This is a genomic window from Kitasatospora sp. NPDC048545 (genome assembly GCF_040651155.1).
GTDB lineage: Bacteria > Actinomycetota > Actinomycetes > Streptomycetales > Streptomycetaceae > Kitasatospora.
On sequence record NZ_JBEZIQ010000001.1, the window covers coordinates 1 to 114,117 of the forward strand.

Consider the following 114,117-nt stretch of genomic DNA (forward strand, 5'->3'; position numbering starts at 1 on the left):
ATTAAGCCGCCGCCCCTCAAATACTCGCCCCTCACCCCCGCTCCAGGGGGCGGGCCCCCCCGCCGCGGCGCGGCGGCGGGGCCCCTGCGCGTGACGGCGGGTGATCCCCGGTGCTACTTGGCGACGACCATGGCGTCGCGGATCGTCCGGGTCTTGGCGGCCGCCTGGTCCGCGGTGAGCGCCTGGCCGCTGCCGCCGCTCAGGCTGACCTTGGTGAAGGAGACCCGGCCGGTGGTGGACTTGTCCGCCCACACGCAGATCGTCGGGCCGGGCTTGCCGAGCATGGTCGACGTGCCGCAGGAGAGCTTCGCCGCGGAGTTGTTGGCGTCCTGCGCCGGGAAGTCGGTCATCGTCAAGGACAGGCCGCCGCTGTCCTTCTTGGAGTCCTCGATGATCTGCCCGGGGTCGTTGAGGTCGCCGTAGACGCCGATCACCGAGAAGGTGTCCATCGCGTCCGAGCCCTTGCTGTAACTGGCCACCAGGACGTGGAGATCCGTGCCGAGCTTGGACGCCTCGGGCTTGCTCATGTCGGCGGCCTGCTCCTTCGCCGACTTCTGGACGTAGCCGTCGGCCAGCGTCTGCGGGGCGGTGATCTTGTACTTGCCGCCCTGGTCGCTGCCACCGAGGAACTTCCAGGCGGCGAAGCCGCCGCCGCCCAGCACCAGCGCGCCGATCACCAGACCGATGACCAGGCCGCCCTTGCCCTTCGGCGGCGGCGCCACCGGGTAGCCCGGCTGACCGTACGGCGCCTGCGGCGGCGCGCCGTACGGCTGCTGGGGCGCGCTGTAGGGCTGCTGCGGCGGGTAACCGTACTGCGGCTGCGGTGGCGGCTGCGGCGCGCCGTAGGCCGGCTGCGGCGGCTGGCCGTACTGCGGCTGGCCCCCGTAGGGCTGTGGCTGTCCCTGCGGATACTGCTGTCCCTGGCCGTACATCTGCTCTGTGCTCCCCCGCCGCACCCGCGGCCTGTCTGGTGTGGAGTCCTTCCGTGCACGTCCGGTCGACCGGACGAGTGCCCGGGCACGCTACCGCACGGGGCCCTTCCGGGGCCCGTCCGGGCGCGGCGGGTCCACGGACCGAAAGCGGTTCGTGACCCGTTCCCCCGGTACGTAAACTGTTCGTCGTGACCGACACGACGAACCAGCGCCCCGTGAGCACCTCCGCCGGGGACGAAGCAGCCACCCTCCCGACGACCTACACCCCCGCGGACGTAGAGGGCGAGCTGTACGAGCGCTGGGTGGAGCGTGGGTACTTCAGCGCCGACGCGAAGAGCGACAAGCCGCCGTTCACCATCGTCATCCCCCCGCCGAACGTGACCGGCAGCCTGCACCTGGGCCACGCCTTCGAGCACACGCTGATCGACGCCCTGGTCCGCCGCAAGCGCATGCAGGGCTACGAGGCCCTGTGGCAGCCCGGCATGGACCACGCCGGCATCGCCACCCAGAACGTGGTCGAGCGTGAGCTCGCCAAGGAGGGCAAGTCCCGCCACGACCTGGGCCGCGAGGCCTTCGTCGAGCGCGTCTGGAAGTGGAAGGCGGAGTCCGGCGGCCAGATCTCCGGTCAGATGCGGCGCCTCGGTGACGGCGTCGACTGGTCCCGCGAGCGGTTCACCATGGACGAGGGCCTGTCCCAGGCCGTCCAGACCATCTTCAAGAAGCTCTTCGACGACGAGCTGATCTACCGCGCCGAGCGCATCATCAACTGGTGCCCGCGCTGCCTGACTGCCATCTCGGACATCGAGGTGGAGTACCAGGACGACGACGGCGAGCTGGTCTCGATCCGCTACGGCGAGGGCGAGAACTCCATCGTCGTCGCCACCACGCGCGCCGAGACGATGCTGGGCGACACCGCGGTCGCCGTCCACCCGGAGGACGAGCGGTACAAGCACATGGTCGGCACCGAGATCGAGCTGCCGCTGACCGGCCGCCGGATCCCGATCGTCGCCGACGCCCACGTCGACCCGGAGTTCGGCACCGGCGCCGTCAAGGTGACGCCCGCGCACGACCCGAACGACTTCGAGATCGGCCAGCGGCACGACCTGCCGAACATCGCCGTCATGGACGAGCACGCCGTCATCACCGTGCACGGCCCCTTCCTCGGCCTGGACCGCCTGGAGGCCCGCTCGGCGATCGTCGCCGCGCTGCGCGCCGAGGGCCGGATCGTCTCCGAGAAGCGCCCGTACAGCCACTCGGTGGGCCACTGCTCGCGCTGCAAGACCACCATCGAGCCGCGGCTGTCCATGCAGTGGTGGGTCAAGGTCGGCCCGCTCGCCCAGGCCGCCGGTGACGCGGTCCGCGACGGCAAGGTCAAGATCCACCCGCAGGAGATGGAGAAGCGGTACTTCGACTGGGTCGACAACCTGCACGACTGGTGCATCTCGCGCCAGCTGTGGTGGGGCCACCGCATCCCGGTCTGGTACGGCCCGAACGGCGAGGTCGTCTGCGTCGGCCCGGACGAGCAGCCGCCGAGCGGCGAGGGCTGGCACCAGGACACCGACGTCCTGGACACCTGGTTCTCCTCCGGCCTGTGGCCGTTCTCCACGCTCGGCTGGCCGGAGCAGACCGACAGCCTCGCGAAGTTCTACCCGAACTCCGTCCTGGTCACCGGCTACGACATCCTGTTCTTCTGGGTCGCCCGAATGATGATGTTCGGCCTCTACGCGATGGACGGCACCCCGCCGTTCCACACCATCGCGCTGCACGGCATGGTCCGTGACCAGAACGGCAAGAAGATGTCGAAGTCCTTCGGCAACGTGGTCAACCCGCTGGACTGGATGGACAAGTACGGCTCCGACGCGCTGCGCTTCACGCTGGCGCGCGGTGCCAACCCGGGCGTCGACGTGCCGATCGGCGAGGACTGGGTCCAGGCGGCCCGCAACTTCGCCAACAAGATCTGGAACGCCACCCGCTTCGCGCTGATGAACGGCGCCACCGTCGAGGGCCCGCTGCCCGCGCCGGAGGAGCTGACCGCGAGCGACCGCTGGATCCTGTCGCGCCTCAACAGCACCGTCGCCGAGGTGGACGGGCTGTACGAGGACTACCAGTTCTCCAAGCTCTCCGAGGCGCTGTACCACTTCGCCTGGGACGAGGTCTTCGACTGGTACGTCGAGCTCTCCAAGACCACCCTGGCCAAGGGCGGGCCGCAGGCCGACGCCGCGCGCCGGGTGCTCGGCGAGGTCTTGGACGTGACGCTGCGCCTGCTGCACCCGATCGTCCCCTTCGTCACCGAGACGCTGTGGACCACGCTCACCGGCGCCGAGTCGGTCGTCATCGCCGACTGGCCGCAGGACAGCGGTTTCCGCGACGCCGCGGCCGAGGCGGAGATCGCCACGCTGCAGCAGGTCGTGACCGAGGTCCGCCGCTTCCGCACGGACCAGGGCCTCAAGCCGGGCCAGCGCGTCCCGGCGAAGCTGGAGCTGGGCGGTACCACGCTGGAGGCCCACGAGGACGCGATCCGCTCGCTGTTGCGGCTGACCGTCCCCGAGGAGGGCTTCTCGGCCACCGCCTCGCTGCCGGTGGCCGGTGCCACCGTCGCGCTGGACCTGTCCGGCACCATCGACGTCGCGGCGGAGCGCAAGCGCCTCGCCAAGGACCTCGCGGCCGCCGAGAAGGAGAAGGCGCAGACCACCGCCAAGCTCGGCAACGAGGCGTTCCTCGCCAAGGCGCCGGACGAGGTGGTCGCCAAGATCAAGGTCCGTCAGGAGGCCGCCGAGGCCGACATCGCCCGGATCACCGCCCAGCTCGCGGCGCTGCCGCAGGGCTGAGCCCGCACCGGTCCGTGAGGGGCCGCACTCCGCGACGCGCGGGGTGCGGCCCCTCGGCGTTTCGCGGTGCAGGGGTCGGGTTCCGCCGTGGGCGGCTTTCGTTACGCCTAATAGCGCAGAAACATTGCTCCCTTCCGGCGAATATTCATCCTGGACCGGGTGAGGTCCTATTCCGAGCGAATTGATTCCGGTCTTGCCCGCGCGCGTTCGCGGAAGTTTGCAGGTGGGATGTGTACGGTGTGCACGGAGTTTCCGAAGGGCGTCTCTGCTGAGCGTTCCGCGGGGTGTTCCTGATGGGTGACGGACGGGAGGGCACGGCGTGGTGGTGACCGAGGAGTTGGCCGACGAACTGCCTGCCGAGGCGGTCGAGGAGGCCAAGGCCAGGGCGGCGACCCTGTTGCTCGCCTTCCGGCACGGGAACCAGCTCGCGTTCGACCACGAGCTGGAGGTGCTGTTCGCCGAGCGGGCCGAGCGCGAGGTGACCACCCTGCTCGCCTGGATCGCCGCCGAGGCCGTCCGCAAGGCGTACGCCCCCGAGGTCGGCGACAGGGTGCTGCGGGCGATGGCCCGGCGGGCACCCGCCGACACCGGCGCCGTCGCGGTGGACGAGGAGAGCGCCGACGCGGCCCGGCTGATCGAAGCGGTGGCGGCCGGCGAGGTGGCCGAGGTCCGCGGCCTGGTCGCCGCGACGGCCGACACCACCTTCCTGCTGGGCGGTCTGCTGCAGGGCGTCGCGATGATGCTGCCGCTGCTGCCCGAGGGCGAACTGGTTGAGATCACGGCCGAGTTGCGCCGTCGACACGGAGGCGCCGCGCACCTGCCGGAGGCCCGGGCCGGGGTCTGAGCCCGGGACCGCGGCAGGCCGCCCGCCGTACTCACGGCGGGCGGCACCGCGCCTACGGCATGGTGCGCAGGTGGGCGCCGATGGTGGCGGCGACGGGGTTGCCGGCCTTGGCGTCCCAGTCGGTGGACCAGGTCATCGCCCCGTCGATGCCCGGCCAGGTGGTGTCCGGCCGGTAGCTGCCGCAGTCGGTGCCGGCCGCCGGGCAGTCCAGTGCGTCGGTGACCGTGCCCGCGCTGACGTAGCCGCCGCCCGCCGCGCCGGTGGAGGCCGGCACCCCGAGGCCGTGGTGGTGGTCGGGCTGGGGGAAGGCTGCGGGCCGCCGGGGCCGAGCAGCGAGACGTCGTCGGCGAGGAAGGCCGGCTGTGCGTACCGGCAGTGCAGGTAGACGGTGACGCCGGTGGTGGTGGGGCCGGTGGTGAAGCCGGTGCTCAGCCGGGTCCAGCCGCCGGAGGGCGTCCAGGTGCTGGGGTCGGTGCCGCCGGCGCCGTACGGGGTGTCGATGGTGCGCTTGGGAGCTACCGGCAACTCAAGTCCGGTTCGGGGAAGGAGACTTGCCCCAGAAGGTGGAGCGGACCAATCCGACTGTCAAGAGGGCGCCAGGCCCGTTCGGCCCGGGTCTCAGGCGGCCAGTGCCGGAGCCTGGACCCCGGCGGGTTCGGCGAGCGCGGCGGTCAGCGCGGCGATCCGGGCCGACGCCAGGCCGTCGCCGTACGGGCTGGGGGCGGCCGCCGGCCGGGTGAGGCGCTCGGGGGTGTCGGAGAGCCGGCGTTGCGCATCCGGACGCCGATCTGGACGGCGCCGGCGTCCGGGCGGCCGAGGGCCTTGTCGTTGCCGACCCGGGCGAGGGTGCCGGGGTCGAGCCGGCCGTCGGCGTCGACCACGCCGATCACCACACGGGAGCGGTCGGTGTCCCCGGGCAGCCAGGCGGAGATCTCCCGGTAGGCGGCGTTGAGGGCGGCGCCCTTGCCGATCCGGGCGTGCGGGTGGCGGCGCCGGACGAGGTGGACGTGCGGGTCGCGGGCGGCGGCGGCGAGCACGAGTTCGCGGGTGGCGTCCTCGCTGTCGTCGTCGATCACCCACAGGTGGGCCTCGGGCGCGGAGGCGCGCAGGCCGTCCAGGGTCTGGGTGACCACCGCCTCCTCGTCGCGGCACGGGACGACCAGGTGCCACTGGAAGGCGGCCGGGTCGCCGGGTTCGGCGGGCCGGTTGTGCCGGAAGGCGTGGCGGGAGCCGGCCCAGTACACGAGGAAGCGTCCGAAGACGAGCGCCATGTAGCCCACGAGGGCCAGGGAGATCAGTCCGGCGACCCGGACGACGGCGTCCTGTCGAAGCGTGATCCAGTCGTGCAGGGCGTCGGGCATGGCGCAGTGCTCCTGGTGATCAAAGGCTGGCGGCTCCTGTCGGCTGCGAATTGCTGCTTCGTTGCGGCTTGGATTCGCTAAATGAATAGTAAAGGGGTTAAACTGGTTCGTAGCGGCGAAGGTCGGACAAAGTGGCCGTTCTCACCCCGCCCATCACCCTGTGAGGACGCCCCGCCACCGCTCCGTAGACTGTGGTCGTGAGCGACAAGGCCGACCCGAACCCGTACACCATCCGCCCCGCCGACGGCGGCACCGGCGACGCCCTGCGCGACGTCGAGGCCGAACTCTCCAAGCGCTGGCCGGAGAACAAGCTGGAGCCCTCGCTCGACCGGATCGAGGCGCTGATGGACATCCTGGGCCAGCCCCAGCGGTCCTTCCCCTCCATCCACATCACCGGCACCAACGGCAAGACCTCCACCGCCCGGATGATCGAGCAGCTGCTCAACAGCTTCGAGCTGCGCACCGGCCGCTACACCAGCCCGCACGTCGAATCCGTCACCGAGCGGATCAGCCTGGACGGCGCCCCGATCGCCCCCGAGCGCTTCGTCGAGGTCTACCGCGACATCGAGCCCTACGTGCAGATGGTCGACGCGGCGCAGCCGGTGCCGATGTCCTTCTTCGAGGTGCTGACCGGCATGGCCTACGCCGCCTTCGCCGACGCCCCGGTCGACGTCGCCGTCGTCGAGGTCGGCATGGGCGGCTCCTGGGACGCCACCAACGTCATCGACGCCGCCGTCGCCGTGATCACCCCGATCGGCCTCGACCACACCGACAAGCTCGGCGGGACCACCGGCGAGATCGCCGTCGAGAAGTCCGGGATCATCAAGCCCGACGCCGTCGCCGTCGTCGCCCAGCAGCAGCTGGACGCCGCCCAGGTCATCCTGCGCCGCGCCGTCGAGGTGGACGCCACGGTCGCCCGCGAGGGCATGGAGTTCGGCGTGATCCGCCGCGAACTCGCCGTCGGCGGCCAGCTGGTGACGCTGCGCGGACTCGGCGGCGAGGAGTACGAGGACGTCTTCATCCCGCTGCACGGCGAGTACCAGGCGCACAACGCGGCGCTCGCCCTGGCCGCGGTCGAGGCCTTCTTCGGCGTCGGCGGCGCCCGCGGCGGGCAGCTCGACGTCGACAAGATCCGCCAGGCCTTCTCCGGCGTCTCCTCGCCCGGCCGCCTGGAGGTCGTCCGCCGCAGCCCCACGATCGTCCTGGACGCCGCGCACAACCCGCACGGCGCCCGCGCCACCGTCGCGGCCCTCACCGAGTCCTTCGGCTTCACCCGGCTCGTCGGCGTGATCGGCACCTCCGGCGACAAGGACGTGGCCGGCGTGCTGGAGGCCTTCGAGCCGATCCTGGCCGAGGTCGTCATCACCCAGAACTCCACCCACCGCGCGATGGACGTCGACGAGCTCGCCGCCCTCGCCGTCGAGGTCTTCGGTGAGGACCGCGTCCAGGTCGAGTCCCGCCTCGACGACGCCATCGCCGCCGCCGTCACCCTCGCCGAGGAGGAGGGCGACCTCGGCGGCGCCGGGGTGCTGGTCACGGGTTCGGTCATCACGGTGGGCGAGGCCCGCCTGCTGCTCGGGAGGAAGTGAACATGAGGACGCTCTGTTCCTCGACGCTGATCGGCGAAGCACTGCTGATCATGTTCGCGGCACTGGTCGCGATGCGTCTCTCGGACGTCTCCGGCGGGGAGATCTGGACGGTCAGCGGCATCGCGATGGCGCTGTGCATCGCGCTCTGCGGCATGATCGACCGCCCCGGCGCGGTGCAGATCGGCTGGGCGCTGCAGATCGGCCTGATCGCCAGCGGCTTCGTCCTGCCGACCATGTTCGGCCTCGGCGTGGTCTTCGCCGGCCTGTGGTGGTGCTCGGTGCACTACGGCCGCAAGGTGGACGCCTTCAAGGCGGCCCGCGCGGCCGCCACCGAGGCGGCCGCCGTCCGGGCCTAGGGCCCGTCCCCGTGCCCCCGCGGGCGGGCGCGCGGGGGCAGGACCGGGGGTCCGGACCGGCCGACCGACACGCCGTGTACGCAAGGTAACCTCTGCCGTGTCGGCCCACCCGTCGACCCGACTGCCTGCCGAACCGAATCCCCAGGAGACGCACCGTGTCCCAGCGCACTCTCGTCCTGCTCAAGCCCGACGCCGTCCGCCGCGGCCTGGCGGGCGAGATCATCAGCCGCATCGAGCGCAAGGCCGGCTGGCGCTTCGCCGCGATCGAGCTGCGCACCTTCGACCGGGCGACGCTGGAGCAGCACTACGCGGAGCACGTCGGCCGCCCGTTCTACGAGCCGCTGCTGGAGTTCATGACCTCCGGCCCCTCGCTCGCGCTGATCGTCGAGGGCGAGGAGGTCGTGAAGGGCATCCGCATGCTGGCCGGGGCCACCAACCCGCTGGAGGCCGGCGCCGGCACCATCCGCGGCGACTACGCGACGATCACCCGCGAGAACCTCATCCACGCCTCCGACTCCCCGGAGTCCGCCGAGCGCGAGATCAAGATCTTCTTCCCGGCGCACGCCTGAGCCGGCCGGGCGACACGCCCGGAGGACCTCGGGACTGCCCCGGTCGGGACCATTGACCCGGCCGGGGCATTCTTATCGTGAAATAGGGAACTGGGGATCCCGACACGGCGTCCCAATCCGGGGAGAAGCGATCACGCTCCGGACAATGGACGGTATGCCCCGCGTCGACGTCCGTACAGTGCAGCGTGACTACGATGGACGCGACTCAAGGGCCCGGTAAGGCAGCTCAGCTGGTCTCCGCCCAAGCGTGGGCGCACGCAGTCGTCCACCCCCCCCATGAACTCCGAGCCCGGGAAGGCACCTACACCCCATGGCGAGCAACCTGTCGTTCATCGGCCGCGACTTGGCGATCGACCTCGGAACTGCCAACACGCTGGTGTACGTCAGGGGCAAGGGCATCGTCCTGAACGAGCCGTCGGTCGTCGCGGTGAACACCAACACCGGCGGCATCCTCGCCGTCGGCGCCGAGGCCAAGAAGATGATCGGCCGCACCCCGGGCAACATCGTCGCCATCCGCCCGCTCAAGGACGGCGTGATCGCCGACTTCGAGATCACCGAGCGCATGCTGCGGTACTTCATCCTCAAGATCCACCGCCGCCGCTACCTCGCCCGCCCGCGCGTCGTCGTCTGCGTGCCCTCCGGCATCACCGGCGTCGAGCGCCGCGCCGTCATCGAGGCCTCCTCGCAGGCCGGCGCCCGCCAGGTGCACATCATCGAGGAGCCGATGGCCGCCGCCATCGGCGCCGGCCTGCCCGTCCACGAGGCCACCGGCAACATGGTCGTCGACATCGGCGGCGGCACCACCGAGGTCGCCGTCATCTCCCTCGGCGGCATCGTCACCGCCCAGTCCATCCGGGTCGCCGGCGACGAACTGGACAACGCGATCGTCCACCACATCAAGAAGGAGTACTCCCTCCTCCTCGGCGAGCGCAGCGCCGAGCAGATCAAGATGAGCATCGGCAGCGCCTTCGGCCTGGAGGGCGAGAAGGACGAGCACGCCGAGATCCGCGGCCGCGACCTCGTCAGCGGCCTGCCCAAGACCGTCGTCATCTCCGCCGCCGAGGTCCGCGAAGCCATCGACGAGCCGGTCAACTCGATCATCGACGCCGTCAAGACCACCCTCGACCAGTGCCCGCCCGAGCTGGCCGGCGACGTCATGGACCGCGGCATCGTGCTCACCGGCGGCGGCGCCCTGCTGCGCGGCCTCGACGAGCGGCTGCGCCGCGAGACCGGCATGCCGATCCACATCGCCGAGAACCCGCTCGACTCCGTCGCGCTCGGCTCCGGCAAGTGCGTCGAGGAGTTCGAGGCCCTCCAGCAGGTACTCGACGCCCAGCCGCGCCGTTAGCACCACAGCACACATCCGACACGACTGAACGGGCCGCCGCCCGGGCCCCACGGCCCTGGGCGGCCGCCAGGTACGAAGGGGCAGTACCACCACCGTGAGGGACACACGAGAGAGCCGGCTGCTGCTCATCCTGCTGGTGGCCGTCGCCTTCGCGCTGATCACCGTGGACATCAAGGGCGGTGAGGACTCCCCGCTCGGCCCCGCCCGGCACGCGGCCGCCGGTGTCCTCGGGCCCGTCGAACGCGGTGCCGCCACCGTCGTCGACCCGGTCGCCGACACCGTCCGGGCCTTCCGGGACGCCGCCACCAACAGCGGCCGCACCGACCAGCTCGCCCGCGAGAACACCGAACTGCGGCAGAAGCTCGCCTCCTCCGACATGGCCGCCGGGCGCACCAAGCAACTGGACGACCTGCTGCGCACCGCCGGCGCCGGCGGCTACACCGTCAAGGCCGCCCAGGTCATCGCGATCGGCCCGGCCCAGGGCTTCTCCTGGACCATCACAGTCGACGCCGGCAGCGACGACGGCCTCACCCGCGACATGACCGTGATCAACGGTCAGGGCCTGGTCGGCCGGGTCACCACCGTCGCCCCGACCACCGCCACCGTGCTGCTCGCCTCCGACCCCGGCTTCTCGGCCGGCACCCGCCTGGAGGGCACCGGCGAGATCGGCTTCGCCTCCGGCGGCGGCGACAGTCCGATGAAGGTCTCCCTGCTCAACGGCAAGGCCCAGGTCAAGGCCGGCGACCGGCTGGTCACCTTCGGCTCGCAGAGCGGCCGCCCGTTCGTGCCCGGAGTCCCGGTCGGCAAGGTCACCGAGGTCCAGGCCAATGCCGGCCAGCTGACCAAGACCGTCCTGGTCGAGCCCTTCGTCCAGTTCACCCGGCTGGACCTGGTCGGCGTGGTGGTCGTGCCGCCGCGCGCCGACCCGCGGGACGCCGTCCTGCCGCCCGCCCCGGGCCAGGCCCCGGCCGGCGCGCCCGCCGCCCCGCCCGCCAAGCCCACTGGGGGGAACTGAGCCATGCGCCTCGCCCGCATCCCCGTCTCCGCCTGCCTGATCCTGCTCGGCCTGATCCTCCAGGTCAGCGTCTTCGGCCGGCTCCAGCTCCCGGGAGCCACCCCGGACATACTGCTGCTCGTCGTGGTCGGCCTGGCCATGGTCTACGGGCCCACCGGCGGCTGCCTGGTCGGCTTCGCAGCCGGCCTGCTCGCCGACCTCGCGCCGCCCTCCGACCACGCGATCGGCCGCTACGCGCTGGTGCTCTGCCTGATGGGCTACGCCGCCGGCCTGCTGCGGCCCGACCACGGCCGCCAGCGCTCGGTCGCCGGCTCGCTGCTGGTGGTGGGCGCCGCCGCGGTCGCCTCCACCCTGCTGTACGCGCTGGTCGGCGCGCTGGTCGGCGACACCGCAGCCCGGCACGTCGGCCTCGGCGGCCTGGTGATCAGCGCCCTGCTGTACGACCTGCTGCTGGCACCGTTCGTGGTGCCGCTGGTGATGCTCCTCGGCCGCCGCTTCGGGCGCGACCCGGTGGCCGCCGCCGACGACGACCAGGGCGGCCCGGGCATGGGCTCGCTGGCCCGCTACCGCACCACCCGCGAGGTCTCCTCCGGCCCGTCGTACAGGAAACGGCGCGTGCCCGGCTTCGCCCGCCGCCCGTAACCGGACCGGCCCCGACCTCCCGACTTCCCCGCACCCTGGAGCGCACGAGACGTGAGCAACATCCCCGAGACCGGCCGCACCCGGCGGGTGACGATCCGTCTGGTGGTGCTGCAGATCCTGGTGCTGTCGCTGCTCGCCACCCTCGGCGGTCGGCTGTGGTACCTGCAGATCCGCAACGCCAAGGAGTACACCGCCAAGGCGACCGGCAACCACATCCGCGAAGTGGTCGAACCGGCCGTCCGCGGCGAGATCCTGGACGCCTCCGGACGGGTGCTGGCTGGCAACGAGACCCGGCTGGTGGTCTCGGTCAGCCGCACCTCGCTGCTGCAGCAGAAGGACGGCGGCAAGGCGGTGCTGGCCCGGCTGGCCGACGTGCTCGGGATGCCCGCCAAGGACGTGCAGGAGAAGGTCCGGCTCTGCGACGCCAAGACGCCGCAGCCCTGCTGGAACGGCTCGCCGTACCAGCCGATCCCGGTCACCAAGGAGGCGACCACCCAGCAGGCGATGCAGATGATGGAACGCCGCGAGGACTTTCCCGGGGTCACCGCGCAGCCCACCGCCGTACGCCGCTACACCGGCGTCGAGGGCGCCAACATGGCCCAGGTGCTCGGCTACCTCTCGCCCGTCACCGACGACGAGGTCAGCAAGACCGCCGCCAAGAGCGGCCTGGACCGCTACCTGCCGGCCGACCAGATCGGCCGGGCCGGCCTGGAGTCGGTGTACGACCGCGACCTGCGCGGCACCGCCGGCATCACCCAGCTGGAGGTGGACAACCTCGGCCGGGTGATCGGCACCGCCGGCGCCGTCGCCCCGCAGACCGGCGACAACCTGGTCACCAGCATCGACGCCCGGGTGCAGAAGGTGGTCGAGGACAACCTCGCGCAGGCCATCGCCGACGCCCGGAACACCTTCGACAAGGTCACCAACCGCAACTACGAGGCCGACTCCGGCGCCGCCGTGGTGATGGACGTGCACACCGGGCGGATCATCGCGATGGCGAGCGCCCCCACCTACGACCCGAACCTCTGGGTCGGCGGCATCAGCGGCAAGGACTACCAGTCGCTGACCAGCAAGGACTCCAACTTCCCGCTGCTGAACCGCGCCATACAGGGTCAGTCCGCCCCCGGCTCGACCTTCAAGGTCATCTCCACCACCGCCGCCGTGCAGGCCGGCTACTCGCTGGACGGCACCTACCCGTGCCCGAAGAGCATGACCATCGGCGGGCGCGAGTTCAAGAACTTCGAGAGCGAGAGCTTCGGCTCCATCTCACTGGAGAAGGCGCTGGAGGTCTCCTGCGACACCGTCTTCTACGGCCTGGCGAACGACCAGTGGGTGAAGGACGGCGGCATCAAGCCGAAGAAGGACGCGGCCGACTGGTTCTTCAAGACCGCCCACGAGTTCGGCCTCGGCGCCAAGACCGGCATCGACCTGCCGTCCGAGGTCACCGGCCGGGTGCCCGACCGGCAGTGGAAGCAGTCCTTCTACGACAACAACAAGGACGCCTGGTGCGCCCAGGCGAAGAAGGGCGGCAACAGCTTCTCCGACCAGATCGCCAAGGAGAACTGCGTCGACGGCTACCAGATGCGCGCCGGTGACGCCGTCAACTTCGCGATCGGCCAGGGCGACACCCTCGTCACCCCGGTCCAGATGGCCCGGATCTACTCGGCGCTGGCCAACGGCGGCACCTTCTACCGGCCGACCATCGCCAAGGCGGTGATAAGCCCGGGCGGGGACCTCGTCCGCGAGATCGCCCCGCAGGCGGACGCCACGTTCCCCGGTGACCAGAAGCTGCTGAGCTACATCAACCAGGCCACCGAGGGCGTCGTCAAGAGCGGTACCGCCGCCTGGAAGTTCACGCAGGCCGGCTGGCCGCAGGACAAGATCGCGCTGCACGCCAAGACCGGCACCGCCGAGGTCGAGGGCAAGCAGACCACCTCCTGGCTGGCCACGTACAGCAAGGACTACGCGATCATCATGACGATCAGCCAGGGCGGCACCGGCTCCGGCGGCTCGGGTGACTCCGTCCGCCGGATCTACCAGGCGCTGTACGGCGTGGACGACAAGGGCAACGTCGACACCACCAAGGCGCTGCTGCCCGCCCCGCAGGCCGAGCTGCCGAAGTTCAACCCGGACGGCACCGCGATCATCAAGCCGGCCGCGTACTCCGTCGACCAGGCGCCGGGCGCGGCCCAGGCGCCCGCGCTGATCCCGGTGCTCCAGGACGCGACGCAGGCGGACCCGGCGCCGGCGACGGCCTTCCTCGACCGGACACCTCCGACCGACCGCCCGGCGTCGTACACCGCGGCCGACGCCGCGCTCGAACCCGGCCGCAGCCCGGGAAGGGGACGGGCATGACCTCCTACGGCTCCTACCGGCAGCTGCGGCTGGCCCCGCAGCGCGGCGGGGTCTCCAAGGCCCTCGCCAAGGACTCCCCGCTCTGGCGGCTGGACTGGATACTGCTGCTGGCCGCGCTGGCCCTCTCGGCCGGCAGTTCGCTGCTGGTCTGGTCGGCCACCCGGGGGCGCGACTCGCTCACCCACGGGGACCCGCAGTACTTCCTGTACCGGCACCTGACCAACTTCGTGGTCGGGCTGGTGCTGTGCTCCGTGGTGATAGCGATAGGGAGTCGTCGCTTCCGCACGATCGTGCCGTTCCTGTACGTCGGCGTGATCCTGCTGCTGCTGGCGACACTCAGCCCGCTGGGATCCACCATCAACGGCGCGCACTCGTGGATCCAGCTCGGCGGCGGATTCTCGATCCAGCCCGCCGAGTTCGCGAAGCTCGCGATCGTGCTGGCGATGGCGGTCGTGCTGTCCGACCAGGTGGACGCGGGGGAGCGGGAGTTCCCCTCGCACCGGGCCGTGTTCCGCGGCCTGGTCTGGGCCGGCCTGCCGATGTGCATAGTGCTGCTGATGCCGGACGCCGGCTCGGTGATGGTGATGGCCGCGATCGTGCTCGGCATCCTGCTCGGCTCGGGCGCGGCGAACCGCTGGGTCCTCGGGCTGCTGGTGACGGGCGCCGCCGGATGCGTGGCGATCTGGAAGTTCGGGCTGCTGAGCAAGTACCAGATCGACCGCTTCGCCGCCTTCGCCAACCCGCAGCTGGACCCGAACGGCGTCGGCTACAACACCGCGCAGGCCCGGATCGCGATCGGGTCGGGCGGGCTCACCGGCAAGGGACTGTTCCACGGGACCCAGACCACCGGGCAGTTCGTGCCGGAGCAGCAGACCGACTTCGTGTTCACCGTCGCGGGCGAGGAACTCGGCTTCGTCGGGGCGCTGGCGATCATCCTGCTGGTCGGCGTGGTGCTCTGGCGGGCCGGCCGGATCGCGCGTCAGGCGACCGACCTCTACGGCACGATCGTGTCGGCCGGGATCATCGCCTGGCTGGCCTTCCAGGCCTTCGAGAACATAGGGATGTGCCTGGGCATCATGCCGGTCGCCGGCATCCCGCTGCCGTTCGTCTCGTACGGAGGGTCCTCGATGTTCGCGAACTGGATGGCGATCGGGTTGCTCCAGGCGGTGCGGAGCCAGCGGCCGATAGCGGCCTGAGCGGGTGTGCGCAGGGGACGGTCCGGGGAAACCCGGGCCGTCCCCTGCGCGTGCCCGACCCGGCGCCCCTTCCCCCGGCGCCCGGCCGGCGGTGCGTCAGCGCGGCTGGAGCAGGCAGTCGGCGGCGGTGAGCACGGCACGGGACTGGTGGGCCAGCTGCTCCTGCACCGGCACCCAACGGGCACCGAACCGGTGCCGCAGCCGGTCCAGACTGTCCGCGACGACGGCACGGGCGCGCTCGCGGGTGGCCTCCGCACCCGGGCCGCGGGCGTCCGCCAGCAGCCGCAGCAGGATCGACGCCACCCGCAAGGGCAGCCGGGCCGCCACCAGCCCGGCCGTGGTCACCCGCGAGGACGAGAGCGGCCCGGGGCGCCAGCGGTCCAGCCACTCCTCGGCCACCCGCGGGGCCACCGCCAGATTGAACTCGGCGGTGCGCACCATCGGCCCGTACGCCTCGTGGCCGTGCACGGGGACCCGGGCCAGCAGGGCGGTCAGCTCCTCTGCGCGCACCGTGAGCTCCCGGGCGGCGGAGGCGAGCGCCCGCGGTCCCGCCGGGTGCGGGCGGGCGTCGCCGACCGCGTCCACGGCCCACATCGGGACCTCCAGGACGGCGCTGACCGCACCGTGCCGGGCCGCGTACGACCAGGTCGACAGCTCGGGCTCGTCCGGCAGCGCCCAGGAAGCCCCGGAACTGCCCGGGACCGGCATCAGATAGGTGCCGGGGGCCGGGCTGGCCCAGCCGATCGCGTCGTAGGAGTCCACGTCCAGGGGGAGGCCGGCCCGCTCGGCGGAGCGGGCGAAACGCTCGGACAGGCCGGGAACCGGACCGGTGAGCTGGACGAAGGACCCGCCGAAGTCCACCCCGTGCAGCGAGCACTGCAGGAAAGGGCGCAACTCGTCGATCAGGCCTGTCAGCGCCACGCTCTCCGGCATCGGCGGACGGCCGGAGCCGGGGGCGGGCAGCAGCTCGGGCTGCTCCTCGAACGCGGGGCGGAAGAAGTGCTCGTAGTGGCGGCTCATGGTGAGCGGGCCGTCCAGCCAGCCGGCGTTGAGCGCGGCGCCGTCCGGGTCGAGGCAGAGCAGCAGGTGCCAGGAGAGGCCGGGACGGGCGGGGCGGTCCAGCAGCAGCTCGGCCAGCCGCACCGCCCCGGCCGTGCCGATCGGCTCGTTGGGGTGCGGGCCGCCGACCACGAGCGCGGTGCGCGGGCCGCGGTCGACGGACAGCAGCAGCAGCGGGCGTCCGGCCCGGGAACGGCCCACCTCGCGCAGCCGGCAGCGGTCCGGGTGGCGCAGGGCGAGCCGCCGGGCGGCGCACTCGGCCTGGGCCGGCGTGGGGTAGCGGGCGGGCCGGGAGTCGAGGGGCCGGAGGGGGCGGATCCGCCGACCGGTGTCGGTCATGGTTCTCCTTGCGCCGGTCGTACGGCTCGTACGGCCGCTGGGGCGCGGGCACGCGGGTGCGCCGCCGGGCACGGAGTGCGGGCGGGGGACGGGGCACCGCGGGCCGGGGACGGCGGCCGGGCGGACACGGGACGGGCCTGGTGAGGGTGGACTGGGCCGTGCGTGAGGGGCGGGAGGGCATCGCCGGGGGAACTCCGACGAGGCCGTGCGTGAGGGGCGGGAGAGGGCATCGCCGGGGAACTCCGACGAGGGCCGAGCGTACGACCCAACTCCCTTGTCCGGAAGGGGCACAGGGGTTCTTGGCGGAGCCCTGTCAGTAGCGCACGGGCCGCTCGGGCGTGTCAACGGCGGACGGCGCCGGGCGGCGGGCGCGCACTGCGCGTGCCGGGGCGGGTGCCCGACGGGCGGGTCGCGCCGGAGCGCGGAGGGCCCGCGCTCCGGGGCAGACGGCCCCATCCCCGGATTGGGCTACCCTTGAGGGTCACCCCTCCCGTGCCGACTCGCGGCACCGAATCACGTCGTAAGGGTTCCTAGTACATGACTGTCGAATCGGTCTTCCCACGCCTGGAGGCCCTCCTCCCGCACGTCCAGAAGCCGATCCAGTACGTCGGCGGCGAGCTCAACTCGACCGTCAAGGACTGGGACGCCTGCGACGTCCGCTGGGCACTGATGTACCCCGACGCCTACGAGGTCGGGCTGCCCAACCAGGGCGTCATGATCCTCTACGAGGTGCTGAACGAGCGCGAGGGCGTGCTCGCCGAGCGCACCTACAGCGTCTGGCCGGACCTGGAAGCGCTGATGCGCGAGCACGGCGTCCCGCAGTTCACCGTCGACGCCCACCGCCCGGTGAAGGCCTTCGACGTGTTCGGCCTGTCGTTCTCCACCGAGCTCGGCTACACCAACATGCTGACCGCGCTCGACCTGGCCGGCATCCCGCTGGAGGCCAAGGACCGCACCGACGAGGACCCGATCGTCCTCGCCGGCGGCCACGCGGCCTTCAACCCGGAGCCGATCGCCGACTTCCTCGACTGCGCCGTGGTCGGCGACGGCGAGCAGGCCGTGCTCGACATCACCGAGGTCGTCCGCGCCTGGAAGGCCGAGGGCCGCCCGGGCGGGCGCGACGAGGTGCTGCTGCGCCTGGCCCGCACCGGCGGGGTCTACGTCCCCAAGTTCTACGACGTGGAGTACCTGGCCGACGGCCGGATCGGCCGCGTCGTCCCGAACGCCCCGGGCGTGCCGTGGCGGGTGTCCAAGCACACCGTGATGGACCTGGACGAGTGGCCGTACCCCAAGCAGCCGCTGGTCCCGCTCGCCGAGACGGTGCACGAGCGGATGTCCGTGGAGATCTTCCGCGGCTGCACCCGCGGCTGCCGCTTCTGCCAGGCCGGCATGATCACGCGCCCCGTGCGGGAGCGAAGCATCACCGGCATCGGCGAGATGGTCGAGCGCGGGCTGAAGGCCACCGGCTTCGAGGAGGTCGGCCTGCTGTCGCTGTCCAGCGCCGACCACACCGAGATCGGCGACATCGCCAAGGGCCTCGCGGACCGCTACACCGAGGACAAGATCGGCCTGTCGCTGCCGTCCACCCGCGTCGACGCCTTCAACATCGACCTCGCCAACGAGCTGTCCCGCAACGGGCGCCGCTCGGGCCTCACCTTCGCCCCCGAGGGCGGCAGCGAGCGCATGCGCAAGGTGATCAACAAGATGGTGTCGGAGGAGGACCTGATCCGCACCGTCGCCACCGCCTACGGCAACGGCTGGCGCCAGGTGAAGCTGTACTTCATGTGCGGCCTGCCGACCGAGACCGACGAGGACGTGCTCCAGATCGGCGAGATGGCGAAGAACGTCATCCAGAAGGGCCGCGAGGTCACCGGCCAGAACGACATCCGCTGCACCGTCTCCATCGGCGGGTTCGTGCCCAAGCCGCACACCCCGTTCCAGTGGGCCCCGCAGCTGTCCGCCGAAGCCACCGACGCCCGCCTGGCCAAGCTGCGCGACTCGATCCGCGGCGACCGCAAGTACGGCAAGAACATCGGCTACCGCTACCACGACGGCAAGCCGGGCATCATCGAGGGCCTGCTCTCCCGCGGCGACCGCCGCGTCGGCGCGGTGATCCGCGCGGTCTACGAGGACGGCGGCCGCTTCGACGGCTGGCGCGAGTACTTCTCGTACGACCGCTGGATCGCCTGCGCCGACAAGGGCCTGGCCGGCACCGGCGTCGACGTCGACTGGTACACCACCCGCGAGCGCACCTACGAGGAGGTGCTGCCCTGGGACCACCTGGACAGCGGCCTCGACAAGGACTGGCTCTGGGAGGACTGGCAGGACGCGCTGGAGGAGGTCGAGGTCGACGACTGCCGCTGGACGCCGTGCTTCGACTGCGGGGTGTGTCCGCAGATGGACACCCACATCCAGATCGGCCCGACGGGCAAGAAGATGCTGCCGCTGACGGTCGTCAACAAGTAGTCGCCGACAAGTGACGGTTGCCACACCCGCGACCCCCGGCCGGAACCTCCGGCCGGGGGTCGCGGGCATGCGGCTGACCAGGGGCGGAGCGAGGGGGGCGGCGGGGCGCGTACCCTTTGAGGTGACAGAGTCCGGGCAGTGGCGGGAACGCGCCGCGCCGGACGGGGACAACTGACTAAGGACTGAGCGACCCTGGCACGCCGTACGCCCGACGGTCCGCCGCCCGCGCCGACGGTGCAGCGGATTCGTCTCCGCTACACCAAGCGCGGCCGGCTCCGCTTCACCAGCCACCGCGACTTCCAGCGCGCCTTCGAGCGCGCCCTGCGCCGGTCCGCCGTTCCGATGGCCTACTCGGCCGGCTTCACCCCGCACCCGAAGGTCTCCTACGCCAACGCGGCCCCCACCGGGGTGGCGAGCGAGGCGGAGTACCTGGAGATCGGCCTGGCCGCCGTTCGCGACCCCGAACAGCTCCGGGCGCAACTGGACGAGTCGCTGCCGACGGGCCTGGACGTGATCGACGCGGTCGAGGTGCGGACGCCGAACTTCGTGGAGCGCCTGGAGGCCTCCGAGTGGCTGGTCCGGCTGGACGGCGTCGAGCCGGACGAGGCCGCCGCCGCGGTGGCGCGCTTCCTCGCCGAGGAGCGCGTCGAGGTCGAACGCCTCACCAAGAACGGCGTGCGGGTCTTCGACGCGCGCGGTGCGGTGGCGGCACTCCAGATCGTCCCGCCCCAGGTCGACGGCGGTGCGGACACGGAGGCCGGAACCGACCGCGATGTTCGGACCGGCCGTCCCTGTGCGATACTGCGCCTGGTAGTACGACACGCCACACCCGCCGTACGACCCGACGACGTATTGTCCGGTCTCCGTGCGACGGCCGACCTGGCGCCGCCGGTCCCCGCAGAGGTGACCAGGCTGGCGCAGGGGCCGCTCGACGAGGGGACCGGCACGGTGACCGACCCGCTGGCGCTCGACCGCGCCGCGGCCCAGGCCGGCTCGGAGCCGGGCGCCGGGCCGCGCGCTACCGCGCCCGCCTAGCGGGCGGAGGCCGGGTCCAGTACTCACTGGACCCGATGGTCCTCCAGGGTTCCCGCGGCTCCCCAGGGGAGCGAGCGTCGTCGCAGCACAGGCCTGCCAACCGGGGCCTGCCGGCCACGAAGGCCGGTGGGCCCGGGACCCGGTCCGGGAGCCACCCGGGGTTGGGGGACGGCGCAGCTTGGGAAAACCTCAGAAGACTGGTCAGAACCAGAAGACTTTCGACACCCCGCCGAGCGCGGGGCGCCGAGCGAGACTACGAGCCCCTGTGCGGCCTCGCGTCCGCGCGGCGGCACCGTGAAAGGGTCCGGCCCGAGCATCCTCGCGATGCCGGCCGCCCACCGGTGCCGTGCCGTGCCCGGATGCGGAGCCCGGGGGCCTGACGGGAGATCCACCCGCATGCTCGATAACACCGATCCGCAGACTGCGGCCACGGAACCGAACGAAACCACCGCGACCGGCAGCGAGGGCGCGTCCGCCGCGCCGCCGCGCCGTCGTCGCCGCGCGGTGTCCCGCCCGGCGGGCACCCCGCAGGGCGCCGCCGCCGACGCCGCCGAGACCGTCCTGCCGGCCGAGGCGCCGGCGGCCGGGACCGCCCCGGCTCCGGCCGCGGAGACCCCCGCCGCCGAGAAGCCGGTCCGGGCCCGCCGCACCCGCAAGCGCGCCGAGGCGCCGGCCGGTGCGCCCGAGGCGTCCGCGATCGTGGTCACCGCGCCCGAGGCCGCCGAGGCCCCGGCGGCGGAGACCGCCGTCGAGGCGCAGGCCGAGAAGAAGGACGAGAAGGCGGAGAAGCCCGTCCGGGCCCGCCGCACCCGCAAGCGGGCCGAGGCCCCGGCCGGTGCGCCGGCCGCCGAGGAGCCCGCTGCCGAGGAGCCCGCCGAGACCCCTGCTCCTGTCGCCGCCCCCGCTGCCGAGCCGGTGGCCGAGGAGGCTCCGGCCCGTCGCCCCCGCCGCCGTCGCGTGGTCGAGGCCGCGCCGGTCGTCGAGGCCCCGGTCGAGGAGCCGCCGGCCGAGGAGCCCGTCGTCGCGGAGGAGTCCGAGGAGGAGGCCGCCGCCGAGCCGGTGGCCGCGCCCCCCGCCCCGGCCGTCGAGGCCGAGCCGCACCACCGGGTGCGCCGTCGCGCCGTCCGTCCGGCCACTGCGGTCTTCCAGGCCCCGGTGTTCCAGGAGCCGGCCCCCTACGTCGCACCGTCCGCGCAGCAGCAGCAGCAGCCCGCCGCCGCCGCCGTCCCGGCGCCGGTCGAGGCCCCGGCCGTCGCGGAGCGCGACGAGGAGGACGAGTTCGAGTACAGCGGCGTCGGCCGCCGCCGCCGGGTCCGCGCCCGCGTCGAGCCGGGCCGCCGCAAGTCGGCCGCCAAGGCTACGGCCGCCAGGACGCAGGCCGCCGCGGCCCAGGCCGCGCCCGTGCAGCCCGCCCCCGCGCAGGCCGCTCCGGCGCCGGTCGCCGCCGCCCCGGTCGAGCAGCCGGCCGTCGAGGAGCCCGTCGAGGAGACCCCCGCCGCCGGTCCGGACACCGAGGGCGACTGGGAGGACGACCGTCCGTCGCGCCGTCGCCGTCGTGGCGGCCGCCGCCGTCGCCGTGGCGAGGCCGAGGAGTTCGAGGCCGCCGAGACCGAGCAGCCCACCCCCGAGGAGCCGGCCCAGGCCGTCGCCGAGGAGGAGGACGAGGACGACGACGACCTGGCCGCCGGCCTGTCCTCGTCGCGTCGTCGCCGTCGTCGTCGCCGCCGCAGCGGTGAGGCCGGCGCCGTCGAGACCGCCGAGACCACCGAGGACGGCGTCCGCACGGTGGTGAAGGTGCGCGAGCCGCGCCGCCGCTCCACCGAGCCGTCCTTCGACCCGGACGAGGTGCAGTCCATCAAGGGCTCGACCCGTCTGGAGGCGAAGAAGCAGCGCCGCCGCGAGGGCCGCGAGCTGGGCCGCCGCCGGGTGCCGATCATCACCGAGGCCGAGTTCCTGGCCCGCCGCGAGTCGGTCGAGCGCGTCATGGTGGTGCGCCAGAACGGCCAGCGCACCCAGATCGGCGTCCTTGAGGACGGCGTCCTGGTCGAGCACTACGTCAACAAGGAGCAGGCCACCTCGTACGTCGGCAACGTCTACCTGGGCAAGGTCCAGAACGTGCTGCCGTCGATGGAGGCTGCCTTCGTCGACATCGGCAAGGGCCGCAACGCGGTGCTGTACGCCGGTGAGGTCAACTTCGGTGCGCTGGGCCACGGTGGCCCGCGCCGGATCGAGTCGGTGCTGAAGTCCGGCCAGTCCGTGCTGGTCCAGGTCTCCAAGGACCCGATCGGCCACAAGGGCGCCCGTCTGACCAGCCAGATCTCGCTGCCCGGCCGCTACCTGGTGTACGTGCCCGAGGGCTCGATGACCGGCATCTCGCGCAAGCTGCCCGAGAACGAGCGGGCCCGTCTGAAGCAGATCCTCAAGAAGATCGTTCCGGACGACGCGGGCGTCATCGTGCGCACCGCCGCCGAGGGCGCCTCCGAGGAGGAGCTGACCCGCGACGTCCAGCGCCTCCAGCAGCAGTGGGAGGACATCCAGAAGAAGGCCGCCACCGGCAACGCCCCGGCGCTGCTGTACGGCGAGCCGGACATGACCGTCCGGGTCGTCCGCGACATCTTCAACGAGGACTTCACCAAGGTCATCGTCTCCGGTGACGAGGCGTGGGGGACCATCCACGAGTACGTCTCCAACGTGGCCCCGGATCTCGCCGGCCGGCTCCAGCGCTGGACCTCCGAGGTGGACGTGTTCGCCACCTACCGGATCGACGAGCAGCTGATGAAGGCGCTGGACCGCAAGGTCTGGCTGCCCAGCGGCGGTTCCCTGGTGATCGACCGCACCGAGGCGATGGTCGTCATCGACGTCAACACCGGGAAGTTCGTCGGCCAGGGCGGCAACCTGGAGGAGACGGTCACTCGCAACAACATCGAGGCGGCCGAGGAGATCGTGCGCCAGCTGCGGCTGCGCGACCTCGGCGGCATCATCGTGATCGACTTCATCGACATGGTGCTGGAGTCCAACCGCGACCTGGTGCTGCGCCGCCTGCTGGAGTGCCTGGGCCGGGACCGGACCAAGCACCAGGTGGCGGAGGTCACCTCGCTGGGCCTGGTCCAGATGACCCGCAAGCGGGTCGGCCAGGGCCTGCTGGAGTCCTTCTCCGAGGCCTGCGTGCACTGCAACGGTCGCGGTGTGATCGTCCACATGGAGCAGCCGAGCGCCCACGTCCACGCCCCGTCCGCCCCGGCGGGCGAGGCCGCCCAGGGCGGTGGCAAGCGCCGTCGCCGGGGCAAGGGCGGCGCGGGCCAGGAGGAGTCGCAGGCCGTCGAGGCCGGTGTGACCGAGGCGGCGGCCGAGGCCGCCGAGCAGGTCACGCGGGTCGTCGAGGCTGCCGTCGCCGAGTTGCCGGGCGAGCCGGTGCGCGAGGAGATCGAGGGCCAGCTGGCCCTGGAGGTTCCGGGCGACGAGGCCGTCGAGGCCCCGGTCGTCGAGGCGCCGGTGGCCGAGGCCCCGGTCGCCGCTCCGGCGGGCCGTCCGCGCCGCCGCGCGGTGCGCAAGGCGACGGCCCCGGCCGGTTCGCCGGTCGCCGCCGAGATCGTGGTGCTGCAGGCGAAGGCCGAGGCGGCGCTCGAGGCGGCCCTGGAGGCCGCGGCCCCGGCCGCCGCCGAGCCGGTCGTCATCGCGGAGGCCGAGGTCGTCGAGACCCCGGCCGTGGAGGCCCCCGAGGCTCCCGCCGCCCCGACCGAGGAGGCCCCGAGCGAGGAGGCCGCCGCCGAGGAGGCGCCGGCGCCGAAGAAGCGGGCCGCCCGCAAGACCGCCGCCAAGAAGACCGCCGCCAAGAAGACGACCGCGGCGGCCAAGAAGACCACCGCCCGCAAGACCGCCACCAAGCGGACCAGCGCGGCGGCCAAGAAGGCCGCGGCCGCCGAGGGTGATACGGCGTCCGAGTAGTGCCCACGCCCGGGGCGGGAGCCATCCCGCCCCGGGCCGTACGGGCCGGTTTGCCCCCCGGGCGGCCGGTCCGTATTCTTGACCATCGGCGTGTCTACGCCATGCTCCCGAGCACATCACCTTCCCGGGTCGCCGCGTTCGCGCGGAGGGCCGGGGAGAGGCTCCTGTGTCCGTACCCAGGCAGCTGGCGTCGGGGGTTCCGACCGAGCAAGGAAAGCAGGTACCGCATGTACGCGATCGTTCGCGCAGGCGGCCGCCAGCACAAGGTCGCCGTGGGCGACGTGCTGGAGATCGACCGCATCGAGGCCAAGGCGGGTGACTCGGTCGAGCTCTCGACCATCCTCGTCGTCGACGGTGACGCCGTCACCTCCGACCCGTGGGTCCTGGCCGGCGTGAAGGCTCACGCCGAGGTGGTCGACCAGACCAAGGGTGACAAGATCGTCATCCTGCGTTACAAGAACAAGACCGGCTACCGCCGCCGTCAGGGCCACCGCCAGCAGCACACCGCGGTGCGCATCACCAGCATCGACTCGGTCAGCAAGTAAGGGGATAGCGAGATATGGCACACAAGAAGGGCGCAAGCTCTACCCGTAACGGCCGTGACTCGAACGCCCAGCGCCTCGGCGTGAAGCGCTTCGGCGGCCAGGTCGTCTCGGCCGGCGAGATCCTCGTCCGCCAGCGCGGCACCCACTTCCACCCGGGTGCGGGCGTCGGTCGCGGTGGCGACGACACCCTGTTCGCGCTGACCGCCGGTGCCGTGCAGTTCGGCAACCGCCGCGGCCGCAAGGTCGTCAACATCGTGGCCGTCGAGGCCTGAGTCCGAACGGACTCCCGAGTCGCATGACTCACAGTGAAGGGTGGGCCGGAATTCTCCGGTCCACCCTTCACGCTTTACGCAGTAGCAAGCAGACTCTCGCGCACTGGAGGCACACCCATGACCACCTTCGTGGACCGCGTCGAACTTCACGTCGCCGCGGGTAACGGGGGCCACGGCTGCGCCTCCGTGCACCGCGAGAAGTTCAAGCCGCTCGGCGGCCCGGACGGCGGCAACGGCGGTGAGGGCGGCAGCGTCATCCTCACCGTGGACTCGCAGGTCACCACCCTGCTCGAGTACCACCACTCGCCCAAGCGCAAGGCCACCAACGGCAAGCCGGGCGCGGGCGGCAACCGCACCGGCGCGATCGGCGAGGACCTCGTCCTCCTCGTACCGGACGGCACCGTGGTGCTGGACCGCAAGGGCAACGTCCTGGCCGACCTGGTCGGTCACGGCACCAGCTTCGTCGCCGCCCAGGGCGGCCGCGGCGGCCTCGGCAACGCCGCGCTGGCCTCGGCCCGCCGCAAGGCGCCCGGCTTCGCGCTGCTCGGCGAGCCCGGTGAGTCCCGTGACATCGTCATGGAGCTCAAGTCCGTCGCCGACGTGGCCCTGGTGGGCTACCCGAGCGCCGGCAAGTCCTCGCTGATCTCGGTGCTCTCCGCCGCCAAGCCGAAGATCGCGGACTACCCGTTCACCACCCTGATCCCCAACCTCGGGGTGGTCACCGCGGGCGACACCGTCTACACCATCGCCGACGTGCCCGGCCTGATCCCGGGCGCCAGCCAGGGCCGCGGCCTGGGCCTGGAGTTCCTGCGGCACGTCGAGCGCTGTTCGGTGCTGGTCCACGTGCTGGACTGCGCCACCCTGGAGCCCGGCCGCGACCCGCTGAGCGACCTGGAGACCATCGAGTCCGAGCTCGCCGAGTACGGCGGCCTGGAGGACCGGCCGCGCCTGGTCGCGCTCAACAAGGTGGACGTGCCGGACGGCCAGGACATCGCCGACCTGACCCGCGCCTCCCTGGAGGAGCGCGGCTACCAGGTGTTCGAGGTCTCCGCCGCCTCCCGCAAGGGCCTGCGCGAGCTGAGCTTCGCGGTGGCGAAGATCGTCGCCGAGGCGCGTGCCGCCAAGCCGGCCGAGGAGTCCACCCGGATCGTGCTGCGGCCGGTGGCCGTCGACGACGCGGGCTTCACCATCACCGAGGAGGACGGCGCCTACCGCATCCGCGGCGTCAAGCCGGAGCGCTGGGTCCGCCAGACCGACTTCAGCAACGACGAGGCCGTCGGCTACCTCGCCGACCGGCTGGCCCGCCTCGGCGTCGAGGAGAAGCTCTGGAAGGTCGGGGCGCACGAGGGCGACACCGTCATCATCGGCCCGGACGAGAACGCCGTCGTCTTCGACTGGGAGCCGACCATGGCCGCCGGCGCCGAGATGCTCGGCCGCCGCGGTGAGGACCACCGCATGGAGACCCAGCGCCCGGCGGTCGACCGCCGTCGCGAGAAGCAGAAGGGCCGCGACGCGGCCGAGGCCGAGTTCCTCGCCTTCGAGGCGCTGTCCGGTGGCCGCCAGGCCGCCATCGACGAGGGCGACGACGAGGACTGAGCCGGTCCGGCCGGCTGATGCGAACGGCCCCCGCCACCTGTCGAGGTGGCGGGGGCCGTTCCCGTTCCGTAAGTGGCGCGGCGTCACTTGGTCCAGGCGGCCTGGACCTTGCTGATGTCGGTGGAGTCGCCGTAGCCGATCATCACCGGGGAGGCGCCGGCCGGGAAGCTGACGATGTCGCAGCCCTTGAACTCGACGCCCTTGGTGGCACCCGAGAAGCTCGGGGTGGTGCACTTGGCGACCGGGGTCGAGCCGACCGGGTTGGCGAACATCGCGGTGTTGCCGGTGGCGTCGTAGGCCTTGAGCTTGGAATCGGGGGCGCTGAAGGACAGCTTGGTGTCCCCGAGGTTCTTCATGGTCCAGCTGACGTAGAACAGTGCGCGGCCGTCCAGGCCGGTGGTGTTGGCCTTGGCGTCCTGGAAGTCCTTGAGCGAGCCCGGGACGACACCGGTGACGGTGAACTCCAGCTTGGTGCTGATGTTCGAGGTCTTGTCGGCGAAGTCCACGGTGGCGGGCTGGCCGAACTTCACGGCGGTGCCGGCCTGCGGCAGCTTGCCGCCGCCGGCACCGCCGCCCGCGGCGCCGGCCGTACCGGCGCCGCCGGTGGCCGCACCGCCCGTGGCCGCGCCGGTGGCACCGCCCGTCGGGGCGGCGGTCGAACCGCCGGCCGCGCCGGCGCCGCCGGCGCCCGCGGTGGCCGCGCCTCCGGCGGTGTCGCCCGGGGCGCCGCTGGTCGGAGCCGGAGCGGCACCGGTGGCGCCGCCGGTACCGGCCGGGGTGTCCGCGTTGTCCGGGCCGCAGGCTGCGAGGGACAGAGCGGTGGCCGCCGCCAGGGCGGCGACGGTCAGCTTGGTGGTGTACGAACGCATGATGCGCTTTTCTCCTGGGCGCGCAACCGCGAACCGTTGCCGGCCTGCCCAGTGCGGCGCCGCCCTCTCGTGACAGGAAGGGTCGAAGACGAAATGGGTCCAGCGGGCAAGAAGCCGTCCCCCGATCTGGCTTTCGGTCAGGGACCATACCAGCCATCCGGCTTGGCGGAAGGCCTGTGGCAAGCCCGTGACCAGGCCGGGTCCAGCCGGTGAAACGACCTTCGGGAGACCTGCGCGAATCGCGTAGATTTCGGGAGTGACGGCCGGGCCCGGGCCCGCCGTACCCGCACCACACCGGAAAGGCGTACAGCGAGATGAGCGAGGACTCCCTGCGGGAGGAGGTGCTGACCGCACGGCGGATCGTGGTCAAGGTCGGCTCCTCCTCCCTCACCACGGCCACCGGCGGCCTGGACGCCGACCGCGTCGACGCCCTGGTCGACGCACTCGCCAAGGTGCGCAGCGGCCCCGACGCCCCGGAGGTCGTCCTCGTCTCCTCCGGCGCCATCGCCGCCGGACTCGCCCCGCTCGGCCTGGACAAGCGGCCCAAGGACCTGGCCCGCCAGCAGGCCGCCGCCAGCGTCGGCCAAGGCCTGCTGGTCGCCCGCTACACCGCGTCCTTCGCCCGGTACGGCATCCGGGTCGGCCAGGTGCTGCTCACCGCCGAGGACGCCAGCCGACGTGCCCACTACCGCAACGCCTACCGCACCCTGGACCAGCTGCTGGCGATGGGCGCGATGCCGATCGTCAACGAGAACGACACCGTCGCCACCGCCGAAATCAAGTTCGGCGACAACGACCGGCTCGCCGCGCTGGTCGCCCACCTCGTCCGGGCCGACCTGCTGGTGCTGCTCTCCGACGTGGACGGCCTCTACGACGGCGACCCGTCCCGCCCCGGCACCAGCCGGATCGCCCGGGTGAGCGGCGCGCACGACCTCGACGGCATCGAGATCGGCAGCGCGGGCAAGGCCGGGGTCGGCACCGGCGGCATGGTCACCAAGGTCGAGGCCGCCCGGATCGCCACCGGCGCGGGCATCCCGGTCGTGCTCACCGCGGCCAGCCACGCGGCCGACGCGCTGGCCGGCCGCCCCACCGGCACGCTCTTCCTGCGCACCGGCGCCCGCACCTCCGACCGGATGCTCTGGCTGGCCCACGCGAGCAGCCCGCGCGGCGCCCTGCACCTGGACGCGGGCGCCGTCGAGGCGGTCGTCTCCGCCGGTGCCTCGCTGCTGCCGGCCGGGGTCACCAAGGTCGACGGGGAGTTCGCCGCGGGTGATCCGGTGGACCTTCTTGCCGAAAACGGCCACATCGTGGCTCGCGGACTGGTCAACTTTGATGCGAGGGAGTTGCCCCGCCTGCTCGGCCGGTCCACCCGCGACCTGGCCCAGGAGTTCGGCGCCGCGTACGAACGCGAAGTCGTCCACCGCGACGACCTGGTCGTTCTGCGCGGCTGACCGGCCGGCGGGCCGGCACCGGCCGCCGGCCGATCGGCGCAGCGCGGACGGAGGGCCGCTCCGTACCGGGAGCGGCCCGGCCGTGGGCGAGGAGGGGCGCAGCCGTACCGGTCGGCCGAAGGCCGACGGGGCCGGTGGGGACGACACGTGATCGCCGAACAGGAGGCCGCCGGTGGAACGCAGGCGCGAGGCAGCGCTGACCGGAGGGACGGCGGGCCGGCGGCTGACCAGCATCGACGGCGGCCGCGGGGACGGCCCCGCCGAGCCGGCCGGTCCGCCGCCCCAGAGGCCCGGCGGGGCGCGCGGGCTACGGCCCCAGCGCACGGACGCGGCGGAGCCGCCCACCGTGCCCGAACAGGCGCGGCTGTGGCACGTGGTGCTGAGCGTGGCCGGGCAGGTCACCCCGCTGTCCACGCTGCGCGTCTCGCTGGAGCGGCTGGCGCACGACCACTCGTTCTTCCTGACCGCCCGCTACGCGGCCGACCATGCCGAGATCCGGTACTGGGAGCAAGCCCGGGACCTGCACGACGCGGCGGCGATCGCGCTGCGGCTCTGGGGCGAGCACAAGGTCACCGCGAACCTGCCGCCGTGGGAGATCGTCGGGTTGGAGGTGGTCGACCGGGCGACGTACCACAAGCGGGTGGCGGAGGGCTTCGGCGAGCCGTCGCCGCACCTGGGCGGCGTGCACCCGTACTGAGTTCCGGGCCGGGTGGTGCGTGTGCCCGTGCCGGGGTGTCCGGACGGGGTGTCCGGACGGGGTGTCCGGACCGGGGCGGTGCGGGCCGGTGGCGCGTCCCGGGCCGCGTCTCACCGGGCGAAATACCGGGCGGGCGGGGCGGGCGCAGTCGCTACCCTTGGCGGCATGACCAGCGACCTCGCCACCGCCGACAGCCCCGTCCTCGCCGTAGCGCGCCGAGCCCGGGAGGCCGCCGCCGCGCTCGCCCCGCTGCCGCGCAGGGCCAAGGACACCGCGCTGCTGGCGATCGCGGACGCGCTGGTGACCCGTAGCGCGGAGATCGTCGCGGCCAACGCCGAGGACGTGGCCCGGGCCCGCGAGGCCGGGACGGCCGAGCCGGTCGTCGACCGGCTGACCCTGACCGACGAGCGGATCGCCGCGATCGCCTCCGACGTGCGCGACGTCGTCGGCCTGCCCGACCCGGTCGGCGAGGTGGTGCGCGGCTACACCCTGCCGAACGGCCTGGACGTGCGGCAGGTGCGGGTGCCGCTCGGCGTGGTCGGCATCATCTACGAGGCCCGCCCGAACGTCACCGCCGACGCCGCCGCACTCTGCCTCAAGTCGGGCAACGCCGTGCTGCTGCGCGGCTCCGCGTCGGCCTACCGCTCCAACACCGCGCTGGTCGCCGTCCTGCGCGACGCCGTCGCCGCGGCCGGGCTGCCTGCCGACGCTATCCAGCTCGTGCCGGGGGAGAGCCGCGACTCCGTGCAGGAGCTGATGCGTGCCCGCGGCCTGGTCGACGTGCTGATCCCGCGCGGCGGCGCCTCGCTGATCCGCACCGTCGTCGAGGGCTCGACCGTCCCCGTGATCGAGACCGGCACCGGCAACTGCCACGTCTACGTGGACGCCGAGACCGACCTGGCGATGGCCGTCGGCATCCTGCTGAACTCCAAGGCGCAGCGGGTCAGCGTCTGCAACTCGGCCGAGACGCTGCTGGTCCACCAGGACGTCGCGGACGCCTTCCTGCCGCTCGCGCTGGCCGCCCTCGCCGAGGCGGGGGTCACCGTGCACGGCGACGAGGCGGTGCTCAGGGCCGCCGAGGGCGGACCGGTCACCGCGGTGCCCGCGACCGACGAGGACTGGGGCGCCGAGTACCTCTCGCTGGACCTGGCCGCAGCGGTGGTGCCCTCGCTGGAGGCCGCCGTCGAGCACATCCGCCGCTGGTCCTCCGGCCACACCGAGGCGATCGTCACCACCTCGCAGGCCGCCGCCCGGCGCTTCACCCAGCTGGTCGACTCGACCACGGTGGCCGTCAACGCCTCCACCCGCTTCACCGACGGCGGCGAGTTCGGCTTCGGCGCGGAGATCGGCATCTCCACCCAGAAGCTGCACGCCCGCGGCCCGATGGGCCTGCCCGAGCTGACCAGCACCAAGTACATCGTCACCGGTGACGGGCACGTCCGGGGCGAGGCGTCGCAGACCGTCGGCGGGGCCCCGGACGTCCGCTGAGCGGTGCACCGGCCGGGTCCGTCACACGTGTGACGGACCAACTGCCGGGAGCCACAGACAAAACGCCCGCCCGGTAATACGCTGAATCCGTGGCTGAGGATGTGGGGGGCTTGCCGTACCCCGACGGCGCCGACCACGGTGGTGCGGACGACGAGTTCGCCACCGTGGTCTTCGATGAGGCCTTCGTCCGGTCCGCCGCCGTGCACGAGCCGACTGCCAAGGAGAGGCAACTCGCCGCTGCCGAGGCCAGGTTCGAGCCGGACACCGCGGGCCCGGGTTGGCACTGTGACGTCTCGGCCGGAGACGGGCTCCCGCTGGAGCTGCGCCCGTACCCGAGCGGACTCGACGCGGACCACCTCTACCCCGACCCGTGGTCGGGGCCGGGCCGGTCGGCCGACCGCCGGGGCCGACGCCGGTGGCGGCGCGGCTACGACCCGGTGCGCGCCCGCGGCCGGTACGTGGCCCAGCAGCGCTGGCACCGGCCGGTGGCCTGGGTGCTCGCCGTGATCATGGGCGTGAGCCTGGTCGCGGTGGCGGTCGCGGCGGTCTACCAGGGCACGGGCTCGTCGGGCACGCCGGGCAGACCGGGGTCCGGCAGCAGCAGTGCCGGGGTGGAACCGCGACCCGTGCCGGCCGAGCCGTCGCTGGTCACCGCACCCGCGGGTTAGGCCGCCGCCCGGGACGCCTCGGCCTCCACACCGTCGCCCGGGCATCGCTGCCCCCGGCACCGTCGGCCGGGACGGCCTGGTCCGGGCCGTCCTCGGCAGGATCCCGCTGCCCGGGGCGGCGCACGCCCGGGGCGGTGGTCACGGAGCGTCCCCGGGAATCTGCGCAGGGACCCTCGTGGCGGCGCGGGTGTCCGCCTACCCTGGTGTTATGGGTGACCCGCGAGAGCCTCCTGAGGGTCCGCCCGAGGGCGGTTCCGGCAACGAGGACGAATTCCGGTCCGTCGTCTTCGACGAATCGTTCGTCCGTGCTGCCCGGATCCAGGAGCTGTCCGCCCGGGAGCGGCTGGCGGGCTCCTTCGGCAAGGCCACCCGGCAACGGGTCCGGCTCGGCCCGCTGGGCTCCGTGCCGCGCCAGGCGCTCGCCCTGCTGCTGCTCATCCTGGCCGCCTTCGGGGCCGCGGTGTACTTCGGGGTCAGCTCGCCGAGGGGCGTCCCTGCCCGGCCCGAGGGAAGTCAACTGACCGTCAGCCTGGTCGCGTTGAGCCCGGCATCGGCCGTCCACCCGGCGGCCGACCCGGCGAACCCCTTCGCCGCGCTGCCGGCCGGCTACGGGGACGGCACCATCGGGCTGAACACCCCGACCGGCGCGGCCACCGAGCACTTCAGCCGGGTCGAGGTCACCAAGGCGCTCGACACCGTCCAGCGCTACCTGGTCGCCTCCTCGCTCGCCCCGACCGCCCTGGTCCAGGGCGCCACCGCGGACGTGCGCGCCTTCGTCACGCCCGGTGAGCAGGCGGAGTTCGATGCGAGCGTGACCCAGCCCGTGGACGACCGGCACCACGCGGTGACCGGCTGGATGGTCCGCTTCGACCCGGCGCAGGCCGCGCTGGCGTCGGACACCGTGAAGGTGGTCGGCGCGATGCGGATCGACGAGGCGGACAGCGGGACGCTGGAGATCACCACCGACCACACCTTCGTCTACGCGCTGAAGCCGGCCGGCGCCCCGGCCGGAGCACCCGTCACCCTGGAGACCGTGCGGCGGCAGCTGACCTTCCAGTTCGACCGGGTCGACCTGGCCTCGGCGCAGCTGCGGCTGGTGGACTCGGTGCTGCAGGCCGGGCCCGCGCCCTGTGGCACCTCGATGGCGGGCTTCCTGCAGCCGGTGCTGGCCACCGCGCAGGGCACGGCGGTCGCGCCGCCGACGCCGGTCGACCCCGGCAACCACGCCAGGCCGGCGTGGCAGGTGTGCGGGGTGCTGGCGGGCAGCTGAGGCCCGGGGGGGCGGTCGCGGGGCACCCGGCGGGCTTCCGGCGTTCCATTGCGTGCCCGGCGTTCCCGGCGTTCCCGCTGGGTGTCGGGTGAGCATCGGGTCGGCGTCAGGGCAAGCGGGCGGGCGGGCGGACGGCCGGTGACCCGGGTGGGCCACCGGCCGTCGTCGGTGTGCGGGCCCGGCGTGCGGGCCGCTGTTGAGGGCTTCAGGGACTCAGGGCCTCAGGGCCGCGGGGCCCGGAGCCCGGGGTGTCGGCGCTCAGCTGTCGCCGTGGTCGGCCGAGCCGTTCGAGCCGCTGGACCCGTTCGAGCCGCTGCGGGCGGCGCCGGTGAAGGTGTCGCGGAGCTTGCCGCCCACGGTTGCGGCGCCGCCGGCGACGTCGCGGATCAGGCCCATCAGCGGGTCCTTGCTCTCCTTCACCGAGGTCGTGTAGTGATCGGCGGCGGCCTTCCACTGCTCGCCGACCGAGGTGTCCGGGTCGTCCGCGCGGCGGGGGTAGGCGCCCGTCATGATCGAGCGGTACTCGTCGCTCTCCGCCCACTTCTTGAGCTGCGCGACCCGGACCACCGCGAAGGGGTGGGTCTGCGGCAGCACCTGGAGCAGCTTGAGCACGCCGTCGCGCAGGTCGCCGGCCTTCTCGTACTCCTCGGCCTGCTCCAGGAACGCGTCGACGTTCATCTCGGCCAGGTTGTGCCCGCCGGCCAGCTTCATCAGGGCCCGCATGGACGCCTGGAGGTCCTGCCCGGCGAGCAGGCCGGCCCGGTCGCTGGACAGCTCGGCCTTGCGGAACCACTCCTTGAGCGCTGTGACGATGGCCATGATCGCCAGGTTGCCGAGCGGCACCCAGGCGATCCGGGCGGCGATGTTGGTGAGGATCATCAGCATCGTCCGGTAGACGGCGTGGCCGGACATCGCGTGGCCCACCTCGTGGCCGATGACCGAGCGCAGCTCCTCCTCGTCGAGCAGCTCGACCAGGCCGCTGGTGACCACGATGATCGGGGTGTCGATGCCGATGGTGAACGCGTTGACCGTCGGGTCCTGGGTCACGTACAGGTCCGGCACCTGCTCCAGGTCGAGCACGTAGGCGGTGTCGCGCACCATGTCGTACAGCTCGGGGAACTGGCGCTCGGAGGTCTTGACCGCGGTGGCCAGGAACATCAGCCGGATCGCGCGCTCGGAGACCAGCCCGGCGAGCTTCTTCAGGACGTCGTCGAAGCCCGTCAGCTTGCGCAGGGCGACCAGCGCCGAACGGTCCGCCGGATGCTCCCAGGCCCGGGTGGAGATCCCGGGGAAGCGCTCGCGGCGGCGGCTCGGGGTCTTCGCGGTCGTGTCGGTCATGGTCTGAGTACCTCCTGGTCGACGGCGGCTGCGGCCCGCTGGCCGGCCCCCCACTGGTCTTCGCCTGAAACGACTGTCTGTGCAACGTCCGTGGTTGCGTACTCGTCCCCGGGGAGCAGCGTACGTGCGGGCCCGGCCGCGCCGGAGGGGCCGGTGGCCGGCGCCGGTGTGAGGCCGGTTTACCCTGAATGCCCTGGACCACCGAGACCGGACCCGGCCGCGGTACCGAGCAGTTCGAGGAGCCCCGCAGATGTCCACCGACGCGCTTGTCAGCCTGGCCTCACCCATCTCCGACGAGGCCGGCCCGGGCCTCTTCCTGCGGATCATCGTGATCGCGTCCTTCGTGGGCATCGGCCTGCTGGTCTGGCTGATGGCCCGCGCCTTCCGCGGCAACTAGGCCCCGGCCGGGACGGTTGGTCCGGTCGCTGATCCGGCCCCGGTGCAGTCGCCCGCCGGGCCGGCGGCAGGGCCTCCGGGCCAGGTCCGGCTCGTGCGGGCTCACGCCCGGTCAGTGGCGGTGGGCCGCCGAGCGGTTGCCGCGTAACCCCCCGTACGATGACGGGTGGGCCCTCGCCGGCCCGGTACCACCCCCAGGTCCGTTCACCGAGCCGAGAAGGTCCCGCCGACCATGAGCACTGCCGCCGCACTCCCCGTTCTGAACCTGCTCGCCGAGGGCGAGGGGGGCAACCACGACAGCCTGAACCCGCTCCTGACGGGTGGCGCCGCCCTGGTGATCCTGCTGCTCCTGCTCTTCGTCACCACCCGCTTCAACCGGGACCGCTGAGCCCGCTCCGCGGACCGCCAGGGGAGCGTCCGGCCACCGGCCGGCCGCTCCCTCACGCATCTGCGGGCAACCCCCACGGGGTCTGCCGGCAACCCCCACCCGGGCGTTCCCGCACCGTAACGGGCGTCGCGTAAGGTGTGGCGGCATGGGAGAGCAGGCCGGGAATCCCGGCGGACCGGAACCGGTGAAGAAGCGCCTCGGCGTGATGGGCGGCACCTTCGACCCGATCCACCACGGCCACCTCGTCGCCGCCAGTGAGGTCGCGAGCGCGTTCCGCCTGGACGAGGTGATCTTCGTTCCGACCGGGCAGCCGTGGCAGAAGAGCGACCGCCACGTCACCCCGGCCGAGGACCGCTACCTGATGACGGTCATCGCCACCGCCGAGAACCCGCAGTTCTCCGTCAGCCGGATCGACATCGACCGCAAGGGCCCCACCTACACCGTCGACACCCTGCGCGACCTGCACGCCCTGCACCCGGACGCCGACCTCTTCTTCATCACCGGCGCCGATGCGCTCGCCCAGATCCTGTCCTGGCGCGACTCCGACGAGCTCTTCTCGCTGGCCCACTTCATCGGGTGCACCCGCCCGGGGCACACTCTCTCGGACGCCGGGCTTCCGGTGGGCGGGGTCTCCCTGGTGGAGGTCCCGGCGCTGGCCATCTCCTCCACGGACTGCCGCAACCGGGTCGCCAAGGGCGAGCCGGTCTGGTACCTCGTCCCGGACGGCGTGGTCCGCTACATCGACAAGCGGGCGCTGTACGCGCCGCGCGGGACCTGAGCCAGGAGCGGCGCATGACCGAACGCAGCGGCGGCCAGCAGCGGCCGGAGGACTGGTCGACCGGGCAGTACCAGCAGCCGTACCAGGGACAGGGCCAGGAGTACCAGTACTCGCAGCACCCGCAGCAGCAGTCGTACGAGCAGGGGCAGTACGAGCAGCCGCAGTACGACCAGTACGGGCAGCCGGTGTACACCCAGGACCCGTACGGCTACCAGCAGCAGGGGTACCAGGGGTACGACGGGTACCAGCAACCCGGGCAACCCGGGCAGACCGGGCAGTCCGGGCAGTTCCCGCAGCAGCAGTCGTACGAGCAGGGGCAGTACGAGCAGCCGCAGTACGACCAGTACGGGCAGCCGGTGTACACCCAGGACCCGTACGGCCGGCAGCAGGGGTACCAGGGCTACCAGCAGCCGTACCAGGCCGCCGCCCCGGTCGTCGCCGAGCCGCAGGCGCAGCCGGGGGGCACCGCGCCGGCCGCTCCCGCCGCGCCCGTCGCTCCTGCGGCCACCGCCGCGACCGCTCCGGTGACGCCGCGGCCGCGGGTGTCCCGGCCCGCCGCCGAGGCGGCTCCGGCCAAGGCCGCGGCACCGTCCGAGCAGGTCTCCGGGGCCCGGGGCGGCAAGGGCGGGAGCAAGGCGCCCAAGGACAGCTACACCACGGGCGAGTTCACCTTCGTCGACGAGGAGGCGGAGGAGACCGAGGACGTCATCGACTGGCTGAAGTTCGCCGAGTCCCGCAGCGAGGTCCGGGCCGAGCGCCGCCGCAAGCTGCGCAACCGGCTGATCGGCCTCGGCGTGGTGGTGGCGCTCGCGGCGGGCGGCGTCGGCGGCTACCTGTGGTTCACCGGCGACAAGCCGACCGCGGCCGCCGCGGCCGGCGGGCGCAAGGTCAACGTCGTCCACCTGCGCGACCTGCAGGGCAAGGTGTCCAGCGCGCTGCTCGTCGACGACGCCTCCGGCAAGAAGGCCACGGTGCTGCTGCTGCCCGACAACCTGCGGCTGCCCGGCCCCGCCGACCCGCCGGTCACCACGATCGGCCAGGCCATGGACACCATCGGCGCCTCGGCGACCCGGGAGGGCCTGGCCACCGTGCTCGGCGCCCCGGTCGCGGGCACCTGGCGGCTGGACACCCCGTACCTGGAACTGCTGGTCTCCCAGCTCGGCGGCGTCCGGGTGGACACCAACGCCGAGACCCACGAGGGCGGCAAGCCGGACGGCAAACTGCTGTCCGCGGCCGGGAAGAACACCATGCTCAGCGGGAAGGCCGCGGTCGCGTACGCCACCCTGCAGAACGCCGGCGAGAACCGGGACGCCCAGCTGGCCCGGTTCGGACAGGTCATGGAGGCGGTGGTGCGCACCATGCCGACCGAGTTCAAGGACGCCAAGGACGACGTGCACCGGATGAACGCGGTGCTCGACCCCTCGCTGCCCGAGGACGCCCTCGCCGGGGTGCTCGCCCAGCTCGCCGAGCAGGCGAAGGGCGGCCACGTCTCCACCACCGCGCTGACCGTCAAGCCGGACGGCAGCCTGGACGAGGCGACCGCGGGCAAGCAGGTCAAGGACGTGCTCGGCGGCACCGTGAAGTCCGCGGCCGCCGGTGACGCCCCGGCCCGGGTCGCACTGCAGGACGCCAGCGGCAACGACGCGGCGAGCGCGGCCGCGCAGGTCCAGATAGTCAACTCGGGCCTGACCTTCATCCCCGGCGGCGCCAAGTCCGCTGCGCAGGCCACCAGTGAGATCCGCTACACCGACGACGCCCGGCAGGCCGCGGCGAAGTCGCTGGCGACCAGCCTCGGCCTGCCGGACACGGCGGTGAAGAAGGTGACCGGCGACACCCAGAACGCGGACCTGCTGGTCGTGCTCGGCAAGGACTACCAGCTGCCGAAGGGCCAGTAGCCCGGCCCGGTGGGCGGCTCCGGAGCGGTGGGACGGCCAGGCCGTCCCACCGGTCGGTCCGGTCCGCGTCCGCGCGGCGGCCCGGCCCCGGGCGGCACCCGCCGCGCGGGGCCCGGAGGCGCGGCGGCCGGTCCGTGGCGCACGCGGCCCGGGCCGGCGCGGAAAACGGTTCCGGGCCCGCCCGGGCGGCGTGAGATCCTGGAAGGCGACCCCGGCCGTGCGCCGGGGCGCAGCCCCAAGCCGCCGAGCCGGAAGAACACCGTGACCGTCACCGACCACAGCCAGCAGCTCATCACCGTCGCCGCGCAGGCGGCGGCCGACAAGCTCGCGAACAACATCATCGCCTTCGACGTCAGCGAGGTGCTGTCGATCACCGACGCCTTCCTGATCGCCTCCGCGAACAACGACCGCCAGGTCCGCGCGATCGCCGAGGAGATCGAGGACCAGCTGCGCGAGCAGCTGGACATCAAGCCGGTGCGCCGCGAGGGCGAGCGCGATGGCCGCTGGATCCTGCTCGACTACCTGGACATCGTCGTGCACGTCCAGCACTCCGAGGAGCGCTCCTTCTACTCGCTGGACCGCCTCTGGAAGGACTGCCCCGAGCTGACGCTGCCCGAGGACGCCCTGGCTTCCCGCAACCGCCCCGACGCCCACACCGACGTGGCCGGCAACGCCGTCGCCCCGGCCGACGACTTCGGCAAGCCCGAGGACCTGCACTGAGCCGCAGCGCGCGGGGCCCGCGCATCGTCTTCTGGAGGCACGGTCAGACCTCCTGGAACCTCGAATCGCGCTTCCAGGGCACCACGGACATCGAGCTGACCGGCCAGGGCGTCCTCCAGGCCCAGCGCGCCGCCCGGCTGCTCTCCGGGCTCCGCCCCGACCTGCTGATCTCCTCGGACCTCGAGCGCGCCCGGCGCACCGCAGAGGAGCTCGCCAAGGTCACCGGGCTCGACGTGACGCACCACGAGGGCCTGCGGGAGACCTATGCGGGCTCCTGGCAGGGCCTGACCAACGCCGAGATCCGCGAACGCTTCCCCGAGGAGTACGCGGCCTGGGCGGCCGGAGAGCCGGTGCGCCGAGGCGGGGGCGGCGAGCTGGCCACCGAGGTCGCCGACCGCTCGGTGCCCGTGGTGCTGGAGGCCGCCGCCAAGCTGCCGGACGACGGCACCCTGGTCGTGGTCAGCCACGGCGGGACGATCCGCACGATGCTCGGACGGCTGCTCGACCTGGAGCCGGCCCAATGGGAGCGCTTCGGCGGGCTGTCCAACTGCTGCTGGTCGGTGCTCGGCCAGGGATCGCGCGGCTGGCGCCTGCTGGAGCACAACGCGGGAACGCTCCCGCAGCCGGTCATCGGCGACGACACCTGAGCGGTTCCGGCACGGGCGTCCGGGTGCGGGCGTCCGGCTCGGGCGTCCCGCTCGGGTGTTCCGGCTCGGGCGTTCCGGGTACGGGCGCCCGCCGCGAGGACGTGGCACGGGCGGGCGGGGGCCTCGAAGGAACGGATTTCGCAGTTCCGGCCCTGACCAGCTAGAGTCTTCCTCGTTCGCAGGGAAGGAACGCGGCCCGGAAGGGAAGCGGGAGATCCGGTGAGTGCGGGGCTATAGCTCAGTTGGTAGAGCGCTTGCATGGCATGCAAGAGGTCTGGGGTTCAATTCCCCATAGCTCCACTCCGCATCGGCGGTCGTGGTCAGCCAGGGTCGTCCGTGTCGCGGGGCTATAGCTCAGTTGGTAGAGCGCTTGCATGGCATGCAAGAGGTCTGGGGTTCAATTCCCCATAGCTCCACAGTAGTTCGGGAGGCCGTCACCCATCGGGTGGCGGCCTCCCGGCGTTTCGTCCCGGGGTTCGCGCGGGCGTTGGGCCCGTCGCCCTCCCTGAGTGCCCGTCACAGCTCGCAGATGTGCGTCCAGCCGCCCGGCGGCAGCGAGTCGAGCTGCTCCACCCGCTCCTGGTCCTCCGGGCTCGCCGGCACGTACACCACGATGTAGCACTCCGGCACGCCCGGCATCGTCAGGTAGGTGGCGTTCAGCCGCAGCACCCCGAGCCGCGGGTGGCGGAACAGCCGCAACCAGGTCTCCGGCGGTGCCACCTCCTGCCGGTCCCACAACTCCCGGAACAACGCGCTGCGCGCCGACAGCCGCTGCACGTGCTCCTCCCAGGCCGGCTCGCCCACGTGCTTGCCGTAGGCCGAGCGCAGCACCGCCACCATCCGCGGCAGCGCCTCGTCGCGGTTCCCGCACGGGTTGCAGCACGGCGGGGCGGTCAGCATGCACCAGAGGCTGTTGAAGGCGGCCCCGCGGGACGGGCGCATCCGCTCGGTGCCGAACAGCGAACGGTACGGCCCGTTGTAACTCAGCACGTCGAACCGGGTGTTGGAGACCGCCGCAGGCAGCGGGGCGAGCGAGTCCAGGATCACCCGGATCGACGGGCTCAGCTCCGGCGGGGCCGGCTGCGCGTGCGGCGACGGGGACATCCCGGCCAGCCGGAACAGGTGCTCGCGCTCGGTGCCGTCCAGCCGCAGCGCCCGGGCCACCGCGAGGAGCACCTGCTCGCTGGCGTTGATCGGCCGTCCCTGCTCCAGCCACGTGTACCAGGTGACCCCGACCCCGGCGAGCTGCGCGACCTCCTCGCGCCGCAGCCCCGGAGTCCGGCGGCGCAGCCCCGGCGGGAGCCCGACCTCCTCCGGGGTCACCCGCGCCCGGCAGGCCTTCAGGAAGCGGGCCAGCTCGGAGCGGCGGCGGTCGCGCCCGCCCGGGGCGGCAGCGGGGAGTTCCTCCAGGACGGTCATGGCCACCATCGTGCCGCAGGCCCGGCGGGCGATACAGGTGCTGCCAGTACCAGGATCAGCAGGCTCTAACCACCAGTACCGGCAGGGCCGCAGGCTGGTGGCCATGACGGACCTCCAGATCCGGCCCGGCGTGGCCGGAGGCACCACCGCAGTCCCGGCCGTACGGCCCGGGCTGCTCCTCACGCTCGTCCTGTGCGGACAGTTCATGGCCGTGCTCGACGTCTCCATCGTCAACGTCGCGGTACCCACCATCCGCACCGACCTCGGCGCCTCGGGCGCCGCCCTGCAGCTGGTGATCGCCGGCTACACCATCGCCTACGCCGTACTGCTCATCACCGGGGCCCGGCTGGGCGCCCGGTACGGCTACAGCCGGCTGTTCCAGCTCGGCCTGGCCGCCTTCACCGCCGCCTCGTTGGCCTGCGGCCTCGCCCCGACCACCGGCTGGCTGATCGCCTTCCGGCTGCTCCAGGGCGCCGGCTCGGCGCTGATGGTGCCCCAGGTGATGAGCCTGCTGCAGCGCACCTTCACCGGCGCCGCCCGCACCCGGGCACTCGGCCTCTACTCGGCGGTGCTGGCCGGCGGCATGGCACTCGGCCAGGTGCTCGGCGGCGTGCTGGTCAGCGCCGACCTGTTCGGCAGCGGGTGGCGGCCCGTCTTCCTGGTCAACGTGCCGATCGGCGTGCTGCTGCTGGCGGCCGGCGCCCGGCTGCTGCCCCGGCTCCCCGGCGACGCCTCGCGCGGCTTCGACATCCCCGGCCTGGTGGTGCTCGGCGCGGCGCTCGGCCTGCTCGTGGTGCCGCTCGTCCTCGGCCACGAACTCGGCTGGCCCGCCTGGGGCTGGGCGATGATCGCGGGCGGCGTGCTGCTGCTCGGCCTGTTCGTGGCGGTCGAGCGACGGATCGCCCGGAACGGCGGGCAGCCGCTGATCTCCGGACGGGTGCTGAGCGCCCCCGGACTGCGGTCGGCGGCGGCCGGACTGTTCGCGATCATGGCGGCCTTCGCCGGCTTCATGTTCTCCTTCGCCCTGCACCAGCAGGCCGCGCTCGGCCACACCGCCCTGAAGGCCGGGCTCTGCTCGGCGCCCGTCGCGATCGGCTTCGGCCTGTCCAGCATGCACTGGCACCGGCTGCCCGGGCGGCTGCACGGGACCCTGCCGATGCTCGCCGGGGTGTTCCTCGGCGGCGGCTACCTGCTGCTGGGCCTGCTCCTCGGCGACGGCGCCGAGATCGACGCGGGGCCGCTGGCGGAAATGGCCGTGCTCGGTCTCATTGCCGGCTGCGCGTACGCACCGCTGTTCGCCCGGGCGCTCGCGGGCGTGGCACCCGAGGACGCGGCCGACGCCAGCGGGGTGATGGTGACCGTCATCCAGCTCGGGCAGGTGGTCGGGGTCGCGGTGCTCGGCTCGGTGTTCCTCGGACAGGTCGACCTGCCGGCGCCGGCCGCCGAGTCCGGGCACGCGCTGCGGACCACACTGCTGGTCAACGCCGTCGCGGTGCTGGCCGCCGCGGGCTTCGCCGCGCGCAGCCGACGGGCGGCGCGGTAGCGGACGAGCGCGTGCGTGGCCGCGGGTGAGGCGGGGGAGGGGGCGCGTGCGTGGCTGCGGGCGGGGGCCCGGGAGGGGGCGCGCGCGTGGCTCGGGGCGGGGGCGGTCGTGGGGGAACGCTTCCGGGAGGGCACCGGCAGGGGGCTCCCGGCGTCCTTCCGGGCGCCCCCGCGGCGGGCCTCGGGAAACGGATTTCTGGAGCACGCCCAGGACCGTGTAAAGTAATCGATGTCGCCGAGGGAAACCGGACGGAAACGGCCGAAAGACCCGGTGGCATCGCAGGTCAAGGGGCTATAGCTCAGTTGGTAGAGCGCTTGCATGGCATGCAAGAGGTCTGGGGTTCAATTCCCCATAGCTCCACAGAAGTCGAGAGCCGCCTCCCGGGTACGGGAGGCGGCTCTCTGCTGTTTCGACGCTCCCACCGGCGGGAGGGGCCGGAATCCCGCTACCGTCGTGCCATGGCCGATCTGGAGCGAAGGCGGAACGAGGAACTGGCCCGGATACTCCACCAGCTCGGTTGGAGCCCGGAACGGCTCGCCCGTGAGGTGAGCCTCGCACTGCCGCCGGGCCTGGCCATCAGCTCCACCGCCCCGTACAAGTGGCGCGACCGCGGCATGGTGCCGCGCAGCCCGCACGACCAGGCGGTCTGCGAAGTGCTCAGCCGCACCCTCGGCATCGCCGTCACCTACGAGCAGCTCTGGGGCCGGATGGGCGGCCACCGTGGCGCCAAGATCCTCTCGCCCCGGCTGCTCACCGACCCGTGGACCGCCGACACCGCCCAGACCGCGCTGCGCGAGGCCGCCACCGACGCCGGGCCGGTCCGCCTCACCGACCTCTTCCGCAACGCAGACCTCGACCAGGCCGCCGCCCGGCTCGACTCGCCGCCGCCACCCGTCGGGGGCGGCGAGGGCGCGCTGCGCGTCGAGGCCGGCCTGGTCGGCGAGCTCGGCCTGTCCTACCGCAGCAAACAACGCCTCGAACGCTCCTGCGGCGGCGGCCTCGTCCTCGGCCCCACCCGCGCCGAACTCGCCATGCTGGCGAAACTGCTGGAACTGGGCGCGTACGACGAGCGGCTGGGCCGCGAGCTGTACGGCACGGCCAGCCGGCTCGCCCGGCTGGCCGGCTGGGCCGCGTACGACCTCGGCCACGACGCCGCCGCCCAGCGCGCCTTCGTCGCCGCGCTGCGCGCCGCCCACGTCAGCGGCGACCCCAGGCTCGGGGTCGCCGTGCTCGGCGCGCTGGTGGTGCTCGCCACGCAGGGCCCCGGGGGCCGCGGCCTGGACGCCGTCTCCGCACTGGAAACCGCCCTGGAGACCCACGGCGCCGCCCTCGGCCCCAACGGGCGGGCCCGCCAGCTCGGCAGGCTCTCCCGCGCCCACGGCCGCCGGGACGAGCCGGAGCGGGCCGAGGCCGCCGCCACCCGGGCCTTCGCCGAACTGGACGGCGTGCCCGGTGCCGAGGAGGCCCGTGCCTCCCTCGCCGGGATGGTCGGCGAGGGACGGCTGGCGCTCGGCCGGTACCGGCCCGCGAAGGCCCTGCTCGCCGAGGCCGTGGCCGGGCTGGGGCCCGGGCGGGCGCGCTCCAAGGCGCTGCTGATGGTGCGCCTCGCCGAGACCCACCGGCGGCTCGGCGACCAGCGGGAGGCGGCCCGCACCGCGGCGCTGGCGCGCTCGCTCGCGGCGGGGATGCAGTCCGAGCGGCTGGCGAGGGCGCTGCGGGACTTCGACGCGGCGGGGCGGGCGGCGTCGCGGTGAGGTCGCCGTGGGGCTTTGGCTGCTGCTGTGGTCGGGCCGGGCTGGTCAGGCCGGTGGGCGTGGTGGGGTCGGTGGGGCGGAGCGGTGGGGCCGTCGTGGTGTCGCCGGGGTCGCGGGCCGAGGCCGCCGTGGCGCTGCTCGGAGGGCCGTCCCGGCGGTATACCCGGGAGCGCGCCGATGTGCTTGCGGTACCCTGAGCCCATGCGAACCGTGCGCCTGCTCCTTAGCCGGCCGCGCTGACCAGGACCGGCTGCGCCCTCGGGCGGTGCCGGAGTCGGCGTGGCGTCCCCTCCTGCGAGGGGCTTTTTTGTTTTCCGCCCCCGGCCCCGACCCGGGCGGGGTCCCACCGGCCGGGCGCCCGCACGGTTCGCCCACCGACATCGATGGAGCTTGAAGGACCATGAGCGAGACGACCCCTGCGTCCGGCGCGTCCGAGACCGCGACCGAGCCGTTCCGGTACAGCGCCGCGCTGGCGGCCGAGATCGAGTCCCGCTGGCAGGACATCTGGGAGAAGGAGGGCACCTTCCACGCCCCCAACCCCACCGGTGCGCTGGCCGACCCGTCGGCCGGTGACGTCGCCGCGAGGCCGCACAGCTTCATCATGGACATGTTCCCGTACCCCTCGGGCGCGGGCCTGCACGTCGGCCACCCGCTGGGCTACATCGCCACCGACGTCTTCGCCCGCTACCAGCGGATGACCGGCCACAACGTGCTGCACACGCTGGGCTACGACGCCTTCGGCCTGCCCGCCGAGCAGTACGCGGTGCAGACCGGCACCCACCCGCGGGTCTCCACCGAGGCCAACATCGCCAACATGCGCCAGCAGCTGCGCCGGCTGGGCCTGGGCCACGACCCGCGCCGCTCGATCTCCACGATCGACCCGGACTACTACCGCTGGACCCAGTGGATCTTCCTGCAGATCTTCAACTCCTGGTACGACGACACCGCCCGCAAGGCCCGGCCGATCACCGAGCTGATCGCCGCCTTCGAGTCCGGTGAGCGGCAGACCCCGGACGGCCGCCCGTGGGCGTCGCTGTCCGCCGCCGAGCGCGACGAGACGCTGGGCGAGTACCGCCTGGCGTACGCCAAGGAGGTGCCGGTCAACTGGTGCCCCGGCCTGGGCACCGTGCTGGCCAACGAAGAGGTCACCGCGGACGGCCGCTCCGAGCGCGGCAACTTCCCGGTGTTCAAGTCCAACCTGCGCCAGTGGATGATGCGCATCACCGCGTACTCCGACCGCCTGATCGAGGACCTGGACCTGCTGGACTGGCCCGAGGCCATCAAGCTGCAGCAGCGCAACTGGATCGGCCGCTCCGAAGGCGCCCGGGTGGACTTCGCGGTCGGCTCCGGCGAGCCGATCACCGTCTTCACCACCCGCCCCGACACCCTGTTCGGCGCCACCTACATGGTGCTGGCCCCCGAGCACGGCCTGGTCGACTCGATCGTCCCCGCCGCCTGGCCGCAGGACGTGCCCGCCGAGTGGACCGGCGGCGCCGCCACCCCCGCCGACGCCGTCGCCGCCTACCGCGCCACGGCCGCCGCCAAGTCGGACGTCGAGCGCCAGGTCGACGCCAAGGTCAAGACCGGCGTCTTCACCGGCGCCTACGCGACCAACCCGGTCAGCGGCGCGTCCGTCCCGGTCTTCATCGCCGACTACGTCCTGATGGGCTACGGCACCGGCGCCATCATGGCCGTCCCCGCCCACGACCACCGTGACTTCGCCTTCGCCCGCGCCTTCGCCCTGCCGATGCGCTGCGTCGTCGAGCCGACGGACGGTCGCGGCCAGGACCCGGCACAGTGGGACGACGCCTTCGACACCTACGACTCCGTCATCGTCGGCTCCGCCCGCGAGGAAGGCGACCTGTCGCTGGACGGCCTGAGCGTCGTCGACGCCAAGGCCCGCGCCACCGCCTGGCTGGCCGAGCGCGGCATCGGCGAGGGCACCGTCAACTACCGCCTGCGCGACTGGCTGTTCAGCCGCCAGCGGTACTGGGGCGAGCCCTTCCCGATCGTCTACGACGAGGACGGCGTCATGCACGCCCTGCCCGAGTCGATGCTGCCGGTCGAGGTCCCCGAGGTCGACGACTACTCGCCGCGCACCTACGACGCCTTCGACTCCAGCTCCTCGCCCGAGACCCCGCTGTCCCGCAACGAGGCCTGGGTCAACGTCGAACTGGACCTGGGCGACGGACCGAAGAAGTACCGCCGCGAGACCAACACCATGCCCAACTGGGCGGGTTCGTGCTGGTACGAGCTGCGCTACGTCGACCCGGCGAACTCCTCCGCAGTCGTCGACCCGGCCAACGAGCAGTACTGGCTGGGCCCCACCGAGACCAAGCCCGCCGGCGGCGCCGACCTGTACGTCGGCGGTGCCGAGCACGCCGTCCTGCACCTGCTGTACGCGCGCTTCTGGCACAAGGTGCTGCACGACCTGGGCCACGTCTCGTCCGTCGAGCCGTTCCACAAGCTGTTCAACCAGGGCATGATCACCGCCGACGTCTACCGCGACGAGCGCGGCTTCCCGGTGCCCGCCGCCGAGGTCGAGGAGCGCGACGGCCAGTACTCCTGGCAGGGCGAGCCGGTCAAGCGCGAAGCCGGGAAGATGGGCAAGTCCCTGAAGAACGCCGTCGCGCCCGACGACATCGCCGACGAGTACGGCGCCGACACGCTGCGCCTGTACGAGATGTCGATGGGCCCGCTGGACGTCTCCCGCCCGTGGGACACCCGCGCCGTCGTCGGCTCGTACCGCTTCCTGCAGCGACTGTGGCGCAACGTCGTCTCGGAGACCACCGGCGAGCTGGTCGTCACCGACGAGGCCCCGGACGAGGCCACGCTGCGCGCCCTGCACAAGGCCATCGACGGCATCCGCGGCGACATGGCCGGGCTGCGCTTCAACACGGCCGTCGCCAAGGCCATCGAGCTGAACAACTACCTGGTCAAGCGCGGCTCGACGCCGCGGGCGGTGGCCGAGCAGCTGGTGCTGATGGTCGCGCCGCTGGCCCCGCACGTCGCCGAGGAGCTGTGGCGCCGCCTGGGCCACGGCGAGTCGCTGGCGCACACCGACTACCCGGTCGCCGACCCGGCGTACGTGGTGGACGAAACGGTGACCTGCGTGGTGCAGATCAAGGGCAAGGTGAAGGCCCGGCTGGAGGTCGCTCCGAGCATCTCGGACGCCGAGCTGGAGGCGCTGGCGCTGGCGGAGCCGGCGGTCGTCGCGGCGATCGGCGGCGCGGAGGTGCGCAAGGTGATCGCGCGGGCTCCGAAGCTGGTGAACATCGTCACCGGCTGACACCGGCCGTGACCGACCGGGCGGGCGTCCTTCGGGGCGCCCGCCCGGTGCTTTCGGGCGGGGTGGTCTCGGACCGGTGCTCTCGGGCGGGGTGGTCTCGGACCGGTGCTCTCGGGCGGGGTGTTCTCGGTGCGTGCTTCGGCGCTCTGTGGGTGCGGCGCGGCGCGGTGTCGGACGGGCCCGGGCCCTCGGGGAGATCCCGGATCCTACCCTGATCTCCGGCCGCCGGGCCCGTTCGGGCCGCCCCGGCGAGCGATCCGGCGCTACCTTGGAACCCATGGCGATGCGGCCCGCGTTGGGTGCGGTGGGGGCCGAAACGGCGGCGGAAGGTGGCGCGCGATGGACGTGTTCGGCGTGATGATCGGCTTGGTCCTGCTCATCGGGATCGCGGTGGTCGCCATGGCGGTGGTCGGCACGGTCAAAGCGGCCAAGGCCGTCGGCGTGAAGATCGAGAAGCACGAGGCCAACGCCCGCCGTGCCGTCGAGACCGCTACCCTCAAGGCGAAGACGTACACCAGGATCGGCCCGCCCGCGCAGATCGCCACCGTCCGGCTCGGCCTGCGGACCTCGCTCGACGGCACCCGGCAGGTGCTGGAGGGCGGACTCGAACAGGACGGTCAGCTCAGCGAGTCGCTCGCCCTGCTGACCCGGCTCGACGCCCACGCTGCCGAGCTCGACGGCGAGCTGCGGATGCTCGAACGCGAGCCGGACACCGCGCGGATCGCCGCCAAGCTGCCGGAGCTCCGGGAGCGGGCCGAGCGGATCACGCACGCGGCGGAGACCATGCGCTGGGCCGCGCAGGACCGGATGCACCGGTTCGCGGACGACGAACTGCGCCGGCTCGGCCAGGAGTGCGAGAGCGAGGCCGGGGCGCTGCGGCACTGGGACGGTGTGGGACCCGATTCCGCGGGTTCGGCGGCGGGTTCCGGTGCGGGCACCGGCACCGGCGCGCGGCCCGGGTCGCGGCCGGGTGCGGGGGCCGGTTCGGGGGCTGGGGGACAGGCTCGGGCGGGGCTGACGGACGGGAAGAGCCGTCCGAGCGCCGAGGAACTGCTGGGGCTCGCCGACCCGCTGGCCAAGCTGGCGCAGCGGCTGCGGAAGCCGTCGACGGGATCCTCGGCGGGCTGACCCGCTCCCCGTCTCCGCCGGGACCTGTCGCCGGTCGCCGGTCGCCGGGCGCCGCGCGCCGGGCGTGCAGCGGGCGTGTCGAGAGCGCGTCGAGGGTACGTCGAGAGCGCGTCGAGAGCGCGTCGCGGGTATGTCGTGGCCGGGGCATGGCCCTTCGCCGACGGGCGCTGTCCTCGCGCACCAACGGGGAGTAACCTCCGCCTCATGCCCTCCGACCTCGCGCTTGTCACCGATTCCACGGCCTACCTGCCGCAGGAGGCCCTCGACCGGCACGGGATCACGGTGGTCCCGCTGAGCGTCGCGGTCGGTGACTCGGTCCTGAGCGAGGGCGTCGAGATCTCCCCGAAGGACGTCGCCGAGGCGCTACGCGGCAAGCAGCGGGTGACCACCTCCCGGCCGAACCCGGAAACCTTCGCGGCGACCTACCGGGCGGCCGCCGAGGCCGGGGCGAAGGGGATCGTCTCCGTACACATCTCGGGCGAGCTGTCCGGCACCGTCGAGGCGGCCCGACTGGCGGCCGCAGAGGCACCCGTACCGGTGCGGGTGGTGGACAGCCGGCTGGTCGGGATGGCGCTCGGGTACGGGGTGCTGGCGGCGGCCGAGGCGATCGCCGCGGGGCAGGGCCTCGCGGAGGCGGCCGAGGCGGCGGGCCGGCGGGCGGCGGACACCAGCGGGTTCTTCTACGTCGACACCCTGGAGCACCTGCGCCGCGGCGGGCGGATCGGGACGGCGCGGGCCCTGCTCGGGTCGGCGCTCGCGGTCAAGCCGCTGCTGCACCTGGACGGGGGGCGGATCGAGCCGCTGGAGAAGGTGCGGACGGCGTCGCGGGCGATCGCGCGGCTGGAGGAGATCGCGGTCGAGCGGTCGGGGGAGCGGGACGTCGACATCACCGTGCACCACCTGGCTGCCGAGGACCGGGCCGAACCGCTCGCGGAGCGGCTGCGGGCGCGGGTGCCGGGGCTGCGGGAGCTGTACGTCGGCGAGGTGGGGGCGGTGATCGGCGCGCACGTCGGGCCGGGGCTGCTCGCGGTGGTGGTCGCGCCGCGCTGACGGGGGCTGCGGGCAGGTGGGGTGTGGCCGACGGCGCGCGGGGCGTGGGGCCGGGGATCGGTGACGGGGCATCCTCTGGTCAACTTCCGAGGGTCTCGATCACTCGTGTGAGTGACGCGCTTTGTCCACAACCCCCGGGTTATCCACAGGATTTCGGCAATTTCTGCATGTCCGCCGGAGGACTCCTAGCGTCCTCGGCATGACGACCATGGGCCTGGGCGCGGCGAAGCGCCAGACGATCAACGAGACGGTGCGGCTGCGGATGGCGGCACTGCTGCCGGCGGGCGCCGCGCCGACGGACGGCGGCCGGGGCGCCGGAGGAGGCGGGGGCGCCGGCGGAGGCGGGGGCGGTTCCCCGGGGGCGGTCGAGGGCGCTGCCTCGACCGCGACGGGGGAGTGGCCCGCCACCGGGCCGCCGACGGGTGCGACGCCGTGGCCTCCGGGCGCGGACGGTCGAGCCCGTCCGGACCCCGTCATGGATCGGGACCCGGCCCCGGATCCACCGGATGCCGCGGCCCGCCCGCGCTTCGGTTCGTTCACTCCGGCCGTGGCGCTCGACCGGCGTGCGGTGGCCGGATTGGTCATCCTGCTGCTGTTCGCGGTCGGCTACGCCGTCCAGCACTTCTGGCTGGCCAGGCCGGAGACCGTCGCTGTTCCCGCGCTGGCAGCCGCCTCGGCGCATCAGGGTCCGGACGTGGCGGCATCCGTCGACGCAGCATCAGGGAGCGAGGCCGGTGCGACCGGAGGCGGCCCTGCCGGTGCGGCAACCAGGGCCGGTGCCGGCGCCGATAGCGGTGTCAGTGCGGCCGTCGTGGTCGACATCGGCGGACGGGTCCACGCCCCGGGGCTGCACACCCTGCCCGGCGGCTCGCGGGTGGCCGACGGCCTGCGGGCCGCAGGCGGCGTGCTGCCGGAGACGGACACCAGGAACCTCAACCTGGCACGCTTCCTGACGGACGGTGAACAGCTGGTCGTCGGTGAGCAGCCCGCCGCACCCGCGCCGGCCGCCGGAACTGCCGGCGACGGCGGACCGCCGGGGCCCGCCCTACCCCGGCCGGCAGTCAGCCTCAACCGTGCCACCCTCGAACAGTTGGACACCCTCCCCGGCGTCGGTCCGACCCTCGCCCAGCGCATCCTGGCCTACCGCACGTCGCACGGCTCCTTCCGCTCTCTCGACCAGCTCCGTCAGGTCAGCGGCATCGGGGCCCGTACGTACGCGGAACTCAGGCCGCTGCTCACCCTCTGACGCATCCGCCGCCCGCTCGTCGGCTCGTGCGCTCGTGCGCTCGTCCGTCCGTCCCGCTCGCTCCGAAGGGAGGTGCCGCCCTGTCCACCACCGCATCGATCCCGCACGCCCACCCCTCCGGCACCGACTTCCGACTGCTGTTGCCCGCCGTCTCGGCCTGGGTGGTCACGGCGGCGCTCCTCGGCCTGGAGACGAGGTACACAGCCCTCGTCCTCGCGACGGCGGGAGCCGCCGCGCTCGCGGCCGTCCTGCTGCTCGTCCGGCCGGGCGTCCTGCGCCGACAAGGGGCCGGGGTGACGCTCGCCGCCGTCCTGCTCACCGGAGCGGCGGCCGCGATCGCGACCCCGCTGCACACCGCCGACCTGCACCGGGGCCCGCTGCCCGAACTCGCCCGCGCGGCCGAACACACCGTGCCACGGTCGCCGGACGCTCCCGCCCGGGCGGTGGAGGTGGAGCTGACCATCGCGGGAGACCCCGAAGTCCGTACCTCCCGGGGCGGCACAACCGGTGGGCAGCCGCTGCTCACCGTGGACGCCCTGGCCGACCGGGTCACCCTCCTCCCGGACGGGCCGGCCACCCGGACGCGTACACCCGTGACCGTCCTGGTCCGAGGGGCCGACGGCGAGGCCTGGCAGCGGATGCTCCCGTCCCAACGGCTGTCCGTGGAGGTCGAAGTGCAGCCCGCGGGCGAGGGCCACGACACCGAATCCGCGGCGCTCCTGGTCGTCCACGGCCCACCCCTGCAGCTGGCACCGCCGAGCCTGCCCCAGCGGATCGCCGGACGACTGCGCGCCGGCCTGCGCACCGCCACCGACGGGCTCCCGCCGGATGCGCGCGGGCTGCTCCCGGGCCTGACCGTCGGCGACACCTCGCGGCTGCCCGACGACCTAGAAGACGCGTTCCGGGCCACCGACCTGGTCCACCTGGTGGCGGTCAGCGGAGCCAACCTGGCCATCGTCCTCGGTGCGCTGCTGGGCGCACCCGGCCAGGCAGGCACCCCGGAACGGCGCGGGCTCGCGCCCGTACTGGGGCTCCCCCTGCGCACCTGTGCCCTGCTCGGCACGGGGCTGACGCTGGCCTTCGTGACCGTGTGCCGCCCCGAGCCCAGCGTGCTGCGGGCAGCCGGGACGGGACTGATCGGCATGCTGGCCCTCGCCACCGGCCGGCCCCGTCAGGCGGTGCCCGCGCTCGCCGGGGCCGTTCTGGTGCTGATCCTGCTGGACCCGTTCCTGGCGCGCTCGTTCGGCTTCCTGCTCTCGGTGCTCGCCACGGCCGGGCTGCTCGTCCTCGGGCCGCACTGGGCCGAGGCCTTGCGGGCCCGGCGCTGGCCGCACCACCTCGCGGGCGCCGTCGCGGCGACGGCAGCCGCGCAGGCACTGTGCGCACCGGTGACGGTGGTGCTGTCCGGGCACATCAGCCTGGTCGGCATCCCGTGCAACCTACTGGCCGAGCCGGCGGTGGCCCCGGCGACCCTGCTCGGTTTCGGGGTGCTCGCCCTGCATCCGTTCCTCCCGGCTCTGGCCCGTCTGCTCGCGGTGCCGGCCGGAGTGCCGGCCGGCTGGCTCGCCCTGGTCGCTCGACGCGGCGCCGAGCTGCCGGGAGGCCAACTGTCCTGGCCGGGAGGCTGGTTCGGGACAGTCACGGTCGCGGTAGCGGTCCTGGCCGTCTGCTGGGTGGCGCCGCTCCTGCTGCCCCGGCACACGGCGCCCGGCATCCGGGCGCCCGCCCGCCCACGGCGCAGGGCGGTCCGGGCTCTGGTGACCGGTGCGCTGCTGGTGGTCCTGCTGGCGGTGCTGCTGCGCCCGCCGCAACTCAGCCGGATCGCCACCGGCTGGCCACCGCCGGGGTGGCGCCTGGCGATGTGCGACGTCGGCCAGGGGGACATGTTGGCCCTTGCAGCCGGTGCGCCGGACAGCGCGGTGGTGATCGACGCCGGTCCGGATCCGAACGCCGCCGACAGGTGCCTGCGCGACCTCGGCATCACGACCGTGCCCCTGCTGCTGTTGACGCACTTCCACGCCGACCATGTCGAGGGCGTGCCAGGGGTGTTGCGAGGCCGCAAGGTCGGCGCGGTCGAGGGGACGACGTTGGACGAGCCGCCGGGCGAGGCGGCCCGGGTGGCGAGCTGGGCAGCCGGGGCCGGCGTTCCGCTGCTGCGGGCCGGCCGTGGCGAACGGCGCTCGATCGGAACGGAGTTGGCCTGGGACGTGGTGTGGCCCGTTCCCGGGTCGGACATCGAGGCGCCCGGCGCGAACAACGCAAGCGTCGCACTGATGGTGACACTGACAGGAGGACTACGGATGGCACTGCTCGGAGATCTCGAACCGCCGGCCCAGTCGGCCCTGTCGGGGCGGCTGGGAAGGGTCGACGTCCTGAAGGTCGCGCATCACGGTTCGGCCCATCAGGACTGGGGTCTGACCGGTGCTCTGCGGCCCCGGCTGGCGCTCATCTCCTGCGGTGAGGGCAACGCGTACGGACACCCGTCCCCGAAGACGGTCGACCGGCTGCGCGCGCTCGGTGCGGCGGTGCTGCGGACCGACCTGGCGGGTGACATCGCGGTGACCGGCGATTCCCCGGCCACCCTCGGTGTATCCGTCCACCCGCAGCCCGGGCACGCGGCCCACCGGCCGCGTGCCCGGGCCACGGCCGACTCCGCGGCCCCCACCCGTCCCGGACAGGCCCCGGGTGCACCGCGGGCCCCGCCCGGGTGAGCTCCGCTGTCCTCCTCCCAACCACCACGTGGGAAGGGAAAGGGGTAGGGAGTGGGGTTGGGAGGAAGCGTGGCTCTGCGGCGGCGGGCCCAGCAGAAACGTTTCGGCGCGCTCCGGGCCCGGCCCGGAGCGCGCCGAGAAATGAAGAGCCAAATTTTGCCCGTCATGCCTCCGGTTCAGGCCTCCTCGCGCCAACCTTCGTGTTCGGCGGCCAGGGCGTCGAGGGCGCTCAGCACGGCGGGGGTCCAGCCGGTGTCGGGTGCTTCGACGACGACGAGCCACTGGGCGTCCTCGGCGTCGTCCTCGCCCGCGAGCGAGTCGCGCACGATCTCTAGCTCGCCGAGGTCGGGTTGGGTGGCGCCGAGGTCCTCGGCCGCCTCTTCGGCGGCGTCGCGGTCGGGCAGGACGAGCAGCTGCCGGGCGTGCGGGTCGGCGACGTCCGGGAGGTCGGTGGTGTGGTTGTCGGTCACCCTGCCATTCTCCAGGCCGCTGGGTTCGGCCGTCCGGGTGGGCGGCTGGTCGGGCCGTCGGTCGGGCCGTAGTGTCCGCGGCGCGTGGGATGCTGGTAGGCGATGGCCAGGAAGAGTGCACCCGACGACCTGCTCGCCCCGCTGACCCTCGCGGTCGGCCAGGAGGAGTTGCTGCTGGACCGCGCGGTCGCCCAGGTGGTGGCGGCGGCGAAGGCGGCGGATCCGGACACCGACGTGCGGGACCTGCCGCCCGGCGGGCTGCAGCCGGGCAGTCTGGCGGAGCTGACCACGCCGTCGCTGTTCGCCGAGCGCAAGGTCATCGTCGTGCGCGCTGCCCAGGACCTCTCCGCCGACTCGGTGAAGGAGGTCAAGGCGTACATCGAGGCACCGGCCGAAGAAGTGATCATGGTGCTGGTGCACGCGGGCGGCGCCAAGGGCAAGGGCCTGCTGGACGCCGGGCGCAAGGCGGGCGGCCGCGAGGTGGCCTGCGCCAAGCTGACCAAGGCGAACGAGCGGTTGGCCTTCGTCAAGGGCGAGTTCCGGGCGCTGGGCCGCTCGGCGACGCCGGAGGCCTGCCAGGCGCTGCTGGACGCGCTCGGCAGCGACCTGCGCGAGCTGGCGGCCGCGTGTCACCAGCTGACTTCGGACGTCGAGGGCACGATCGACGAGACGGTGGTGGCCCGCTACTACAGCGGCCGGGCCGAGGCGACCGGCTTCGAGGTGGCCGACCTGGCGGTGACCGGCCGTGCGGCGGAGGCGCTGGAGCGGCTGCGGTGGGCACTGGCCGTCGGCCAGCCGCCGACCGGCATCACCTACGCGCTGGCCTCCGGCGTGCGCAGTATCGGGCGGCTGGCGACCACCGGGCGGAACATGCGTCCGGCCGACCTGGCCCGCGAGTTGGGCATGCCGCCGTGGAAGGTGGACCGGGTCCGCCAGCAGATGCGGGGTTGGACGGGCGACGGGGTGGCCACTGCGCTGACCGCGATCGCCCAGGCCGACGCCGCCGTCAAGGGTGGCTCGGACGACCCGGCCTTCGCCCTGGAGCGCGCGGTGGTCGCCGTCGCCCGGGCCGCACGGGCCGGCTCCCGCCCCGCCTACTGACGCGGCGGGTCTCGGCAGGGCTCGGCGGGTCTCGGCGTGGCCCGGCGCCATCCGGCACTAACCGGCGCTGACCGGAGGGGCTCGGCGCGGACCGTGGCGTCCCGCGCCGGGGCCTACTTCCGCATGGGCCTACTTCCGCATGGCCCGGATGGCGTCCTGTCCGTCGGACTGCAGGGCGCTGCGCAGGTCGTCCTTGGACGGCGGCTTGGCCTTCCCGTCCGTGTAGCTGGCGCTGTAGTTGATGTAGTAGGTCATCCCGCCGTCGCGGATGTCCAGCTCGGCGTAGATGCTGTGGTACTTGTCCGAGCTGTCGTCCTTGTACAGGAAGTACGCTTCCTCGCCGATCCCGGAGACGTCGGTGACCTGGTACCCGCGGGCCCGGTAGAGCTCCTTGTTGGCCTGCAGCTCGGGCGCCGGGTTGACCGCCTTGTGCAGGTCGGCGCGCAGGTAGACCGAGGCGTACTCGCTGTCGCTGTTGCCGCCGGTCCGCTTGAGGCTCATCGAGCAGTTCATGCTGTCCAGGGCCGGGTTCCGGTCGGTGTGGTGGGTCGGCGCGGAGGTGTCCGAGACGGAGTACGTCTGGAGCAGCTTGGTGGGCTTCCCGGTGGTGCAGAAGTCGTCGGAGAGGTGGTAGCTGCCGAGGCTGCGCGGCGAGGAGGCGCTGCTGACGATGCCGGGGACGGTCATCACGGCGGCGGTCCAGCCGGCCGAGGCGAGCACGGCGCCGACGAAGGCCCAGACGGCGTTGCGTCGCAGGTTCCCCCCGGAACCCGGCGCGCGGCCCCCCGGCACCGCCGTCATCCCGGGAGCGGTCGTCGTCCCCGCGGCCGCGGGCATGCCCGGGGCTGCGGGCAATCCGGGGGGCGGCCCGAAGCCCGGCGCGCCCGACGGAGGCTGCGCCCCCGGTACGGGCTGCGCGCCCGTGCCCTGCGGCTGCTGCTGCGGGAATCCGTACCCCGGCCCGTTCGGTGCCGGCGGTGGTGGCGTTGTCATGAAGTTCTCCCCCCAAACCCGGCGTCGGGGTGCTCCCCCCGCACCTCGATCGCACCTGACCGACCATAGCGGCCGGACCGGGGAACGCGACAGGCGCCGCAGTGGTCTCCGGGGAGGAGGCCGACTGCGGCGCCTGCCGTACTGCTTCGTGCACCGCACCCGCGTGGCGAACGCAGGCCGCGTGCGGTGCGAGTCTCGCTCGTCTCGGGTGTCCGGGTAGAGGGCCGGACCGTCCCGAGGCGGTCGGGGGTTCAGACCCCCGAGGGGCGTCAGGCCTGGGCGGCCGTGTTGACGCGCTTGGTGATGGCCGACTTCTTGTTGGCGGCCTGGTTGGCGTGGATGACGCCCTTGCTCACGGCCTTGTCCAGCGCCTTGGAGGCGGCGCGGGCCAGCACGACGGCCTTCTCGGTCTCGCCGGCGGCAGCGGCCTCACGGGCCTTGCGCAGAGCGGTCTTCAGCGAGGACTTGACGGCCTTGTTGCGCAGGCGCGCCTTCTCGTTGGTCTTGTTGCGCTTGATCTGGGACTTGATGTTCGCCACGAAAGAGCCTCAGTCTGTCTAAAGATGCTGAACGGGATCACACCGGGCGGCCGTCGGACCAGCTGAGAGGGCATGCCGAGGCCAGGTGCAGCTGACCACGCTACCAGGGCCCGCCGCACGCCCCAAACCGGGCTCCCGTCCGCGGACCGTCGCGCGCGCCGCCCTGCGGACCGCGTCCGGACTGCCCAGGGAGCGGCCCCCGGAAGCGCTCCCGGCCCGCCCCCGGAAGCGGCCCGGAGCGTCCCCGGACCGCCCCGGTTGGCCCCTCGGACCGCCCCCGCGCGCGCTACGCCGGACAGCCTCGGCCGGGGCTACGCGTCGAGCAGCGGCTCGCCGTAGTGCTCGACCTCGGGGAAGGGCCGGTAGTAGTGGTGCAGGAGCGCGCGCCAGCGCTGGTACTCGGGGGAGGTGCGGAAGCCCTCGGTGTGGTCGGCGAGGGTGTCCCACTCGACCTGGAGGAGGAAGCGCGAGTCGCGCCCCTCGTCGAGGCAGCGCCGGAGCCGTAGGGAGCGGAAGCCGCGCTGGACGGTGATCAGCGGGCGGGCCTCGGCGAAGGCGGCGAGGAACTCGTCCTCCCGGCCGGGCAGGACGTCGAGCAGGGCGCTTTCGAGGATCACGGGAGCCATCCTGCCGCCCGGTGAGGGGGGCGGGAAGGGCCGGACGGTGCCCGAACGGCAGCAGGGCCCGTGCTCGTGGGAGGATGGGAGGAACTATTTCGATCGGACGAGACTGTCCGGTCCCCGGGAAACCGGTCAGTGATGACCCGGACGCCCCCGGCCCCGGACCAACGGAGAATCGGACCAAGGTGCCCGCGACCCCCAGCAATGTGCCAGAGCCCAGCCGTACCGACCCGGCGCTGATCCGCAACTTCTGCATCATCGCCCACATCGACCACGGCAAGTCGACGCTCGCAGACCGGATGCTGCAGATCACCGGCGTCGTCGACCCCCGGCAGATGCGTGCCCAGTACCTCGACCGCATGGACATCGAGCGTGAGCGCGGCATCACCATCAAGTCGCAGGCGGTCCGCCTCCCGTGGGCGCCGAAGACCGGCTCGAACGCCGGGACGACGCACATCCTCAACATGATCGACACCCCGGGCCACGTGGACTTCACGTACGAGGTGTCCCGCTCCCTCGCCGCGTGCGAGGGCACCGTCCTGGTGGTCGACGCGGCCCAGGGCATCGAGGCGCAGACCCTCGCCAACCTGTACCTGGCGCTGGAGAACGACCTCACGATCGTCCCGGTGCTGAACAAGATCGACCTGCCGGCCGCGCAGCCGGAGAAGTACGCCGCCGAGATCGCGCACATCATCGGCTGTGACCCGGGTGACGTGCTTCAGGTCAGTGCGAAGACCGGCCTCGGCGTCGAGGACCTGCTGGACCACATTGTCGACACCATCCCGGCCCCGGTCGGCGTCAAGGACGCCCCGGCCCGCGCGATGATCTTCGACTCGGTGTACGACTCCTACCGCGGCGTGGTCACCTACGTCCGTGTTGTCGACGGCCAGCTGACCAAGCGCGAGCGCATCGCGATGATGTCGACCGGCGCCACCCACGAGCTGCTGGAGATCGGTGTCATCTCGCCCGAGCCGAAGGTCGCCGACGGCCTCGGCGTCGGCGAGGTGGGCTACATCATCACCGGTGTGAAGGACGTCCGGCAGTCCAAGGTCGGTGACACGATCACCTCGATGCACAAGGGTGCGACCGAGCCGCTCGGCGGCTACAAGGACCCGCGCCCGATGGTGTTCTCCGGCCTCTACCCGCTGGACGGCTCGGACTACCCGCTGCTGCGCGACGCCCTGGACAAGCTGCGGCTCAACGACGCGGCCCTGGTGTACGAGCCGGAGACCTCGGTCGCGCTCGGCTTCGGCTACCGCTGCGGCTTCCTCGGCCTGCTGCACCTGGAGATCATCCGGGAGCGCCTGGAGCGCGAGTTCAACCTCGACCTGATCTCCACCGCCCCCAACGTGGTCTACCGGGTGATCATGGAGGACGGCACCGAGCACACCGTCACCAACCCGAGCGAGTTCCCCGTCGGCAAGATCGCCGAGGTGTACGAGCCGGTCGTGCGCGGCACCATCCTCGCGCCCAACGAGTTCGTCGGCGCGATCATGGAGCTCTGCCAGTCCCGCCGCGGCAGCCTGCAGGGCATGGACTACCTCTCCGAGGACCGGGTCGAGCTGCGTTACACCCTCCCGCTCGCGGAGATCGTCTTCGACTTCTTCGACCAGCTGAAGTCCAAGACCCGCGGTTACGCCTCGCTCGACTACGAGCCCATCGGCGAGCAGACCGCCGACCTGGTCAAGGTCGACATCCTGCTGCACGGTGACGCGGTGGACGCCTTCTCGGCGATCGTCCACAAGGACAAGGCCTACGGCTACGGCGTGATGATGGCGGGCAAGCTGCAGAAGCTGATCCCCCGCCAGCAGTTCGAGGTGCCGATCCAGGCGGCCATCGGCTCCCGGGTGATCGCCCGTGAGACGGTCCGCGCGATCCGCAAGGACGTCCTCGCCAAGTGCTACGGCGGTGACATCTCGCGCAAGCGCAAGCTGCTGGAGAAGCAGAAGGAAGGCAAGAAGCGGATGAAGATGGTCGGCCGCGTGGAGGTCCCGCAGGAGGCCTTCATCGCCGCGCTGTCCACCGACGCCGAGGCGCCGAAGGAAAAGAAGTAACCGAGGCGAGCCGAAGGGCCCGGGTGTCACGCCCGGGCCCTTTCGCGTTCCCGCGGGGCATTCCGGCGGCGGGGGCGCCGCAGCGGAACGCGGCGCGGGTCGCCGCGGCGGTCACTTCAGGGCGCTGAAGACGGCCGAGACGATCCCGGCCTTGGCCAGCCGGCCCATGGTGCCGGTGAACACGGTGGGCTTCATCGAGTCGTCGGCGTGGACCAGCTGGAGCAGCCCGTCCCGTCGGCCGAGGCTCACGCACTGCACGACGTACCGGAACGAGAACGGCTTCCCGGTGCGTCCGTCGAGCAGCTTGCCGACGTACTGGCCTTGCGGCAGGGCGGTGGCGCAGCCCATCCGCAGGGTGCCGACGCCGGGGACGGTGACGGCGGCGGCGTCGCCGACCACGTGGACGTCCGGGTGCGAGACCGAGCGCAGGTGGTCGTCCACCAGGGCCCGGCCGCGTTCGTCCACGGCCAGCCCGGCTTCGGCGGCGAGCGGGTGCGGCTCCATCGAGGCGGCCCAGACGGTGAGGTCGGAGTCGATCGGGCCGGTGGTGGTGCGCAGTCCGTCCGGGGTGACCCCGGTGACGGTGGTGTTCTCGTGGATGTGGACGCCGAGCCGGTCGAGGACGCGCCGGACGTGGGTGCGGCCCTTGGGTGAGTAGATGCCGCCGACCGGGCCGGCTGCGACGATCCGCACCGTCCAGTCGGGGTGGGCTTCGGCGAGTTCGGTGGCCAGCTCGATGCCGGTGGCGCCGCCGCCGACGACGGCGAGCGTGCCGGGCCGGTCGGCTTCGCGGATCCGGCGCCGGACCTCGGCGGCGCGTTCGGCGGGGAGGGCGTGTTCGGCGGCGCCGGGGACGCCGTGCCAGGCGGTGCGGCTGCCGAGGGCGTAGACCAGGGTGTCGTAGGCGAGGCTGGTGCCGTCGTCGAGCCGGACCCGGTGGCCGGCGAGGTCGAGTTCGACGGCGCGGGCCCGGTGGTGCCGGATCGTGCGGCCGCGGGTCAGTTCGCCGATGGCCGGCCAGTCGCGGCTGCGGCCGGCCGCCGCCTCGTGCTGGCGGATGCGGTGCAGGAGCCGCTCCTCGGGGGCGACCAGGGTGACGTCGTGGTGCCGTCCGGCGCCCTTGGCCGCGGTGAGTCCGGCGTACCCGGCGCCCAGGACGACGATCCGCTTTCCGGTGGTGGTGGTGCTGGTCATCTCGTCCGCCTCCGTTCGGTGCGCCCCCGTGGGGCGCTGTTCGGGAAGGGGACGACGCGGCCGGTCGGGATGTGACCGTGACCCGCGTCACAGCGCCGCGGAGGTCCGGGCAGGGGCCTCCGGGGCCTCCGGGGCCTCTGGGGTCTCCCGGGGTCTTCGGAGGTATCCGGGGGTGCCGGAGGGTCGTCGGGGAGTCGTCAGGGGGCCGTGACGGGGCTGATCCGGCCGAGCTTCTCGGGGTTGACGACGACGTACGCTTCGGTGATCCGTCCGTCGGTCACGGTGAAGGCGAGCACGCCGCCGACGGTGCCGCCGGCCCGGTCGTACCAGACGAGGCCGGGTTCGCCGTTGACCAGGGCGTGGCCGATCGCCGTGTCGGGGGTGAACCACTTGGCGACCAGGCCGGCCACCATGCGGGACACCCGGTCGGCGCCGTGGATGGGGCGGACGCCGGCGCGGACGATGCCGCCGCCGTCGGAGTGCCAGACCACGTCCGGGTCGAGGACCTCCATCAGGGCGAGGATGTCGCCGCGGCTGCTGGCGGCGGCGAAGGCTTCGACCGCCTGACGGTGCTCGGCGGTGCCGGTGCCGCCGCCGCGCCGGCTGCCGTCCTTGACCCGGCGGCGGGCCCGGGAGGCGAGCTGGCGAGCGGCGTCGGGGGAGCGGTCCAGCGAGGCGCCGATCTCCTCGAAGCCGACCGCGAAGACGTCGTGCAGCACGAAGGCGGCCCGCTCGGCCGGGGAGAGCTGTTCCAGGACGGCGAGCAGGGCGAGCGAGACGGACTCGCCGCGTTCGGCGAGGTCGGCGGGGGTGTCGGGGCCGTCCGCGTAGGAGACGGCCGGTTCGGGCAGCCACTCGCCGTAGTAGGCCTCCCGGCGGGCCCGGGCGGAGCCCAGCTGGTCGTAGCAGAGCCGGGTGACGACGGTGGTCAGGAAGGCGCGGGGGTCGGCGACGGTGGAGCGGTCGGCGGCCTGCCAGCGGAGCCAGGCGTCCTGCAGGACGTCCTCGGCGTCGGTGAAGGAGCCGAGCAGGCGGTAGGCGACCGAGCCCAGGTAACGGCGGTTGGCCTCGAAGGCGTCCGGGGCGGCCGGGGGCTGGTCGTCGATCACGGGCCCAAGGTAGCTCCCGCCGGGCCCGGTTGCGAAGACCGGGGCGGGCGGGGCGGGGCCGGGCCCGGACGCGCGAAGGGCCGGGGCGGAAGGTTCCGCCCCGGCCCGCCGGTCCGCCTCGCGTCAGTCCACCTCGGCCACGGCCTCCGCGAACTGGGCCTGGTAGAGCCGGGCGTAGGCGCCGTCGGCGGCGATCAGTTCGTCGTGCGAGCCCTGCTCGACGATCGAGCCGTTCTCCATCACCAGGATCACGTCGGCGTCCCGGATGGTGGAGAGCCGGTGGGCGATCACGAAGCTGGTGCGGCCGGTGCGCAGCCGGGCCATGGCCCGCTGGATGAGCACCTCGGTACGGGTGTCGACGGAGCTGGTCGCCTCGTCCAGGACCAGGATGGACGGCTGGGCGAGGAAGGCGCGGGCGATGGTGATGAGCTGCTTCTCGCCGGCGCTGACGTTGGCGCCCTCGTCGTCGATGACGGTGTCGTAGCCGTCCGGGAGGGTGCGCACGAAGCGGTCGACGTGGGCGGCCTTGGCGGCTTCGACGACCTGTTCGTGGGTGGCGCCGTGGGCTCCGTAGGCGATGTTGTCGGCGATGGAGCCGCCGAACAGCCAGGTGTCCTGGAGAACCATGCCGATGCCGGAGCGCAGGTCCTCGCGGGACATCGCGGAGATGTCGACGCCGTCGAGGGTGATCCGTCCGGAGCTGACCTCGTAGAACCGCATCAGCAGGTTGACCAGGGTGGTCTTGCCGGCGCCGGTGGGGCCGACGATGGCGACCGTGTGGCCGGGTTCGACCTTGAGCGAGAGGTCCTCGATGAGCGGCTTGTCGGGGTCGTAGCGGAAGGAGACGTCCTGGAAGGCGACCCGGCCGTGCACGGCGTCGGGCTTCTCGGGAACGGCCGGTTCGGCGCTCTGCTCGGGGGCGTCGAGGAGTTCGAAGACGCGCTCGGCGGAGGCGACGCCGGACTGGACCAGGTTGGCCATGCTGGCGACCTGGGTGAGCGGCTGGCTGAACTGCCGGGAGTACTGGATGAACGCCTGCACGTCGCCGATGGACAGGGCGCCGCCGGCGACCCGCAGGCCGCCGACGACGGCGACCAGCACGTACTGCAGGTTGCCGATCAGCATCATCGCGGGCTGGATGATCCCGGAGATGAACTGGGCCTTGTAACTGGCTTCGTACAGGGCCTCGTTGTGCTCGCGGAAGGTTTCGGCGGCCTCGCGCTGGCGGCCGAAGACCTTGACCAGGGTGTGGCCGGTGTACATCTCCTCGATGTGGGCGTTGAGCTGGCCGGTGGACTTCCACTGCTGGACGAACTGGGGCTGCGCCCTCTTGCCGACCTTGGTGGCGACGACCACCGAGACCGGCACGGAGACCAGGGCGATCACGGCGAGCAGCGGGGAGATCCAGAACATCATGGCCAGCACGCCGACCACGGTGAGCAGCGAGTTGACGACCTGTCCCATGGTCTGCTGCATGGACTGGCCGATGTTGTCGATGTCGTTGGTGACCCGGCTGAGGACTTCGCCGCGCGGCTGCTTGTCGAAGTAGCTGAGCGGCAGCCGGGCGAGCTTGGCCTCGACGTCCTGGCGCAGCCGGTAGCTGGCGAGCTGGATGGCCTTGGTGGCCAGGCGGCCCTGGAAGACTCCGAAGACGGCGGAGGCGACGTAGATGCCGAGCACCCAGAGCAGGACGGTGCCGATGGCGCCGAAGTCCATGCCCTGGCCGGGGGTGAAGTCGACGGCGGAGAGCAGGTCGGCGACGCCGCCCTGGCCGTGGGCGCGCAGTCCGTCGATGACCTGGGCCTTGGAGGTGCCGGGTGCGAAGCGGGCGCCGACGACGCCAGCGAAGATCAGGTCGGTGGCGTTGCCGAGGATCTTGGGGCCGATGACGGCGCAGCCGATGCCGAGCACGCCGAGGAGCAGGACGCCGACGAGGATGTTGCGTTCGGGGCGCAGCAGGCCGAGGACGCGCTTGCCGGAGCCCTTGAAGTCCATGGACTTCTCGGCTCCCTGGCCGCCCATGAAGCGGCCGGGGCCGGCGGGGCCGCGGCGGGCGGCGGCGGCCTGGGAGTCGGTGGTCAGTCCGCCGGCGGCCTTGGCCGGGGCGGCCGGTGCCGGGCCGGGTTCGGTCAGATCGGCTTTCGCGGTGTCCGCGGTGTCCGCGGTGTCCGCGGTGGGGCTTCCGGGGCTGGTCACGCCGCCTCCTGCTCGGTGAGCTGGGAGAGCACGATCTCCCGGTACGTCGGGTTGTCGGCCATCAGTTCGCGGTGGGTGCCGGTGCCGACGACGGCGCCCTCGTCGAGGACGACGATCCGGTCGGCGTCGCGGATGGTGGACACGCGCTGGGCGACGATCAGGACGGTGGCGTCGGAGGTCTCGCGGGAGAGGGCCTTGCGCAGTCTGGCGTCGGTGGCGTAGTCGAGTGCGGAGAAGGAGTCGTCGAAGAGGTAGACGGAGGGCTTGCGCACGAGTGCGCGGGCGATGGCGAGGCGTTGGCGCTGGCCGCCGGAGACGTTGCTGCCGCCCTGGGCGATGGGGGCGTCGAGGCCTTCGGCGAGCTTTTCGACGAAGTCCTTGGCCTGGGCGATCTCCAGGGCGTGCCAGAGGTCCTCGTCGGTGGCGTCGGGCCGGCCGTAGCGGAGGTTGCTGGCGACGGTGCCGGTGAACAGGTAGGGCTTCTGGGGGACGATGCCGACGTTGTCGGCGATCGTGTCGGCGCCGAGTTCGCGGACGTCGATGCCGTCGAGCAGGACCTGGCCGGAGGTGGCGTCGAAGAGCCGGGGGACGAGGCCGAGGAGGGTGGACTTGCCGCTGCCGGTGGAGCCGATGATGGCGGTGGTCTCGCCGGGGCGGGCGGTGAGGTCGATGCCGCGCAGGACGGAGGCCTCGGCGCCGGGGTAGCGGAAGTCGACGGCGCGCAGTTCGAGGTTGCCGCGGCGGGGGACCTCGGTGGTGGGCGTGGCGGGCGGGACGACGCTGGACTCGGTGCCGAGGACTTCCTGGACGCGTTCGGCGCAGACCTCGGCGCGGGGCACCATCATGAACATGAAGGTGGCCATCATGACGCTCATCAGGATCTGCATCAGGTAGGAGAGGAAGGCGGTGAGCGCGCCGATCTCCATGGCACCGCTGTCGATGCGGTGGGCGCCGAACCAGAGGACGGCGACGCTGGAGACGTTCACGACCAGCATGACGGCGGGGAACATGACGGCCATCAGCCGGCCGACGTGGCGGGCGACGTCGGTGAGGTCCTCGTTGGCGGTGGCGAAGCGGGCCTGTTCCTGGCCGTCCTTGACGAAGGCGCGGATGACCCGGATGCCGGTGATCTGTTCGCGCAGGACCCGGTTCACGGTGTCGATCCGTTCCTGCATGCTGCGGAACTGCGGGCGCAGCGCGCGGACCAGGAGGACGACGACGACGGCGAGGGCGGGGATGACGGCGAGCAGCAGGCCGGACAGCGGGACGTCCTGGTTGAGCGCCATGATGATGCCGCCGACGCACATGATCGGTGCGGCGACCATGAGCGTGAAGCTCATCAGGGCGAGCATCTGGATCTGCTGGACGTCGTTGGTGGTGCGGGTGATCAGGGAGGGGGCGCCGAACTGGCCGACCTCGCGGGCGGAGAAGCTCTGCACCCGGTCGAAGACGGCGGCGCGGACGTCCCGGCCGAAGGCCATGGCGACGCGGGAGCCGATGAGGACGGCGCCGATGGAGCAGAGCGCCTGGAGGACAGTCACGCCGATCATCACCCCGCCGACTCGCAGGATGTAGCCGGTGTCGCCCTTGACCACGCCGTCGTCGATGATGTCGGCGTTGAGCGTCGGCAGGTAGAGCGCCGCGAGGGTGGACACCAGCTGGAGGAGCACCAGCAGGGTGATCGGTCGGGAGTAGGGGCGCAGGTACGCCCTCAGCAGTCTGATCAGCACTTGCACACTCTTGTCGTCGCCGGTCGGGTTCGCACCCCAATTCTCGTTCTTCTGTAGCGTCGTACAGGCCATTCGGCGTGTGGGAACCGGGGGTTTGCCGGGCTTTTGCCGAACCGTCCGGCAGTTCGCTCGTTGGTTTCCACGCGGGCCGCGTCCGTCGGCGCGGCGTGGTCACCGGTGCCGTCGGGGCGTGCCGTCCGGCTTCGCCCCCTTACGGAATGACCGGTTTCCCCCTAGGCTGCTGGTTGCCCCCTTGTTACCGACCGGTACCGTTCAGGTGAACCCGGGGCCCGGTGACCGCCCCCACGGCCGCCGAGACAATCCCTCAGACGGCCACCCGCCCCCGGAGGTCCTCGTTGAGTTCCGCGCAGTCCTTGATCGACTCCGGCAGGCCCGACCTCGTCGCCGGGCGTCCCGCATCCGTCGCCCACCTGTTCCTGGAGCGGGTCGCCGCGACCCCGAACGGCGAGGCCTACCGCTACCCCGCCCCGGTCGACGAGCAGGCCGCCGACGGCGCGCCCGGCGCGGAGCAGTGGCGCTCGCTGACCTGGGCGCAGACCGCGACCAGGGTCAAGGCGGTGGCCGCCGGTCTGATGGCGCTCGGCATCCAGCCGGAGGACCGGGTCGCCCTGGCGTCGTCCACCCGGCTCGAATGGGTCCTCGCGGACCTCGGCGCCATGTGCGCGGGCGCCGCGATCACGACCGTCTACCCGAGCACCAACGAGGACGAGACCGCCTTCATCCTGTCCGACTCGGGCTCCCGGGCGCTGTTCGCGGAGAACGCCGCCCAGCTGGCCAAGGCTGCCGCGCAGCTCGAAAAGCTGCCCGAGTTGCGCACCGTCGTCCTGTTCGACGCCCCCGACGAGGCCCCCGACACGGCCGGCCTCGACGTGCTCACCCTCGCCGAGCTGGAACGGCGCGGCACCGAGTACCTGGAGGAGCACCCGGACGCGGTCGAGAAGGCCGTCGAGGGGCTCGGCAAGGAACAGCTGGCCACCCTGATCTACACCTCCGGCACCACCGGCCGCCCCAAGGGCGTGCGCCTGGTGCACGACTGCTGGGCGTACGAGGGCCGGGCGCAGGAGGCCAGCGGGCTGCTGCGCTCCGACGACGTGCAGTTCATGTGGCTGCCGCTGTCGCACGTCTTCGGCAAGACGCTGATCTCGGGTCAGATCGCCACCGGCCACGTGATGGCGCTGGACGGCCGGGTGGACCGGATCATCCACAACCTGCCGGTGATCCGGCCGACCATCATGGCCTCGGCGCCGCGCATCTTCGAGAAGGTCTACAACGGCATCGCGGGCAAGGCCCGCGCCGAGGGTGGCGCCAAGTACAGGATCTTCCTGTGGGCGGCCAAGGTCGCCCGCGAGCACGCCCGGGCCGTCCAGGAGAGCCGCGTCGCCACCGGCACCGGCACCGCCCCGTTCGGGCTGCGGGTGCAGCACTCGCTGGCCGACAGGCTGGTGTACGCGAAGATCCGCGCGGCCTTCGGCGGGCGGCTGCGCGGCGCGGTCTCCGGCAGCGCCGCCCTCGCCCCCGAGATCGGCTACTTCTTCCTCGGCGCAGGCGTGCCGATCCTGGAGGGCTACGGCCTCAGCGAGACCAGCGCCGGCTCCTGCGTGAACCGCGAGGAGGACGTGCGGATCGGCACGGTGGGCCGCGCGCTGCCCGGCACCGAGGTGCGGATCGCCGAGGACGGCGAGATCCTGCTGCGCGGCCCGGGCATCATGCGCGGCTACCACAACCTGCCGGAGAAGACCGCGGAGGTGCTGGAGCCGGACGGCTGGTTCCACACCGAGGACATCGGCGAACTCAGCCCGGACGGCTTCCTGCGGATCACCGACCGCAAGAAGGACCTGTTCAAGACCTCCGGCGGCAAGTACGTGGCGCCCAGCGAGGTCGAGGGCAAGTTCAAGGCGGTCTGCCCGTTCGTGAGCAACATCCTGGTGATCGGCAACGGCCGCAACTACTGCACCGCGCTGATCGGCCTGGACGAGGCGGTCCTCATGCCGTGGGCCGCCGAGCACGGCCTGGCGGGCAGGTCCTACGCCGAGCTGGCCGCCGAGCCGGCCGTCCACGAGCTGATCGCAGGCTTCGTGAAGCGGCTCAACGCGGGACTGCAGCGCTGGCAGACGATCAAGAAGTTCCACCTGCTGCCGCGCGACCTCGACATCGAGCACGGCGAGCTCACCCCGAGCCTGAAGATCAAGCGCCCGGTGGTGGAGCGGACCTACGCCGACGCCGTGACCGCGATGTACGCGGGCGCCAACGAGGCCTGACCCACCCCGTCCCCGTGCGGTCCGCGCGTGCGCCGCGGACCGTACGGGAGCTCCGCGGACCGTACGGGACAATGGGGGCATGCCCTCCGCACTCCCCGACGGCGAACCCGTGCCGTCCGACGGTTCCCTGCCCGCGCACGCCCTCGCCGGGCTCGGCAGCCGGCCGTTCGGCTTCTACCTGCACGTGCCCTACTGCGCCAGCCGCTGCGGCTACTGCGACTTCAACACCTACACCGCCACCGAGCTGCGCTCCTCCGGGGCCGTCGCCTCCCAGGAGACGTACGCCGACAACGTGGTCGCCGAGGTCCGGCTGGCCCGGCGGGTGCTCGGGGACGCGGAACTGCCGGTGCGCACCGTCTTCCTCGGCGGCGGCACCCCCACCCTGCTGCCCGCCCGCGACCTGGTGAAGATGCTCGCCGCGATCCGCGACGAGTTCGGGCTCGCCCCGGACGCGGAGGTCACCACCGAGGCCAACCCGGAGTCCGTCGACCCGGCGTACCTGGCCGAGCTGCGCGAGGGCGGCTACAACCGGATCTCCTTCGGCATGCAGAGCGCCCGGCCCCACGTGCTGAGCCTGCTCGACCGCCACCACACCCCGGGCCGCCCCGAGGCCTGCGTCGCCGAGGCCCGCGAGGCCGGCTTCGAGCACGTCAACCTGGACCTGATCTACGGCACCCCGGGCGAGTCCGACGACGACTGGCGGGCCTCCCTGGACGCGGCGATCGGCGCCGGACCGGACCACGTCTCCGCGTACTCCCTGATCGTCGAGGAGGGCACCAAGCTCGCCGCCCGGGTCAAGCGCGGCGAACTGCCGATGATCGACGACGACGTGCACGCCGACCGCTACCTCATCGCCGAGCAGGCGCTCTCCGCCGCCGGGTACCGGTGGTACGAGGTCTCCAACTGGGCCACCACCCCCGAGGGCCGCTGCCGCCACAACGAGCTCTACTGGACCGGCGCCGACTGGTGGGGCGCCGGCCCCGGCGCGCACAGCCACGTCGGCGGCGTCCGCTGGTGGAACGCCAAGCACCCGGCCGCCTACGCGCAGGCCCTCGCCGAGGGCCGCACCCCGGCGCTGGGCCGCGAGGTCCTGGCGGACGAGGACCGCCGCGTCGAACGCGTCCTGCTGGAGCTGCGCCTGGTGGAGGGCGTCGCCCTCGACCTGCTCACGGACACCGGCCGGCAGGCCGCCGACCGGGCCCTCGCCGACGGCCTGCTCGCCGAGGAGCCCTACCGGCGGGGCCGCGCCGCCCTCACCCTCCGGGGGAGGTTGCTGGCCGACGGGGTCGTGCGTGACCTCGTGGACTGACGTTCGTTGCCGTGTTGTCAGCCGTCGGAGGGAGCGCGCAATGACCGCCATCGCTGACCGGATGACGGGGATCTTCGAGAACCTGGAGGTTCCGGAAGGCGTCAAGGCCGAGCTCATCCGGGGGGAAATCGTGATGACGGCCGGGCCGGACATGGTCCACAACCTCATCGTCTCCGCGATCCAGCACCAGAGCCTCCGCGATCCAGCACCAGACCCCCTACGCACGGTGGCGGGCGCTGCAGACCCAGGATCATCTCCGGCGAGGCCGGCGAACCCCAGCCGGATCCGGTCGTCTTCGAGCGGGGTGTCGTCGCGGAGGCGGGCCGTCTGCTGCCCGCCTCCGCGGTGACCGTGGCGGTCGAGGTGGTTTCCAGGACCAGCGTGCACCGGAACTACCGGACCGAGCGCGAGATGTACGCCCAGGGCGGGATTCCGGCGTACCTCATCGTCGATCCGCTCAAGGTGTGTGCGTGCTCCTCACGGATCCGACCACTGACACGGCTTCCGGTGTCCCCGTGTACTGGGCCGAACGGACCAGCACGTTCGGCGATCCGATCGAGGTCGACGTGCTCGGCGTCACGCTCGACACCTCGGAGTTCCGGACCTACGCCTGATCCGGCAGTGTGACGAAGTCGATCAGTTCCTCGACCCGGCCCAGCAGCTCGGGCTCCAGGTCCTTGTAGCTGTCCACCCCGGACAGGATCCGCTTCCACGCCGCCGGGGTGTCCACCGGCCAGCCCAGGCGGCGGCAGGTGCCCTCCTTCCAGTCCTCGCCGCGGGGGACGGCGGGCCAGTCGGGGATGCCGACGGAGGAGGGCTTCACGGCCTGCCAGACGTCGATGTAGGGGTGGCCGACGACCAGGACGGACTCCCCGGTGACCTGCGCGGCGATGCGGTGCTCCTTCGTCCCCGGGAGCAGGTGGTCGACCAGGACGCCGAGGCGGCGGCCGGGGCCGGGGGCGAAGTCGGCGACGATCGCGGGCAGGTCGTCGATGCCGCGCAGGTACTCCACCACGACGCCCTCGATCCGCAGGTCGTCGCCCCAGACCCGCTCGACCAGCTCGGCGTCGTGCCGGCCCTCGACGTAGATCCGCGACTCCCGGGCGACCCGGGCGCGGGCGCCGGGCACGGCGACCGAGCCGGAGGCGGTGCGGCCGGGCGCCCGGGAGGGGGCGGGGCCGGCCGGGCGGACCAGGGTGACCACCGCGCCCTCCAGCAGGAAGCCGCGCGGCACCAGCGGGAACACCCGGTGCTTGCCGAAGCGGTCCTCCAGGGTGACGGTGAACCCCTCGGCGGTCTTCTCGCAGCGCACCACGGCCCCGCAGAAGCCGGTCGACGCCTCCTCGACCACCAGGTCCCGCTCGGCGGGCACCTCCGGGGCGGGGGTCTGCTTCTTCCACGGCGGGGTCAGGTCGGGTCCGTACTGGCGGCTGCGCATACGGGTGATCATAGGGAGGGCGGACGGTGCGTCAGAGGCCCGGCGCGCCCCAGACCGGGAACCAGCGGCTCAGGTCCTTCTCCAGCCGCAGGTCGTTCCCCAGCATCGCGTTGACCTGCAGTTCCAGCGGACTGTTGCGCTTCTCCCCGCCGCCCGGCATCGGGGCGAACGGGTAGAAGGTGCCGCGCTTGTAGAGGTAGACCAGGGCCAGCGACTGCCCCTGCGCGTCGCGGAAGCCGACCAGCGAACAGAGCAGCTGCGGCCCGAAGCCGTTCGCCTCCAGTTCGCTGTTGACCGCGTGCAGGTCGTTCACCAGCTCCGGCAGCTCCCCGGGGGAGTGCCGGGCGAGCAGCCACGAGTAGCCGTAGTCGTCCTTGGAGGCCTCCACCGGGACGCCGCGCTCGGTGTCGGCGTCCAGCAGCGCCCGTACCTGCTGCTCCACCTGGACGAAGGCCGCGCCCTCGACGGCCGCGAAGCAGACCGAGCCGAGCCCGGTGGGCAGGAAGCCGGTGGCGGCCTCCAGGGTGAGCGCGGCGGACGGCACGCCGAACAGCTGGTCGAGGTCGGGCTTGACGGGCTTGGTGCGGCCGAACAGGGCGTCCAGGATTCCCACGGCGGTCCTTTCGTGTGCTCGGGCGGTCAGCGGCCGAGCTGCTCGGAGATCTTCGCCAGCTGCGCCAGCCGCGTCTCCAGCGTCGGGTGGGTGGAGAACAGCTGCGAGGCCGTCTCCCGGGCGCTCAGCGCGGGCGCGAAGTAGAAGGCGTTGTAGGGCTGCGACTTGCGCAGGTCCTCGGTGGGGATGGCGGAGATCTGCCCGGTCACCTTGGTGAGCGCCGAGGCGAGCGCGCTGGGCCGGCCGGTGAGCTGGGCGGCGGCCCGGTCGGCGGCCAGCTCGCGGTAGCGGGACAGCAGCCGGGTGAGCAGGAAGCTGATCGCGTAGACGACCATCGAGGCCAGCGGGATGATCAGCGCCAGGATCGCCGTGTTCTGGTCGTTGTTGTTGCGGCCGCCGCCCATGAACCCGCCGTACACGGCGATCCTGGTCATCGCGCCGGCGAGCACGCCGAGGAAGCCGGCGATCGTCATCACCGCGACGTCCCGGTGGGCGACGTGGGACAGCTCGTGCGCGAGGACGCCCTCCAGCTCCTCGGGCTCCAGCCGGCGCAGCAGGCCGGTGGTGACGCAGACCACCGCGTTCTGCGGGTTGCGGCCGGTGGCGAAGGCGTTGGGCATGTCGTTGTCGGCGACCGCCACGCGGGGTTTGGGCATGTCGGCCAGCGCGCAGAGCCGGTCGATCGTGCCGTGTAGTTGGGGGAAGTCCTCCGGGGACACCTGGTGGGCTCCCATGGCCCGTTCGGTGATCTTGTCACTGAACCAGAACTGGGCCACGAACAGCCCGCCGGAGATCAGGACGATCAGCGGCCATGCACCGCGCAGCAGCGCGATCAGCAGGCCGGTGAAACCGACGTACAGCAGCCCGATCACGAACATCGTGGCGACCATGCGGCTGGTCAGGCCGCGGTCGGGTGCGAAACGGGTGTGCTGGCCCGAGCTCGACATCGCTTGCTCCTCCATTCGCCGTCGCTTTCGATGCTGCCACCCGGACGGCCGCGAGGCACCACCCCCGCGCCGGGAAGCGTGAACGCTCCCCGTCCCGCGGGCCGTACCCGGAACTGCGGGCAGGATCACTCCGGTCCGGCCGTTCCTGCCGTAGGACCCGGGCCTTACACTGGCAGGTACGGTTTTGGCACTCGCGCGTTCAGAGTGCCAGGACCGGGGCCTCCCGGAGCGGCCCGCAGCACTCAGGGACACAGACGGACAACGTGCGAAGACGGAGGTGCGTGCCCCATGGCCGGAGAGGTCCGCCAGCTGGACGACCGCAAGCTCGCCGTGCTCCGCGCGATCGTGCAGGACTACGTGGGCACCGAGGAGCCGGTCGGGTCCAAGGCCCTCGTGGAGCGGCACAACCTCGGGGTCTCGCCGGCGACGGTCCGCAACGACATGGCGGCGCTGGAGGAGGAGGGCTACATCCACCAGCCGCACACCAGCGCCGGCCGCATCCCGACCGACAAGGGGTACCGCCTCTTCGTCGACAGGCTCGCTGAGGTCAAGCCGATGAGCGCCCCCGAGCGCCGGGCGATCCGGCACTTCCTGGACGGCGCGGTCGACCTGGACGACGTGGTCGCGCGCACCGTGCGGCTGCTCGCCCAGCTGACCCGGCAGGTCGCGGTCGTCCAGTACCCGTCGCTGACGCGCTCGACCGTCCGGCACATCGAGCTGGTGGCGCTGGCCCCGGCCAAGGTGATGCTGGTGCTGATCACCAACACCGGCCGGGTCGAGCAGCGGATGGTCGACTGCCCGGGTACGGTCGGCGAGACGGTCCTGGCGGACCTGCGGACCGCGCTGAACAGCAGAGCGGCCGGCCGCCTCCTCCCGGACGTCCCGGGGCTGCTGGAGGAACTCCCGGCGATGTTCGAGCAGGCCGACAGGCCGACCGTCAGCACGGTCCTGGCGACCCTGTTCGAGACGCTCGCGGAACAGAACGAGGAACGGATCATGCTGGCCGGCACGGCCAATCTGACCCGCTTCGGCCACGACTTCCCCCTCACCATCCAGCCGGTGCTGGAGGCCCTGGAGGAGCAGGTCATCCTGCTCCGCCTCCTGGGTGAGACCAATGACGCCGCGATGACGGTCCGGATCGGGCGGGAGAACGCCTACGAAGGGCTGATTTCCACCTCGGTCGTGTCGGTCGGTTACGGTTCGGGCGACGAGAGCGTGGCCAAACTGGGTGTGATCGGTCCGACCCGGATGGACTACCCGGGCACAATGGGGGCGGTGCGGGCGGTGGCGCGGTACGTGGGTCAGATCCTGGCCGAGTCGTAGCAAACAGCCGTCGGACATCCTGACGGCGTCCAGTCGCAGCACTACTACAGGCGGAACAAGCGGAGCATTTGGTGGCCACGGACTACTACGCGGTACTCGGCGTCCGACGGGATGCGGGGCAGGACGAGATCAAGAAGGCGTTCCGGCGCCTGGCACGCGAACTGCACCCGGACGTCAACCCGGACCCGAAGACGCAGGAGCGGTTCAAGGAGATCAACGCCGCCTACGAGGTGCTCTCCGACCCGCAGAAGCGCCAGGTCTACGACCTCGGCGGCGACCCGCTGTCCCCGGGCGGGGGCGGTGCGGGCGGCTTCGGCGCGGGCGCGGCGGGCTTCGGCTTCTCCGACATCATGGACGCCTTCTTCGGCGCCGCGGCCGGCCAGCGCGGCCCGCGCTCGCGCACCCGCCGCGGCCAGGACGCCATGATCCGGCTGGAGATCACCCTGGAGGAGGCCGCGTTCGGCACCACCAAGGAGCTCCAGGTCGACACCGCCGTCACCTGCACCACGTGCAGCGGCGAGGGCGCGGCCCCCGGCACCTCCGCCCAGACCTGCGACATGTGCCGCGGCAAGGGCGAGGTCTCCCAGGTCACCCGGTCCTTCCTGGGCCAGGTCATGACCTCCCGCCCCTGCCCGCAGTGCCAGGGCTTCGGCACCGTCGTGCCGACCCCGTGCCCGGAGTGCGCCGGCGACGGCCGGGTCCGCGCCCGTCGCACCCTGACCGTCAAGATCCCGGCCGGTGTCGACAACGGCACCCGGATCCAGCTGGCCGGCGAGGGCGAGGTCGGCCCCGGCGGCGGCCCGGCCGGCGACCTGTACGTCGAGATCGCCGAGTCCGCCCACGCGATCTTCCAGCGGCGCGGCGACGACCTGCACTGCACCGTCACCATCCCGATGACGGCTGCCTCGCTCGGCACCCAGGTGCCGCTGCAGACCCTGGACGGCCTGGAGGAGGTCGACATCCGGCCCGGCACCCAGTCCGGCCAGTCGATCCCGCTGCACGGCCGCGGCATCACCCACCTGCGCGGGGGCGGCCGGGGCGACCTGATAGTGCACGTCGAGGTGAAGACGCCCACCAAGCTCGACCCCGAGCAGGAGGAGCTGCTGCGCCGCCTGGCGGTGCTGCGCGGCGAGGAGCGGCCCTCCGGCCAGTTCGCGCCCGGCCAGCAGGGCCTGTTCTCCCGGCTGAAGGACGCCTTCAACGGCCGGTAGCCGTCGCGCGGGGGTGCCGGGGGCCGACCCCGGCACCCCTTTCGCGTGCCCCCGCCGGTTCCCCCTCCCGCCCCAGGCCCCGCCCCGGAAAGGTGCCCCCGCATGACCGCGCCCGTCTTCGTCGTCGAGACCGAACGGATCGCCGCCGCCGCGCCCGGCGCGATGGTGCGCCTGGACGGCCCGGAGGGGCGGCACGCGGCCGCGGTGAAGCGCCTGGAGGCCGGTGAGGCGGTGACCCTCGCCGACGGACTGGGGCTCGGCGTGGACGGAACGGTCGCCGCGGTGCACGGCAAGGACGCGATCGACGTCGCGGTCGCCGCGGTGCGGCGCGAGCCGGAGCCCGCGCCGCGGATCGTCGTCGTCCAGGCGCTGCCGAAGGGCGACCGCGGCGAGCTGGCCGTGGAGACCATGACCGAGGTCGGCGTGGACGTGGTGATCCCCTGGGCGGCCTCCCGCTGCATCACCCAGTGGAAGGGCGAGCGCGGCGCCAAGGCGCTCGCCAAGTGGCGGGCCACCGCCCGGGAGGCGGGCAAGCAGTCCCGTCGGCTGCGCTTCCCCGAGGTGCGCGACCCGATGACCACCAGGCAGCTGGCACCGGTGCTCGCCGGGGCCGCGTTCGCCGCCGTGCTGCACGAGGAGGGCGCCGAACCGCTGGCGCACGCCGCGCTGCCCGCCGCCGGCGACCTCGTGCTCGTTGTCGGCCCGGAGGGCGGGGTGTCCCCGGAGGAACTGGCCGCGTTCGCCGACGCGGGCGCGAAGCCGTACCGGCTGGGCCCCTCGGTGCTGCGCACCTCCACCGCCGGGGTGGCCGCCGGCGCGCTGCTGCTGGGACGCACCGGCCGCTGGGCGTAGCCCGCCGTACTACGGTCCCGCGGCCGGGTCCAGCGGGCTCGCCCGAGTGGCCCGACTCTGCCGAAAAGCCCGGCGGCTCGTACGCGTACGTGCCTACCCTGGCCGCGTGACGGACTCCCTGAGCACCCCCGCGGGCGCCTACCTGCGCCACCCCCACCTGCACGGCGACCTGGTCACCTTCGTCGCCGAGAACGACCTCTGGCTCGCCCCGCTGGAGGGCGGCCGGGCCTGGCGGCTGACGGCCGACCACCTGCCGGTCCACGACCCCCGGTTCTCCCCGGACGGGCGGCACATCGCCTTCACCTCCACCCGGGACGGCGCGCCCGAGGTGCACGTGGTGCCGGTGGACGGCGGCCCGTCCCGCCGGCTCACCCACTGGGGCAGCGGCCAGACCCGGGTCCAGGGCTGGACGGCCGACGGCCGCCCGATCGCCACCACCACCGCCGGCGAGGCCACCCTGCGCCGCACCTGGGCGCACGCCGTGCCGCCGGACGGCGGCGAGCCCGAGCGGCTGCCGTACGGGCCGGTCGGCGGGATCGCCTTCGAGCCGGGAGGCGACCGGGTGCTGCTGGCCAGCGCCGCGATCCGCGAACCGGCCTGGTGGAAGCGCTACCGGGGCGGCCGGGCGGGCAAGCTGTGGCTGGGCCGGGACGAGTTCGCCCGGGTCCACGAGGAGCTGGACGGGCAGCTGTCCTCGCCCCTGTGGGTGGCCGGCGGGGACGGCGCCCGCATCGCCTTCCTGTCCGACCACGAGGGCGTCGCCGAACTGTGGTCCAGCCTCCCGGACGGCACCGACCTGCGCCGCCACACCACCGGCGCGGACGGCTTCTACGCCCGCAACGCCGCCACCGACGGCACCCGGGTGGTGTTCCACCGGGCCGGTGACGTCTGGCTGCTGGACGACCTGGCCGGCGCCGAGCCGCGCCGCCTGGACATCCGGCTGGCCGGCCCGCGCAGCGGCCGCCGCCCCCGCCCGGTGCCCGCCGCGCACTGGCTGGAGTCCGTCGCCCCCGACCGCACCGGCCGGGCCAGCGCCGTCGTGGTGCGCGGCAGCGTGCACTGGCTGACCCACCGCGAGGGCCCGGCCCGGGTACTGGACGAGACGCCGGGCGTGCGCGGGCGCCTGGTGCGGGTGGTGCCGGGCGAGGACGGCTCCCAGGGCGTGCTCTGGGTGTCCGACGCCGAGGGCGAGGACGCCCTGGAGTTCGCGCCCGCCGTGCACGGCGCCGAGCGCCGCCGGCTGGCCGCCGGGCAGCTCGGCCGGGTCAACGCGCTGGCGGTCTCCCCGGACGGCAAGCAGGCCGCGCTCGGCGTGCACGACGGCCGGGTGCTGCTGGTGGCGCTCGCCGACGGCACCGTGCACGAGCTGGACCGCAGCACCGACGGCGAGGTCAGCGGGCTGGTCTTCAGCCCGGACTCGGCCTGGCTGGCCTGGTCGCAGCCGGTGCCGGGGCTGGGCCCGTACTCGCTGCGCCAGATCGTGCTGGCGAACCTGGCCACCCGCACCGTGAGCGAGGCCACCCAGCAGCGCTTCATCGACACCTCGCCGGCCTTCACCGCGGACGGCCGCTACCTGGCGTTCCTGTCGGTGCGCAACTTCGACCCGGTCTACGACTCGCACGTCTTCGACCTGTCCTTCCCCAACGGCTGCCGCCCGTACCTGATCACGCTGGCGGCCGACACGCCGTCCCCGTTCGGCCCGCAGCGGGCCGGGCGCCCGCTCGGCGGCGAGGAGGACGAGCCGCGGGCCAAGAAGGCCGACGGTGAGGAAGGCGGCGGCGACGCCGCACCGGTGACCAGGGTGGACCTGGACGGCATCGCCGACCGGATCGTCCCGTTCCCGGTCGAGGGCGGCCTGTTCGGCACCCTGCGGGCCGCCAAGGACGGCCTGCTGTGGACCAGGGCCCCGCTGCTCGGCGAACTCGGCGACGAGGCGGCCTCCCTGGAGGACGATCGGCCCCGGCCGGTGCTGGAGCGCTTCGACCTGAAGAAGCGCCGGGCCGAGCAACTGGTGCACGACGTCGACGGTTTCGCGGTCAGCGGGGACGGCAGCCGGGTCGCCGTGCTGGACGAGGGCGAGCTGCGGATCGTCCCGGCCGACCACAAGGCGGCCGGCGAGGACGACGAGACCGCCGTGGACCTCGCCCGGCTGCGGGTCACCGTCGACCCGGCCGCAGAGTGGCGGCAGATGTTCGCCGAGAACGGCCGGCTGATGCGGGACAACTTCTGGCGCCCCGACCTGGCCGGCGTGGACTGGGCCGGCGTCCTGGAGCGCTACCGGCCGCTGGTCGAGCGGGTCGGCTCGCACGACGACCTGGTGGACCTGCTCTGGGAGGTGCACGGCGAACTCGGCACCTCGCACGCCTACGTCGTCCCGTACGGCGCGCACACCGAGCCCGCCCGGCGCCAGGGGCTGCTCGGCGCGGACCTCGTGAAGGAGGGCGGGCAGTGGCTGATCGCCCGGATCCTGCCCGGCGAGTCCTCCGACCCGCGGGCCCGTTCGCCGCTGGCCGCCCCCGGCGCGGCGATCCGCCCGGGCGACGCGGTCCTCGCGGTCAACGGCCGTCCGGTGGACCCGGTCACCGGCCCGGCCCCGCTGCTGGCCGGCACCGCCGGGCAGCCGGTCGAGCTGACCGTGGCCGGCAAGGACGGCACCGACCGGCGTCACCCGGTGGTCGTCCCGCTCGCCGACGAGGAGGCGCTGCGCTACCACGACTGGGTGGCCGGGCGGCGGGCCTCGGTGCGCGAACTGGCGGGCGGGCGGCTCGGCTACCTGCACGTCCCCGACATGCAGACCACCGGCTGGGCCCAGATCCACCGCGACCTGCGCTCGGAGATGGCCAAGGAGGGTGTGATCGTCGACATCCGGGAGAACCGCGGCGGCCACACCTCCCAGCTGGTGATCGAGAAGCTCGCCCGCCGGATCGTCGGCTGGAACGTCAGCCGGGACACCGACAGCCCGGTGCCCTACCCCGGCGACGCCCCGCGCGGGCCGGTCGTCGCGCTCGCCGACCAGGACTCCGGCTCGGACGGCGACATCGTCAACGCCGCCATCCAGGCGCTGGGGATCGGCCCCGTCGTCGGCACCCGCACCTGGGGCGGGGTGATCGGCATCGACAGCCGCTACCGGCTGGTCGACGGCACCCTGGTCACCCAGCCCAAGTACGCGTTCTGGCTGGACAACTACGGCTGGGGCGTGGAGAACCACGGCGTCGACCCGGACGTCGAGGTGCCGATCGCCCCGCACCACTGGGCGGCCGGCGAGGACCCGCAGCTCGCCGAGGGGGTCCGGCTCGCCCTGGCCGCGCTCGCCGAGAGCCCGGCCCGCACGGCGCCGCCACTGCCCTGGCGGTAGCGGCCGGGGAGCGGGAAGTCGGACGGGCCGACTTCCCGCTCCCGGGCGTGGGTAGGATGCGGGGCTGTTTCTTGATCGCGCACCGGATCGACAGCTCACGGGGGAACCACCATGGCGCAGGGCTACCCGCCGCCGCAGCAGCACGGACAGAACCCTTACGGTCAGAATCCGTACGGACAGGGCCCGTACGGCCAGGACCCTTACGGACAGCCGCAACCGCAGCCGTACCCGCCGCAGCAGGGGTACCCGCAGCAGCAACAACCGCAGGGGTACCCGCCGCAGGGGTACGCGCAGCCGTCGGCGCCGCAGTACGGGCAGCCCCAGCCGCCGCAGTACGGGCAGCCGCAGCCGTACCCGAACCCCTACCCGCAGCAGCCGGAGCACCCGCGGCCCGGCGCCGCACTGCCGCCCTGTCCCAAGGAGGCGGGCGGCGGGCGGCGCTTCCTGGCGATCGTGCTCGACTTCGCCCTCGCCGTCGGCCTCGGCTTCGTCGCCGCCGACGCCGCGAGCCGGCCGAAGGTCCGTCACGTGGCCGGCCACACCGTCCAGAGCGGCGGCCCGGCCGTGCCGTACGTCGTGGCGCTGCTCGTCGTCGGCCTCGCCGTGTCCTTCCTCAACCAGGTGGTGCTCGCCCGCCTCGTCGGCTTCAGCGTGGGGAAGGCGGTCCTGGCGATGCGGGTGGTGCGCACCAAGCGGGTGATGCGGCCCAACACCTGGCGGCTCACCAGGCGCTGGCTGCTCGGCTTCGTCTTCCTCGCGGTGGCGCTGATCTCCGAGGACTTCGACCTGGACGACGGCGACATCGTCGGCATGCGTGCGGTGCGCTGGAAGCACCTGCAGGAGTACCAGCAGGCCGTGGCCGGGCTCGGCTAGGCTGCGCCCGTACGGCCCCACCACCCGACGTACCGATCCCGAGGAGTAGCCGATGGCCGGCGAGCCGCAGCCCGACTGCCTGTTCTGCAAGATCGCGGCGGGCGAGATCCCGGCGACCGTGGTGCGCAAGACCGAGCGCACCCTCGCCTTCCGCGACATCGCCCCCAAGGCCCCCGTGCACGTCCTGGTGATCCCGCACGCCCACTACCCGAACGCGGCCGCGCTGGCCGCAGCCGAGCCGGAGATCGCCGGCGAACTGCTCGCCGAGGCGGGCCGGGTGGCCGAGGACGAGGGCCTCGCGGACTACCGGCTGATCTTCAACACCGGTGCGGGCGCCGGGCAGACGGTCTTCCACGCCCACGTCCACGTGCTCGGCGGCACGCACATGACCGAGAGCATGGTCTGATCCCAGGTGTCCCAGCGCGAACTCGTCGTCCTCGGCACCGCCAGCCAGGTGCCCACCCGGCACCGTAACCACAACGGCTACCTGCTGCGCTGGGACGGCGAGGGGCTGCTGTTCGACCCCGGCGAGGGCACCCAGCGTCAGATGCTGCACGCCGGGGTCACGGCCACCCAGATCACCAGGATCGCGGTCACCCACTTCCACGGCGACCACTGCCTGGGCCTCGCGGGAGTGATCCAGCGGATCAACCTGGACCGAGTCCCGCACCCGGTGGACGTCTACTTCCCGGCCTCCGGCGAGGTGTACTTCGAGCGGCTGCGGCACGCCACCGCCTACCACGAGACCGCCGTCCTGCGGCCCCGGCCGATCGACGAGCCCGGGCCGCTGCCCGCGCCCGGCGCCCGCTTCGCGCTGGACGCCGTGCGGCTGGACCACCCCGTGGAGTCCTTCGGCTACCGGCTGTCCGAGCCGGACGGCCGCCGACTGGTGCCCGAACGGCTCGCCGCGCTCGGCGTCGGGGGCCCCGCGGTGGGCCGGCTGCAGCACGAGGGAGCGATCGAGGTGGACGGCCGCCAGGTCACCCTGGACGAGGTCAGCGAGCCGCGGCCGGGCCAGAGGTTCGCCTTCGTGATGGACACCCGGCTCTGCGAGGGCGTGTACGCGCTCGCCGAGGGCACCGACCTGCTGGTCGTCGAGGCCACCTTCACCGACGCCGACGCCCGCCTCGCCGAGGACCACGGCCACCTCACCGCCGGGCAGGCCGCGAAGGTCGCCGCCGAGGCCGGCGCGCGCACCCTGGTGCTGACCCACTTCTCGCAGCGCTACCCGGACCTCGGCCAGCACCTGGCCGACGCCCGCAAGCACTTCGACGGGGAGCTGGTGCTGGCCGCCGACCTCGCCCGGGTGCCCGTCCCCGCTCGCCGCCAGCCGTGAACCCGCCCCCGCCGCCGCCAACCGTGAACCCGCCGCCGACGGCCGCGACCCGGGCCGCGGCCCCGCCCGCACCGGCCGTGGACCGGCCCGCGCCGGGCACCCGCGGAAAAAGGGCTCGCGCCGTCCCCCGAACTGCCGCAGCATCGACGGGTGCGGCCCCGCCGCCCGCCGCGGCGATCACGCCCGCGGCGTACCCTGGTGCCCCGGAGACACCGAGCGGCACACGACACCACGGATGGGATGAGGCAGGCCCCAGCGCCGACCTATGAGTGACACATCGCAGACCCGTACCAACGGTCAGTCGCGCCCCGAACCGGCCGACGACGGCCACGTCAGCGCCCGGATCGTCATCCCCGAGAAGCACCCGATGGTCACCCTGCTCGGCGCCGCGGACTCGCTGCTGCGCGTGATCGAGCAGGGCTTCCCCGCCGCCGACATCCACGTCCGCGGCAACGAGGTGACGGCCACCGGGGAGCGCGCCGAGGTCGCCCTCGTGCAGAAGCTCTTCAACGAGATGATGCTGGTGCTGCGCACCGGCCAGCCCCTGACGGAGGACTCCGTGGAGCGCTCCATCGCGATGCTCCGCAGCCAGGCGGAGGACCCGGACAGCCCGGCGCCGTCCCAGGTGTTCACCGCGAACATCCTGTCCAACCGCGGCCGCACGATCCGTCCCAAGACCCTCAACCAGCAGCGCTACGTCGAGGCGATCGACAAGCACACGATCGTCTTCGGCCTCGGCCCGGCCGGCACCGGCAAGACCTACCTGGCGATGGCCAAGGCCGTCCAGGCCCTGCAGGCCAAGGAGGTCAACCGGATCATCCTGACCCGCCCGGCGGTCGAGGCGGGGGAGCGGCTGGGCTTCCTGCCCGGCACCCTCTACGAGAAGATCGACCCCTACCTGCGCCCGCTCTACGACGCGCTGCACGACATGATGGACCCGGACTCCATCCCGCGCCTGATGGCGGCCGGCACCATCGAGGTCGCTCCGCTCGCGTACATGCGCGGCCGCACCCTCAACGACGCCTTCATCATCCTCGACGAGGCCCAGAACACCTCGCCCGAGCAGATGAAGATGTTCCTCACCCGCCTCGGGTTCAACTCCCGGGTGGTCGTCACCGGCGACACCAGCCAGATCGACCTCCCGGGCGGCACCCGCAGCGGCCTCAAGGTCGTCCAGGAGATCCTGGCCGACGTGCCCGACATCCACTTCTCCGTCCTCACCAGCACCGACGTGGTCCGCCACAAGCTGGTCGGCCGGATCGTGGACGCGTACGAGCGCTGGGACGCCCGTCAGGAGGCCGAGGACGCGTCCCCGGCCGCCCGCAAGCCCGCCCAGCGGCGCCCGGGCAAGACGACCGCGCCCCGCGCACCCCGCCAGTCCCATCGCACCGAAAGCTGAGCACACAGCCCGTCATGTCGATCGACATCGCCAACGAGTCCGGTTGGGACGCCGATGAGGAAGCCATCCTCGACGTCGCCCGCTTCGCCCTGGACAAGATGCGGATCCACCCGCAGTCCGAACTGTCCGTGATCCTGGTGGACGGTGCGGCGATGGAGGAGCTGCACATCCAGTGGATGGACCTCCCCGGACCCACCGACGTGATGTCCTTCCCGATGGACGAGCTGCGGCCCGGCAAGGAGGGCGAGGAGCTGCCGCAGGGCCTGCTCGGCGACATCGTGCTCTGCCCCGAGGTCGCCGAGCAGCAGGGCAAGGCCGCCCCCTCCAAGCACTCGATGGACGAGGAGCTGCAACTGCTCACCGTGCACGGCGTGCTGCACGTCCTCGGCTACGACCACGAGGAGCCCGAGGAGGAGGAGGAGATGTTCGCCCTCCAGAAGCGCATCCTGGACGACTGGCGGGCGGGCCGCGGCCTCGGCGGCATCTCCCCGGCCCCCACCACCCACTGAGCGCGGAGCCCGAACCCCTGTGAGTGGTGAGAGTACGAGCTTCATCCTGGGTGCCGTGCTGCTCGTCGTGCTCGGCTGGCTGGCCGCGTGCGCCGAGGCGGGCATCTCCCGGGTCTCCCGGTTCCGGGCGGAGGAGGCCGTCCGGGTCGGACGGCGCGGCTCCGCGCGGCTGCTGACCCTCGCCTCCGACCCGATCCGCTACCTCAACCTGGCCACCCTGATCCGGGTGGCCAGCGAGATGGCGGCGGCCGTCCTGGTCACCGTGGTGTGCGTGCGCAACGTCACCCCGACCTGGCAGGCCGTCCTGCTGGCGTTCGGCGTGATGGTGCTGGTGTCCTTCGTCGCGGTGGGAGTCTCGCCGCGCACGATCGGGCGCCAGCACCCGCTCACCACGGCCACCGCGGCCTCCTTCGTGCTGCTGCCGCTGGCCGCCGTGCTCGGCCCGATCCCGCGGCTGCTGATCCTGCTCGGCAACGCGCTGACCCCGGGCAAGGGCTACCGGGAGGGGCCGTTCGCCTCCGAGGCGGAGCTGCGGGCGCTGGTGGACCTCGCCGAGAAGGACGACCTGATCGAGGACGAGGAGCGCCGGATGGTGCACTCGGTCTTCGAACTGGGCGACACCATCGTGCGCGAGGTGATGGTGCCGCGCACCGACCTGGTGATGATCGAGCGCCACAAGACCGTCCGTCAGGCGCTCACTCTGGCGCTGCGCTCGGGCTTCTCGCGGATCCCGGTGGTCGGCGACAACGAGGACGACGTGGTCGGCATCGTCTACCTCAAGGACCTGGTGCGGCGTACCCACATCAACCGGGAGGCGGAGGCCGAGGAGGTCGGCGCGGTGATGCGCCCGGCCGTCTTCGTCCCGGACTCCAAGCCGGCCGGCGACCTGCTGCGCGAGATGCAGCAGCGCCGCTCGCACGTCGCGATCGTGATCGACGAGTACGGCGGCACGGCCGGCCTGGTCACCATCGAGGACGTCCTGGAGGAGATCGTCGGCGAGATCACCGACGAGTACGACCGGGAGATCGCGCCGGTGGAGGACCTCGGTGACGGCTCGTACCGGATCACCGCCCGCCTCCTGGTGGAGGACCTGGGCGAGCTGTTCGGCATCGAGCTGGAGGACGAGGACGTCGAGACCGTCGGCGGCCTGCTGGCCAAGCACCTCGGCCGGGTACCGATCCCCGGCTCCGCCTGCGAGATCCCGCTGCCGGAACCCGTCGAGGACGGCCTGACCGGCATCCTGCTGACCGCCGAGTCCTCGGCCGGCCGCCGCAACCGCATCGGCTCCGTGGTCGCCGCCCCGGTCCGCGCCACCGACGACCCCGAGGACCCGGCGGGCGAGTAGCGGGTGTGCGGTCGCCGAGCGACCATGGAGGGCATGACGCACAAACTTCGCGCGGAGTACGGCCCGCAGGGGGCGGCCGGCGGAGTCAAGTCCTGGCACGTGGTGCGGGACGAGGACCTGTCGGTGGCGCTCTGCGGGCGCACCATGCCCGACGACGCCGAGACGCGGCCCGAGCAGGAGTGGGGGACCGGGTTGCGGTGCTGCCAGCAGTGCGGCTCGCTCTACATGCACGAGGTGCCGCACATGCAGGGGAGCCATCCCTACAGCTAGGCCGTGGCCGAGCCATGGAGGTCGCCATGAAGCTGCAAGACGAACTGCCCGTCGACCACAAGCTCCTCATGGTCTGGCGGATCGGAGCGGGACTCGGGGGGGTCTTCCTGATCGTGTTCGGCGCCCTCGGGCTGGCCGACCACCCGGGTTTCCTGGACACCGAGGGGGATCGGATCGTCGGGCTGTCGACCAACGGGACGCTGGCCGTCCTGTCCATCGTGGTGGGCGCGGTCCTGGTGCTCGGCGCGGTGATCGGCGGGAACTTCGCCGCCAACCTGAACATGGTGGTGGGCGTGCTGTTCGTGGTGTCCGGCTTCTACGGCCTGGCGGTGCTCGGACGCCCGGACGCCAACATCCTCAACTTCCGGATGTCGAACGTGCTGTTCGCGTTCCTCTTCGGGGTCGTCCTGACGACCTTCGGCATGTACGGCCGGGTGAGCAGCCACCTGCCGCACGACAACCCGTACTGGCGCCACCGCGCGGAGAACGAGGAGCCGATGCCGTCCGGGCCGAAGACCTTCGTCAAGGTCATGAACCCGAACCCGGGCCCGACCCACCCGGTCGGCCACTGATCCGCGACGGGTCCCTATGCTCGGCGGCATGAGTGACATCGTCGAGCTTGACCCCGAAGACAAGAAGATCATCACCCTGGCCCGCTCGGCCCGCGCCCGCAACGGCGTCCCCGAGGGGGCCGCGGTGCGTGACGAGACCGGTCGCACCTACGTGGCCGGGACGGTCGCCCTGGAGTCGCTGCGGCTGAGCGCACTGCAGACGGCGGTGGCGATGGCGGTGGCCAGTGGCGCCAGGTCGCTGGAGGCGGCGGCCGTGGTGAGCGAGGCGGAGCAGCCCGCCGAGGCGGACCTGGCCGCCGTGCGGGACCTGGGCGGGGCGGGGACGCCGGTGCTGCTGGCCGGTCCGGACGGGGTGCTGCGGGTGGCCGCCGAGGCGCGCTGAGGCCTCGCGCGGGGGCGTCGGAGGCGGGGCGGGGCGCCGTCGGGAACGTCGGCGGGGGCCTCGGGGAGGCCTTTCCAGCCGGGGAGGCCCGGCGTGATTGCCCCCATGGTTTCTGCAGATAATCTCACCGGGGGAGTGGACTCGGTGAGGGGACTGGGACATGGGGGCGGTGGCGTTCTTCGCCGGGCTGCTGCTGTTCGTGATGGGGCTGGGCAAGTGGCAGGAGACCGGATCGCAGGTCTGGCTGTTCGGTTCGCTGGCCTTCCTGTTGGTGCTGGTGGTGGTCTCGCTGATCCCCGGCGGCGGCAAGGGCGGCAAGAAGGGCTGAGCCCCGCGCCGGGCGCGCCCGCGGCCGTCGGAGCCCCCTCGGACGACCCCGGACGGCGGGGCTCCGGTGATCAGGGAGAATGGAGCCCATGAATGCCCCTTCCTCCTCGTACCGCTCCGGGTTCGCGTGCTTCGTCGGCCGGCCCAACGCGGGCAAGTCGACCCTGACCAACGCCCTGGTGGGGACGAAGGTCGCGATCACCTCCGACCGACCGCAGACCACCCGGCACACCGTGCGCGGCATCGTGCACCGCCCCGACGCCCAGCTCGTACTGGTCGACACCCCCGGCCTCCACAAGCCGCGCACGCTGCTCGGCGAGCGCCTCAACGACCTGGTCCGCACCACGTGGGCCGAGGTCGACGTGATCGGCTTCTGCCTGCCCGCCGACCAGAAGATCGGCCCTGGCGACAAGTTCATCGCCAAGGAGATCGCCGGGATCAAGAAGACCCCGAAGGTCGCCATCGTCACCAAGACCGACCTGGTCGACTCCAAGCGCCTGGCCGAGCAGCTGATCGCCATCCACCAGCTCGGCATCGAGCTGGGCTTCGAGTGGGCCGAGATCATCCCGGTCTCCGCGGTCGGCGACAAGCAGGTGGAGCTGGTCGCCGACCTGCTCACCAAGCTGCTGCCGGAGGGCGACCAGCTCTACCCGGCGGGCGACCTCACCGACGAGCCCGAGCAGATCATGGTGGCCGAGCTGATCCGCGAGGCCGCGCTCGAAGGCGTGCGGGACGAGCTGCCGCACTCGCTGGCCGTCGTGGTCGAGGAGATGCTCCCGCGCGAGGGCCGCCCGGCGGACCGCCCGCTGCTGGACATCCACGCCAACGTCTACATCGAGCGGCAGAGCCAGAAGGCGATCGTGATCGGCGCCAAGGGCGCGCGGCTCAAGCACGTCGGCACCACCGCCCGCAAGCACATCGAGGCACTGCTCGGCACGCCGGTCTACCTCGACCTGCACGTCAAGGTCGCCAAGGACTGGCAACGCGACCCGAAGCAGCTGCGCAAGCTCGGCTTCTGAACCAGCCCTCCCGGAAAGGGAGTTCGACGAGAACGGGATGGCCGGTGGCCCGTCCGGACGTGCAGCGTCCGGGCGGGCCACCGCCGTTCCCCGGCCCCACGGGCAGGGGCCGGAAGGCGGATCCTAGGCGCCCTCGCGCAACACCAGTGACACCAGCTCCCGCTGCGAGTCGGTGAGCTTCGGATCGGCGCAGTAGACCTTCCGGCCGTCGACGGTGATCTCGTAGTGGAAGCCGTCCGGCACCCCGTAGGAGGGGGCGCGCAACCCGCCCGCGACGGCCTCGCGGGCGAGCGCGTGGACGTGCGGGGCGTCCGTGCGCTCGGCGGTGTCGAGCTCCGCGTGGCGGACGATTCCCGCGAAGCCGCCGGTCCGGGTCACCTGGATACGCATGGTGTCCATGGTGCTACGCAGGGAAGGCTTTTGCGGCGCTTTTCCCGGACCGTGACCTTAAGCGCACCTCAACCCGGTCTCAACCGGTCTCGGTCGGTCGGAGGCCCGGCCCGGAGGCCCGGCCCGGAGACCCGGCCCGGGGCTTCCGGTCACCCCGGGCTGACGCCGACCTGCGCCCAGGAGGCCGTGACGGTGTCCGCGATCGAGGACTGGTCGGGGTAGCGGGCCTTGGCGGCGGCCACGGTGGCCCGGGCGAAGGCGGTGAAGCCGGCGTCGGCCGGCAGCGTGCGCCCGGTCAGCGCGTCGTACCAGATCCGCCCGGCGCGCTCCCAGGCCGAGCCGCCGAGGGCGGTGGCCAGCAGGTAGAACGCGTGGTTGGGGATGCCGGAATTGATGTGCACCCCGCCGTTGTCCTCGGCGGTGTTCACGTAGTCCCGCATGTGTGCGGGCTGCGGGTCCTTGCCGAGCCGGGGGTCGTCGTAGGCGGTGCCGGGCGCCTTCATCGAGCGCAGTGCCACGCCCTGGATCCCGGGGGCGAGCAGGCCGGCGCCGATCAACCAGTCCGCGTCGGCGGCGGCCTGGTGCAGCGCGTACTGCTTGACCAGCGAGCCGAAGACGTCGGAGACCGACTCGTTGAGCGCGCCGGGCTGGTCCTGGTAGTCCAGTCCGGCGGTGAACTGGGTTACGCCGTGGGTGAGTTCGTGGCCGATGACGTCGATGCAGGCGGTGAAGTCGCCGAAGATCTCGCCGTCGCCGTCGCCGAAGACCATCCGGTGGCCGTTCCAGAAGGCGTTGTCGTAGTTGCGGCCGTAGTGGACGCTGGCGTCCAGCCGCAGGTCGCGGTCGTCGATCGAGCGCCGGCCGAAGGCGTCGGCGTAGAGCGCGAAGGTGGCGCCGAGGCCGTCGTAGGCGTGGTTGACGGAGGCGTCGGTGACGGCCGCCTGGCCCTCGGTGCGCGCGGTGCGGCCGGGCAGTCGCTGGCCGTGGCCGGCGTCGGAGACCACCCGGTCGAGTCCCGGGGCGCCGCCGGCGGGCGGGGGCGGGGAGAGGCGGGCCGCACGGTGGGCGGCGTCGAGCGCGAGGGAGTGGACGGCGGCTTCGTGACCGGCCTCGGCGAGGCGGTCCAGGACGTACGGCGGGACGATCGCGCAGATCGGTACTACTGCAGTCATGTGGCCCAGAGTGAGGCCCCGATGACCGGATGTCATCACCCTTGACATGGCCGGTCGACGTCTCAAGGAGTGGAACGGGGGCCCGGATCACTTCGGGGGCGCGCGGCGCTGGGTTACGCTGGGTCCCATCATGCGCAACGGGCTGCTTCTTCTTAGCTGCCGCGTCGAGGGCCTGTAGTCCACTGGGGCCGGCTCCCTCGCCGCGGGGAACGAGCTGTGCGCGTCATCGGGCGACCCAACGGCGGGTCGTGCAGCGGCAGCAGAGGCCGGCCAGTCGGTGTTGATCCCTCCCGACCCGCCCGCACCACGCATCCACAGGAAGCCGAGAGTCACCTCATGACCGAGCAGACCTCCGCCGCGTCCGTCCCCGCCGCCCCGGCCTTCGTCGACCGGCCCACCCCGATCACCGCCGCCTCCGTGCGCCAGCAGCCCTCGGGCATGCGGTACGGGCGCTACCTGCCGTTCGGCGCCGTGGACCTGGCGGACCGCACCTGGCCGGACGCCGTGATCACCAAGGCGCCGCGCTGGCTCTCGACCGACCTGCGGGACGGCAACCAGGCCCTGATCGACCCGATGTCCCCGGCTCGCAAGCGCAAGATGTTCGACCTGCTGGTCGCGATGGGCTACAAGGAGATCGAGGTCGGGTTCCCCTCCTCCGGGGCGACCGACCACGCCTTCGTACGGTCGCTGATCGAGGAGGGGGCGATCCCCGAGGACGTCACCATCTCGGTGCTGACGCAGGCCCGCGAGGAGCTGATCGAGAAGACCGTCGAGTCGCTGGTCGGCGCCCCGCGCGCGACCGTCCACCTGTACAACGCGACGGCGCCGCTGTTCCGCCGGGTGGTGTTCCGCAACGACCGGGTGGCGACCAGGGCGATCGCCACCGACGGCACTCGGCTGGTGATGGAGTACGCGGAGAAGCTGCTGGGCGACGACACCGTCTTCGGCTACCAGTACTCGCCGGAGATCTTCGTCGACACCGAGCTGGACTTCGCGCTGGAGGTCTGCGAGGCGGTCATGGACGTCTGGCAGCCCGGCGAGGGCCGCGAGATCATCCTGAACCTGCCGGCCACCATCGAGCGGGCCACCCCGAACGTCCAGGCCGACCAGTTCGAGTGGATGTCGCGCAACCTGTCGCGCCGCGAGTTCGTCTGCCTGTCGGTCCACCCGCACAACGACCGCGGCACCGCCGTCGCCTCCGCCGAACTGGCGTACATGGCGGGCGCGGACCGCATCGAGGGGTGTCTGTTCGGGCAGGGCGAGCGGACCGGCAACGTCGACCTGGTGACGCTGGGGATGAACCTGTTCTCGCAGGGCATCGACCCGCAGATCGACTTCTCCGACATCGACGAGGTGCGCCGCACCGCCGAGTACTGCAACCAGATGGAGGTGCACCCGCGCCACCCGTACGCCGGTGACCTGGTGTACACCTCCTTCTCCGGCTCGCACCAGGACGCCATCAAGAAGGGCTTCGACGCCCTGGAGGCGGACGCGAAGGCGGCGGGCGTGCCGGTGGAGGAGCACACCTGGGGCGTGCCGTACCTGCCGATCGACCCGAAGGACGTCGGCCGCACGTACGAGGCGGTCATCCGGGTCAACAGCCAGTCCGGCAAGGGCGGGGTGGCGTACGTCCTGAAGAACGACCACAAGCTGGACCTGCCGCGCCGGATGCAGATCGAGTTCTCCCGGATCATCCAGGCCAAGACCGACGCCGAGGGCGGCGAGGTCACCCCGGCGGAGATCTGGCGGGTCTTCGAGGACGAGTACCTGCCGACCACGGGCAACCCGTGGGGCCGGCTGTCGCTGAGCGGCTCGCGCACCCTGACCACCGAGGACGGCCGGGACGCGCTGACCGCGGAGGCCGTGGTGGACGGCGCCCCGGTGGCGCTGAGCGGTACCGGCAACGGCCCGGTCTCGGCCTTCGCGGACGCGCTGGCCCGGATCGGCTTCGACGTCCGCGTCCTGGACTACGCCGAGCACGCGCTGAGCGAGGGCGGTGACGCCCAGGCCGCCGCCTACGTCGAGTGCGCGGTGGACGGCAAGGTGCTGTGGGGCGTGGGGATCGACGGCAACACCGTGCTGGCCTCGCTGAAGGCGATGATCAGCGCCGTCAACCGGTCGCAGCGCGGGTAGTTCGTACGAGTGGCACGCGGCGGGGCCGTCCTGCGGGGCGGCCCTTCGCCGTGCTCCGGCACCGCCGTCGGGGCGCTGTGTCCTGCGCCACATTTTTTGGGATCGGAAGCCGTTCGAGGTACTGACACGTGCCGGTAACCGTGGCAACATCGATCCACCGGAAGGCCGGGTCGGTGGGACGGCCCGGTGTCCGGTCGCGTGACCTGCCCATCGTCGAGCAGGCCGCCTGCCATGTCTGGGGAGTGGCGCCGTGTCCAGGTTGTGGGGTGTTCGCCCGCGGTGGCGGACTGACGTTCTCGGTGACTTCTTCTGCCCGGGCTGCGGCGGGGACCGCAACTACCGCCGGCAGCACGGCCGGCGGTGGCTGCGGTTGCTGGGGACCCCGGTGCTCCCGCTCGGACCGGTGATCGGCAGCGTGCAGTGCACCAGCTGCCACGGCCGGTACGGAGTCGAGAGCCTGGAACAGCCGACCTGCGTGCGACTGGGCGGGATGCTGCGGGACGCGCAGTACACCATCGCGCTGACCCTGCTCGCGGCCGGCGGCACCGCCCACCGGGCGGCCCGCGAGGCGGCCTGCGCGGCGGTGCGCGAGGCCGGGTTCGAGGACTGCGGCGAGGCCCAGGTGCTGGCCGCGCTCGCGGCGCTGTCCGGACTCGGCGGCGAGCTCTACGAGGCCCACGAACTGGAGTCGCCCCCCGGCCGGAGGCTGGGGGACACCGGCGGCCTGGCCGTGGAACTGCACGCGGTGCTCGAACCGCTCACCCCCCACATCGCCCACCAGGGCCGCGAGCGGCTGCTGCTGCAGGGCGCGGCGATCGCCCTGGCCGACGGTCGGTACCTGCCGCAGGAGCGCGAGGCGCTGGCCACGGTCGGGCGCTGCCTGGACCTGCCGAAGGCCCGGGTCGGGGCGCTGCTGGAGGCGGCGACCCGGACCCCGTACAAGTAGCCCGCCCGGGCGCACGACGAGCCGCGAGCGCAGCGCCGACCCCGCGGGACACCGTCGACGGCCGTCGGCCACCGCCGGCCCCCGAGACACCGCCCACCCCCGAGACACCGTCGACCCCGGAGACACCGCCCACCCCCGAGACACCGTCGGCCCCCGGCCCCTGCGGCCACGTCACACCCCCTGACCGTCGACCCCGACCGTCGACCACCCGTGGACCATCTCCGAGATCCCCCACAAAAACGGGCCCGAACCCCCCTCCGGGCCCGCCGTGACCCGCACCGCAGTGGTCCTCCCCCACGGCCCCGGTGCGGGCAACACGGCTGTCCGCGGTTGTCCGTGGCTGGGGGACAATGGTCCCCATGAGTCTTTTCCGGGACGACGGCGTCGTGTTGCGGGCGCAGAAGCTCGGCGAGGCCGATCGGATCATCACCCTGCTGACCCGCCAGCACGGCAAGGTGCGGGCGGTGGCGCGCGGGGTGCGGAAGACCAAGTCCAAGTTCGGTGCCCGCCTGGAGCCGTTCTCGCACGTGGACGTGCAGTTCTTCAGCCGGGGGAGTGAGTTGGTCGGCCGCGGGTTGCCGCTCTGCACCCAGGTGGAGACCATCGCGCCGTACGGCGGGTCGATCGTCACCGACTACGGCCGCTACACCGCCGGCACGGCGATGCTGGAGACGGCCGAGCGCTTCGCCGAGAACGAGGGCGAGCCCGCCGTGCAGCAGTACCTGCTGCTGGTGGGCGGGCTGCGCACGCTGGCGGCGGGGCTGCACGAGTCGCACCTGGTGCTGGACGCCTTCCTGCTGCGGTCGCTCGCGGTGAACGGGTACGGCGCGAGCTTCACCGACTGTGCCAAGTGCGGCCTGGACGGGCCGAACCGTTTCTTCTCGCTCCAGGCGGGCGGGGTGCTCTGCGCGGACTGCCGTGTCCCCGGATGTGCCGTACCCTCCCCTGAGACACTGGTACTGCTCGGGGCGCTGTTGTCAGGGGACTGGCGGACGGCCGACGCCTGCGAGCCGCGGTACTGGCGGGAGGGCAGCGGCCTGGTCGCGGCCTATCTGCAGTGGCACCTGGAGCGGGGCATCCGCTCGATGAGATACGTGGAGAAGTGAGCACATGGCAGCGCGACGGCTCTTCGGCGGCGGCAAGCAGCGGGCGTACGCGCCCCCGACCCCGCACCCCAGCGGCGCACAGCCCCCGAAGATCCCCGGCGAGCTGGTCCCCGGCCACGTCGCCATCGTGATGGACGGCAACGGCCGATGGGCCAAGGAGCGCGGACTGCCGCGCACCGAGGGCCACAAGGTCGGCGAGTCCGTGGTGCTGGACGTCCTCGCCGGCGCCATCGAGCTCGGGGTCAAGAACATCTCGCTGTACGCCTTCTCCACCGAGAACTGGAAGCGCTCGCCCGACGAGGTGAAGTTCCTGATGAACTTCAACCGGGACGTCATCGCCCGCCGCCGCGAGGAGATGGGCGCGATGGGCGTGCGGATCCGCTGGGCCGGCCGGATGCCCAAGCTGTGGAAGAGCGTCGTCCAGGAGCTCCAGGTCGCCGAGGAGCACACCAAGGACAACGACGCCGTCACGCTCTACATGTGCGTCAACTACGGTGGCCGGGCCGAGCTCGCGGACGCGGCGCAGGGGATCGCCCGCGACGTCGCGGCCGGGAAGCTGGACCCGAAGAAGGTCAACGAGAAGACCCTCGCCAAGTACATGTACCACCCGGACATGCCGGACGTGGACCTCTTCCTGCGCCCCAGTGGGGAGCAGCGCACCTCCAACTTCCTGCTCTGGCAGTCGGCTTACGCCGAGTTCGTGTTCCAGGACGTGCTCTGGCCGGACTTCGACCGGCGCGACCTGTGGCGCGCCTGCGAGCAGTACGCGATGCGCGACCGGCGCTTCGGCGGGGCGATCCCGAACGAGCTGCCCGCCCCGCGGCCGTCCCGGCTCTGACGCCGACCGGACGGGCCGGCGCAGCCCCCGCGCACGACGAAGAGGACCCACCGGGCAGATCCCGGGGGGTCCTCTTCGTCGTGCGCGGGCCGCGAGCGGACGGCGTGCGGGGCTCAGGCCTTCTTGGCGCACTCCGCGCAGGTGCCGAAGATCTCCAGCGTGTGCGCGATGTCGCTGAAGCCGTGCTCGGCGGCGACGGAGTTCGCCCAGCGTTCCACCGCGGGGCCCTCCACCTCGACGGTGGCGCCGCAGTGCCGGCAGACCAGGTGGTGGTGGTGCCCGCTGCTGCACCGGCGGTAGACCGCCTCGCCGTCGGCGGTGCGCAGCACGTCCACCTCACCGGCGTCCGCGAGCGACTGCAGGGTGCGGTAGACCGTGGTCAGACCGACGGAGTCCCCGCGGTGCTTGAGCAGGTCGTGGAGCTCCTGCGCGCTGCGGAAGTCCGCGATCTCGTCCAGGGCCGCCGAGACGGCGGCACGCTGCCGGGTCGATCGGGCGCGCGGCGACGGGCCTGCGGTGGTCACCGTGGGTCCTCCTGGGGTCGTGGTCGTCTCGCACCTCATTGTGCCAGCCCGGCCCGCCCCTCAGGGGCGGTCGTGCCGGAGGAAGTGCGGTCCGGCGACTGGACCGGCAGTTCGACGTCGCAGACCTTCGGTCCCTGCTCGGTGTCGGCGCGGTGGCGCCGCCGGGCGAGCGGCGCGGCGAGCGCGCTGAACACCGCGAAGACCGCGATGGCGAGCAGCACGATGGCCGGGCCGGAGGGCACGTCGAGCTGGTACGAGCCGGTGACGCCGGCCAGCGAGACCACCACGCCGAGCGCGATCGAGGCGGCCTGGGTGGCGGCGAAGGAACGGGTGAGCTGCTGGGCGGCGACCACCGGGACCACCATCAGGGCGCTGACCAGCAGCAGTCCGACCACCCGCATGGCGACGGTGACGGTGACCGCGGCCATCACGGCCAGCAGCAGGTTGAGGGTGCGCACCGGCAGGCCGGTCACCCGGGCGAAGTCCTCGTCCTGGCAGATCGCGAAGAGCTGGCGGCGCAGGCCGACGGTGACCGCGATGACCACCGCGCCGAGCACCGCGATGGCGGCCAGGTCGGCGGGGGCGACGGTGAGGATCGAGCCCCACAGGTAGCTCTCCAGCGAGCCGGCGCCGGCCTCGGCGGAGAGCGAGACGAGCAGCTTGCCGCAGGCCATGCCGCCGTAGAAGAGCATCGCGAGGGCGATGTCGCCGCGCTGGTTGCCGCGCGAGCGGACCAGCTCCATGGTGACGGCGCCGAGCACGCAGACCAGCACGGCCATCCAGACCGGGCTGGTCTGGAAGATGAAGCCGAGGCCGACGCCGGTCATCGCGACGTGGCCCATGCCGTCGCCCATCAGGGCCTGGCGGCGCTGCACCAGGTAGATGCCGACGGCGGGGGCGGTGATCCCGACCAGGACGGCGGCGAGCAGGGCGCGCTGCATGAAGTCGTAGGACAGCATCTCGGTCATGCGAGCAGCCTCGGCGGGGTCAGGTCGGCGTGCGGGTGGACGTGGTCGTGGCCGGGCAGCGCGTGCAGGCCGGTATTGGGCACGGGCGGGCCGTCGTGGGCGACGCAGCCGTCCCGCAGGACGACGGCGCGGTCGATCAGCGGCTCCAGCGGCCCGAGTTCGTGCAGGACGAGGAGGACGGCGGCGCCGCGGCCGACCTCGGTGCGCAGGGTTTCGGCGAGCACCTGCTGGCTGGCGGAGTCCACGCCGGCCATCGGCTCGTCCATGATCAGCAGGTCGGGGGAGCCGACCAGGGCGCGGGCGATCAGCACCCGCTGCTGCTGGCCGCCGGACAGGTCGGCCACGCCGTCCCCGGCCCGCTCCAGCATGCCGACGGCGGCCAGCGCGCGGTCCACCGCCTCGCGGTCCTTGCGGCGGAACGGCAGCAGCCGGTGCTGGGGCAGCCGGCCGGTGGAGACGACCTCGCGCACGGTGGCCGGGACGCCGGAGGCGGCGGTGGTGCGCTGCGGGACGTACCCGATGCGGTGCCAGGCGCGGAAGGAGCCGTACGGGGCGCCGAACAGCTCCAGGGTGCCGTGCTCCAGGGGGACGGAGCCGATCACGGTCTTGACGGTGGTCGACTTGCCGGAGCCGTTGGCGCCCAGCAGGGCGACGACCTCGCCGGGCCGGACGGTGAGGTCGACGCCGCGCAGCACCGGTCGGCCGCCGCGGGAGGCGACGGCGTCACGGAGGCGGACGGCCGGGGGTATCGCGTGGGTCATGGTGTTCGCGTCCCGTCAGCTGGTGGCGGCAGGGGTGGTGGCGTCCTGGCCGGCCGGGCTTGCGGCCGGGCTTGCGGCCGGGGTGGCGTCCGGGGTGCTGCTCGCGGCCGGGGTGTCCGGCGCGGCCGGGGCGTCGGTGCCGGTCGTGGTGCCGGTGCCGGTCGTGGCGCCGAGGGCGGCCCGGAGGTTGGCCAGGTTCTGCTTCATGACGGTGAGGTAGTCGTCCTTGGAGGGGTCCTTGACGCCCTCCAGCGGGTCCAGGACGGCGGTCTTGAGGCCGAGGTCCTTGGCGACGGTGTCGGCGAGCTTGGGGCTGACCAGGGTCTCGAAGAAGATCGTGGTGACGCCGTTGTCCTTGGCGGCCTTCTGCACGGCGGCGAGGCGGGCCGGGGTGGGCTCGGACTCCGGGTCGACGCCGTTGATGGCGACCTGGGTGAGGCCGTAGTGGTCGGCGAGGTAGCCGAAGGCGGCGTGGCTGGTGACGAAGGTCCTGGTCCGGGTGTCCTTCAGTCCGGTCCGGAAGTCCTGGTCGAGCGCGGTGAGCGAGGTGACCAGCGCGTCGGTGTTCTTCCGGTAGTCCTCGGCGTGGGTCGGGTCAGCCTTGGCGAACTCGTCGCCGACGCTCCTGGCGATCGCCGCGTAGCGGGTCGGGTCGAGCCAGATGTGCGGGTCGCCGACCGGGCCCTCGTGCTTGTGGCCGCCGGCCGCCTCGCCCTCGTCGAGGTGGTGGTCGACCAGCGGGCTGGCGGCGGTGGCGTCGATCCGGTGCTTGCTGGAGGACTGCGCGACGGCCTGGTCGACGGTGGGCTGCAGGCCCTTGAGGTAGATGATCGCGTCGGCCTTCTGGACGGCGCCGACCTGCTTGGCGGTGAGCTCCAGGTCGTGCGGCTCGATGCCGGCGGCGGTGAGGTCGGTGACCGTGACGTGCTCCTGGCCGATCTGCCGGGCGAGGAACTCCATCGGGTAGAAGGACGCGACGACCTTGAGCTTGCCGTTGCCGCTGTCGGCACTGCTGCTGCCTCCGCAGGCGGTGAGGACGAGGGAGGAGACGAGGGCGGTGGCGGCGAGGGCTATGGAGCTGCGGGTACGTCGTCCGATCATCATGACAATCATTCTCATCTCAGATGGAAATGATTGTCAACTCACTCGGACGGGTGAACGGCAGGTGGCGAAGAGTGGGGGCGGCCGGACGATACCGATTTGAATCACGTACCCATATGGCCGGTAACCTGAGGTATTCGGGTACGCGCAACCAGCCGTGCCCTGACCGTGCCGTACGTACTGAAGAGAGCACTGTGGCCGCCGACAAGATCGACACGATCGTCAGCCTGAGCAAGCGCCGTGGCTTCGTCTACCCCTGCAGCGAGATCTACGGCGGCACGCGTGCCGCCTGGGACTACGGGCCGCTGGGTGTCGAGCTCAAGGAGAACATCAAGCGCCAGTGGTGGCGCGCGATGGTCCAGGCCCGTGAGGACGTCGTCGGACTCGACTCGTCGGTGATCCTCGCCCGCGAGGTCTGGGAGGCCTCCGGCCACGTCGCCACCTTCAACGACCCGCTGACCGAGTGCCTCTCCTGCCACAAGCGCCACCGGGCCGACCACCTGGAGGAGAAGTACGAGGCCAAGCACGGCTTCCCGCCGCCGAACGGCCTCAAGGACGTCAACTGCCCCGACTGCGGCACCAAGGGCCAGTTCACCGAGCCCAAGGACTTCTCGGGCATGCTGAAGACCCACCTCGGTGTCACCGAGGAGGCCAGCGGCCTGGCGTTCCTGCGCCCCGAGACCGCCCAGGGCATCTTCACCAACTTCAAGGCCGTCCAGACCACGTCGCGCAAGAAGCCGCCGTTCGGCATCGCCCAGACCGGCAAGAGCTTCCGCAACGAGATCACCCCCGGCAACTTCATCTTCCGGACCCGCGAGTTCGAGCAGATGGAGATGGAGTTCTTCGTCAAGCCCGGCGAGGACGAGCAGTGGCACGAGTACTGGCTGCAGCAGCGCTGGGACTGGTACGTCGGCCTCGGCCTGCGCACCGAGAACATGCGCTTCTTCGAGCACCCGAAGGAGAAGCTCTCCCACTACGCCAAGCGCACGGTGGACATCGAGTACCGCTTCAACTTCGGTGGCAGTGAGTTCTCCGAGCTGGAGGGCGTCGCCAACCGCACCGACTACGACCTGCGGGTGCACAGCGAGGCGTCCGGCCAGGACCTGAAGTACTTCGACCAGGAGTCCGGCGAGCGCTACTTCCCGTACGTCATCGAGCCGGCGGCCGGCCTCAACCGCGCCATGCTGGCCTTCCTGATCGACGCCTACTTCGAGGACGAGGCGCCGAACGCCAAGGGCGTCATGGAGAAGCGCGTCGGCATGCGGCTCGACCCGCGCCTGGCCCCGGTCAAGGTCGCCGTCCTGCCGCTGTCGCGCAACGCCGACCTCTCGCCGAAGGCCCGCGGCCTCGCCGCCGACCTGCGCACCGCGTGGAACGTCGAGTTCGACGACGCCGGCGCGATCGGCAAGCGCTACCGCCGCCAGGACGAGATCGGCACGCCGTTCTGCGTCACCGTCGACTTCGACACCCTCGAGGACAACGCGGTGACCGTCCGCGACCGCGACACCATGTCGCAGGAGCGCGTCTCGCTGGACCAGGTCAAGGCGTACCTCGGTGCGCGCCTGATCGGCTGCTAGGTCGGGTCCTCCCGCCGGGGAGCCCCCGTCCACCCCGAACCGGGGCGGGCGGGGGCTCCTGCATCTGCTCCACGCACCGGGCGTCGGCTGCTGCCTAGCGCCGTCCCCAGCGGGAGCGCGGCGCCGCGGGCGGGGCGGTCGGCAGGCCGGCCGCGCGGAGGGCGGCGAGGGTGGTGCGGTGGCGGGGGCCGTCGGCGAGCAGCGCGCCCAGCAGCTGCCCGTACAGGTCCCGGCTGCCGGTGCCGTCCAACGCGGCTGCCAGGCGCACGAGTTCGACGGGCGGTCGGAGCGCCGCCAGCGCGTGCAGCAGGTCGGTGGCGAGCGCGGGCGGCAGCTCGGTGGCGAGCGAGGCGAGGTCGGCGGTGGGGCGGCCGACGGCCTGGCGCAGCAGGGTCCGGACGTCGCCGAGCCGGCCGTGCTGCTGGAGGCAGGCGGCGAGGGAGGTCAGTTCGGGCGTCGGTGCCGAGCCCCACTCCCACAGGAGCGTCGCGCTGTCGGCGTTCTGCCCGGCCCGCTCCAGTGCCGAGAGCAGCCCGGGGACGGAGGCGGCGGGGTAGGCCCAGAAGGCGTGGAACAGCGCGGCGGCCTCCTCGGCCAGGCCCAGTTCGCGCAGCTCCGCCAGGACGGCGACGGCGTGTTCGGGCGTGGATCGCGCGGCGCCGCGGGCGAGGTGGAGGGAGGCGCCGGTCGGGCCGTACCGGGCGAGCATGCCGACCAGCAGCGCGGCGTCGGCGGCGTCGAGGCGGGTGGCGGCCTGGTCGAGCAGCTCCGCGGCCTCGGTGAGGGCGCCGGTGCGGTGGAGGGTGGTGATCCGCTCGGTGAGGGCGCCGATGTCGGGGCGGGCGGGGGGCGGCGGGGCCTTCGGGGCTGCGGGTTCCGGTTCGGGCCCGGGATCCGGAGGCTGCCAGCGGTACTGCGGTGGTTCCTGTTCCTGCTGCTGCCGGTGTCTGAGCCGGGTCTCCAACGCCTCCAGCTGGTCGCTGAGTCGGAGACACCGGGCGCCCAGCCCCTCGCGGAGGGTGCGGGCCTGGGCGAGCTGCCGCAGCAGGTCGCCGTCCGGCCGCTGCCGCCCCGGGCTGGCCCGGATCGCCTCGTTCAGTCGCCGTTCACGCTGGCTCGCATAGCGGCTCGCGCGGAGTAACTCGTCCAGCTCTGCGCGGAGTTCGGCGGCTTGTTGCTCGCCCTCCAGCTGCTGGCCTGCGGATTGTGCCGTCGGCCGCATGCGCATGATCGCCCCAACCTGTCCATCCAGACCCTGACTGCAGGACATCCTGACGTCGGTATGTGGCTGGGGAGTTAAGAGCGCACGACCAGTCGTGCCCGAGTGGTGTCAAGGAGCGCGCAGACGGCGGTCGCGGCAAGAAGTGCGCCGGTCGCGCTCCGCAGCAGGGTCGCCTCGTAGTACGGCCCCGGGAGGAGGACGGCGACGACGTAACCGACCGCCGCGGCGGCGACGGCGGGAAGCAGGAGGCGTACGGTGTCCCGCCGGGCGGCCGCGCCGATCACCACCAGGCCCGCCAGTGCGGCGAGTCGGGGCGTGGCGAAGGTCTGCGCGTAGCGGATCGCCAGGGCGGGCACGAGGAAGAGCGCCAGCGCCCGGCCGATGGTCGCCGCGAGCGTGGCGACGTACGGGCCGGTCGGTGAGGTCGCGGAGCGGCGGAACAGGTGGGTCGCGGTGAGGACCGCCGACGCGGCCGCGGCGGGGAGGAGGTGGGCGCCGAGCCGGGCCAGGTTGTAGAGCAGCGCGGTGTCGTACAGCACCAGCATCAACTGGCCGTACGCCCACAGGTCGAGCGCGAAGAGGAACGGATTGCGGGGAGGGCTCCCGACCGCGGGTTCGCGCCGGGCCAGCCAGTTGATCAGCGGCGGCGTGACGACGGCCGAGAGCACGCGCAGCACCAGGTCGTCCACGGTGTACGGGTTCCGCAGGTCCCACTCGATCGCGCAGAACGCCACCGTGTACGAGACGGCGGCCGAGACCACCACCGTCCCGTTCAGCAGCGGCGCGACCGTGCTCACGCGGCCAGCCGCGCCCGCGCCTCCATCAGCGCGAAGCCCAGCAGGTTCAGCCCGCGCCACTCGTCGGGCCGCTGCGCCCGGATGTCGTCCGCCGCGAGCCCGATGCCCCAGATCCGGTCCACCGGGCTGGCCTCGACCAGCACCCGCCTGCCGGTGCCCAGCAGGTATGCGCGCAGCGTCTCGTCCTGTCCGAACTTCGCGACGTTGCCCGCCACGACCAGCTCGAAGCGGCCGGCCACCCAGGTCTCGTCGTCGAAGTCCTCGACCAGTCGGCCCAGCTTCTTCGCCTCGGCGGGCGTCCGGGCCGCCAGGATCTGCCGTTCGATGGCCTCGTCCCCGAACATCCGGGCCTTGCCGGCCATCATCCAGTGCTCGGCGGACGCGTACGTCACCCCGTTGACGGTGAACTCGCCGGGCCACCACTGGCTCAGGCACTCCTGCCGGGTGCCGCCACCGCCGTTGCGGGCGGTGTGCCCCCAGAACATCACCCACTTCGGGTGCACCCCGCCGGCCGTCAGTGCGGCCAGTTCCTCGCGGCTCCGGACGGCGGCGGGGTCCCCCACGTGCATCTCGCTCATATCGTCATAGTGACACAAAGGGTCGGGGGGTAGCGACCCGGTTGCGGCGCACCACCTCGGGGGCGCGCCCGTACGCCGAGGGGGTGCGCCCGCACGCCGAGGGTGGTGCGCTGGCACGCCTGGGGTGGCACGCCCGCACGCCGATGCCGTCAGCCCGCCGCGGCGAGCTCCAGGAAGCGCAGCCCGACCTCCGTCACCTCGTCCGCCGTCCACTCCCGCGCCGGTCCGGCGAGGCGGACCTCGGCCATGGCGAGGCCGGGGGCGGCGTCCGACCAGTGCGGGACGAACCAGATGCCCTCCTGCTCGGCGAGCGCGAGGTGCGCGGCGTTGAGGGCCCTCGCCGGGTGCGGGAGCCAGAGCTGGAAGTCGTGGGTCGGCGGGACGTCCGGGTACACGCGGGCTCCGGGGAGTGCGGCCAGGGCCGGGACGAGGGTCGCGGCGTGGCGGGTGTGGCCGGCGACGCGTGGGAGGACGGTGTCCAGGCCGTCGAGGGCGGCGAGGGCGGCCGGCCACTGCTGGGAGAGTTGGCCGCCGTAGCGGTGGCGCCAGGTGCGGGCGTGGGCGGTGAGAGCGGCGTCCCCGGCGAGCGCCGCTCCGCTGATGCCGCCGAGGTCCTTGTAGTAGGAGACGTAGACGCTGTCGGCGAGGGCGGCGATCTCGTCCAGTGGCCTGCCGAAGTGGACCGTGGTGTTCCAGAGGCGCGCGCCGTCGAAGTGCACCCGGGCGCCGGTCTCGCGGGCCGCCGCGACGAGTTCGGTCAGTTCGTCCCAGGTGGGGAGGAGGAACCCCGGGTCGCGCAGCGGAAGTTCGACGGTCAGGGTGCCGAAGGGTTCGCCGAGCGCGGCGAGTTCCTTCGGCGTGGGCTGGCGCAGCTCGGTGGTGGGCCAGAGGCCGCGCAGACCGGTGAGCTGGGTGTAGGCGTGGCGTTCGTGCCGCTCGATGTGGCTGAGCGGGTGGAGGACGACGGCCGGGTTGCCGGTGCGTTCGGCGTGGTGGCGGAGCGCGACCTGCTGGGCCATGGTCCCGGTGGGGAAGAAGACCGCGTCCTCCTTGCCCAGCAGCGCCGCGGTCCGCTCCTCCAGCTCGCGCACCGGGCCGTCGCTGCCGTAGAAGTCGGGGAGGCCGTCCAGGCCGTCCAGGGCGGCGAGCCGGGCGAGGCGCTCGCGGATGCTGAGGGCGCGGTCGCCGGAGAGGAACCGCTTGCAGGACATGCGGGCCGCGCGCCGCCGGTGGAGCTCGCTCTGGTCATCGGTCATCCGGTGATTGTCGGACCGGTGGCCGGAGCGGACCAACTGCTTTTCCCGCAGGTCGTCGGCGCCGGACCGTCGTGGCCCCGTCCGCCTGCTCGCCGGCCCCGCCGGCGGCGGGCTCCGCACCTTCGACGAGTCCTTCGGGGTCGGCTGGTTCATGCCTGCCGAGACCGGCGGCCTCCCGATGGTCCCGGCATCCGCGGGTGCCTCACCGACTGGCGCAGCGGCGGCATCCCCGCGGTCCGTTTTCAGGTCACCGGTCGGCGGTGAGCTTGCCGGCGACGCCCCAGTTCTCCGCCTGGTACTCCTGGATCCAGACGTACACGCTCTTGGCGGGGACCTCCAGTGCCTCCACGAAGGCCTCGGTGACCTTCCGGACCGGCTCGCGCTTCTGCTCGACCGCACCGGGGCGGAGTGGAGTTCGACGTGGACGTCGGGGGCCCGGCGCTGGTAGGTGTCCAGGATCAGGTCGAGCCGGTCGCCGAGTCCGGTGACCGTACCGAGTCGGAGCACGGCGGGGGCGGCCAGGTCGGCGGCGAGGGCACGGGCGGCGTCCCCGGCGGTCAGGACGTTCCTGGCGGCGGGCAGGAAACGTTCGCCGGCCGGGGTCAGCCGGACGTGCCGGGGCGAGCGGTCGAACAGCTCGACCTTCAACTCCCGTTCCAGACGCCGGACCTGCTGGCTGACGGCGGGCTGGCCGAGCAGCAGCTTCTCGGCGGCCCGGCCGAAGTGCAGTTCCTCGGCCACGGCGACGAAGCAGCGCAGCTGCCGTAGCTCCATGCGGTCCCCCTGCTCGATCTGCCGACGGGCCCATGGTCGCAGGCCCGGAGACGGTCCCCGCTGCCGGGAGGAGGCGGCCCGGGCGGGCCCGGCGCCGTCCCCGCCCGGGACCGTCCCCGTCGGGTCCCCCCTGGCGGATCCGGCCCCGCGCAGTCGGCGGATCCGGCCGTGAGCGTGCGGAAAAGCAGTGGCCGTCCGTCCGGCGGCCCTGTCACGATCCGGGGGTGACCACGTTGTTCCTGATGGTCGGCCTGCCGGGGGCCGGAAAGACCACGAGGGCCCGGCAGCTCGCCGAGGAGTGCGGCGCGCTGCGGCTGACGCCCGACGACTGGATGATTCCCCTGTTCGGTGTGGCGGAGGCGGACGGGAAGCGGGACGTGCTGGAGGGCCGCATGCTCTGGCTCGCCCTGGAGGCGGTCAGGCTGGGCACCGACGTCGTGGTGGACTACGGCTGTTGGTCGCGGGACGAGCGCTCGGCGATCCGTTGGCTGGTGGAGGCCGAGGGCGCGTGCTTGCGCATGCTCTACCTGCCGGTGGACGACGAGACCCAGCGCGCCCGGATCGCCCGTCGCTGGGCGACCACCCCCGAGGAGACGTTCCCGATGACCGAGGCGGACATCCTGCTCGGGCGGGCGCACTTCGAGGAGCCCGACGCGGCGGAACTGGAAGGACTCGGGCCCGTGGCCGGCCCGCCGCCGGGCTGGGCGGACTGGCGGGCGTGGGCCGCCGGGCGGTGGCCGTCGTTCGCCTGACGGTCGCGGTCCTCGGCCTTCGGTGGTGGGGTCAGGGTCGGGCCGCGAGCAGCTCCGTGACCAGCCGGACGGCCTCCGGGACCTCGACGTGGTCGTCCGGGGCGGCTCCGTAGTGGCCGCCGGTGGGCGTCACGACGGCGGTCGCGCCGAGGCCCCGGACGAAGAGGCGGACGTGCTCGGCCGGGTCGGGCTGGTTGACCGGGTCGTCCATGGCCTGGAGGATCCGGAACCCCCGGGCCGAGCGGCGGATGCGCTCCCAGTCGAACTCGTCCTCGAAGAAGGAGGCGAGCGCCTCGTACCCGACGGGGTGGGCGGAGGCCGACACCAGCAGCACGCCCGCGAACACCCCGTTCGCCTCGGGGTCGTGCTGCTCCAGGAAGCGCAGCACGTTGACCCCGCCGATGCTGTGTCCGACCAGGACGGTGGACTCGGCCGGGCCCGCGGCGAGCGCGGCTTCGCCGTAGGCCTCGCGCCACGGCTGCAGGCGCGGGGCCCCGGTCTCCGGCAGCCGTGGCACGGTGACCCGGTGCCCGGCCTTCGCCAACTGCTCGGTGAGGTAAGGGAACCAGACGCTGTCGTCGCTCGCGCCGTAGCCGTGCGCCACCACGATCTCGCTCATGGTCGATTCACTCCCCTGAATTAAAACGATCCGTAGCGTTTCGATTAGAAGGTAGCACGCTGCTAGCGTGAGGAGGTGCCTTCCGGAGAAAACCCCAGCGGAGAAGCCCGCGGTCGCCGCACCGGCGGCCGGATCCGCAGCCAGGACGCCCACGACGCCGTTCTGACCGCCGCGATCGAACTCGTCGAGGACCTCGGCTACCGGGCCGTCACCATCGAACGCGTGGCCGCCCGCGCCGACGTCGCCAAGAGCACCGTCTACCGCTGGTGGAAGTCGAAGGCGGTCCTCGTCATGGACGCCTACCGGGCCGCCGTCGAGCAGCGGATGCCCGAGCCCGACACCGGCTCGCTCGCCGACGACCTGACCGCCTTCGCCACCGCCCTGTACGGCGTCACCGCGCACCCCGTCCGGGTCCGCACGCTGCGCGGCCTCATGGCGGAGGCCCAGCTGGACCCGGCGTTCGCCGAGCCCTTCCGGGAGTGGGTGGAGACCCGGCGCGCCGTCGTGCTCGCCCTGCTCGCCCGCGGCGTCCGGCGCGGCGAACTCCCCGCCGGCGCCGACCTCCAGGCCGCCACCGACCACTTCTTCGGCCTCTTCTGGTACCGCCTGCTGGTCGAGCACCAGCCCCTGGAGCCCGCCCTGGCCGCCGCCCACGTCGATCAGCTGCTGAACGGCCTCCTCGGACGGCCCGGGGCGCCGCGATCCGGAGCGGGCGGACCCGGGGGCCGGTAGTACGCCTCGATCGGGGCGCGGGCCTCCTCGGGCAGTGCGGGGCCGTCCTGCGGCACCACCGGCCAGGCGCCCGACTGCGGGTTGAGGGAGACGAGTTGCTCCGTCGACAGGGCGTGGACGACGCGGCCGAGGCCGGAGCGGACGATGCCGCCGTGGCACATCCCGCACGGCTGGCAGCTGGTGTACAGCGTGGTCCCGGCGGCCGTGGCCGGGTCGAGTTCGCGGGCCGCCCAGCGGGCGAGCTTCAGCTCCGGGTGGGCGGTGATGTCATTGTCGCGCCGCACGGTGTTGTGGGCCTCGGCGAGGATCTCGCCGTCCGGGCCGGCCAGCAGGGATCCGTACGGGGCGTCGCCCAGGGTGACCGCGTGGGCGGCGATGGCGAGCGCCCGGCGCAGCAGGGTCTCGTCGGCTTCGGTGATCACGTGGTCTCCGCCTTCCACTGGCTGGTCACGGTGGTGAGGTCCCGCCAGGCCGTCTGCGGTCGGCGGGTCTCCTCGGGGTCCCCGTGGTAGGGGTCGAACACGACGGTCTCGGCGCCGAGGTCGCGCAACTGCCGCAGGTCGCCGATGACTTGGTCGACACTGCCCACCCCGGCCGGACGCTCGGGGTCCTCGACCGGGGCGTCGGTCAGCCGCAGGGCGATGCGGGGGGCGAAGCCCGGCACCGGGTGTTCGGCCAGTACCGACCGCATCCGGGCCAGGGGTAGCCGCAGGGGGTGCCAGGCGTCGCCGAACCGGACCGCGCGTCGCAGCGCCGCCTCGCTGTGGCCGCCGACCCAGACCGGCACGGACCCGCCGTGCTGCTGCCAGGTCTCCCGCAGGGCGCCCAGGTACTCGTCGGTCAGCCGGCCGCGTGCGCCGAACGGCACGCCGAGCGCGTCGAACTCCTGGCGGGCCCAGCCGACCCCCACCCCGAGGACGAACCGGCCGCCGCTGAGCCGGTCGAGGGTGCCGGCCATGCGCGCCACCAGCAGCGGGTTGCGGTACGGCAGGACGAGCACGGTCGTACCCAGGCGCAGGCCGGTGGTGGTCCCGGCCAGCCAGGACAGGGTGGTGAACGGCTCGTGGAACGGTTCCGGGTACCGCACGGCCACGTCCGGGGTGACCGCCACGTGGTCCGACACCATGAGAAGGTCGAAGCCGAGGCCCTCCACGGTGCGGGCCCATTCGCGCAGTACGCCGGGATCGGTGCCCGGGCCGAAGTTCGGGACGTTGACGCCAAGTTGCATGCTTCGAGGCTATCCCCGTGATCATGGGGGAAGGAACGGACTCCTCCCGGTCATGGCCGCCCGCGGCCGTGGTTCTCCCGGTAGATTCGCCGGATGGCCGTGAATCTTGACGAGACCGACTGGGCGATCATCGAGCAGCTCCAGCGCGAGGCCCGGATCTCCCTCAGCGAACTGGGCCGGCGGGTCAGCCTCAGCGCCTCCGCGACCACCGAACGGGTGCGGAACCTGGAGTCGCTGGGCGTCATCACCGGCTACCACGCCTCGGTGGACCTGGCGAAGGTCGGCTACCCCGTCCTCGCCGTCGTCCGGCTGAAGTACCCGGGCAACCGGCACGAGCCGCTGCGGCGGCTGCTCGCCGAGCGGCGGGAGATCCTGGAGTGCCTGCGCACCACCGGCGACGACTGCTACACGCTGAAGGTCGCGGCGACCTCGATGGAACACCTGGAGACCCTGGTCGACGAGCTGGCCGGTTTCGGCAGCACCACCACCAGCGTCGTCTACCGCCCGACACTGCCCCTGCGCGGGCCCGCCCGGCCCTGACCGCGGGTGCCCGGAACCGGGTGCGGAGACGGACGCGGGTGCGGGTGCGGGTGCGGGTGCAGGCGCGGTGGCCGGGAACGGGGTGCGGGTGCGGGTGCGACGGAAAGCTCCCTCGAACGGGGGAGGTCGTCCACGAACCGGCCGACCAGACTGGCGGTCGTGACCAGGGAGGCCCTACTCCCCACGAATCCAGAGGAGTTGACCCATGCGTCAGCGGATCCGCCGCACGGCCCTCGCGCTCTCGGCCGCGCTCGTCGTCGGCGCCGGAGTCCTGGCGGCACCCGCCGCCTCGGCCGCCGACCGGCCCGACCCGGTGCGGCAGGGGCTGGACGCGCTGGTGCGGGCGGACGGCGTGCCCGCCGCGCTCGCGACCGTCCGGGACCGGGACGGCCGCGTCCGCCACTTCACCGCAGGGGTGGGGGACGTGGCCACCGGGGCGAAGGCTCCGGTCGACGGGCAGGTGCGGATCGGCAGCAACACCAAGACCTTCACCGCCGTCGTCGTGCTGCAACTGGTGGGGGAGGGGAAGGTCGACCTCGACGCCCCGGTCGACACCTACCTCCCCGGCCTGGTCCGCGGCGAGGGCATCGACGGGCGGAGCATCACCGTCCGCCAACTCCTCCAGCACACCAGCGGGCTGGCCGACTATGAGGGGGCGCTCGACGAAGCCTCGCTCCGGGAGCGGTACTTCGAGCCGCGCGAGCTCCTGGACCTCGCCCTCGGCCAGAAGCCGGTCTCCGCCCCGGGGGAGAAGTTCGGCTACAGCAGCACCAACTACGTGCTCGCCGGCCTGATCGTCCAGAAGGTCACCGGACGGCCGATCGGCGAGGAGATCGACCGCCGCGTCGTCCGGCGCATCGGGCTGCGGCACACCTACTTCCCCGCCGCGGGCGACCGCACCATCCGCGAGCCCCACCCGCACGGCTACCGCAGGGACACCGCCGACGGGCCGCTGCAGGACTTCACGGAGATGGACCCCTCGGCGGGCTGGGCGGCCGGGCAGATGATCTCCACGGGCTCCGACCTCAACCGCTTCTACTCCGCGCTGCTCGCCGGCCGTCTCCTCCCGCCGGCCCAACTCGCCCGGATGCGCACCACCGTCCCGGTCGGGGACACCGGCATGGGCGCAGGCCTGGGGATCTTCAGCCGGCCGCTGTCCTGCGGCGGGGTCTACTGGGGGCACGGCGGCGACATCCCGGGGTACGAGACCCGGGGCGGTGCCACCGACGACGGCCGCGCCGTCACCGTGGCGGTGACCACCGTCCCGGCCGACGACGCCGTCACCCGGCACGTCGAGGACGTCGTGGACACGGCGCTGTGCCGCTGAACCGGACGGCACCCAGGGCGCCGGGCGCCGGGCCCCGGGCCCCGCACCCGGAGCCGGCCCTGCCCGTACGGCCCGCCCGGCGCTCAGGCGCCGGTGCCCCGGGCTCCGGCCGGTTCGGCCTTCGCGCGCTCCGTGATCATGGTCAGCACGCGGCCCGCGACGGTCAGGTCCTCGGCCGGAATGCCGGCGTACAGCCGGTCGGTGATCCCGGAGGTCTCGGCGGTGGTGCGCCCGTACAGCCCGCGCCCGGCGTCCGTGAGCCGCAGCCGGGAGGAGTTTGAGGATCGCGCAGGAGTCGAGGTAGATCAACGGTCCTTCTCCTCCCGCATGGCGTGCGGGGCGTCGGAGGCCGAGCCGAGTCGGGTGCCGATGTCGGGCAACGCCCAGTCGGAGAGGCCGCGCGCGGTGGCGGCGTCCTCCGGGTCGAGGGTGCCGTCGCGAACGAGGTCCTCCAAGGCCCGCTGTTTCGGGATCGGGTGGCGCGAGGACGGCGATCAACCGTCCGTTGCGGGTGATCTCCACGCGCTCGCCGGCCGCTACCCGGTCGATCAACTCGCTGGCGTGTTGCTGGAGCCGGCGGATGGGAACTCTGGTCGTCACACGACTCACGGCAGAGCTGATCGTGCGGCGACCACGAGGAGTGTGCGTCGGTTTCACGCGAACGAGTGCCGCCCCGCGCCGGGTGCGGCGGGAACGCCGACGGCCCCGCGATCGACGTGCGATCGCGGGGCCGTCCGCCGCCGCCCGGGGCCCGGAGACCCGGGGGTCAGCCGATGGAGCGGGGGAGCCGGGTGGTCAGGTAGAGGATGGTGAACGAGCCGACGAGCTGGATGCCGAGGCAGAGGGCCAGCGCGCGGCCCATGCCGAGGCTGGGGGAGAGCGACAGGTACAGGGTGCCGAGGGTGGCGACGCCGAGGGCGAGGCTGGACTGCTGGCCGGTGGCGAGGACGCCGCTGCCGACGCCGGCCCGGGCGGCGGGCACCTTGGAGAGGACGACCCGGAACAGCGGGGTGCCGATCAGGCCCTGTCCGATGCCGGCGAGGGCGACGCCCGGGGCCATCCGCAGCGGGGAGAAGTGCGCCCAGTCGGCGAGGACGGTCACGGCGAGGGTGGCGAGGCCGGCGGCCTGGATGACGGCGCCGGCGCTGAGCACCCGGCTGCCCCAGCGGCCGATCAGGCGCGGGCCGGCGAGCGAGGCGCTGAAGTAGCCGACGGCCATCGGGACGAGCGCCCAGCCGGCCGCGACCGGGCCGAGCTTCAGGCCCTGCTGGAGGGCGACCGCGATGACGAACATGAAGCCGCCGAAGCCCGCGAAGTAGGGGAGTGCGATGCCGAGGCCGTGCCGCATCTCCGGGATGCCCAGCAGGGTCGGCGGCACCAGCGGGGTGTCCCCGCGCCGCTCGGCTCGCCGCTCGACCAGGGCGAAGGAGACGGCGAGGACGGGGAACAGGCCGAGCAGCACCCAGGACCAGAGCGGCCAGCCGGCGGCCCGGCCCTCCATCAGCGGGATGAGCAGGGCGAGCAGGGTGGCGGTGAGCAGGACGGTGCCGGGCACGTCGACCCGGGCGGCCCGGGCGGCCTTGCTCTCGGGGACGTAGCGGACCGCGAGCACCACGGCGAGCAGCGCGAACGGCACGTTGAGGAGGAACACCGAACGCCAGCCGGTGCCGAACAGGTCGGCGGCGACCAGCATCCCGCCGAGCACCTGCCCGATCACCACGGAGATTCCGCCGACCGCGCCGTACACGCTGAGCGCGCGGCCGCGCCGGGCGCCGTCGGTGGCGGCGGTGATGGTGCCGAGCACCTGCGGGATGAGCAGCGCGGCCGAGGCGCCCTGGGCGCCCCGGGCGGCGACCAGGGACCACGCGTCGGGAGCGAGGCCGCAGGCCAGCGAGGTGAGGGCGAAGGCGGCGGCGCCGACGACGAAGAGCCGGCGGCGGCCGAAGATGTCGCCGAGGCGGCCACCGAGGACGAGCAGGACGGCGAAGGCGATGCCGTAGCCGGCGGCGACCAGTTCGAGGACGGCGGGCCCGGCGGCCAGGTCCTTGTCGATGGTGGGCAGGGCGACGTTGACGATGAAGAAGTCGAGCATCGGCAGGAAGGCCCCGAGCAGGACGGTGACCAGCCCGGCGGTGCCGAGGGCCGGGGTTCCGGGGGCGGGGGTGCCCGGCGAGGGGGTGCGGCGGGCCGCGGTGCCGGGGGTGGTGGCGGTGCGGTGCGGGGTGGGGGCGACGGCGAGTTGTTGGGTCACGGGTCATACGATCCGCCGCTCCGTACCCTGGTACCAGAGTGTGGTTATCCAGGTATAAGAAGTACCTGGCAACAGGCTGCCGGGTGCCGCATGCTGGGGAGCATGAGTCTGATGACCCCCGCCGCGCAAGCCCGTACGACCCCGGCCCGGCCGGCCGGGACCGCTACGGCAGGTCCGCACCCGGGCGCCCCGGCCACCCCGGTCGCCCGGGGCGGCTCGGTGACCCCCGGTGACGCCCGCCGGCACGAGCTGGCCGCGTTCCTGCGCAGCCGCCGCGAGCGGATCGCGCCCGAGCAGGTGGGCCTGCCGCTGACCGGCCGCCGCCGTACGCCGGGGCTGCGCCGGGAGGAGGTCGCGCAGCTCGCCGCGGTCGGGGTGACCTGGTACACGTGGCTGGAGCAGGGACGGGACATCCAGGTGTCCGCCCAGGTGCTGGACGCGGTGTCCCGGGCGCTGCTGCTGGACCCGAGCGAGCGCGCGCACCTGTTCACCCTGGCCGGCGCGGACGATCCGGCGCCGGTGCGGGAGTGCCCCTCCGTGACCCCGAGCGTGCGGCAGGTGCTGGAGCAGATGGCGCCGTACCCGGCCCTGGTGGTCAACTCCCGTTACGACGTGCTGGCGTACAACGCGCAGTACACCGGGATCGTCGGCGACCTCGCCGCGATGCCGCCGGAGGACCGGAACCTGATGTGGATGGCGTTCACGCCCTCGCGGTTCCGCGAGGTGCTGGTCGACTACCGCACCGAACGCCTCGGGATGGTGGCGCGGTTCCGCTCGGCGATGGCCGACCACAGCTCGGAGCCGGCCTGGAAGGCGCTGCTGGCCCGGGTGCTCAAGGCCTCGCCGGACTTCGCGGAGCTCTGGCAGCGGCACGACGTGATGCGGCCGGGCAACGGCATCAAGCGCTTCCAGGTGCCCGGTGTCGGGCTGTTGAGCTGCGAGTACACCAACTTCTGGCTCAGTCCCGGGCTGGGCACCCGGATGATCACCTACACCCCGCTGGACGACGGGACCCGCGCACTGATGGACCGGCTGCCGACGGCGGCCTGAGCCGACGGCCGCTCAGGCCCGGGCGGCCGCGTCCCGCCCGAGCAGCAGGCACACCACCGCGAGCGGCAGTTCGACGCCGCCCGCCATGACCAGCGCAGCGAGCACCGCGTGTCCCGGCCCGGCGCAGGCGATGTCGGCCAGCGCGTCCGCGGTGAGCAGCAGGGCAACCGCCGCGCCCGCCCAGAGCGCGGCGGGGTCGCGGCGGCGCAGCAGTGCGTCCAGCGAGAGCAGGGCGGAGAACTCCACCAGGTCGAGCACGACCCACGGGGTCTCGTGGCAGACGGCGAGGATCGTCAGCCAGGGCAGCAGGGCGACCGCGGCCATGACGGGCACCCGGGCGAAGCGCTCGGGCAGGGCGGACGAGGGGGCGGAGCGGACGGATCGGGCGGAGAGGACGGCGGTGCTCATGCCGCACCCCCGGCCCGGTGCTCCCGGACGTTCTCCCGGCCGTTCCCCCGGCCGTGTTCCCGTCCCCGGGTCCGCTCCTGACCCCGCGTCCGCTCGCGCACCCGCTCCAGCGGCAGCCGTTCGGCGGCCCGGCTTGCCGGGTGCTCGACCAGCACCGCGTCGAACGGTCCCTCGGCCCAGGCGAGCCAGAACCGCCCGGCCACCGTGACCACCTCGGCCGCGGCCCGCACCGGCCGGAACACCCGCCGCCCGGTGAACACCACCGAGGGCGCCGTGCCGTCGCCCGCCAGCCGGCCCCAGGCGAGCACGTGCCGGGCCCGCCCGCCGGACGGGCTGCGCCGTGCCCCGCGCAGCAGCTGCGGGGTGAGCCGGGCGCTGACCAGGACGTCGGTCAACTCGCCGTGCTGGTAGAGCTCCAGCGCGGCCCGGCCGCGGTCGGGCCGGACGCTGCGGACCGACCAGGGGCCGGCGCCGGCCGACAGCGCACCCTCCGGCTCCGACGCCGGGCGGAGCGCGCCCCCGGGAACACCCCCGTGGTTCCCGGGGAGGCGCCGTCCGTGCGGCGGAGTGGCGGAGTGCGATGCGGTCCTCGTCATGCCTCCAAGCCTTCCGCCGACGACCCCTTCCTGTCGGTGGTGCTCCACCCCGAATCGGGGGTGTAGCCAGCTACACCCCCACCGGGCACCCCCCTTCATGGCGACCGATGATCACCGGGCCCTACGCTGTCGGCCATGCCCTCCACCATGTTGCGCCGAGCGCTCGTCAGGAGCCTCCGGCGTCCACCGTGGTCGCCCGGGACCTGGCGGGACGTCCGCTTCATAGCCGCCGGAATACCGTCGGCCGTGCCGGTCTGGCTGGTCGTCACCGACTCCGGACTGCTCTTCCCGCTGCTCGCCGCCGTCCTGCTCTGCACCAGCCCGCTGACCGCCCTCCAGCGCGGCCGGCTGCGCGCCCTGTACGGGGTGGAGATCCCGCCGCCGCGACCGCCGGCCCGGCGCCGGGCCTGGCTGCTGGGAATGACCTGGCGCCAGCTCCTGCACCACCTCCTGGCCGGCCCGCTGCTGGCACTGGGCGCGGCGGCGCTGCTGTACGCCTGGGGCGCCGCCCTGGTGCTGACCACCCTGTACGGCTGGATCTGGCTGATGCCGCCCGGCACCGCGCTGCGCTCGGACCTGGCCGGGCTGGACGTCGGGCTCACCGCCGTCGGCGTGCTGCTGCTGGTCGCGCTGCCCTGGGCGACGACGACGGCGGCCCAGCTGGAGGTGTGGACGGCGCGGCAGCTGCTGGGTCCCGACCGGGCGGAGGCGCTGGAGCGGCGGGTCGAGGAGATCACCGAGAGCCGGGCCGGGCTGGTCGACGCGGTGGACGCCGAGCGCCGCCGGATCGAGCGGGACCTGCACGACGGCGCGCAGCAGCGCCTCACCTCGCTGGCGATGAACCTGGGTCTGGCCCGGCGCACCCTCAAGGACGTCCCGCCCGAGGTGATGCAGGTGATCGTGGAGGCGCACGAGGAGGCCCAGGCGGCCATCGACGAGCTGCGCGACCTGGTCCGCGGCCTGCACCCGGCCGTTCTGGAGGACCGCGGCCTGGACGCGGCGCTGTCCGGCGTCGCGGCCCGCGCCCCGCTGCCGGTGCGCCTGGACGTCGACCTCTCCGAGCCGATCGCCCCCACCGTCGAGGCGGTCGCCTACTTCACCGTGTCCGAGGCGCTCACCAACGTGGCCAAGCACGCCCGTGCCGACCGGGTCGACCTCTCGGTGCGGACGGCCGGCGGCCGGCTGCGCCTGGTCATCAGCGACGACGGGGTGGGCGGCGCGGACGCCTCGCGCGGCACCGGGCTCACCGGTCTGCGCAAGCGCGCCGCCTCGGTCGACGGCACGCTGTCCGTTCTCAGCCCCCTCGGGGGCCCCACCACCATCACCGTGGAGTTGCCGTGCGCGCTGTGATCGCCGAGGACTCGGTCCTGCTGAGGGTCGGCCTGGTCAAGGTCCTGGAGGCGGTGGGCTTCGAGGTCGTGGCCGCCGTCGGGGACGCCGTGGAGCTGCTGGCCGCGGTCGAGGAGCACCGTCCGAAGGTCGTGGTCGCCGACGTCCGGATGCCGCCGGGCTTCCACGACGAGGGGGTGAAGGCCGCGATGGTGATCCGCCGGCAGTGGCCCGAGACCGCGGTCCTGCTGCTCTCCCAGTTCGTGGAGGAGCGGTACGCCGCCGACCTGCTGGCGACCAACACCAGCGGTGTCGGCTACCTGCTCAAGCAGCGGGTGGCCAATGTGGACGACTTCGTGGACGCGCTGCAGCGGGTCGCCGAGGGCGGCACCGCGCTGGACCCGGAGGTGGTCGCGCAGCTGCTGGTGCGCCGCCACCGGGATCCGTTGGAGAAGCTGACCCCGCGCGAGCGGGACGTGCTCGGCCTGATGGCGGAGGGCCGTTCCAACGCCGCGATCGCCGCCTCGCTGGTGGTCAGCGACAGCGCGGTGGCCAAGCACATCAACTCGATCTTCACCAAGCTCGACCTGCCGCAGGCCGAGGACAGTCACCGCCGGGTGATGGCGGTGCTGCGCTTCCTGGAGGTCGGGTGACGGCCGCGGTGGCGAGGGCCTGGCGGGTCACCGGGACGCTCGCGGCCGTGCTGGTCGTGCTCGGCGCCGGGGTGCAGACCTGGTCGG

103 protein-coding genes, 3 tRNA genes and 4 pseudogenes (1 of these 110 only partly in view) are annotated in these 114,117 nt (G+C 73.0%); 71 read left to right on the forward strand and 39 right to left on the reverse strand.

All coding sequences use genetic code 11. The features are described 5' to 3' along the window. Nucleotides 1–113: 113 nt before the first annotated feature. Entirely contained in the window at nt 114–932 is an 819-nt protein-coding gene (locus tag AB0D10_RS00005) for a hypothetical protein (protein ID WP_360248560.1), read from the reverse strand. A 188-nt stretch (nt 933–1,120) separates the two neighbouring features. On the opposite strand from AB0D10_RS00005, the gene AB0D10_RS00010 reads away from it, so the two are divergent. Both AB0D10_RS00010 and AB0D10_RS00015 read left to right on the forward strand, forming a co-directional pair. Further along, on the forward strand, nt 1,121–3,760 hold the full coding sequence (locus AB0D10_RS00010; RefSeq protein ID WP_360248563.1) for a valine--tRNA ligase: 2,640 nt from the start codon (nt 1,121–1,123) through the stop codon (nt 3,758–3,760). Nucleotides 3,761–4,079: 319 nt separating this feature from the next. Next, complete coding sequence (locus AB0D10_RS00015; protein ID WP_360248566.1) at nt 4,080–4,604, forward strand: hypothetical protein; 525 nt, start codon at nt 4,080–4,082, stop codon at nt 4,602–4,604. 52 nt (nt 4,605–4,656) lie between these two features. Here AB0D10_RS00015 and AB0D10_RS00020 read toward each other — a convergent pair whose 3' ends face one another. Next, on the reverse strand, nt 4,657–4,878 hold the full coding sequence (locus AB0D10_RS00020) for a hypothetical protein (protein ID WP_360248569.1): 222 nt from the start codon (nt 4,876–4,878) through the stop codon (nt 4,657–4,659). 397 nt (nt 4,879–5,275) lie between these two features. Beyond that, nucleotides 5,276–5,965, reverse strand: coding sequence for a glycosyltransferase (locus AB0D10_RS00025; RefSeq protein ID WP_360248571.1), 690 nt, complete (start codon nt 5,963–5,965; stop codon nt 5,276–5,278). A gap of 230 nt (nt 5,966–6,195) precedes the next feature. Here AB0D10_RS00025 and AB0D10_RS00030 point away from each other — a divergent pair, with 230 nt between their 5' ends. The 8 genes from AB0D10_RS00030 to rodA all read left to right on the forward strand — a co-directional run bounded on the left by AB0D10_RS00030 (nt 6,196) and on the right by rodA (nt 15,035). Beyond that, nucleotides 6,196–7,554, forward strand: coding sequence for a folylpolyglutamate synthase/dihydrofolate synthase family protein (locus AB0D10_RS00030; RefSeq protein WP_360249685.1), 1,359 nt, complete (start codon nt 6,196–6,198; stop codon nt 7,552–7,554). 2 nt (nt 7,555–7,556) lie between these two features. Continuing rightward, complete coding sequence (locus tag AB0D10_RS00035) at nt 7,557–7,910, forward strand: DUF4233 domain-containing protein (RefSeq protein WP_360248574.1); 354 nt, start codon at nt 7,557–7,559, stop codon at nt 7,908–7,910. 155 nt (nt 7,911–8,065) lie between these two features. Next, nucleotides 8,066–8,479, forward strand: coding sequence for a nucleoside-diphosphate kinase (ndk, locus tag AB0D10_RS00040; protein WP_360248577.1), 414 nt, complete (start codon nt 8,066–8,068; stop codon nt 8,477–8,479). A 322-nt stretch (nt 8,480–8,801) separates the two neighbouring features. Next, nucleotides 8,802–9,827 (forward strand): rod shape-determining protein, encoded by a 1,026-nt coding sequence (locus tag AB0D10_RS00045; protein ID WP_360249688.1) that lies wholly within the window; start codon nt 8,802–8,804, stop codon nt 9,825–9,827. Between the two features lie 94 nt (nt 9,828–9,921). Further along, complete coding sequence (gene mreC / locus AB0D10_RS00050) at nt 9,922–10,842, forward strand: rod shape-determining protein MreC (protein WP_360248580.1); 921 nt, start codon at nt 9,922–9,924, stop codon at nt 10,840–10,842. A gap of 3 nt (nt 10,843–10,845) precedes the next feature. Next, nucleotides 10,846–11,484, forward strand: a complete 639-nt coding sequence (gene mreD, locus AB0D10_RS00055) for a rod shape-determining protein MreD (RefSeq protein WP_360248583.1) — start codon at nt 10,846–10,848, stop codon at nt 11,482–11,484. A 51-nt stretch (nt 11,485–11,535) separates the two neighbouring features. Continuing rightward, a complete protein-coding gene (gene mrdA / locus AB0D10_RS00060; protein ID WP_360248586.1) occupies nt 11,536–13,839 on the forward strand; it encodes a penicillin-binding protein 2 in 2,304 nt (767 codons plus the stop codon). After that, nucleotides 13,836–15,035, forward strand: coding sequence for a rod shape-determining protein RodA (gene rodA / locus AB0D10_RS00065; RefSeq protein ID WP_360248589.1), 1,200 nt, complete (start codon nt 13,836–13,838; stop codon nt 15,033–15,035). The genes mrdA and rodA overlap by 4 nt, the downstream gene beginning before the upstream one ends. Before the next feature lie 96 nt (nt 15,036–15,131). Here the strand turns inward: rodA and AB0D10_RS00070 are convergent, their stop codons facing one another. Further along, nucleotides 15,132–16,433, reverse strand: coding sequence for a M14 family zinc carboxypeptidase (locus AB0D10_RS00070; protein ID WP_360248592.1), 1,302 nt, complete (start codon nt 16,431–16,433; stop codon nt 15,132–15,134). 537 nt (nt 16,434–16,970) lie between these two features. Between AB0D10_RS00070 and AB0D10_RS00075 the strand changes: the two genes are divergently transcribed. The 6 genes from AB0D10_RS00075 to obgE all read left to right on the forward strand — a co-directional run bounded on the left by AB0D10_RS00075 (nt 16,971) and on the right by obgE (nt 26,292). Further along, the gene (locus tag AB0D10_RS00075) at nt 16,971–18,899 is read left to right on the forward strand and encodes a TIGR03960 family B12-binding radical SAM protein (RefSeq protein ID WP_360248595.1); all 1,929 of its coding nucleotides are present in this window, start codon (nt 16,971–16,973) and stop codon (nt 18,897–18,899) included. 234 nt (nt 18,900–19,133) lie between these two features. Beyond that, nucleotides 19,134–19,934 carry a TIGR03936 family radical SAM-associated protein gene (locus AB0D10_RS00080; RefSeq protein WP_360248598.1) on the forward strand — a complete coding sequence of 267 codons (801 nt, stop codon included), beginning with the start codon at nt 19,134–19,136 and terminating at the stop codon, nt 19,932–19,934. 396 nt (nt 19,935–20,330) lie between these two features. Then, nucleotides 20,331–23,879 carry an Rne/Rng family ribonuclease gene (locus AB0D10_RS00085; protein WP_360248601.1) on the forward strand — a complete coding sequence of 1,183 codons (3,549 nt, stop codon included), beginning with the start codon at nt 20,331–20,333 and terminating at the stop codon, nt 23,877–23,879. Between the two features lie 227 nt (nt 23,880–24,106). Further along, entirely contained in the window at nt 24,107–24,424 is a 318-nt protein-coding gene (rplU, locus tag AB0D10_RS00090) for a 50S ribosomal protein L21 (protein ID WP_360248604.1), read from the forward strand. Between the two features lie 14 nt (nt 24,425–24,438). Beyond that, the gene (gene rpmA, locus AB0D10_RS00095) at nt 24,439–24,696 is read left to right on the forward strand and encodes a 50S ribosomal protein L27 (RefSeq protein ID WP_030058248.1); all 258 of its coding nucleotides are present in this window, start codon (nt 24,439–24,441) and stop codon (nt 24,694–24,696) included. A 117-nt stretch (nt 24,697–24,813) separates the two neighbouring features. Further along, on the forward strand, nt 24,814–26,292 hold the full coding sequence (gene obgE, locus AB0D10_RS00100) for a GTPase ObgE (RefSeq protein ID WP_360248607.1): 1,479 nt from the start codon (nt 24,814–24,816) through the stop codon (nt 26,290–26,292). 83 nt (nt 26,293–26,375) lie between these two features. Here the strand turns inward: obgE and AB0D10_RS00105 are convergent, their stop codons facing one another. After that, complete coding sequence (locus tag AB0D10_RS00105; RefSeq protein ID WP_360248610.1) at nt 26,376–27,161, reverse strand: hypothetical protein; 786 nt, start codon at nt 27,159–27,161, stop codon at nt 26,376–26,378. A gap of 314 nt (nt 27,162–27,475) precedes the next feature. Between AB0D10_RS00105 and proB the strand changes: the two genes are divergently transcribed. From proB to AB0D10_RS00130, 5 genes are all read left to right on the forward strand, one after another. Next, nucleotides 27,476–28,612, forward strand: coding sequence for a glutamate 5-kinase (proB, locus tag AB0D10_RS00110; protein ID WP_360248613.1), 1,137 nt, complete (start codon nt 27,476–27,478; stop codon nt 28,610–28,612). Nucleotides 28,613–28,784: 172 nt separating this feature from the next. Further along, nucleotides 28,785–29,309, forward strand: a complete 525-nt coding sequence (locus AB0D10_RS00115) for a hypothetical protein (protein WP_360248615.1) — start codon at nt 28,785–28,787, stop codon at nt 29,307–29,309. Nucleotides 29,310–29,474: 165 nt separating this feature from the next. After that, nucleotides 29,475–30,797: a glutamate-5-semialdehyde dehydrogenase gene (locus tag AB0D10_RS00120; RefSeq protein WP_360248618.1), complete on the forward strand. Its 1,323-nt coding sequence runs from the start codon at nt 29,475–29,477 to the stop codon at nt 30,795–30,797. Between the two features lie 89 nt (nt 30,798–30,886). After that, the gene (locus AB0D10_RS00125; protein WP_360248621.1) at nt 30,887–31,465 is read left to right on the forward strand and encodes a hypothetical protein; all 579 of its coding nucleotides are present in this window, start codon (nt 30,887–30,889) and stop codon (nt 31,463–31,465) included. Nucleotides 31,466–31,673: 208 nt separating this feature from the next. Next, nucleotides 31,674–32,735 carry a hypothetical protein gene (locus AB0D10_RS00130; RefSeq protein WP_360248623.1) on the forward strand — a complete coding sequence of 354 codons (1,062 nt, stop codon included), beginning with the start codon at nt 31,674–31,676 and terminating at the stop codon, nt 32,733–32,735. Between the two features lie 258 nt (nt 32,736–32,993). Here the strand turns inward: AB0D10_RS00130 and AB0D10_RS00135 are convergent, their stop codons facing one another. Next, on the reverse strand, nt 32,994–34,073 hold the full coding sequence (locus AB0D10_RS00135) for a M48 family metallopeptidase (RefSeq protein WP_360248626.1): 1,080 nt from the start codon (nt 34,071–34,073) through the stop codon (nt 32,994–32,996). A gap of 250 nt (nt 34,074–34,323) precedes the next feature. Between AB0D10_RS00135 and AB0D10_RS00140 the strand changes: the two genes are divergently transcribed. The 8 genes from AB0D10_RS00140 to AB0D10_RS00175 all read left to right on the forward strand — a co-directional run bounded on the left by AB0D10_RS00140 (nt 34,324) and on the right by AB0D10_RS00175 (nt 39,313). After that, a complete protein-coding gene (locus AB0D10_RS00140; RefSeq protein ID WP_360248629.1) occupies nt 34,324–34,470 on the forward strand; it encodes a hypothetical protein in 147 nt (48 codons plus the stop codon). Between the two features lie 231 nt (nt 34,471–34,701). Further along, on the forward strand, nt 34,702–34,857 hold the full coding sequence (locus tag AB0D10_RS00145) for a hypothetical protein (protein ID WP_167344219.1): 156 nt from the start codon (nt 34,702–34,704) through the stop codon (nt 34,855–34,857). Nucleotides 34,858–35,002: 145 nt separating this feature from the next. After that, on the forward strand, nt 35,003–35,635 hold the full coding sequence (nadD, locus tag AB0D10_RS00150) for a nicotinate-nucleotide adenylyltransferase (RefSeq protein ID WP_360248632.1): 633 nt from the start codon (nt 35,003–35,005) through the stop codon (nt 35,633–35,635). A 14-nt stretch (nt 35,636–35,649) separates the two neighbouring features. Beyond that, on the forward strand, nt 35,650–37,530 hold the full coding sequence (locus tag AB0D10_RS00155; RefSeq protein WP_360248635.1) for an LCP family protein: 1,881 nt from the start codon (nt 35,650–35,652) through the stop codon (nt 37,528–37,530). Between the two features lie 261 nt (nt 37,531–37,791). After that, a complete protein-coding gene (gene rsfS, locus AB0D10_RS00160) occupies nt 37,792–38,250 on the forward strand; it encodes a ribosome silencing factor (RefSeq protein WP_360248638.1) in 459 nt (152 codons plus the stop codon). Further along, a complete protein-coding gene (locus tag AB0D10_RS00165; protein ID WP_360249691.1) occupies nt 38,247–38,897 on the forward strand; it encodes a histidine phosphatase family protein in 651 nt (216 codons plus the stop codon). Before rsfS ends, AB0D10_RS00165 begins: the two co-directional genes overlap by 4 nt. 227 nt (nt 38,898–39,124) lie before the next feature. Next, nucleotides 39,125–39,197: transfer RNA gene (locus AB0D10_RS00170), tRNA-Ala, on the forward strand. A 43-nt stretch (nt 39,198–39,240) separates the two neighbouring features. Then, nucleotides 39,241–39,313: transfer RNA gene (locus tag AB0D10_RS00175), tRNA-Ala, on the forward strand. A gap of 100 nt (nt 39,314–39,413) precedes the next feature. Here the strand turns inward: AB0D10_RS00175 and AB0D10_RS00180 are convergent. Continuing rightward, nucleotides 39,414–40,316: a helix-turn-helix transcriptional regulator gene (locus tag AB0D10_RS00180; RefSeq protein ID WP_360248641.1), complete on the reverse strand. Its 903-nt coding sequence runs from the start codon at nt 40,314–40,316 to the stop codon at nt 39,414–39,416. Nucleotides 40,317–40,419: 103 nt separating this feature from the next. Between AB0D10_RS00180 and AB0D10_RS00185 the strand changes: the two genes are divergently transcribed. The 8 genes from AB0D10_RS00185 (at nt 40,420) to AB0D10_RS00220 (ending at nt 53,037) form a co-directional block, all read left to right on the forward strand. After that, entirely contained in the window at nt 40,420–41,859 is a 1,440-nt protein-coding gene (locus AB0D10_RS00185; protein WP_360248644.1) for an MFS transporter, read from the forward strand. A 287-nt stretch (nt 41,860–42,146) separates the two neighbouring features. Next, a tRNA-Ala gene (locus AB0D10_RS00190) sits at nt 42,147–42,219 on the forward strand. 98 nt (nt 42,220–42,317) lie between these two features. After that, a complete protein-coding gene (locus AB0D10_RS00195) occupies nt 42,318–43,613 on the forward strand; it encodes a hypothetical protein (RefSeq protein ID WP_360248647.1) in 1,296 nt (431 codons plus the stop codon). A gap of 400 nt (nt 43,614–44,013) precedes the next feature. Further along, nucleotides 44,014–46,902, forward strand: a complete 2,889-nt coding sequence (gene leuS / locus AB0D10_RS00200; RefSeq protein WP_360248650.1) for a leucine--tRNA ligase — start codon at nt 44,014–44,016, stop codon at nt 46,900–46,902. Between the two features lie 339 nt (nt 46,903–47,241). Continuing rightward, nucleotides 47,242–48,030 (forward strand): hypothetical protein, encoded by a 789-nt coding sequence (locus AB0D10_RS00205; protein WP_360248653.1) that lies wholly within the window; start codon nt 47,242–47,244, stop codon nt 48,028–48,030. A 204-nt stretch (nt 48,031–48,234) separates the two neighbouring features. Beyond that, nucleotides 48,235–49,080 carry a DegV family protein gene (locus tag AB0D10_RS00210; RefSeq protein WP_360248656.1) on the forward strand — a complete coding sequence of 282 codons (846 nt, stop codon included), beginning with the start codon at nt 48,235–48,237 and terminating at the stop codon, nt 49,078–49,080. 199 nt (nt 49,081–49,279) lie between these two features. Continuing rightward, a complete protein-coding gene (locus tag AB0D10_RS00215; protein ID WP_360248659.1) occupies nt 49,280–50,326 on the forward strand; it encodes a helix-hairpin-helix domain-containing protein in 1,047 nt (348 codons plus the stop codon). Nucleotides 50,327–50,352: 26 nt separating this feature from the next. Then, nucleotides 50,353–53,037 (forward strand): ComEC/Rec2 family competence protein, encoded by a 2,685-nt coding sequence (locus AB0D10_RS00220; protein WP_360248662.1) that lies wholly within the window; start codon nt 50,353–50,355, stop codon nt 53,035–53,037. A 176-nt stretch (nt 53,038–53,213) separates the two neighbouring features. Here the strand turns inward: AB0D10_RS00220 and AB0D10_RS00225 are convergent, their stop codons facing one another. After that, nucleotides 53,214–53,507 carry a hypothetical protein gene (locus AB0D10_RS00225; protein WP_360248665.1) on the reverse strand — a complete coding sequence of 98 codons (294 nt, stop codon included), beginning with the start codon at nt 53,505–53,507 and terminating at the stop codon, nt 53,214–53,216. Nucleotides 53,508–53,609: 102 nt separating this feature from the next. Here AB0D10_RS00225 and holA point away from each other — a divergent pair, with 102 nt between their 5' ends. Continuing rightward, nucleotides 53,610–54,608, forward strand: a complete 999-nt coding sequence (gene holA, locus AB0D10_RS00230; RefSeq protein WP_360248668.1) for a DNA polymerase III subunit delta — start codon at nt 53,610–53,612, stop codon at nt 54,606–54,608. A gap of 129 nt (nt 54,609–54,737) precedes the next feature. Here the strand turns inward: holA and AB0D10_RS00235 are convergent, their stop codons facing one another. From AB0D10_RS00235 to AB0D10_RS00245, 3 genes are all read right to left on the reverse strand, one after another. Further along, a complete protein-coding gene (locus AB0D10_RS00235; protein ID WP_360248671.1) occupies nt 54,738–55,409 on the reverse strand; it encodes a hypothetical protein in 672 nt (223 codons plus the stop codon). A gap of 461 nt (nt 55,410–55,870) precedes the next feature. After that, nucleotides 55,871–56,140, reverse strand: a complete 270-nt coding sequence (gene rpsT, locus AB0D10_RS00240; protein ID WP_329931122.1) for a 30S ribosomal protein S20 — start codon at nt 56,138–56,140, stop codon at nt 55,871–55,873. Nucleotides 56,141–56,451: 311 nt separating this feature from the next. Then, a complete protein-coding gene (locus AB0D10_RS00245) occupies nt 56,452–56,757 on the reverse strand; it encodes an antibiotic biosynthesis monooxygenase (protein ID WP_360248674.1) in 306 nt (101 codons plus the stop codon). Nucleotides 56,758–56,945: 188 nt separating this feature from the next. On the opposite strand from AB0D10_RS00245, the gene lepA reads away from it, so the two are divergent. After that, a complete protein-coding gene (lepA, locus tag AB0D10_RS00250) occupies nt 56,946–58,814 on the forward strand; it encodes a translation elongation factor 4 (RefSeq protein WP_360248677.1) in 1,869 nt (622 codons plus the stop codon). Nucleotides 58,815–58,925: 111 nt separating this feature from the next. Here lepA and AB0D10_RS00255 read toward each other — a convergent pair whose 3' ends face one another. The 4 genes from AB0D10_RS00255 to AB0D10_RS00270 all read right to left on the reverse strand — a co-directional run bounded on the left by AB0D10_RS00255 (nt 58,926) and on the right by AB0D10_RS00270 (nt 65,043). Further along, the gene (locus AB0D10_RS00255; RefSeq protein WP_360248680.1) at nt 58,926–60,008 is read right to left on the reverse strand and encodes an FAD-dependent oxidoreductase; all 1,083 of its coding nucleotides are present in this window, start codon (nt 60,006–60,008) and stop codon (nt 58,926–58,928) included. Nucleotides 60,009–60,205: 197 nt separating this feature from the next. Continuing rightward, entirely contained in the window at nt 60,206–61,117 is a 912-nt protein-coding gene (sigJ, locus tag AB0D10_RS00260; protein WP_360248683.1) for an RNA polymerase sigma factor SigJ, read from the reverse strand. A 123-nt stretch (nt 61,118–61,240) separates the two neighbouring features. Continuing rightward, a complete protein-coding gene (locus AB0D10_RS00265) occupies nt 61,241–63,139 on the reverse strand; it encodes an ABC transporter ATP-binding protein (protein WP_360249694.1) in 1,899 nt (632 codons plus the stop codon). Between the two features lie 170 nt (nt 63,140–63,309). Beyond that, a complete protein-coding gene (locus AB0D10_RS00270) occupies nt 63,310–65,043 on the reverse strand; it encodes an ABC transporter ATP-binding protein (protein ID WP_360248686.1) in 1,734 nt (577 codons plus the stop codon). 356 nt (nt 65,044–65,399) lie between these two features. Here AB0D10_RS00270 and AB0D10_RS00275 point away from each other — a divergent pair, with 356 nt between their 5' ends. From AB0D10_RS00275 to AB0D10_RS00290, 4 genes are all read left to right on the forward strand, one after another. Continuing rightward, nucleotides 65,400–67,322, forward strand: coding sequence for an AMP-binding protein (locus AB0D10_RS00275; RefSeq protein WP_360248689.1), 1,923 nt, complete (start codon nt 65,400–65,402; stop codon nt 67,320–67,322). A gap of 79 nt (nt 67,323–67,401) precedes the next feature. Beyond that, the gene (gene hemW, locus AB0D10_RS00280) at nt 67,402–68,631 is read left to right on the forward strand and encodes a radical SAM family heme chaperone HemW (protein ID WP_360248692.1); all 1,230 of its coding nucleotides are present in this window, start codon (nt 67,402–67,404) and stop codon (nt 68,629–68,631) included. Between the two features lie 40 nt (nt 68,632–68,671). After that, nucleotides 68,672–68,980, forward strand: coding sequence for a hypothetical protein (locus AB0D10_RS00285; RefSeq protein WP_360248695.1), 309 nt, complete (start codon nt 68,672–68,674; stop codon nt 68,978–68,980). Continuing rightward, on the forward strand, nt 68,884–69,258 hold the full coding sequence (locus tag AB0D10_RS00290; RefSeq protein ID WP_360249697.1) for a Uma2 family endonuclease: 375 nt from the start codon (nt 68,884–68,886) through the stop codon (nt 69,256–69,258). Before AB0D10_RS00285 ends, AB0D10_RS00290 begins: the two co-directional genes overlap by 97 nt. On the opposite strand, the gene AB0D10_RS00295 is transcribed toward AB0D10_RS00290, so the two are convergent. The 3 genes from AB0D10_RS00295 to htpX are packed head-to-tail and all read right to left on the reverse strand — an operon-like array spanning nt 69,236 to nt 71,629. Further along, nucleotides 69,236–70,069, reverse strand: a complete 834-nt coding sequence (locus AB0D10_RS00295) for a DUF3097 domain-containing protein (RefSeq protein WP_360248698.1) — start codon at nt 70,067–70,069, stop codon at nt 69,236–69,238. The two genes, AB0D10_RS00290 and AB0D10_RS00295, sit on opposite strands and share 23 nt — an antisense overlap. A gap of 31 nt (nt 70,070–70,100) precedes the next feature. After that, nucleotides 70,101–70,682 carry a hypothetical protein gene (locus AB0D10_RS00300; RefSeq protein WP_360248701.1) on the reverse strand — a complete coding sequence of 194 codons (582 nt, stop codon included), beginning with the start codon at nt 70,680–70,682 and terminating at the stop codon, nt 70,101–70,103. Nucleotides 70,683–70,708: 26 nt separating this feature from the next. Further along, nucleotides 70,709–71,629, reverse strand: a complete 921-nt coding sequence (htpX, locus tag AB0D10_RS00305) for a zinc metalloprotease HtpX (protein ID WP_360248704.1) — start codon at nt 71,627–71,629, stop codon at nt 70,709–70,711. A gap of 288 nt (nt 71,630–71,917) precedes the next feature. On the opposite strand from htpX, the gene hrcA reads away from it, so the two are divergent. From hrcA to era, 15 genes are all read left to right on the forward strand, one after another. Next, complete coding sequence (gene hrcA, locus AB0D10_RS00310; RefSeq protein ID WP_360248707.1) at nt 71,918–72,952, forward strand: heat-inducible transcriptional repressor HrcA; 1,035 nt, start codon at nt 71,918–71,920, stop codon at nt 72,950–72,952. Nucleotides 72,953–73,023: 71 nt separating this feature from the next. Next, nucleotides 73,024–74,163 carry a molecular chaperone DnaJ gene (dnaJ, locus tag AB0D10_RS00315; RefSeq protein ID WP_360248710.1) on the forward strand — a complete coding sequence of 380 codons (1,140 nt, stop codon included), beginning with the start codon at nt 73,024–73,026 and terminating at the stop codon, nt 74,161–74,163. Nucleotides 74,164–74,265: 102 nt separating this feature from the next. Next, entirely contained in the window at nt 74,266–75,015 is a 750-nt protein-coding gene (locus tag AB0D10_RS00320; RefSeq protein WP_360248713.1) for a 16S rRNA (uracil(1498)-N(3))-methyltransferase, read from the forward strand. A 118-nt stretch (nt 75,016–75,133) separates the two neighbouring features. Further along, on the forward strand, nt 75,134–78,370 hold the full coding sequence (locus tag AB0D10_RS00325) for a S41 family peptidase (protein ID WP_360249700.1): 3,237 nt from the start codon (nt 75,134–75,136) through the stop codon (nt 78,368–78,370). A gap of 111 nt (nt 78,371–78,481) precedes the next feature. Next, nucleotides 78,482–79,243 carry an RDD family protein gene (locus AB0D10_RS00330; protein ID WP_360248716.1) on the forward strand — a complete coding sequence of 254 codons (762 nt, stop codon included), beginning with the start codon at nt 78,482–78,484 and terminating at the stop codon, nt 79,241–79,243. A gap of 52 nt (nt 79,244–79,295) precedes the next feature. Beyond that, nucleotides 79,296–79,649 (forward strand): histidine triad nucleotide-binding protein, encoded by a 354-nt coding sequence (locus tag AB0D10_RS00335; RefSeq protein WP_360248719.1) that lies wholly within the window; start codon nt 79,296–79,298, stop codon nt 79,647–79,649. A gap of 6 nt (nt 79,650–79,655) precedes the next feature. Then, the gene (locus AB0D10_RS00340) at nt 79,656–80,579 is read left to right on the forward strand and encodes a ribonuclease Z (protein ID WP_360248722.1); all 924 of its coding nucleotides are present in this window, start codon (nt 79,656–79,658) and stop codon (nt 80,577–80,579) included. Between the two features lie 367 nt (nt 80,580–80,946). Beyond that, nucleotides 80,947–81,978: a PhoH family protein gene (locus AB0D10_RS00345; RefSeq protein ID WP_360249703.1), complete on the forward strand. Its 1,032-nt coding sequence runs from the start codon at nt 80,947–80,949 to the stop codon at nt 81,976–81,978. Between the two features lie 14 nt (nt 81,979–81,992). Then, nucleotides 81,993–82,487 (forward strand): rRNA maturation RNase YbeY, encoded by a 495-nt coding sequence (ybeY, locus tag AB0D10_RS00350; RefSeq protein WP_030061268.1) that lies wholly within the window; start codon nt 81,993–81,995, stop codon nt 82,485–82,487. A gap of 19 nt (nt 82,488–82,506) precedes the next feature. Continuing rightward, nucleotides 82,507–83,832, forward strand: a complete 1,326-nt coding sequence (locus tag AB0D10_RS00355) for a hemolysin family protein (protein ID WP_360248725.1) — start codon at nt 82,507–82,509, stop codon at nt 83,830–83,832. 33 nt (nt 83,833–83,865) lie between these two features. Further along, nucleotides 83,866–84,102 (forward strand): hypothetical protein, encoded by a 237-nt coding sequence (locus AB0D10_RS00360; RefSeq protein WP_360248728.1) that lies wholly within the window; start codon nt 83,866–83,868, stop codon nt 84,100–84,102. A 26-nt stretch (nt 84,103–84,128) separates the two neighbouring features. Then, complete coding sequence (locus AB0D10_RS00365; protein ID WP_360248731.1) at nt 84,129–84,674, forward strand: DUF4383 domain-containing protein; 546 nt, start codon at nt 84,129–84,131, stop codon at nt 84,672–84,674. Between the two features lie 28 nt (nt 84,675–84,702). Beyond that, nucleotides 84,703–85,056: a cytidine deaminase gene (locus tag AB0D10_RS00370; protein ID WP_360248734.1), complete on the forward strand. Its 354-nt coding sequence runs from the start codon at nt 84,703–84,705 to the stop codon at nt 85,054–85,056. A 160-nt stretch (nt 85,057–85,216) separates the two neighbouring features. Then, a complete protein-coding gene (locus AB0D10_RS00375; protein WP_360248737.1) occupies nt 85,217–85,384 on the forward strand; it encodes a hypothetical protein in 168 nt (55 codons plus the stop codon). A gap of 88 nt (nt 85,385–85,472) precedes the next feature. Next, the gene (gene era, locus AB0D10_RS00380) at nt 85,473–86,402 is read left to right on the forward strand and encodes a GTPase Era (RefSeq protein WP_049651090.1); all 930 of its coding nucleotides are present in this window, start codon (nt 85,473–85,475) and stop codon (nt 86,400–86,402) included. 123 nt (nt 86,403–86,525) lie between these two features. On the opposite strand, the gene AB0D10_RS00385 is transcribed toward era, so the two are convergent. Beyond that, nucleotides 86,526–86,792: a protealysin inhibitor emfourin gene (locus AB0D10_RS00385; protein WP_360248740.1), complete on the reverse strand. Its 267-nt coding sequence runs from the start codon at nt 86,790–86,792 to the stop codon at nt 86,526–86,528. 149 nt (nt 86,793–86,941) lie between these two features. Then, nucleotides 86,942–87,964 (reverse strand): M4 family metallopeptidase, encoded by a 1,023-nt coding sequence (locus tag AB0D10_RS00390; protein WP_360248743.1) that lies wholly within the window; start codon nt 87,962–87,964, stop codon nt 86,942–86,944. Nucleotides 87,965–88,300: 336 nt separating this feature from the next. On the opposite strand from AB0D10_RS00390, the gene leuA reads away from it, so the two are divergent. The 4 genes from leuA to AB0D10_RS00410 all read left to right on the forward strand — a co-directional run bounded on the left by leuA (nt 88,301) and on the right by AB0D10_RS00410 (nt 92,987). Then, the gene (gene leuA, locus AB0D10_RS00395) at nt 88,301–90,097 is read left to right on the forward strand and encodes a 2-isopropylmalate synthase (RefSeq protein ID WP_360248746.1); all 1,797 of its coding nucleotides are present in this window, start codon (nt 88,301–88,303) and stop codon (nt 90,095–90,097) included. A gap of 250 nt (nt 90,098–90,347) precedes the next feature. Continuing rightward, complete coding sequence (locus tag AB0D10_RS00400) at nt 90,348–91,043, forward strand: TerB family tellurite resistance protein (protein WP_360248749.1); 696 nt, start codon at nt 90,348–90,350, stop codon at nt 91,041–91,043. Between the two features lie 359 nt (nt 91,044–91,402). Beyond that, nucleotides 91,403–92,149, forward strand: a complete 747-nt coding sequence (recO, locus tag AB0D10_RS00405) for a DNA repair protein RecO (protein WP_360248752.1) — start codon at nt 91,403–91,405, stop codon at nt 92,147–92,149. A 4-nt stretch (nt 92,150–92,153) separates the two neighbouring features. Next, nucleotides 92,154–92,987, forward strand: coding sequence for an isoprenyl transferase (locus tag AB0D10_RS00410; protein WP_360248755.1), 834 nt, complete (start codon nt 92,154–92,156; stop codon nt 92,985–92,987). A 113-nt stretch (nt 92,988–93,100) separates the two neighbouring features. Here AB0D10_RS00410 and AB0D10_RS00415 read toward each other — a convergent pair whose 3' ends face one another. Genes AB0D10_RS00415 through AB0D10_RS00430 form a run of 4 tightly spaced genes read right to left on the reverse strand, consistent with a single transcriptional unit; the run spans nt 93,101 to nt 96,344 of the window. Beyond that, entirely contained in the window at nt 93,101–93,511 is a 411-nt protein-coding gene (locus AB0D10_RS00415) for a Fur family transcriptional regulator (protein WP_189918013.1), read from the reverse strand. A 35-nt stretch (nt 93,512–93,546) separates the two neighbouring features. Beyond that, the gene (locus tag AB0D10_RS00420) at nt 93,547–94,479 is read right to left on the reverse strand and encodes a metal ABC transporter permease (RefSeq protein ID WP_360248758.1); all 933 of its coding nucleotides are present in this window, start codon (nt 94,477–94,479) and stop codon (nt 93,547–93,549) included. Continuing rightward, nucleotides 94,476–95,240, reverse strand: coding sequence for a metal ABC transporter ATP-binding protein (locus AB0D10_RS00425; RefSeq protein WP_360248761.1), 765 nt, complete (start codon nt 95,238–95,240; stop codon nt 94,476–94,478). Before AB0D10_RS00425 ends, AB0D10_RS00420 begins: the two co-directional genes overlap by 4 nt. 15 nt (nt 95,241–95,255) lie before the next feature. Continuing rightward, nucleotides 95,256–96,344, reverse strand: coding sequence for a metal ABC transporter substrate-binding protein (locus AB0D10_RS00430; protein ID WP_360248764.1), 1,089 nt, complete (start codon nt 96,342–96,344; stop codon nt 95,256–95,258). A gap of 191 nt (nt 96,345–96,535) precedes the next feature. On the opposite strand from AB0D10_RS00430, the gene AB0D10_RS00435 reads away from it, so the two are divergent. After that, on the forward strand, nt 96,536–97,918 hold the full coding sequence (locus tag AB0D10_RS00435; protein ID WP_030233601.1) for a glycine--tRNA ligase: 1,383 nt from the start codon (nt 96,536–96,538) through the stop codon (nt 97,916–97,918). A gap of 94 nt (nt 97,919–98,012) precedes the next feature. Here AB0D10_RS00435 and AB0D10_RS00440 read toward each other — a convergent pair whose 3' ends face one another. The 6 genes and pseudogenes from AB0D10_RS00440 to AB0D10_RS00465 form a co-directional block, all read right to left on the reverse strand. Continuing rightward, a complete protein-coding gene (locus AB0D10_RS00440) occupies nt 98,013–99,146 on the reverse strand; it encodes a hypothetical protein (protein WP_360248767.1) in 1,134 nt (377 codons plus the stop codon). Nucleotides 99,147–99,214: 68 nt separating this feature from the next. Next, nucleotides 99,215–99,937 (reverse strand): hypothetical protein, encoded by a 723-nt coding sequence (locus AB0D10_RS00445; protein WP_360248770.1) that lies wholly within the window; start codon nt 99,935–99,937, stop codon nt 99,215–99,217. Beyond that, nucleotides 99,934–100,515 (reverse strand): NADAR family protein, encoded by a 582-nt coding sequence (locus AB0D10_RS00450; protein WP_360248773.1) that lies wholly within the window; start codon nt 100,513–100,515, stop codon nt 99,934–99,936. The genes AB0D10_RS00445 and AB0D10_RS00450 overlap by 4 nt, the downstream gene beginning before the upstream one ends. 149 nt (nt 100,516–100,664) lie before the next feature. Next, nucleotides 100,665–101,771: a beta-eliminating lyase-related protein gene (locus AB0D10_RS00455; protein ID WP_360249706.1), complete on the reverse strand. Its 1,107-nt coding sequence runs from the start codon at nt 101,769–101,771 to the stop codon at nt 100,665–100,667. 247 nt (nt 101,772–102,018) lie between these two features. Then, nucleotides 102,019–102,153, reverse strand: a pseudogene (locus AB0D10_RS00460) (tautomerase family protein); the annotation flags it as partial. A 266-nt stretch (nt 102,154–102,419) separates the two neighbouring features. Beyond that, a pseudogene (locus AB0D10_RS00465) lies at nt 102,420–102,545 on the reverse strand (LysR family transcriptional regulator); the annotation flags it as partial. A 224-nt stretch (nt 102,546–102,769) separates the two neighbouring features. Between AB0D10_RS00465 and AB0D10_RS00470 the strand changes: the two are divergent. After that, entirely contained in the window at nt 102,770–103,297 is a 528-nt protein-coding gene (locus AB0D10_RS00470; protein WP_360248776.1) for an ATP-binding protein, read from the forward strand. A gap of 31 nt (nt 103,298–103,328) precedes the next feature. On the opposite strand, the gene AB0D10_RS00475 is transcribed toward AB0D10_RS00470, so the two are convergent. Continuing rightward, nucleotides 103,329–103,916 carry an alpha/beta fold hydrolase gene (locus tag AB0D10_RS00475; RefSeq protein ID WP_360248779.1) on the reverse strand — a complete coding sequence of 196 codons (588 nt, stop codon included), beginning with the start codon at nt 103,914–103,916 and terminating at the stop codon, nt 103,329–103,331. A gap of 75 nt (nt 103,917–103,991) precedes the next feature. Between AB0D10_RS00475 and AB0D10_RS00480 the strand changes: the two genes are divergently transcribed. Next, nucleotides 103,992–104,648 (forward strand): TetR/AcrR family transcriptional regulator, encoded by a 657-nt coding sequence (locus AB0D10_RS00480; protein ID WP_360248782.1) that lies wholly within the window; start codon nt 103,992–103,994, stop codon nt 104,646–104,648. Here the strand turns inward: AB0D10_RS00480 and AB0D10_RS00485 are convergent. After that, the gene (locus AB0D10_RS00485; RefSeq protein ID WP_360248785.1) at nt 104,576–105,070 is read right to left on the reverse strand and encodes a nucleoside deaminase; all 495 of its coding nucleotides are present in this window, start codon (nt 105,068–105,070) and stop codon (nt 104,576–104,578) included. The two genes, AB0D10_RS00480 and AB0D10_RS00485, sit on opposite strands and share 73 nt — an antisense overlap. Further along, nucleotides 105,067–105,876, reverse strand: coding sequence for an LLM class flavin-dependent oxidoreductase (locus AB0D10_RS00490; protein ID WP_360248788.1), 810 nt, complete (start codon nt 105,874–105,876; stop codon nt 105,067–105,069). The genes AB0D10_RS00485 and AB0D10_RS00490 overlap by 4 nt, the downstream gene beginning before the upstream one ends. Nucleotides 105,877–105,969: 93 nt before the next feature. Between AB0D10_RS00490 and AB0D10_RS00495 the strand changes: the two genes are divergently transcribed. Then, the gene (locus tag AB0D10_RS00495) at nt 105,970–106,416 is read left to right on the forward strand and encodes an Lrp/AsnC family transcriptional regulator (protein ID WP_360248791.1); all 447 of its coding nucleotides are present in this window, start codon (nt 105,970–105,972) and stop codon (nt 106,414–106,416) included. 205 nt (nt 106,417–106,621) lie between these two features. Next, on the forward strand, nt 106,622–107,743 hold the full coding sequence (locus AB0D10_RS00500) for a serine hydrolase domain-containing protein (RefSeq protein ID WP_360248794.1): 1,122 nt from the start codon (nt 106,622–106,624) through the stop codon (nt 107,741–107,743). Nucleotides 107,744–107,826: 83 nt separating this feature from the next. Here the strand turns inward: AB0D10_RS00500 and AB0D10_RS00505 are convergent. The 4 genes and pseudogenes from AB0D10_RS00505 to AB0D10_RS00520 form a co-directional block, all read right to left on the reverse strand. Further along, nucleotides 107,827–108,015, reverse strand: a pseudogene (locus tag AB0D10_RS00505) (MarR family transcriptional regulator); the annotation flags it as partial. Nucleotides 108,016–108,048: 33 nt separating this feature from the next. After that, a complete protein-coding gene (locus AB0D10_RS00510) occupies nt 108,049–108,198 on the reverse strand; it encodes a hypothetical protein (RefSeq protein ID WP_360248797.1) in 150 nt (49 codons plus the stop codon). Between the two features lie 40 nt (nt 108,199–108,238). After that, nucleotides 108,239–108,400 (reverse strand): annotated as a pseudogene (locus tag AB0D10_RS00515) (type II toxin-antitoxin system prevent-host-death family antitoxin); the annotation flags it as partial. A 109-nt stretch (nt 108,401–108,509) separates the two neighbouring features. Further along, complete coding sequence (locus AB0D10_RS00520; RefSeq protein WP_360248800.1) at nt 108,510–109,994, reverse strand: MFS transporter; 1,485 nt, start codon at nt 109,992–109,994, stop codon at nt 108,510–108,512. 102 nt (nt 109,995–110,096) lie between these two features. Between AB0D10_RS00520 and AB0D10_RS00525 the strand changes: the two genes are divergently transcribed. Then, nucleotides 110,097–111,044 (forward strand): helix-turn-helix transcriptional regulator, encoded by a 948-nt coding sequence (locus AB0D10_RS00525; RefSeq protein WP_360248803.1) that lies wholly within the window; start codon nt 110,097–110,099, stop codon nt 111,042–111,044. 12 nt (nt 111,045–111,056) lie between these two features. Here the strand turns inward: AB0D10_RS00525 and AB0D10_RS00530 are convergent, their stop codons facing one another. Next, on the reverse strand, nt 111,057–111,452 hold the full coding sequence (locus tag AB0D10_RS00530) for a hypothetical protein (RefSeq protein ID WP_360248806.1): 396 nt from the start codon (nt 111,450–111,452) through the stop codon (nt 111,057–111,059). Beyond that, entirely contained in the window at nt 111,449–112,048 is a 600-nt protein-coding gene (locus AB0D10_RS00535) for a hypothetical protein (RefSeq protein ID WP_360248809.1), read from the reverse strand. The genes AB0D10_RS00530 and AB0D10_RS00535 overlap by 4 nt, the downstream gene beginning before the upstream one ends. A gap of 246 nt (nt 112,049–112,294) precedes the next feature. On the opposite strand from AB0D10_RS00535, the gene AB0D10_RS00540 reads away from it, so the two are divergent. The 3 genes in view from AB0D10_RS00540 to AB0D10_RS00550 are tightly spaced (each overlapping or abutting the next) and all read left to right on the forward strand, a layout consistent with a single transcriptional unit that may run on beyond the window. Further along, nucleotides 112,295–113,398 (forward strand): histidine kinase, encoded by a 1,104-nt coding sequence (locus tag AB0D10_RS00540; protein WP_360248812.1) that lies wholly within the window; start codon nt 112,295–112,297, stop codon nt 113,396–113,398. Next, on the forward strand, nt 113,386–114,030 hold the full coding sequence (locus AB0D10_RS00545) for a response regulator transcription factor (RefSeq protein ID WP_360248815.1): 645 nt from the start codon (nt 113,386–113,388) through the stop codon (nt 114,028–114,030). Before AB0D10_RS00540 ends, AB0D10_RS00545 begins: the two co-directional genes overlap by 13 nt. Beyond that, nucleotides 114,027–114,117 carry the start of a DUF4097 family beta strand repeat-containing protein gene (locus AB0D10_RS00550; RefSeq protein WP_360248818.1) on the forward strand. Its footprint extends 686 nt past the window's final position, so only the first 91 of its 777 coding nucleotides appear in the window; it begins with the start codon at nt 114,027–114,029; the stop codon falls past the right edge of the window. Before AB0D10_RS00545 ends, AB0D10_RS00550 begins: the two co-directional genes overlap by 4 nt.

Coding starts and splice junctions, on each gene's coding strand:
- hemW (WP_360248692.1), top strand. CDS start 67,402: ATGCCCTCCGCACTCCCCGACGGCGAACCCGTGCCGTCCGACGGTTCC.
- AB0D10_RS00455 (WP_360249706.1), bottom strand. CDS start 101,771: ATGACCGATGACCAGAGCGAGCTCCACCGGCGGCGCGCGGCCCGCATG.
- AB0D10_RS00255 (WP_360248680.1), bottom strand. CDS start 60,008: ATGACCAGCACCACCACCACCGGAAAGCGGATCGTCGTCCTGGGCGCC.
- AB0D10_RS00370 (WP_360248734.1), top strand. CDS start 84,703: ATGAGTGACATCGTCGAGCTTGACCCCGAAGACAAGAAGATCATCACC.
- AB0D10_RS00525 (WP_360248803.1), top strand. CDS start 110,097: ATGAGTCTGATGACCCCCGCCGCGCAAGCCCGTACGACCCCGGCCCGG.
- AB0D10_RS00295 (WP_360248698.1), bottom strand. CDS start 70,069: ATGCGCAGCCGCCAGTACGGACCCGACCTGACCCCGCCGTGGAAGAAG.
- AB0D10_RS00085 (WP_360248601.1), top strand. CDS start 20,331: ATGCTCGATAACACCGATCCGCAGACTGCGGCCACGGAACCGAACGAA.
- AB0D10_RS00330 (WP_360248716.1), top strand. CDS start 78,482: ATGGCGCAGGGCTACCCGCCGCCGCAGCAGCACGGACAGAACCCTTAC.
- era (WP_049651090.1), top strand. CDS start 85,473: ATGAATGCCCCTTCCTCCTCGTACCGCTCCGGGTTCGCGTGCTTCGTC.
- recO (WP_360248752.1), top strand. CDS start 91,403: ATGAGTCTTTTCCGGGACGACGGCGTCGTGTTGCGGGCGCAGAAGCTC.
- AB0D10_RS00450 (WP_360248773.1), bottom strand. CDS start 100,515: ATGAGCGAGATGCACGTGGGGGACCCCGCCGCCGTCCGGAGCCGCGAG.
- AB0D10_RS00390 (WP_360248743.1), bottom strand. CDS start 87,964: ATGACTGCAGTAGTACCGATCTGCGCGATCGTCCCGCCGTACGTCCTG.
- AB0D10_RS00285 (WP_360248695.1), top strand. CDS start 68,672: ATGACCGCCATCGCTGACCGGATGACGGGGATCTTCGAGAACCTGGAG.
- AB0D10_RS00005 (WP_360248560.1), bottom strand. CDS start 932: ATGTACGGCCAGGGACAGCAGTATCCGCAGGGACAGCCACAGCCCTAC.
- AB0D10_RS00425 (WP_360248761.1), bottom strand. CDS start 95,240: ATGACCCACGCGATACCCCCGGCCGTCCGCCTCCGTGACGCCGTCGCC.
- AB0D10_RS00155 (WP_360248635.1), top strand. CDS start 35,650: ATGACCGAACGCAGCGGCGGCCAGCAGCGGCCGGAGGACTGGTCGACC.
- proB (WP_360248613.1), top strand. CDS start 27,476: ATGAGCGAGGACTCCCTGCGGGAGGAGGTGCTGACCGCACGGCGGATC.
- AB0D10_RS00105 (WP_360248610.1), bottom strand. CDS start 27,161: ATGCGTTCGTACACCACCAAGCTGACCGTCGCCGCCCTGGCGGCGGCC.
- AB0D10_RS00265 (WP_360249694.1), bottom strand. CDS start 63,139: ATGGGCGGCCAGGGAGCCGAGAAGTCCATGGACTTCAAGGGCTCCGGC.
- AB0D10_RS00135 (WP_360248626.1), bottom strand. CDS start 34,073: ATGACCGACACGACCGCGAAGACCCCGAGCCGCCGCCGCGAGCGCTTC.
- leuA (WP_360248746.1), top strand. CDS start 88,301: ATGACCGAGCAGACCTCCGCCGCGTCCGTCCCCGCCGCCCCGGCCTTC.
- AB0D10_RS00490 (WP_360248788.1), bottom strand. CDS start 105,876: ATGCAACTTGGCGTCAACGTCCCGAACTTCGGCCCGGGCACCGATCCC.
- mreD (WP_360248583.1), top strand. CDS start 10,846: ATGCGCCTCGCCCGCATCCCCGTCTCCGCCTGCCTGATCCTGCTCGGC.
- AB0D10_RS00210 (WP_360248656.1), top strand. CDS start 48,235: ATGCCCTCCGACCTCGCGCTTGTCACCGATTCCACGGCCTACCTGCCG.
- rodA (WP_360248589.1), top strand. CDS start 13,836: ATGACCTCCTACGGCTCCTACCGGCAGCTGCGGCTGGCCCCGCAGCGC.
- AB0D10_RS00430 (WP_360248764.1), bottom strand. CDS start 96,344: ATGATGATCGGACGACGTACCCGCAGCTCCATAGCCCTCGCCGCCACC.
- holA (WP_360248668.1), top strand. CDS start 53,610: ATGGCCAGGAAGAGTGCACCCGACGACCTGCTCGCCCCGCTGACCCTC.
- AB0D10_RS00375 (WP_360248737.1), top strand. CDS start 85,217: ATGGGGGCGGTGGCGTTCTTCGCCGGGCTGCTGCTGTTCGTGATGGGG.
- ybeY (WP_030061268.1), top strand. CDS start 81,993: ATGTCGATCGACATCGCCAACGAGTCCGGTTGGGACGCCGATGAGGAA.
- AB0D10_RS00335 (WP_360248719.1), top strand. CDS start 79,296: ATGGCCGGCGAGCCGCAGCCCGACTGCCTGTTCTGCAAGATCGCGGCG.
- leuS (WP_360248650.1), top strand. CDS start 44,014: ATGAGCGAGACGACCCCTGCGTCCGGCGCGTCCGAGACCGCGACCGAG.
- AB0D10_RS00130 (WP_360248623.1), top strand. CDS start 31,674: ATGGGTGACCCGCGAGAGCCTCCTGAGGGTCCGCCCGAGGGCGGTTCC.
- AB0D10_RS00530 (WP_360248806.1), bottom strand. CDS start 111,452: ATGAGCACCGCCGTCCTCTCCGCCCGATCCGTCCGCTCCGCCCCCTCG.
- rpmA (WP_030058248.1), top strand. CDS start 24,439: ATGGCACACAAGAAGGGCGCAAGCTCTACCCGTAACGGCCGTGACTCG.
- AB0D10_RS00180 (WP_360248641.1), bottom strand. CDS start 40,316: ATGACCGTCCTGGAGGAACTCCCCGCTGCCGCCCCGGGCGGGCGCGAC.
- AB0D10_RS00500 (WP_360248794.1), top strand. CDS start 106,622: ATGCGTCAGCGGATCCGCCGCACGGCCCTCGCGCTCTCGGCCGCGCTC.
- AB0D10_RS00365 (WP_360248731.1), top strand. CDS start 84,129: ATGAAGCTGCAAGACGAACTGCCCGTCGACCACAAGCTCCTCATGGTC.
- AB0D10_RS00495 (WP_360248791.1), top strand. CDS start 105,970: ATGGCCGTGAATCTTGACGAGACCGACTGGGCGATCATCGAGCAGCTC.
- AB0D10_RS00070 (WP_360248592.1), bottom strand. CDS start 16,433: ATGACCGACACCGGTCGGCGGATCCGCCCCCTCCGGCCCCTCGACTCC.
- AB0D10_RS00075 (WP_360248595.1), top strand. CDS start 16,971: ATGACTGTCGAATCGGTCTTCCCACGCCTGGAGGCCCTCCTCCCGCAC.
- AB0D10_RS00440 (WP_360248767.1), bottom strand. CDS start 99,146: ATGCGCATGCGGCCGACGGCACAATCCGCAGGCCAGCAGCTGGAGGGC.
- hrcA (WP_360248707.1), top strand. CDS start 71,918: ATGGCCGGAGAGGTCCGCCAGCTGGACGACCGCAAGCTCGCCGTGCTC.
- AB0D10_RS00215 (WP_360248659.1), top strand. CDS start 49,280: ATGACGACCATGGGCCTGGGCGCGGCGAAGCGCCAGACGATCAACGAG.
- AB0D10_RS00385 (WP_360248740.1), bottom strand. CDS start 86,792: ATGCGTATCCAGGTGACCCGGACCGGCGGCTTCGCGGGAATCGTCCGC.
- AB0D10_RS00205 (WP_360248653.1), top strand. CDS start 47,242: ATGGACGTGTTCGGCGTGATGATCGGCTTGGTCCTGCTCATCGGGATC.
- AB0D10_RS00145 (WP_167344219.1), top strand. CDS start 34,702: ATGAGCACTGCCGCCGCACTCCCCGTTCTGAACCTGCTCGCCGAGGGC.
- AB0D10_RS00360 (WP_360248728.1), top strand. CDS start 83,866: ATGACGCACAAACTTCGCGCGGAGTACGGCCCGCAGGGGGCGGCCGGC.
- rplU (WP_360248604.1), top strand. CDS start 24,107: ATGTACGCGATCGTTCGCGCAGGCGGCCGCCAGCACAAGGTCGCCGTG.
- AB0D10_RS00235 (WP_360248671.1), bottom strand. CDS start 55,409: ATGACGGCGGTGCCGGGGGGCCGCGCGCCGGGTTCCGGGGGGAACCTG.
- AB0D10_RS00035 (WP_360248574.1), top strand. CDS start 7,557: ATGAGGACGCTCTGTTCCTCGACGCTGATCGGCGAAGCACTGCTGATC.
- AB0D10_RS00195 (WP_360248647.1), top strand. CDS start 42,318: ATGGCCGATCTGGAGCGAAGGCGGAACGAGGAACTGGCCCGGATACTC.
- AB0D10_RS00420 (WP_360248758.1), bottom strand. CDS start 94,479: ATGACCGAGATGCTGTCCTACGACTTCATGCAGCGCGCCCTGCTCGCC.
- AB0D10_RS00345 (WP_360249703.1), top strand. CDS start 80,947: ATGGTCACCCTGCTCGGCGCCGCGGACTCGCTGCTGCGCGTGATCGAG.
- AB0D10_RS00120 (WP_360248618.1), top strand. CDS start 29,475: ATGACCAGCGACCTCGCCACCGCCGACAGCCCCGTCCTCGCCGTAGCG.
- AB0D10_RS00535 (WP_360248809.1), bottom strand. CDS start 112,048: ATGACGAGGACCGCATCGCACTCCGCCACTCCGCCGCACGGACGGCGC.
- htpX (WP_360248704.1), bottom strand. CDS start 71,629: ATGTCGAGCTCGGGCCAGCACACCCGTTTCGCACCCGACCGCGGCCTG.
- AB0D10_RS00025 (WP_360248571.1), bottom strand. CDS start 5,965: ATGCCCGACGCCCTGCACGACTGGATCACGCTTCGACAGGACGCCGTC.
- obgE (WP_360248607.1), top strand. CDS start 24,814: ATGACCACCTTCGTGGACCGCGTCGAACTTCACGTCGCCGCGGGTAAC.
- AB0D10_RS00185 (WP_360248644.1), top strand. CDS start 40,420: ATGACGGACCTCCAGATCCGGCCCGGCGTGGCCGGAGGCACCACCGCA.
- AB0D10_RS00320 (WP_360248713.1), top strand. CDS start 74,266: ATGACCGCGCCCGTCTTCGTCGTCGAGACCGAACGGATCGCCGCCGCC.
- AB0D10_RS00410 (WP_360248755.1), top strand. CDS start 92,154: ATGGCAGCGCGACGGCTCTTCGGCGGCGGCAAGCAGCGGGCGTACGCG.
- AB0D10_RS00140 (WP_360248629.1), top strand. CDS start 34,324: ATGTCCACCGACGCGCTTGTCAGCCTGGCCTCACCCATCTCCGACGAG.
- AB0D10_RS00475 (WP_360248779.1), bottom strand. CDS start 103,916: ATGAGCGAGATCGTGGTGGCGCACGGCTACGGCGCGAGCGACGACAGC.
- nadD (WP_360248632.1), top strand. CDS start 35,003: ATGGGAGAGCAGGCCGGGAATCCCGGCGGACCGGAACCGGTGAAGAAG.